The sequence below is a fragment of the Rosistilla oblonga genome, from assembly GCF_007751715.1.
Lineage (GTDB): Bacteria > Planctomycetota > Planctomycetia > Pirellulales > Pirellulaceae > Rosistilla > Rosistilla oblonga.
On record NZ_CP036292.1, the window covers coordinates 57672 to 173014 of the forward strand.

A 115343-nucleotide genomic window follows, 5' to 3' on the forward strand; every position below is an offset into this window, starting at 1 on the left:
CTGCTGCGGAGCTTTCACGACTCGAGATTATCGATCTTATTGACGGGGCAATTCGGTGGCCCGTTGTGCAATTTGCTGTTCATTGGGTTGACCGTCGGCAGCTGTCTGCTGTTCGCCCCAACACTCGAACAGGTGATGATATTTTGTGCGGGATCGCTGTGTCTATTGACGCCGTTTGCGATTTTCTGCGTGCATCGGATCGCCCGGGCGCGGCTGTCTCAGATCGAACAAAGCGATCAACCGTCGCACGTCTTGCCGATGGCGACGCTGCTGCTGGTCTGCCTGCCGCTGATGCTGACCCAGGGACTTTCTTATATCACCGGGCAAGCCGATATCTGGATCGGTGGTGCGATCGTCGACCATGAAGAACTCGCGTTGTATGCCGCCTCGCGACGGTTGATGCTGTTGATCGGAATGCCGATGCAGTTGGTCAATCTGACGGTGATCGCATCGATCGCCGAACTGCGAGCTCAGGGACGTTTGCAGGACCTGCAGCGGATTCTCCGATCGGCGGCGACGCTCGCCGCGGTTGCCGCATTGCTCGTCTGTGTTCCTATCATGATCTTCCCCGGCGAGATCGCGGCGTTCATCTTCGGCCCCTATTACGCCGGCGGAGCGACGGTACTGCGGATCTTGTGTATCGGGCAGGTGGTGTTTGTCAGTGTAGGTGCGGCGGAATTAACGCTGATGATGTCGGGCCAGCACATGAAAGCGTTATCGATCAACATCTTCACCTCGATCGCCTTGTTCGCCAGCGGCGTCTTCATGACTCATCACTGGGGAATCGTCGGTTTGGCGATCGCATGGACAGCGATTGTGTCGCTGCAATGTATCGGTTTTTGTTTGATGGCCCGCTGGTCGGTTGGCGTCTGGACCGTAATGGAGGTTCGGGTTTTGCGGGCGGGGCGGGAAATGCTGGCTACGGTAACGTCGAAGTTGGGCAAAGCAAGAAACAACAACGCAATCTGATTCGCGCGTCGGATTACGATGCATTGAATAAGTCTCATCCGCGCGTCGTAAAGGATGTGCCGTTTGAGTCGCAGATTTTTGGAGAGTTCGCGGATGATACAAGTTCATCTTCGCGGACGCTTCGAACAACACAAACGTTCCGAATTTGTTCTCCTCGTCCACAACCACGACTCTCATGTCAAGCGTGTCGCTGCCAATCGAACCAAGTCGCCCTAACGGAGTTGCGAAATTCGCAGCGATCGTTTGGCAGCCGAGTTTGGTTTTTGTGCCGTTTCTCGTGGTCGGTGCGGTGTTGTGGTTGTGTCCTTCGATGGAAGGCGCCGCGGGATATGGAATTCGCGAAGAGATTTCGCTGGCGAATCTAACGATCCTTGTTGCTTGGTACGGGACGATCTGTGCCGCCGCGGCGATCGGACAGCGATTGGCGATGGCTTTGCCGCGATTCAGTGTGATGTCCAAAGACGCCTTCGATCCAACGGTCTTCTACAAGACGTTGGCATGTTTGGCATTGATCGGAGTCGCCGGGGCTTGGTTCGCCGCGCTTCGCAATGGCGTCTCCTTGATCGAACTGGTGAAGACTCAACAATTTAATCTGGTCAAGGATTCGTTGTACGCCAACTACAACCATCTCTACTCATTGCGTTACACCGCGTCGCTTGTCGGTGGGTACGCGCTCTACCGCTTGGTCTTCCTCCAGAAGGTCAGCCGGTTAGATATCCTCAGCCTCTGCTTGCTGCTCGCCGCGACGGCGATCTCGGCTCGGATTCTCATCGCCCAGGCTGTGATCTTTGCCGGCGGATTGGCGATCCGATTCGACGCCCTGCAGCGAGTCAAGACGCGGACGATCACGGCGGCCGTGTTGGGGTTGGCGATCTGTATCGTCGCCTTCACCTGGGTGCGGAGCGCCGGCAGCTACCGAGATCATTTTGGCGTGGAGAATCCCGTGGCGATGACTTTCCTGGAAGTACAACGCTACGTCGGCGCACCGGTTCAAGCGAGCATGGGCGTGGCTCGCATGGCGGCGGATCAACCATCGCGAGGTGCGATCGGTAACATCATCAAATACACGACCCCAACGTTTTTGCATCCCGCCGAATTGAAGGTGGAAGACAATTCCGGCGGCGTTGCGGCGCAGTGGTATCTACACCAAGTCGACATCGATGAAACGCTGACAACAAACTCTGCGTTTGTCGAGATGTTTGGCGATCTCGGTTTTTGGGCGTTTCCGGTAATGGCATGGGCCAGTTTTCTAATGGCCACGATTGGCAGCTACTTTTGGCGATCGGACAACCTTCTGTGTCTGATCGGCTGTGTCGTCTTGTACGGCTTTTTTGAACTCTGGCGGACCTATTATTTCTCCGCCGGTTCGTTCACTTTCATGATTCTTGCGGTGTTAGTCGCCGCCACCACCGCATCGCTGCTCAAGCCCATACCAAGGACTGCATCATGAACGCTGGTCGCAAGATCATCTACGACTCACGTTGGATCAGCCCGACCGGGATCGGTCGCTTTGCCAGTGAACTGAACGACCGCCTCGGCTGCCTGCAGCACCAAGCGATTGGCGGCAGCCCGACCAGTCCGTTGGATTGCTTGCGGATCGGATGGATGATGTGGAGAACCGATTCCGCTTTCTTTTCGCCTGGCTTCAACGTGCCGTTGGCGTGGCCGATGCTCACCAAGCAACCGTATGTGTTTACGATCCACGATTTGATTTACGTAAACCATCCCGCGGAAGCTTCGTTGGCAAAGCGGCTGTATTGTGAACATGTGATCCGGCCGGCCGCGCGAAGAGCGTACAAGGTTCTCACCGTTTCGGAATTCTCAAAACAGGAGATCGTTGCCTGGGCGGGAATCGATCCGTCGCAAGTCGAAGTTGTCTACAACGGCGTCGGCAGCGCATTCACCGTTGCCGGGCCACTGCACCAAATCGATCATCCCTACGTTCTGTACGTTGGCAATCAACGTCCTCACAAAAATGTCGGCGGTTTGTTGCACGCCTTCGCGAAGATCAGCGACCGGACCGAAGCGAGGTTGGCGATCACCGGAACGGCGACTGCGGAGACCGACGCTACGATCGCCAAGTTGTCGCTGGGCGATCGCGTTTGCTTCCTCGGCAAGTTGTCCGACGACCAGCTAGCCGCCGCCTATCGCGGTGCTCAAGTGACAGTCTTGGCGTCCGAATACGAAGGTTTTGGATTGCCCGTGGTCGAATCGATGGCTTGCGGCACACCTGTCGTCTGCAGCAACGTCACCTCGCTGCCGGAGGTTGCAGGTGGCGCCGCGGTGTTGGTGGATACAGATCCCGACAGCATCGCCGAAGGGTTGCTTCGCGTTTTGCAGGATGAATCGCTGCGAGACACGTTAGCCGCCGCGGGACTGGTTCGCGCGGCTGATTTCAGCTGGGAAGCGACAGCTGCCAAAGTCCAGCAGGTTCTGCAACCGCTTGTCACCGCGGCTCCTGTGACGCACGCCAACGCCGTTCAAACTCTTGAAGCATCTGCGAAATAGACCATGAAAAATGTAGCCCTCATTCACGAATGGCTCACCACCTACGCTGGATCCGAACGCGTGGTTGAGCAGATGTTGTTGCAGTATCCCGAATCGGATCTGTACGCGGTTGCAAACATCTTGTCGGACAAAGATCGTGAGTTTTTGCGTGGCAAAGAACCGACGACCAGCTTCATCCAAAAGCTCCCTTTCCTGAAGAAGTTCCTGCGACACTATCTGCCGCTGATGCCGATGGCGGTCGAGCAGTGGGATTTGAGCGCCTACGACGTGATCTTGTCTTCGAATCATGCCGTCGCCAAAGGCGTGATCTGCGGCCCCGACCAATTACACGTCAGTTACGTTCACACACCGATTCGTTACGCGTGGGAGTTTCAAGCTCAATACCTACGCGAATCGAAACTGACCTGGGGTGTCCGCAGTATGGTGACCCGGATGATCTTGCACTACATGCGAATCTGGGACAACGTCTCGTCGACTCGCGTCGATGCCTTTGTCGCAAACAGCCAGTTCATCGCGAACCGAATTCAAAAGTGTTACGGCCGGACGGCGGAAGTCATCTACCCGCCAGTCGATGTCGATGCCTTCGCCCCGAATTACAATAAAGAAGATTATTACATCGCCGCGTCGCGGTTGGTTCCCTACAAACGCGTCGATTTGATCGTCGAAGCGTTCCGCTTGATGCCCGACCGTAAGTTGTTGGTTGTCGGCGACGGACCGATGTTCAAAACGCTGAAGGCGAACTGTCCTGACAACGTGGAATTACTCGGGTATTTACCTCACGAAAAGATGCTTCGTTTGATGCAGGGGGCCAAAGCGTTTGTGTTTGCCGCCGAAGAAGACTTCGGTATCACATCGGTCGAAGCGCAAGCTTGTGCAACGCCGGTGATCGCTTACGGACGCGGTGGCAGCCTGGAAACGGTGGTCGAGGGAGTGACCGGGTGCTTCTTTGAAGAACAGGTTCCAGAAAGTGTAGCCGCCGCCGTCGATGCGTTTGAGCAGCAGCAGAGTCAGTTCGATTTGCAGGCCACGCGGAAACATGCCGAGGGTTTTCGCCCCGAACGGTTCCGCGCCGAACTGGCCGAGTTCATCGATTCGGAATGGCGTAAGTTCGTCCAGCACCGGCGGCGTCGACCCAAGCGTAGTATCACAAGTTCGGTTCCCGATCCGTTGAATTGCCCGGTCGTCAAGTCTCCCGACTTGGTTAACTTCGCAGGAGTGTCATCCAAATGAATCAAGAAACCCCACGCACTGAGAATTCCTTGGATCTCTTCACAGCCTTGTGGCAAAACAAAGGCAAGATGTTTCTCGTCTTCGCTTTGGTGATGGTCGCCACGGTTGGATATTTGTCCAAGGCGAAATTGAAGTATACGTCCGAAGCGAAACTGTTCATCCGATTGGGAAAAGAGACCATCGGCTTGGACCCGACCGCAACCGTTGGGCAAACCGTTTCGGTTCAGGAGGCCCGCGAAAAGGAGATCCATTCGGTGCAGACGCTTGTTCACAGTCGCAACGTGCTGGAACGAGTTGTCGATAACGTCGGCGTCGATCGCATCTTAGAACAGTCCGAGGACGGCGAGTCGAGCTGGATGCCAATCGATTTGGATTACATCAAATCGTTTAGCCCGGTCTATGTCGACAGCCCTCGCGACAAGGCGATCGCAAAACTCGAGAAGAGTCTCGTCACGTTTAACCCACGCTCGACCGCGATTATCGGTTTGCGTTACGAAACGATCAGCCCCGAACTCGCTGCCGAAGTGCTTCAGGAAGTCATTCATTCATCGGTGGATGCACAGGTTCGCGTGCATCAATCCGAGGGATCAAACGACTTCTTTCTGGTCCAGACGTCTCAACTTTCCGACGAAGTTGCCGCGTTGGAGGATCAAATGTTGAAGTTTAAAAACGAAACAGGAGTTTCGGAACTGAATCAACATCGGCAGGTGAAGATCGCTCAACTGGCTTCGCTGGAAGACGCTTTGATGGATACGATTGCCAAGATCGAAGCGGCGCAAAGCGAGATCGAATCCCGCACGCTGTTGATTCGCGAATTGCCCGAACGCGTCCGCCTGGCGGAGACGACCGGTTTGCCCAGCAGTGCCGCTCAAGGAATGCGTGAACAACTCTATTCATTGCAGTTGATCGAAAATGAGTTGATGTCGCGATACCAGCCCGATCATCCAAAAGTTCGCCAAACGCGAGCCCAGATCGCCGCGGCGCAAGAGACGCTGGAATCCGAACGCGTGCTAACGCAAGTCACGATGGGAGTCAACGAATCGCGTCGCGAGATGGAATCCGCGCTGCTGAACCAACAGGCGATCGCCGAATCATTGGCCGCCCGGAAACAGATCCTGACTCGCCAGATCGCGGAGGTCGAAGAGGAACTTCGCGGCATCAATAAGAGTGAAATTACGTTGGCGCAGATCTCTCGCAAGTTGGACCTGGCACGCGCCAGCTACCAAGACTACGCAAAACGATCCGAACTCGCTCGACTCGACATGGCGATCAGCAAAGGCAGCCTGTCGAATCTAAGCGTGTTGCAAAGGCCTAGCGATTCGAAGATCCCGTCCAGCCCCAAAGTTGCGTTGACGTTGGTGATGGGAACGACGCTGGGGTTGTTTCTCAGCTTGGCCGTCGGCTTGCTCGCTCAACTGATGGGCAACCATGCTCGAGATCCTCAAGAAAGCAAAAACAGAAGCTCGTTGTTTGCATGGAAATCGCTGCCGTTCGCCGATGCTGCAAACCGCTTCTTTTCCTTTCGTTGGCTCTAACAGAGATCGGGGAAGGCAACGGTGACAATCATCCAACAAGGACTGCCAATGCATTCCATTCGCCCCCTCGGGGACTCGACATCGGGTGGCACCGACGAGGTTGCTGCGCGGTCGTCGGGTGATTTGTCGCGAAGCTGCCAACATCTGACACCCGACGAACAACACAAACTGTTGGAGCTTTGGAACCAGACCGAACATCGCTGGGATGATTCGCCGTGTTTGCATGAGTTGTTCACGGCGCAGTGCGAACGCACTCCCCAGGCGACTGCGGTGATCTACGGAGATCGGCAGATTACCTACGCGGAACTCGATGATCGGTCGCGTCGCGTCGCGTGTCGGTTGGTCGATTTGGGCATTGCCGCGGGGCAACCGGTAGCTGTTGTCGCCGATGGATCGCCCGACGCTTACGTTGGGCTGCTGGGAGTTCTGCGAGCGGGTGGTGCTTATCTGCCGATCGATCCCAAATTCCCCACCGATCGCATCGGCTTCTTTTTGGAAGACGCCGCGGTTGACGTGGTCGTCGGCGATTTGGGCCCCGCGTCTGTCGATGCGTTTCCCGATCTAACGATCATCCGTTGCGATGGTTTGCCCGACGGCAACGCCGATGACCTGCCGACCGTCTCGCCGCAAAACCTCGCCTATGTGCTGTTTACGTCGGGATCAACCGGCAGACCCAAAGGCGTGATGCTCAATCATCAAGGCCCTGTCAATACAGTTCGCGACATCAACCTGAGCTTCGAAGTCCAAGCGACCGATCGCGTGTTGGCGCTATCGGCTCTTGGGTTTGATCTCTCGGTCTACGATCTGTTTGGTATGTTTGCGGTGGGTGGAGCGATCGTCTTGCCGACAGCCGACCAAATCCGCGATCCGGAGAGTTGGGCTGCGTTGATCGATCGACATCGCGTCACGATCTGGAATTCCGTCCCCGCGTTGATGGATATGTTGGTGACCTCGTTGGCCGACGCGGATCGCTTGGCCAGTCTGCGGCGTGTGATGCTCAGCGGCGACTGGATCCCGCTCGCATTACCGGCGCGTATTCGGCAATCCGCCCCGCAAGCGGAGCTGTTTTCGCTTGGTGGCAGCACCGAGGCATCGATCTGGTCGGTGATCTATCCGATCGGCAGCGTCGACCCCGCTTGGCGTAGCATTCCATACGGCAAACCGCTTCGCAATCAACGTTGTTACGTTCTCGATGCGGCACAAAAACGTTGCAAGATCGGTGAGGTGGGAGAGCTGTGTCTGGGAGGAGTTGGCGTCGCGCTAGGTTATGTGAACCGGCCCGATCTGACTCAGGAACGTTTTATCGCCGATCCGTTTTCGCGCGGCGAGACGTTGTATCGTACCGGCGACCTGTGTCGTTATGGCGACGATGGAAATCTGGAATTCCTCGGTCGCACCGATCACCAGGTGAAGATCAATGGCTACCGAATTGGGCTCGGAGAGATCGAAGCCGAAACACTTCAATTGTCCGCCGTTCGCGAAGCGGTTGTGGTCGCGAGCGATGAGTCGGCTGGCACGCGTTTGATCGCTTATGTGGTTTTTGAAGCTGGGCAGCAACTGACCCTGGAACAACTGCAGTCGCGATTAAGCGATAGCCTTCCGAATTACATGTTGCCCGCGGCGCTAATTCCGCTGGACCGATTGCCGCTGACAGCCAATGGCAAGATCGATCGCAAGAGCTTGCCGTCGCCATCGGTCCACCGCGAACCGAGCCATTTGCAACAGCCCAGCAATCCGACCGAAGCGATCGTTTGCGAGATCCTTGCCGAACTGCTGCATCGCGATCACATCGATCCACGCGACGGCTTCATTCCGCTCGGCGGAACGTCTCTGGTTGCCGTGGCGTTAGCCAGTCGGCTGAAGAAGGTTTTTGGCGTTCGCGTCGACTACTGGCAGATTCTGGCAACTTCTCCCAACGCGATCGAGCTTGCTCAACAAATAGAAGCTGCGCCGCAGTCGGATCGAGTTGCTTCAAACGATCACGCGACGATTGGCAACGAACCGATCGATCGCGCGCCGTTGTCGTATCAACAACAACAGTTGTGGGTCGAACATTTTCTGAAGTCGAACCGCGCTCGATACAACGTCCCGCTGGTATATGACTTGGGCGGCGACCTGGATCTGCTGGCGCTCCAGCAGGCGTTCACTCAAGTCATCGATCGCCACGCGATCCTCCGCACTCTGTACGAACCAACCGCGGCGGGGCTGATCCAACGCGTGCTTGCACCAAGCGAGTTTTGTTTGCACGTTGTCGATCTGCAGTCGTTGCCCGATGCGACGCGTTGGCAAACGCTGGAACAGCAAACGCGGGAGTTCATCGCCCGGCCGTTCGAACTCGATCGAGAGCTCCCGATCCGGGCGACGCTGTTCCGCTTAACTCCCAGTGAATCGCGACTGGTGCTGTCGGTTCATCACATCGCTTTTGATGGGCATTCGATCGATGTCTTGCAGCGGGATTTGGCTAGTTTCTACAACGAGATCGACCGCTGTGAGAGCGGTTCGCTTGCTGGCTTGCCGTATCAATACGCCAACTATGCAAACTGGCAACAGACACTTGAACAGGAGTCTTTTGACGATGCGGACCGCGATTTTTGGCGAGCCCAGTTTGCCGACGACCCGCCACCGCTGAACCTGCCTTGCGATCCGTCCGACGCGGCCGAATCGGATGGCGATACGATCTCGTTGCAGATCGATAGCTGTCTGCTCGACGCGGCGCGACAGTTCTCGTCGAACCGCCAGACGACGCTGTTTGTCACGCTGTTGGCCGCGATCAAAGCAACGCTGTTTCGCTATACAGGGCAAGAGGATCTGGTCGTTGGATCGGCCGTGGCCGCGCGGCCCGATGCGGAGATGGAGGATCTGATCGGTTACTTCATCAACGTGTTGCCGCTGCGAACCCGATTCGCCGCCGACGGTTCGTTTGATGATTTGCACGCCAAGGTGCGAGACACCACGCTCTCGGCGATGGCACACCAAAACTATCCCTTGGAATTGCTCAAGCGGGAACTGCTCGCAGGGCAGGGGACCGGGGCAACTCCGTTTCAGGTGATGTTTGTTCTGGAGCACGAACCATCTGCGCTGACGCTGTCGGGAGTGCAGGCCCGCCGCGTGCCGATGGAAACCCAAACCGCGAAGTTCGATCTGTTGATCGCCGCCAGCGAGTCGGCTGATGCGCTGCGGATCGACCTTCAATACCGATGCAAAAGCTTCTGCCGGGAACGGATCGATCGCTTCGGCAAGCATTTTCAAACGCTGCTGGCCGCGGCTATCGATGCGCCGACAACCCCAGTCGATCGGATCGATATCCTGCCGGCTGCCGAACGGACGCGGCTGTTGAAGCAGTCCGTCGCAGCGGATGATCAAACGCCAAACGCGTGCGAAGCCGTTACGAGCGATGGCGACGAAGCGAGTCCAACGCCATCGGTGATCCAGCCGTTCCAGGCTCAAGTCGCGAGCAATCCAGACCGCGAAGCGATTGCGTTTGTGGGGGATTCATTGACCTACGCGGAACTCGACAGTCGAGCCGCTGTTCTCGCGGCTCACCTGCGGCAGATGGAAGTTGGCCCCGATGTGCCAGTGGCGATCTGCATTCCGCGATCGTTGGAAATGATGGTCGCCGTTATCGCAGTGCTCAAAGCGGGCGGATGTTACGTCCCGATCGATCCGGCGTTGCCAGAGCATCGGCGAAAGCAGATCCTGGACGATTGCCGCGCCCCTGTACTGCTGACTCAAGCCGATTTGGCGAACGACTTGCTGCTCGACGCGACAGCGACCAAGCCGCTGTTGATCGACGCGTTTGACTTCGGCGGCCAGTCGTTGCCAGCGGGCGAACTGCCCGACGTATCGAGTGAAAATCTGGCGTACATCCTCTATACGTCCGGTTCGACGGGCCAGCCCAAAGGCGTCGCGATGCGTCACGGCGCGGTCGGGAATCTGATCTCCTGGCAATTAGAAAACTCGCAAGCCGACGCGTCGACAAAGACGTTGCAGTTTGCGTCGCTGGGATTTGATGTCTCGTTCCAGGAGATCTTTGCGACGCTCTGCAGCGGTGGTCGGCTGGAATTGGTTGGCGAGGATTTGCAACAGGACCTGCATCGGTTGTGGAAGTTCATCGTCGATGCGCAGATCGGGCGGATCTTTGTTCCGTTTGTTGTGTTGCGAACGCTCTGCGAAATCGCGGGCGATTCGGCATCGCGATCGTCGCTGTGCGAAGTGATCACTGCCGGAGAGCAGTTGCAGATCACGCCGGCGGTGCGGAAGTTCTTTCAACAACAACCGGGCTGTCGGTTGTGGAATCACTATGGCCCGACCGAAACGCATGTTGCGACGGGATATTTAATGGCGGCCGATCCGAGCGAGTGGGCTGCGATCCCGCCGATCGGCAAACCGATTGAAGGTTGCCAGGCCTTGATTCTCGACGACCACATGCAACCGGTGCCGCAGGGGATCGAGGGGGAACTGTACCTCGGCGGCTCCTGTTTGGCTCGCGGTTATTATCGAAACGCGGCGCTGACGCAGCAGCGATTTGTCAGCAATCCGTTTGGCCATTTGGCAACCGACCGCTTGTACCGTACCGGCGACCTCTGCCGTCTCAATTGGGATGGTGAAATCGAATTCATCCGTCGCAACGACGATCAGGTCAAACTGCGTGGCCATCGCGTGGAGCTGAGCGAGATCGAAACTGTATTGAATCAACACGCCGACGTGAAACAAGCTGTCGTCTGTTACGACGCAAACGTCCTCGGCGGTCAGTTGGCCGCATACGTGTTGTGCGATTCGGCCGATACGAGCATCAGCCAGCTGAAGAAGTTCCTCGAGTCGCGTTTGCCGGCATATATGTTGCCGAGTCGGTTCCACATCGTCGATGACGTTCCGAAAACCGCCAGCGGGAAGATCGATCGGAAACGGTTGCCGATGGTTGCGGTGACCGAGGGAGTTACGGAAACCGCGGCGGCGGCAAGTTCCGATCCCGACGATCCACTGATCGCACGCCTGCTGGAAATCTGGCGTTCGGTTTTGTCGACCGATGCGTTGGATGCCCACAGCAACTTCTTCGATTGCGGTGGCGACTCGCTGGCCGCTGCCATATTGTTCTCGCGCATGGAGAGCGAATTTGGCAAAGCGGTTTCGATTACGAAGTTGGTTGAATGTCCGACGGTCGCCGAGTTGGCTGATCTTTACCGACAGGACGACGACCGCGTCGAAGATTGTTGGAAGGGACTGTTGCGGATCGATCCACAACAAAAACATGCGGCGGAGCCTCCGCTGTTCTGCTTGCCGGGAATCGACGGTCATCTGCTGAACTTCCGCGCATTGGCGACGGCGATTGGAAACGATCGACCCGTGTATGGGCTGCAGCCTTACGGGCTCGATGGTACGAGTTCGCCCTGCACATCGATCGAAGAGATCGCCGGTCGGCATGTCCAAGAGATCCGCAGGGTGATGCCCAGCGGGCCGTATCATTTGGCTGGGTTTTCGTTTGGTGGAGTTGTTGCGTTTGAGATCGCGCAACAATTGCGTCGGGCCGGTGAACAGGTCACGCTGGCGATCATCGACGCCTACACGGGGCTGCCCACCCCGGCGCCGCTGTTTCAGCGGTTCGCTTTCCATCTCCGCTTCGCCTGGCACTGCAAGGGACGCCAGTGTTGGCAATACCTTGGCGAACGCGTGACGGGCGTGAGCGCCGCGATCCAACACCGCTATGGCTGGATCACGATGGAGCAGCGGTTGGAACGCATCATCAACGCGACGGGGACCTACGCAAAAGTCGCCGCGACGAACATGACGGCGCTCGACGAATATCGCCCTCAATCGGCGGAAGGCCCCGCGACGCTGTACCGCGCCAAGTTCCGCGCCAACTGGCCCGGCCAAGATGTCTCCGATCCGCACATGGGATGGGGCAAGGTCTTCGAAACATCCGACTTGGAAGTTGTCGAAGTCGAAGGCGCCCACGCCAACATGCTCTCCGAAGCGAAGCTGGCCGGATTGGTCGCTCATCTGCGGCAGACGCTCGCCCAGGACGACAACCAAGCGTAGCAGCGGCCGCATCGATCGTGCGCCGCTCGATACCAAGCCTGCGATCGATCAACAGCCGCGGCTAGAGGCGACCGCTGGTAGCCCGCCGCATCAGCGACAGGACGCATTCGATCGAGCCAAAAAAAAACACCGCCTGAAACGCAAAGGTTTCAGACGGTGTTTTCGTCAAAGCGGAGGACACGGGACTCGAACCCGCAACCCCGTGAGGGGCAACTGATTTCGAATCAGCCTGCTAGCCATTCGCTTATCCTCCTCGACCCGGAATTGATAACGTATCGGCCGACAACCGTCAAGCAGGATCGAGCGGCGGTTTGGATTTGCGTGCCAAAGTCGCAGCATTTTGCGGGACTTTTCCCCAACTCATGTTTTCGGGGGGCCAGCCGTTTCCGCGTTGCTAGCGATTGCCGGTCGGTTTTGATTCGCATGGGTTCGTCGATCGGTTACGATTGAACGCTACCCCGCCGGTCTCTCTTTGGCCGCTCCCCGCACGTACGTCGCAGCATCGAGTGAACATGAAATACGCTTTTTTTCAATTGCTGGCATTTCTCGGAGTTTCAATCGGAGCGGCTTTCGCCCAAGATGCCGCCGCGCCAGCTGATGCTCCCGCCGCGAACGCTTCCCCCGACGCAGCGGTCAGCGAAGCGGCGGTCGATCCGGAATCGGACCCGCAGGCCGAGGCGATCGTTCGCCAATTGCGGCCCTCGCTGGTCACGATTCGTGTGAAGGGACGCGATGGGCAACAGCGTGGGCTGGGCTCGGGCTTCATCGTCGACGCCGAGGGCTTGATCGCGACGAATCTGCATGTAATCAGCGAAGGACGCCGATTTTCAGTCGAAACGGCTGACGGTCAGTCATTAAAAGTCTTGGCGGTCGAAGCGTCCGACAGCACGCACGATCTGGCGTTGGTCCGCGTCGAGCTGCAGGATACGAAACTTGTTCCGCTGCAATTGGCCGCCGCCGATTCGATCGCTCAGGGAGCGACGGTGATGGCGCTCGGGAATCCGTTGGGGCTGGAGTACAGCGTCGTGCAAGGGATCGTTTCAGCGATCCGCGATGTCGACGATCGTCAGATGATTCAGGTGGCGATGCCGATCGAATTCGGCAACAGCGGCGGACCGCTTGTCGATGCGAAGGGGCAGGTCCACGGGATCATTAATATGAAGAGCGCGATCCAAGAACGGGTCGGTTTTGCGATTCCGATCGCCCGACTGCACGAGTTGCGAGCGCGGCCGAATCCCGTCGTGATCGATCGCTGGGCGCGGTTGGGGCGGCTGGACGAAAAACGCTGGACGCCACAAGCGGGAGCCGATTGGCAGCACAGCAGCGGGATGATCCAGGTTCGCGGCAGTGGTGGCGGAATCGGCGGTCGGTCGCTGTGCGTGTCGTCGCTCGCCATTCCAGAGGAACCGTTTGAGATCTCGGTCAGCGTCCGTCTGCACGATGAAACCGGCGCGGCGGGGCTGATCTTTCACCGCGACGCGAAGGACCGACACTACGGGTTTTATCCCAGCAATGGGCGGCTGCGGTTGAGTTGCTTTCTGGGCCCTTCGGTCTTCTCTTGGCAGGTGCTGGCCGAAGTCGACTCGCCCGATTTTCTGCCGGGCCAATGGAATCGTTTGAAGGTTCGCATCGACGATCAGGGAATCAAGTGTTACGTCAACGGCAAGCTGGCGATCGAATCCAACGATACTCAATTGACCGGCGGCAACGCTGGCTTGGCGACTTTTCGGTCGACCTCGGCCGACTTCCGGCAGTTCCGCGTCGGCGATATTTCGGAAGACGATCAACTGGCCGGGCCGGCTCAAGATTGGTTCGCTGCGACGGCGTCCGATCCTCAGAAGCTCGATGCCGTTTCGCAAAGTGAGCTCGAGATGTTGGCGGACAGCCGCGACGCCAGCGTGTTGGAACTGGCGCGTCGTGCGATTCAATTACAGCGTCAAGCGAAACAGATGCAAAAGCTGGCCGAAGATGTTCGCCGGGTCCCGGTGTTGCGAGCGTTGGGCGATCTGCTGACCGGAGAGGACGAAGACGATCTGTTGCGCGGGGCGCTGTTGGTCGCGTCGTTGGACAATCCCGATCTCGATATCCAAGCCTATCTCGATCGGATCGATCAGATGGCTGGCGAGATCCGCGAGGGGCTCGCTGAAGACGCCGATCCGGCGGCGCGGCTGAAACAACTCGATCGCTATCTGTTCGAAGAGAACGGTTTTCACGGCGGCCGCGACGAATATTATCATCCCGCCAACAGCCATCTGAATCGTGTGATCGACGATCGCGAAGGGCTTCCGATCACGATGGCGATCCTGTACATCGAACTCGGTCGTCGGCTGGGGCTGGAGATCGAAGGGGTCGGATTGCCGGGGCACTTTGTCGTCCGGCATATCGATGGAGAAAGCGAAGGGCAGTTGATCGATGTCTTTGAACGGGGCGAGCGAATGTCGCGCGCCGACGCGGCTCGGATCGTGCTGCAGTTTTCCGGCCGAATGCTCGAGGGGAACGATCTTCGCCCGCAGACGACCGAAGATATTTTGATCCGCGTGCTGCGGAACCTGATGGGATCGGCGGGGCGATTGCGCGACGCCGAAGCGGTGTTGCGGTATATCGATGCCTTGGTCGCGCTGCGTCCCGACGATGGCGAATACCGGATGATGCGAGCCGCGGCGCGGCATCAGACCGATCGCGATCATGCGGCGTTGGAAGATCTTCAGTGGTTGATCCAGAACCAACCGCCGGGGATCGACATCCACGAAGTCCAAGAGATGCGTGACTTCTTGCTGAAGTAGGGGCTCGCGAAGTGTGTCCCTTCGCCGCGGATGGTGAAGCAATGACGATTGCGGTGTTTGGGCGACAGGTCCGCGGAAACCTCAACTTATGGGTGGAATCCCAGCCAAACGAGGTTGACCGTTGGTCCGCTTCCACGCAAACTATTGATGCATAGTTTAATTCCTAGTGGGTGTTCACCGATGTCCAGCAGCCAGTTGCAAAAAGAACTCAAGAAGAAACGCCCCTTCGAATCGCCCGAACAGGAAGCGATCTTGAACCTGTTGCGGACCAACGACCAATTTCAGAATCGGTTTGGGCGGCTGTTCCGCGAATATGGTCTGACCTCGTCGCAGTACAACGTGTTGCGAATCTTACGCGGCGAGGGGAACCCGCTGCCTTCGTTGGAGATCGCCGAGCGGATGATCCAAGTTGTGCCGGCGATCACCGGGCTGATCGACCGCTTGGAAAAGCAGGGGTTGGTCACGCGAAAACGCTGCCTGGAAGATCGCCGCGTGATCTACATCGAGATCACCGACAGTGCGCTGGCGCTGCTGAAACAGATCGACGAACCATTGCTCAGTCTTCACAAGCGGTTGATCGGACACCTGAACCGCACCGAACTGAAGGAACTCAGTCGGCTGCTGGAGAAGGCTCGGTTGAGTCTGCCGGGACTGGACGATTGAATTCGGTACCGCCGCCGGTCACAACCAGTGTTTTAATGAGCGGGTAGGCTGAAACATAAACGCTGATCGCCCTGTGTTCCGCTGCGGCTTTTGCTTGCAAGTCTATAGATTTAGGGTAAAATCGGCGGCTGCGTTGCCGGGTTTCGGCGGCGATTCCTGGCGGAGTTCCAACCGATGTCATCGAATGCAACGCGATTTTTCTTTGGTTGTCCAGTATTGCCGTTGCTTTCTCGCGTCCTGTTCTTCGCCAGTTGCCTCCTGCTGACGTCGGTCGCTAGCGCCGCCCCCAACGTCTTGTTCATCGTCGCCGACGATTTGAACTGTGCGATCAGCCCCTACGGCGATCCCGTTGCCAAGACGCCGAATTTGGAACGCCTTGCCAAACGTGGGCTGACGTTCACGCGGACTTATTGCCAACAAGCGGTCTGCAATCCATCGCGGTCTTCGTTTTTGACGGGGCTGCGTCCCGATACGGTCAAAGTCGACGATCTTCGCAAGTATTTCCGCAATACGGCGGCCGGTGGCAGCACGCTGGTCACGCTCCCCCAGCACTTCAAGAACCACGGATATTTCTGTCAGAACATCGGCAAGATGTTTCACAATATGGGCGACACACAAGACCGCCGCTCGTGGTCGATCGATGAAGTCCTGTTTCGCGGCACCCACGCGGCCGACACGATTTACAACAACACGCCCAGCGGTGGCAAGCCGCGGCAATTTAAGGCTCCGGCGACCGAAGCTCACGACGTTCCCGATACCGCCTATCGCGACGGGCAGATCGCCAATCTGGCGGCGGCGATGATTCGCGATCACGCCACCAGCGACCAACCGTTTTTCCTGGCGGTTGGATTCTGGCGGCCCCACCTGCCGTTTGTCGCTCCGCGGCGGTACTGGGATTTATATGACGCCGACACGATCCCGATGCCCGACCCCGCGGCGGCGCCAGAAGATGTGCCAGCGATCGCGATGCATCCCTCCTCCGAAATCCGCGGCTACGGCGGTGTGCCGAAAGATCGTCCGCTCAGCGAGGCGGAGGTTCGGCATCTGCGCCACGGCTATTACGCATCGATCAGTTTCATCGACGCGCAGGTCGGCGAGATCTTGGACGCTTTGGACGCAAGCGGTCGAGCCGACGACACCATCGTTGTCTTCACGTCCGACCACGGCTTCCACATCGGCGAACGCACGCTATGGGGAAAGACCTCCAATTTTGAACTCGACGCCCGCGTGCCGCTGATCGTTGTCGCCCCACGGCATCCGGCCAGCCAAGGCAAATCGACGCCAGCTCTAGCTGAACTCATCGACCTCTATCCAACTCTCGCCCAGCTCGCTGGCATCTCCGACGACCTCCCGCGGCGACTGGAAGGGACCAGTTTGGCGCCGATCTTCGAAGACCCCAAAGCTTCGGTCAAACAAGCTGCTTTCACTCAACATCAACAACCCTTTTACGGCAATCCCAGCAACTGGAAGGCTTGGGGATGTTCGATGCGAACCGATCGCTGGCGGTACACCCGTTGGACGGCGATCGACAGCGGCGACGTGATCGCGCGGGAACTTTACGATCACGACCACGATCCGCTGGAAACCACCAATCTCGCCGCCGATCGCGAACACGAGAAAATGATCGCGGAATTTGATCAAACATTAGCCAATGCGTTTCCAGAGCGACAACAATAGACGGTTTCCGCTTTTGGAAGCTTCCCACCCCTACCTGTTTGCGACGGTGCCACGCCGACGCTCCACCCCACGTGACGATCCAACCCAACCGCCATCGACAATTACTTCCGAGGTGATGAAAGTGACACGAATCCTAACCCGGCTGCCCCTCGTTGCAGCGCTGATGTTTGCCAGTTGCCTGACGGCTCAAGAGAGCGACTGGAAACTGTTGCCACTGGAATACAACAACCCCGGCCTGAAGGTCGATCTGGGCGTTGGGCTGTGGGCCTGGCCGATGCCGATGGATTACGACGGTGACGGTGATATCGACTTGTTGGTGTCGTGTCCCGACAAACCCTCCAACGGCGTCTATTACTTCGAGAATCCGTCGCAAGACCCAGCTGAAAAGATGCCGGTCTTTCTCCCCGGAGTTCACGTTGGCAAGACTTCGCACAACATGCAGGTCAGCTACGTCGATGGCAAGCCGCGGATCCTGCATACCCGTTTTGAATACCCTCGCGACGAAGCGACGGGTGCGTTTGCCTTCGACAAGAGAAAGCAGATCTATCCTAAGGGGAACGTCCACGAAAACAACGTCCGCGGAAACATGTGGCGGTACGTCGATTACGATGGCGACGGTGATCACGACATCGTCGTCGGCGCCGGCGATTGGTCGGAATACGTGTGGGACAACGCTTACGATCGCAATGGCCTTTGGAAGAACGGGCGGCTGCGTGGTTACGTCTACTTGATCGAGAACGCTGGCAGCGATCAGGAGCCGCAGTATTCCGACAAGCCTGTCAAATTGCAGGCTGGTGGCGGCGATATCGACGTCTACGGCTGGCCCTCGCCCAACTTCGCCGACTTCGATGGCGATGGCGATCTCGACTTGTTGTGCGGTGAATTCCTCGACGGCTTCACCTACTTCGAGAACATCGGCACGCGGACAGAGCCAGAATACGCTGCCGGCAGCAAGTTGGCCGACGATACCGGCAAGCCGCTGGTGATGGATCTGCAGATGATTACTCCCACCGCGTTCGATTGGGATGGCGATGGCGATCTCGATTTGATCGTCGGCGATGAAGATGGACGCGTCGCGCTTGTCGAAAACAGTGGCCAGATGCGCGGCAGCAAGCCGGTCTTCTTGGCTCCCGTCTACTTTCAACAGGAAGCCGATACGCTGAAGTTTGGTGCGTTGGCGACCCCCGCAGTCTACGACTGGGATGGCGATGGCGACGAGGACATCCTGTGTGGCAACACGGCGGGATACATCGGTCTGTTCGAAAATCTTGGCGCCGGCGAGAACGGAGCGCCAAAGTGGGCCGCTCCTAAACTGCTGGAAGCGAAGCAGAGTGAAGCCGCTGACAGTTCGCAGGTCTTCCGAGTCCTCGCTGGCAGCGACGGTTCGATCCAGGGGCCGTGCGAAGCGAAGTGGGGTTACACGACGCTTTCGGTTGCCGATTGGGATGGCGATCAAGATCCCGACGTCATCTACAACTCGATCCTCTCTCGCGTCGGCGTGTTGCGGAACGACGGTGGCGTGTTGATCGACACTGCGTTGGAGACCGGACAACGCGAAGCTCCGCCAAGATGGTATTGGTGGCAGACGTTGGCGTCGGACACGTTGACCCAGTGGCGGACGACTCCATTTGCCATCGATTTCGATGCCGACGGTAGCGTCGATTTGGTGATGCTGGATCAAGAAGGATTCCTGACGCTGCGACGCGGTGGCAAAGCTGCCGAACGCATTTTTGTCGACGAGAACAATCAACCGTTGCAGTTGAACACCAGGTCGTGTGGCAGTTCGGGACGCGTCAAACTGACGGTTGTCGACTGGGACGGCGACGGGCGATTGGACGTGCTGGTCAACTCGCAGAACGCTCTTTGGTACCGCAACTGCGAAGATCGCGATGGCAAGATCGTACTGAAGAAGGTCGGCAATCTGGCGCGGCGGAACGTCGCTGGGCACACATCCAGCCCCGCGGTCTGCGACTTCAATCGCGACGGCAAACCCGATCTGTTGATCGGTGCCGAAAACGGACGACTCTATTTCGCCGACCACAACGACTGCATTGCCTATCCCGAGGAGAAGCTGGTGGCTGCAAAACCTAAGGCGATCGAGGAGCCCAAATTCCCTGGTTTTGTCAGTGAGGAATTCGTCTACACCAAAGCCAGTTTCCCGCAGTGCCATGCGTCGACGATCTGCGAGACCAATCGTGGGTTGGTGGCCGCTTGGTTCGGTGGAACGCGAGAGAAGGATAAAGACGTTGGCATCTGGGTCAGCTATCACGATGGAAACGGATGGTCGTCACCGAGGGAATGGGCCAACGGCGTGCAGCACGATGGGCTTCGGTATCCCTGCTGGAACCCCGTCCTCTACCAATCGCCTGGAGATGGGCCGACGTTGCTGTTCTTCAAAGTTGGCCCCGACCCACAAACTTGGTGGGGCGAGGTGATGGTCAGTTACGACCGTGGGCGTTCGTTTGTCGAGCGCAAACGATTGCCCGAAGGGATCGATGGCCCGGTCCGTTGCAAGCCGATCCTGTTGGCCGATGGCAAGACGCTGCTGTCGGGTTCGTCGACCGAATACGACGGTTGGACGATCCACTTCGAATCGACAACGCTGACCGATGGGCAGCCCAGCGGAACCTGGAAACGTGTCGGCCCGATCGAACCGGCGACCGATTTCAACGCGATCCAGCCGACGATCCTGCAGCACGCCGATGGGCGTTTGCAGGTGCTGTGCCGGACCAAGGAGAGCGTGATCGTCAGCAGCTTCTCCGACGACGAGGGTGCTTCGTGGTCGAAGCTGGAACCGATCGACATGCCGAATCCGAACTCGGGAATCGACGTCGTGACACTCAAGGATGGCCGTCAATTGATGATCTACAATCACCTTGGCAGCGGCAAAACCGGCTGGGGGCGACGCGGTCTGCTGAACCTGGCGATCTCCGACGACGGCCTGGCGTGGCATAAGGTCGGCGTTGTCGAACGCGATGAAAAGGGTGAATTCAGCTACCCCGCGATCATCCAATCCGACGACGGTTTGGTCCACATCAGCTACACCTGGAAGCGTCAGCGGATCAAACATGTGGTCGTCGATCCGGCAAAGATCCTTGCCGGAAGCCTGTTGAGCAAAGACAATTGGGATGCAGAGTGATTTCTGCATATCGAATCCCCCAATTTTTCAGAGCTCATGAATAATAACCTCTTCAATCGACGCGACGCCCTGGCCATGCTGGGGCTCGCGACAGCGGGTGCGGCGATGGCTGCCGACAACGCAGCGGCACCAACAAAGGCCAAGAAAAAGATCCTGCTGCGATCGTCTTGGCAAACCGTCAACATCGGCGACATCGCTCACACGCCCGGAGTGCTGCAAATCCTGCGGACTCACATGCCCGACGCGGAGATCACGCTGTGGCCTAGCCGCGTCGACAATGGAGTCGAAGAGTTGCTGCGGGCCGAGTTTCCGAAGCTGAAGATCATCAAAACCGCTGCCCAGCGGAAGCAGGCTTTTGAAGAGTGTGAGTTTCTGTTGCACGGTTCGGGGCCTTCGTTGGTTGCACAAAAAGATGTGATTCGTTGGCGCGACGAGACACAAAAACCGTATGGCGTCTATGGGATCACGCTACCGTCGAAAGGATCGGCTTCCACGAAACCGACGACGGAACCTGCGATGGCGAAGACGATCGAGGTGCTGAGCGGTGCCGAGTTTGTTTTCTTCCGCGATTCGCATTCGCTGGCTCTGGCCAAAGAAAAGGGTTGCCAATCGAAGATCATGGAATTTGGTCCCGACGGCGCGTTTGCTTGCGATCTGCGGGAACCGGAAAAAGCGAACGCCTTCTTAAAAGCCAACGATCTGCAGCCGGGCAAGTTCCTGTGCTGTATTCCGCGGCTGCGTTACACGCCCTATTGGACGATCAAGGATCGCCCGTTCGACGAGGTGAAACACGCGCGGAACGAAGCGATGAAAGAGCACGATCATGCGCAGCTGCGTCGAGCGATCGTCGAAGTGGTGAAGACGACCGATCTGAAAGTCTTGGTCTGTCCCGAAGATCAAACGCAGATGAAAGTCGGCAAAGAATTGTTAGTCGATCCGCTGCCGGCGGAGATCCGCAAACGTGTCGTTTGGCGGCCGAACTATTGGTTGACGGGCGAAGCGGTCAGCACGTATGTGCAAAGTGCGGGGCTGTTTGGCAACGAGATGCATTCGCCGATCATGTGCATCGGCCACGGCATCCCGGCGATCGTCTGCCGCTGGGCCGAACAGACGTCCAAGGGCTACATGTGGGAAGACATCGGGCTGGGAGATTGGCTATTCGATCTGGACAATCCCGCCGACATGCCGAAGATCGTCCCCGCGGTTCTCGAGATGGCTCAAAACCCCGACAAAGCCAAACAAATCGCTGCGGCGGGTCGCAAGGTTGTCGAGCGAAGGCAAGCCGAAACGATGGCCGTCTTAAAGCGTTCGCTCGCTTAGACGATTGCAGCGAAGTCCAACACGGAATGCGTTGCGCTAAGCAATCATCGCTTGGCCACAACCGCTGGCTTCACTTGCCAGCCGCATGGAAGGTGAGACGTTCGAAACGTGGCACGCCACGTTCGCGATGTCGTCGCAAGAAAGATCGGCTGAAGTCTTTGACGTCAGCGGTTGCGCGTCACGACGAGGGTCGTGACAAAGAGTGGTCGGCGATCCATCGCCTTTGAGGCACCAACGTGCAACGCGACTGTTCGCGTTGCAGGGGGCAGCAAAAGGGGAGGCTTCGCCGAGGGGCGTCGCTTATTGAGCGATCGTGACCTTTTCGATGATCACGGGAGTGCGTGGGACGTCGCCGTGAGGGCCAACGTTTCCGGTGGCAACTTTGCCGATCGCGTCGACGATTTCGGTTCCCTTGGTCACTTTGCCAAACACGCAATACCCAAAACCATCGCGAGCGTTGGCCCGGTCCAAGAAACCGTTGTCGGTGCCGGTGTTGATGAAGAACTGGCTGGTCGCGCTGTGAGGATTCGGAGTCCGCGCCATGGCGATCGTGTACTTTTCGTTCTTGAGTCCGTTGGCCGATTCGTTTTGAATCATCGCGCCGGTCTCTTTCTCTTGCATGTTGGGCGTGAATCCACCGCCTTGGATCATGAACCCATCGATCACGCGATGGAAGATCGTGCCGTCGTAGAAGCCTTTGTTAGCGTAGTTAACAAAGTTCTTAACGGTCTCGGGAGCTTTGTCGGGATACATCTCGATCTGGATCGGCCCCATCGAGGTCTTCATATCGACAACAACAGGATTGGCAGCGCTAAGCGTGGCGGTGGCCAACAGTGTTACGGCAAGCATCGCAGCGAAATTTCGCATCGGGTAGATACTCCTTGGTATCGGAAAGGCAGGTGGTTAGGTTTCACATCGCCCAGAGTCGTCGCAGCGGAATGAAACCGAGGGTTCTTGAGGTTCAACGACAGGCTATTGTCCGTACCTGACCTGCAAAGGCAAGTCCAATCGATCGAAGTCTTTTCTATAAACCAAGTTTTGCTAGCAAACCCTAGCTTACTCAGATCGAAGCGTTCTCGCCGTTTTTTGAGTGAAGCAGGAGCAACACATCACTTCACCCTCCCAAAACGCAGTTTGGTAGGGAGGGTCGAACCAGCGCAGCGAGGTTCGGGGAGGGGAGTCCGCGGGGAATTCCAAGCGTCTCGAACCAGCGGAAGGCCCTCCCCGAAAAACGTCGCTAAACGCTCGTTTTCCGACCCTCCCTGGCTTCGCCGGGCGAGTGAAGCAACCCACTACTTCACCCTCCGCAAACGCAGTTTGAGGGGAGGGTCGAACCAGCGAAGCGAGGTTCGGGGAAGGGAGTCCGCGGGGAATTCCAAGCGTCTCGAACCAGCGGAAGGCCCTCCCCGAAAAACGTCGCTAAACGCTTGTTTTCCGACCCTCCCTGGCTTCGCCGGGCGAGTGAAGCAACCCATTACTTCACCCTCCGCAAACGCAGTTTGAGGGGAGGGTCGAACCAGCGAAGCGAGGTTCGGGGAGGGGAGTCTGCGGACGATCCCGTGCCGCTCGAACCATGGTAATGCCCTCCCCGAAAAACGTCGCTAAACGCTCGTTTTCCGACCCTCCCTGGCTTCGCCGGGCGGGTGAATTAATGCATCCTTCACCCTGCTCAACCAAACAGTCCGTGCAGATACCACTGGCTGGTCGTCAGTTTGCGATAGATCCAGAACCAATCGCCTTGATTGGTCTCGATGCGAAAGTAATCGCGGCGGATCATCGATCCGCTCCACCAAGCTGTCTCGATTCGCTCGGGGCCCCAAAAACGATGCGTCTGCAGTTGGCGATCGCGGTATCCGAACAGCATCGGCGGCGTCCCCCGCTCGATCTTGAAGACTGTCAGTTCGATCGGTGCTTTCAACAATTGGATCGGTCGCCGCAGCGGGTCGTGCGGCGAGGGGACAAAGCTTTCGCTGTCGGATTGCTCGTTGAAAAATCCCCGCGGCTTCGTCGAACGGGATGATTTTCGAACGGCCGATCGGCTGCCGCCGCGTCGCATCCGCGCGATCTCACCGACCGGTTGGCCAGTCAACGGTTGAGTTCGGTAGGCTGATTCGGGTTCAGGATTCCGCGTCGCCCGGACTCCCAACACCGATTGGCGCCCCAGTCGTCCCGCCAGGTTATCGATCAGATTGGCAAGCGCCGGAGCGCTGTTGGCATGCGTCGACACGTCGCCGATCAGATCGGGTTGGCGTTGCTGCAGCGGAGCGGTTAACGTGGCGGAGACCGCCACGCGATGGACGTCGGCCGGCAACCGCTGGCGGCCGAAATGATTGGCCAATAAACGGTTGAGGTGTTGGTCGTCGGCGGTCGGCGCGAATAAGCTCAATCGCATCTCGACAGCTTCGTGCTGCAGCAGGTCAAACCGGCAAGCGATCCGCAGCGCGCCGTGACCACGCCGTCGCAGCCCCTTCACCAACCGCTGCATCAATTGTTCGCTGCTGTAGATCAGGATCTCCGTGTCGCGCGTCGGATGCTCCAGATCGATGCTGACATGATCTTCGGGACGGTGGTGGTAGACGGGCAGCGGTTCGTCGGCGCGACCTAACAGTTGGTCGATCCGCAACATCAAATCGGCACCCAGCCGCGTGGCAAGTCCTTCGCGAGGGAGCCGCAGCAATTGACCAAATTGCTCGATCCCCAGCCGAGCCAGCGTCTCGACACAAGCCGGTTCCAACCGCATCACGCGGGTTGGCATCGAGACCAAGTGATGGAACTCGGTCTCCGGTTTGGTGATGCAATAACGTTTTGTTGTTTCGATGGTCTTGCGACGCGAGGCGGGGCTTCGCGCCAAACCCCACGCGGCGGCTAACGTGCTGGCCAGCGCGATCCGAACCTGCAGGTTGCGGCTTTGGAAAAATTCATCGATCTGGCGGCAGAGCGATTCTTCGCCATCGAACAACGGACCGATCCCGGTCACGTCCATCACCAAGCCTTGCGGCATGTGCAGCAGCTGGCCCGCCCAAGGGCGTGGGCCCAGCGGTTCCATGCCGACTAGCGGACTGAAGCGTTCGGTGCAGGCGGCGGCGAGTTCCTGCAGCGCTTCGAGGTCGGCTTGAGCGTCGTGCGGTTGAGTCGTCGATTGCGCATCGGTTGCCGCTTCGATCAACGAAGTCGCTTCGCCGCCCGACATCTCGACTTTGATCCCCGCCATCGCGGCGCGGCGACAGCAGGCGACGACGCGCTGTCCGCGGCGAGGGTCGCGAGCGATCAAGACCAGCGGCGGGCGATCAGGCCCGGCGGGCAGATTGCTGGCGGCGTGCAGTCTTTGGATGGGCCAATTCGGCAGCCAAATGCTGAGCACTCTTGGATTCACGTGGCAGTTCCTTGCGAACGATTCGCGACTGTTGATCGATCTGCAGCATCAATTGCTGTCCGGCGGTAGCCCCGCGGGCACGCAGCAACCGCACGGCCAGCAGGCGGTCGGAATTCGCCGTCAGAATGGAGGTCGGGGCAGCCGATCGGGGGACGACTCCGCGGACCTGCCAACGGACCTCGGCCCAGCTGGTTTGCCGGATCGCTGTCGCTGGCCGCAACAGCATCCCCAACGTCGCTCCCGTTTCGGCAGCCAATTGCAACCGCCGGGCATCGTTGTCCTGCAGATTCCCGATGCGTCCCCAAACCGCCGCTACCGCGGAACAGCGAAGCGATTGGTCGAGCGACCAGATCAGGTCTTCTCGCGACTTGGGCTGCAGCAGCACGATCGCATCGGCTGGCAACCCGGCAGCGATTGCGGCGGGGGGATAAAACGTCCGCTCGGTGTCGACGATCACGACCTTCCCCCCGGTGTGCCGATGAGCCGCGACCGCACCGGTCAGCGACAACCAAGCCGCACCGCCGGCGTGCCCGACGTCGATCCATTCGACCAATGAACCAGGGGGATAACCGGCTTGGGGGAGCAGTGCATCCAGCGGTTCGATGCCCGAAGAGATGGCCTGCGACTCGGGACGCCGAGCCGCTTCGACGCGGCGGAGCTGTTTTCGTAAGCTAGACAAAACGTCCGCTTTGCCGGCGGGCGGCTGGCACTCGTCCTGCTCGCCGTTTTTCGGACACCGTTGCTGTGTGGAAAAAACGTCAGTTTTGGCGTCTGGCGGCGCGGCAGCTAGCTCGGCAGAACCCGCGGCCAGCGGTGGTTCCACCGGCGGCTGAGCCTTCCTTTCTGGAAATGCTAGCGTTTTTGCAGGCTCATCCCACAATTGCAGTTGCACAGACATCGCTCCCTCACCATGAACTTGATGTATCGGTGAAACATCAATGCTATCACCAACAATTCAGTTGTCCACGAAGAGGATATTTGGCGTTTGGACACGTTTGGTCCCCGCCAAAAAAGGGTTCCCAGCAGGGGGGCGTGACGCGGTCGAGTGCGGCGTTAGTTGGGAGTTGCCAGTTGTTCTGCGCCGCCGGCGATGATCACTTCGGGCGTTCCGCGATCTCCGCAGGCGATTTCGTCGAGGAACATCTGCACGCCCAGCGGTGGTGGGATCAGGGTCAGCCCGCGCGCCGTGAGATGCTTTTCCAGGTCGGCGACCATGCCGATCTCCGCCCACGGTCCCCAAGCGACAGCAAAGGTCCGCGTTTGCGGCCAAGCTTGGTTCAGCGTGCAGGCGACTTTGCCCAAGACCTCGTTCGCCGCCGCGTAGTCGCTCTGCCCGCGGTTGCCAAATCGGCTGGCGACCGAAGCAAACAGGGCGAGGAACTTCAATTGGTTGGGGGCGATCGCATCGATCAGTCCTGCTGTGCTGTGGACTTTGGTGTTGAAGACGCGATCGAACGAATCGGGAGTCTTGTCGCGCAACAGCTTGTCTTCGATCACTCCCGCGCCGTGGACCACTCCGGCGATCTGGCCGTATTCGGCTTGGATGTTATGCAGCATGGCGGCAAACGATTCGCGATCCGAGACGTCGACCGATCGGTAGTCGGCATGGCCGCCAGCCTGCCGGATTCGATCCAACGTCTGCCGAATCTCGCGGGCCGCCATGATGCGATTCGCTTGCCGTCCGATCTCGGCCGGTTTGGGCGTTTCGCCTCGCGCTTTGGCCAGCTGGATCAGGGCGGATTTCAGTTCCACGTCGCTGGTCGCCGCAGCGATCTCCGCCGGTTCAACCTGTTCGGGCAATTGAGACCGTCCCAGCAAAACCAGTTGCGATTGATACTTCTTCGCCAGGCCGACCGCCATCTCAGCGGTGATCCCTCGGGCGCCACCGGTCATCACGATCACTTCGCCCGGTTCCAGAACCAGTTTGTTTTCGCTGGCGGGATCGATCGTCGCGGCGATCGGTTCCCAGGTGATCCGGCCAGCGCTGCTGACACCAATCTCCAGCGGTCCGGTCGACTGACCCAGTTCCGCCGCGATGGCATCAAAGGTCGTGGAGGTGTTCATTTCGGGGGAGATATCGACGGCGCGAACCAAGACGTCGGGCCATTCCAAGCCGATGCATTTAACCAGACCCAAGATACCGCCATGGGCGGCGCGAGCGATTGGTTGGTCGGCCGACGTGCCGTAGCCGAGTCGCCCGTCGATCGCGGTTGCTGCCAGCAGGACTGCGCTGCCGTTCTTAGCCGCTTCGGTTAGATCGGATTCCATCGCTCGAGCCAACAGGTAGAGCGATCGGGAATCGCGGCGTGCGCGATCGACAAGGGTGTCGGTGTCGCTAAACTGCGACAGAGGCGATAGATGGATCAGTCCGGCCAGGGCGTCGTGGTGCTGACGCAGAGCTGGGATCAGAGCATCGATCACCGCGGCGTCGCTGAGATCGGCTTCGATCACATCGTCGATCGTCGACAGGTCCAACGGTTTGCCGTCGACGTGACGCAGCAGAACGGTTGGATGGTCGAACATGTCAAAACGTTCGACGACTTTGTTGGCGATCCCGCGGTCGTCGCAGGTGATGACAACGGTTCCGGCGGGCAAGATCCCAGCACCCAGGTTGCTGCCCAGCGGCGCGGGGATCAACCGCACGCCACCTCGCGAGATCGGAATCGTTCCGTCGTCGACGACCTCGGCGGCTGGGGATGCTTCGGGCGCAGGGGGTGTTGATTCCACAGCGGTCGCGGCTTCGGCAACGGCTGTTGGTTCAGCGGGTTCGACCGCCGCAGCGGCTGGATCTACGACGTCACTTTTTTTTTTGCGTCGTCGCTGAAGATCGCTTCATCGAGATAGTCGACGATTCCTCGCAGCGTGCGAAGCGTCGTCAACTTCTCCAGTTCCAACGTATCTTCCAGCGATTCGCCGTCGCCAGCGAGCTGCAGGACTTCGGCGAGGTTCCCCAGGATCTCGACCCGTTTGATCGAATCGATTCCGAGATCGCCTTCGAGGTCGGCTTCCATGTCGAGCATGTCGACGGGGTAACCGGTCCGGTCGGCGACCAGTTCCAGCAACGCTTCTTCGGCTTGTTGAATCGACGCGGGAGCCGCTTGGTCGTTGTCGGTCGGCGCGGCGGCGGCGGCTGGTTCGGCAACTGCGGGCGATGGCGCGGCGGGTGTCGGTTCCGGTGCAGCGGCTGGCGCCGGTGCGGGAGCGGGAGCAGCGGCAGCTGGTGGTGCAGCGGCGACTGGCGCGGCGGCAGGGATCGCCGGTGCGGGCTTCGCTGCGTGGCCGTTTTCGCCGTTGTGGCTGATCGCCGCGTAGGTCGGCTGCGGTCGCTGAGCGATCTGCGGTTGAGCGGCTTGAGGGAGCATGCCGTTGTCGGATTCGGGAGCTTCCCCTTGCAAGTACGTGACCATCACATCGCGTTGCGTTTGCAAGAACTGACGCATCAGTTGTTGGTAGCCAAGCATCACGGCTGTTGCTTCGTCATGATACGTGGCGGCGGGTGTTTGAGCCGATCCGTTGGTTTCTTGTGGAAGACGATTCGTAGCGGAGGATGTTAGTTGCATGGTGTTTTGATCAGATGGAACAACGGGAGTTGGAGCTGTCGGTTTTTGCGGCCGCTGTGGCGCGGCAGATGCTGCTGGCGGCAGCGGCTTCGTTTCACGAGGTTTTTGTGTTGGGACTTGTTGTGGTTTTTGCAGCTCCGCTGCGACGGCAATCGGTTTTGCCGTTGCCGCAGCCGCCGATGGTTTGGCGGCGGGTTCCTGTTTCGCAGGTTGGCCGTTTCCTGTGGCGGCCGGCCGAGGTTTGTCGGCGTCGGGATGACGCTGCCCCAGATAATGTTTTTCCGGTTCGTTGATCGGGCGGTTCCGCATCCCGTTGACCATCCATGCGTTCTTAGGATAGTCGGGATGGCCGATCTGTGAATTCAATTTTCGCAGGTCGATGCGTTGCGGAGCACGTGCGGCAAACAGAGCCGAAGGCCGGATGCCGTCGACACCCGCGGTGATCAAGCGGCCCAGCGTGTGAACCAGTTGAGACAACGAATCGCGACCGCGTCGATCGATCGACACGGCGGTGTGCGGTTGGTCTTTCAACGTTTGCCCGACCAGACCGGTCAACGCGCTGCCGGGGCCGACTTCGATAAACGTTCGCACACCGTCGGCGTGCATCGCGGCAACCTGTTGACGGAAGCGAACCGGCGATGCGAGGTGCGTCTTGAGCGTGGCGAGCATCTCTGCCGGAGCGGCCGGATGTTTGGCGGCGGTTGTGTTGCTGTAGACCGTTCGCTGTGGAGCTTTCCATGCAAGCGAATCGAGCTTCTCGGCAAAGGCGGTTCCAGCGGCGGCGACTTGCGGTGAATGGAAGGCACACGAGACGTCCAACTTGACGACTCGCATTCCGGCGGCCGTCAGTTTTTCGATCGCGCTGTCGACCGCTGCGGTCGGACCGGAGATCACGATCTGCTGCGGCGAGTTGTCGTTGGCGATCGTGATCGCTTCGGCCAATCCGGCGGCGGATAGCTCTTTTTGAATCGTGGCTGCGTCGGCGGAAACCGCCGCCATCGCACCGGCAAAACCGCCGTCGGGCTGCGGTTGAGCGGCCGATCGCATCGCGTCGCCACGCGCCGCGGCAAGGCTCAGCAGATCGTCGTACGTCAACGCTTCGGCGGCTGCCACGGCGACTAGTTCGCCAAAGCTGTGACCGCCGACGACATCGGCGCGAATCCCCAACGCATCGATCACCTGCAGCGCGGCCCACGATGTGGCGGCGAGTGCCGGTTGAGCGACCGCTGTGTCGGCCAAGGCCTTGCGGTTGGCATCGCGATCGGCGTCGGTGAACGGCGATGGCGGATAGATCAGTTGAGCAAATCGACTGGCAAAATGTTCGTCGTAGACCGCTGCGGCATGATCGACCGCAGCGTGTGCTGCGGGGAATGCGAGCAGCAGTTCGGCGAGCATGTCGGGATATTGTGCCCCTTGGCCGGGGAACAGCAGCGCGACTTTGCCCGCGGTCTCGGGTTCGATCTCGGCCAGGTAGATGCCGCGCGGATCGGAGATCGCCAACGGCGTCGCTTCACATTTTTTGATAGCGATCGCAAGATGATCGGTCAGCTGGCCCAGGTCTTTGGCAACGATTGCCGCCACGCATTCGGCGGCGGTTGTCTTTTCAAAGGCATCGGCCAGCGAAGCCGCCAGTTCGGGCAGTTCCGGCATCGCGCCGGCGGCAAGCCAGGCCTGGATCCGCGTTAGTTCGGTTCGCAACGCGGCGGGATTCGCCGCTCGCCAGACCAGCAATTCGGCGGGCCAGTGGTCGCGAGCAACCTCGGGCGGATTGGCGAAGTCTTCGGTATATTCTTCCAAGACCAAGTGGACGTTGGTGCCACCAAATCCGAACGCGCTGACTCCGGCGCGACGCGGGTGGTCTTCGCCATTGATCCAGGGACGCGTCTCGGTGTTCAAGTACAGCCCAGTGTTAGGGAAGTCGATCGCGGGGCTGGGCGTTTCGACGAGCGTTGGGGGCAGGGTCTTGGTGTGCAAGGCCATCGCGGCTTTGATCAGACCCGCGACGCCGGCGGCACACTTGCTGTGACCGATCATCGATTTGACGCTGCCGATCGCGACCGATTGGCGGCGGGCTCCCGATTCGTCCAGGACGGTCGCGACCGAAGTCGCTTCGGTCCGATCGCCGACAACGGTTCCGGTTCCATGGGCTTCGACCAAACCGATCGACGATGGTTCGACGCGGGCTTGTTCGTAGGCGCGTCGCAGGGCGCGGATCTGTCCGGTGGCGTTGGGGGCGGTCAGCCCTTTGTCCTTGCCGTCGCTGCTGCTGCCGATGCCGCGAATCACCGCGTAGATCTTGTCGCCGTCGCGCTCGGCATCCGCCAAACGCTTCAGCATCACGATCCCAAGGCCTTCGCTGAGCACGATCCCGTCGGCTTCGGCGTCGAACGGCCGGCAGCGTCCCTGCGGCGAGAGGGCGTGCGTTTTGCTGAAGGCCATAAAGGCGTAAGGCGTTTGCACGGTGTCGGCACCCATCGCAAACGCGACGTCGGTGGTTCCCAGTTGCAATTCGCGGATGCAGGCGTGGACGGCGGCCAGCGACGAGGCGCAAGCGGCGTCCAGAGCGTAGTTCGATCCGCCCAGATTAAACCGATTGGCGACGCGGCCGACGGCGACGTTCATCAAAATCCCGGGGAACGAATCTTCGGTCCATTCGGGCAGATGGTTTTTCACCGCGTCGCAAATCGCTTGTCCTGAGACCGGCAGTTCGGGAGCGGTTTCGATGATCGGCAGCGAGCTGCGGATGCCATACATCACGCCCATCGGGCTGCCACCGCCGCCGATGCCCAGCACCGCACATGCTGTCTCGCGGTTGAACGGTCGGCGATCGTAACCGCCGTCGGACAGCGTTCGCTTCATCGATTCCAGCAGCAACAATTGCAGCGGTTCGATCGACGCGATGCTTCGCGGCGTGATCCCGTATTCGAATGGATTAAAGACTTGGTCGGTCAGGAAGCCGCCCCACTTGCTGACGATCTTGTCGGGAGCTCGCGGGTCGGGATCGTAGAACAACGTCCAGTCCCAGTGCGAATCGCGAGGGACTTCGGTGACGGCGTAGTGTTTGTTAAGGATGTTCTCCCAGTACTGCGCCAGTTCGTTGCCGCCGGGATACATCGCACTCATCCCAACGATCGCGATATCGCAGGGGGGCGGCGCGTCGACCGAATCGGTGAAGCTTGGTTTGGGAGCGACGTTCAAATTCGCCGAGGCTTGTTGCAGTCGTTGCGTTCCGGTTTGGCTGACATCGGCGTGCAGCTGGCCGATCGTCGTCACGCTGTCGCGGAGCGCGGCGACTTGGCCGACCATGTACATTCCGCGTTCGTATTGTTTGTCGCTGGAGACGTTTTCCAGTTTGCTTTTGCCACCATCGCTGGGCGTCGATCGCTCGATTCCCTTGCTGGCGACGCGCAGCCGCCCGATGTTCATCCATTCCAGTTCGCGTGTGATCTCGTCGGCGGTTTTGCCTTCGCCAGCCAGTCGTCGCCGCTCGCGATCGAACAGGTCGCGGTAAGGGGTTCGGATGCAGCGGATCGCGTGGCCGGGACCGGTTTCCAACAGGACGGTGTCGTGGCTGCGGATCGCTTCCTCTTGAAAGCGTGGCACGATCGCGCCCGCTTCGACAGCTTCTTTGGTGAACAGATAGGCCGAACCCATCAGCACGCCAACTTTGGCGCCCAGTTGCGACAGGCGTCCGGCGACCGATGTTGCCATCGCGGCGGAGAGGCCATCGTGGATGCCGCCGGCGAACAGCAGATGCAGCTTGGAGATTTCTCTGGGGTTCTTTTTGGCAAATGCTTCGAGCACGACCAGCAAGCTTTCCCACAACACGAAGCTGCTGCGCGGTCCGACGTGTCCGCCGCACTCGCGGCCTTCGAAGACGAACCGCCGTGCACCGTCGCGGAGGAACATTTCCAGCAGCCCCGGCGAAGGAGCGTGCAGGTAGGTCGGGATGTCGATCGCTTCGAGCTCTTTGGCTTGGTCGGGGCGTCCACCAGCGATCAAGGCAACTGGTGGCCGGTGCTCTCGGATCGCAGCGATCTGTTCGGTGCGGATCTCGGGCGGCAGAAAGCCCAGCAGGCCGGCACCCCAACCGCGATCTCCCAGCTTGGCTCGCGTGGCTGCCAGGATTTTGGAGGCTTCGGGGCCGCGCATCAGAGCCAGCGCGATCAACGGCAGGCCTCCTTCGCTGGCGACCGCTTCGGCAAACTCCGCCGTATCGCTGACTCGCGTCATCGGTCCCTGAACGATTGGCAACCCGATGCCGTGGCTGGCGGCGAGCGGTCCGTCGGCGTCCAACGGATTCACTTCGGCTGCCGCTTGGATGTTCTCGCGCGATTGATCGATGATGGCGGTGACGGTGCCGCGAACGTCGACGCAGCGCTGGGCCAGCCCCGCGGCAAAGGCGAGGTCTTGGCCGGCGATCAAGACGCGCGGGTCATCGTTTGCGGCGACTGCTTGTTCGACGCCGTCGATCCAGGCTTGTGCAAACGATTGGTCGGGGGCGGATTCCTGTTTGGCTAACAGGTTCAGTTCGAGTTCGCGCAGTTGTTGCAGGAGCGCTGCGCTTGGCGGCGCGGCAAATCGGAAGCATCGCCCCAGCGATTCGCCCAGCAAATGAGTCTGGCTGCCATCGTAGGAACGGACCCAGGTGGCGGCTGCGGGGGAGAGTGGCGATGCTTGGGCCAAGAGGACCTGAGAATCGATGACCACGCCGCGGGCGCCGGCCGCTTCGCAAGCGGCTGCGGTGTGTGGGCCGATTCCACCTTGGGCGTAGGCGGGCAGACGCTGGCGACGCGCGTCGTCCAATCGGGCCCAACGCTGCAGCAGCAAGAAGGTGGTTTCGCTGGCGACCCAGCCTCCCGCTTCGTTCCCCTTGAGGATCACGCCATCAAGCGGCAGGCCGATCGCTTCTTGCAGCGCCTCGCTGCGCGTAATCTCGGCTAGCAGGCGGACTTGGTTCCCCAGCCGGTTGCGCAGCGAAGTGACTCGCTGAGCTGTGATTTCACCAGCCAGGATCACTGCATCGAGCTGCGACGCGTGTTGCGCTAGCTGTTCGAGGTGAACCGGTTCGGTGTTTGGACCGATCCGCGCGGCAAAAGGGTTGTTTGTGAAGCGAACCAATCGCTCGATAGAAGCCGCTGTCGAATCGCCGTTGCTGGCGAGGTCGAGAGTGCCGATCGCGCCGGCACGGCAGGCAGCAATGGCGAGGTCGATCGAAGCGAGACGAGGCAGGGTGACGACGAAAATATCGGTCGGGAGCATATCCGTTGGCTCTGTTGGAATCCCAGGTCAATTTAATAGTACCGCGGTCGCATAGGGCTGCGTTCAGGTTAACCTGAAACGCCCCCTCATGTTGGACTACAGCCGAGATAAATAAACCTAGGTTCGAAACGAGCTGGAGAGGCAAATATTCAACAAATTGCCTAGTGTGTCGGGAAGTCTTGCACCCGTGCGGGGGGGGCGGTTTTGGGCGCGGGAAGGATCGATTTTACGTCGCCCAAGCGGGCCGATTTCGCAATTAAATGAGTGCCGAGAGGCGACACTTGGAGCAAGGGCGGATCGGAGGGGGCACCGTAGCGTTAGCAATGCCGTCACAACGCCGCGCGTGGAACGACCTTGTAGAATCAGTCGTCCTTTTTTGCCCGGCGCGGTCGGCAGGCAGCCCTTGGAATTCGCAGTGGGATGGGACCGACGCGGTCCGCTGCCTGAACCCGATGATGAAGATCGTGTGAGAGGTTCAGGGATCGATTGGGCACAGAGGGCGTTGCCGTGTGCCGGAAGGGCATGCGACGCCAGACTGGCGTCGCTGCAGTGCTTGGCGGCGACAGGTATTAGCCGACTTGGTAGTAGTCGCGATACCAATCGACAAAGCGGCTGATGCCGGTTTCGATCGACGTCTTCGGTTGGAATCCGACAGCATCGACGAGGGCTTGCACGTCGGCATAGGTCGCCGGGACGTCGCCCGGTTGCATGTCCATAAAGTTCTTTTCCGCGGTTCGGCCCAGCGCCGTTTCGATCGCGCCGATGAACTGGTTCAATTCCACCGGGTTATTGTTTCCGATGTTGTAGATCCGGTAGGGAGCTTTGCTGGTTCCGGGATCGGGGTTGTCGCTGGACCATTCGGGATTGGGAGCCGCGATCTGGTCGGCTGTTCGAGCGACGCCTTCGACGATGTCATCGATGTAGGTGAAGTCTCGCTGCATCCGACCGTGGTTGAAGACGTCGATCGGGCGGCCTTCGAGGATCGCTTTGGTGAACAGGAACAGTGCCATGTCGGGGCGTCCCCAGGGACCGTAGACGGTGAAGAACCGCAGCCCCGTGGTCGGTAGACCGTAGAGATGGCTGTAGGTGTGAGCCATCAGTTCATTCGACTTTTTGGTAGCCGCATACAGGCTGACCGGATGGTCGACATTGTGATGAACCGAAAACGGCATCTTGGTATTGGCGCCGTAGACGCTGCTGCTGCTGGCATACGTCAGGTGTGGAACTTGTGTGTGCCGGCAACCTTCGAGGATGTTTAGAAAACCGTTGATGTTGCTTTGGATATAAGCCGCTGGATTTTCGATCGAATAGCGAACACCGGCTTGCGCGGCGAGGTTCACGACGCGATCAAACTGATGCGACTGGAACAGTTCCGTCATCGGACCCGTATCTTCCAGGCTGATCTGTTGGAACTCAAAATTGGGATGGCTTTTGAGTTGCGACAGCCGGCTGTTTTTGAGATCGACCGAGTAGTAGTCGTTCAGATTATCGATGCCGACAACGCTGTGATCGCGGGCCAGCAGGTATTGGGAGAGATGGAAACCGATAAAGCCTGCGGCTCCGGTAATCAAATACTTCATGGTCGAATTCATCCGTGGGCTGGCGTGGCCAGCAAATGAGCGGTTCCCGCGGGAGCATTCCGTCTCGCGGGAAGTTTTTTAGATCAGTTGTCCTCTGTTAAACCCCGTCCGCTGCACGCATTACCACGTGCGCTGCGATCGGTTTAGCGAGGTTCTTCGCCGGCCATCTGTGGTTCTTGATTCGGCACAATCCGCGTGACCGATACTTTATTGCGTTGCAATTCGTCGATTTGAGCCGACATGCGTTGGATCAGGTTGGCGATTTCCGAACCAGCGGAATCGCCGATATTAACCATCAGAGCTTTGCGCGAGTTGTAGCTTAAACCATTTGTCTTCATAGGTTTATCTCCTGTTGTGAAGCGGAGCGTTCCGGTCGATCTGCCAGCCGGAAACGCCAATATTAATGAAATGTACTACCTAAAGCTTGCGGAATTCACTCAACCGTAACACTCTTCGCTAAATTGCGTGGTTTATCCACATCGCAACCCCGTGCCAACGCGACGTGATACGACAACAGTTGCAATGGCACGACGCTAACGATCGGTTGTAGGAATTCGGGGACCTCGGGGATCCGGATCACATCTTCGGCGATCTCGGTGATCCGGTTGTCGTCGTGAGATGTGATCGCGATGATCGGTCCGCCGCGGGCGTGAACCTCTTCCATGTTCGACATGACTTTGTCGTAAACCGTACCTCGCGGAATGATGAAGACGCTGGGTGTATGTTCGTCGACCAAAGCGATCGGGCCGTGCTTCATCTCCGCCGCCGGATAACCCTCGGCGTGGATATAGCTGATTTCCTTTAACTTCAACGCGCCTTCGAGCGCGGTTGGGAAGTTGTATTGGCGACCGAGGTACAGGAAGTTGGTTGCCGATTGGTATTTCGCGGCGACTTGGCGGATCTGTTGATCGCAGCTGAGGGCTTCTTGAACCGCGGCGGGGACGCGTTTGATCTCTTCGATCATCTGCTTGCCGGCTTCGAAGCTGAGGTGTCGCAGGCGGCCGAAGTAGAGGGTCAGCAGGGCCAACACGATGCACTGGGATGTATAGGCTTTGGTGCTGGCCACGCCGATCTCGGGGCCAGCGTGCAGGTAGACGCCGCCGTCGGCGTTCTGCGCGATGCTGCTGCCGACGACATTGCACAGGGCCAGCGTGCGGTGACCTTTGCGTTTCATTTCACGCAGCGCCGCCAGCGTATCGGCAGTCTCGCCGCTCTGCGTGATCCCAAACACGATCGTGTCCGATTCCAGCGGAGGATTGCGGTATCGCAGCTCGCTGGCATATTCGACTTCGACAGGAATCCGTGCGAACTCCTCCAGTAGATATTCGCCGACGAGAGCCGAGTGCCAGCTGGTGCCGCAGCCGGTCAGGATGATGCGGTTGACCGAGCGCAGTTGTTGCGGGGTGAGATTCAAACCGCCGAAGATCGCCGTCGCGTTCTCTTCGTCCAAGCGGCCGCGGATCGCATTTTTCAGCGCCTCGGGTTGCTCGTAGATCTCTTTGAGCATGTAGTGGTCGAAGCCTTCGAGGCTGACTTGGTCCTCGCCAACTTCCAATGGTTGCACGTCCAAGCGAACGCGGCCCTGTTCGCGATGCGTGACGGTCATCGAATCGGGAGTCAGCATGGCGATTTGGTGATCGGCCAAGTAGACGATGCGGTCGGTGTGACCGGCCAACGGGGAAGCGTCGCTGGCGACAAAGTGTTCGCCGCGGCCGACGCCGATCACCAGTGGGCTGCCGAAGCGGGCAGCGATCAGCAGTTCGGGTTCGTCTTTGAATAGGATCGCCAATCCGTAGGTACCGCGCAGTTTGGCGACAGCTTGTTGGACGGCGGCCAGATAATGGGCGTAGCGGTCGGTTTCGCTGGGGCTGGAATTCTTCAAACCCTCGGCGATCAAGTGGGCGATGACTTCGCTGTCGGTGTCGGATTGGAAGTGGTAGCCCTTGGCGATCAGTTCCTCTTTCAAGATCTGAAAGTTTTCGATCACGCCGTTGTGAACCAGGGTGACAAGGTTGTCGCCGCCGACGTGTGGGTGGGCGTTCGGTTCGGTCGCCGGTCCGTGGGTGGCCCACCGCGTGTGGCCGATGCCAAGCGTGCCAGCGATTCCGGGTTGTTTTTCCAATGCCGTGGCGAGGTCGGCGATCCGGCCGACGCTGCGGCATTTATAGACCTGCGTCGCGTCGTGCAGAGCGACTCCGGCACTGTCGTAGCCTCGATATTCCAGCCGCCGCAAACCGCTCATCAAAAAATCGAGCGAGTCTCGTTTACCGACATATCCAACGATTCCGCACATCCAACCATCTCCTTCGCGCCGCCCAGGGCCATTGCAACACCGATCCTGTTCGTAGGCGGGCAGCCTAACAATCGCGGCGGTTTGCTTGCCAGACCAATGTTTAGCACAGCCGGAATAAGTTGCCTAGCCTGTCTATATCTATGTTGCAGATGCCCCGGTAGAGCGGGAATTTCGCAAATTCAGCGGGAAAAAACAGAGGCTGCGGCGGAGGAACTGTAGCGATTCGCTCCTCTTGCCCACCGGCCCTTTGGCTCGCAGAGCCGAGGGTGAGCGGAGAGTTGCAGTTGTTTTTTGCAGATTCTCGCTCCCTCGCAGGGTGTTTCGAGGAGAGATGTGTTTTTTGCGAATCTTCTTCGCGCCTAGCGACCCTTTTGAGCAAAGGGGGATGGGGAGAGGGGATCCGCAGGATCGAGCGCTGCCAGGAATCGGGCCGAAACGCTACATCTCTTCCCAGACGCTGTGGTAGCCGCCGATCGCTTCGACGTATTCAAGAAACTCCGTATAAAACGGGTTTACGCCCAACGTGGCGCTGTCGCCGACGACGATCAATTTGCGGCGGGCTCGGGTCAGGGCGACGTTCATCCGCCGCTTATCAGCCAGAAAACCGATCTCGCCGATCGCGTTGGATCGGACCAATGAGATCAGGATCGCTTCTTTTTCGCGGCCCTGAAAACCATCGACCGTGTCGATTTCGATCCGCGGATGCTGGCACCGCTGTCGCAGCAGGCGGACCTGAGCCGCGTAGGGTGCGATGATCCCGATATCCTCCGCCGCGACGCCCGCTTCTCGCAGTTCGTGCGCCTTTCGCAGAACCAGAATCGCCTCTTGCGGATTCCGTTTGCTCAGCCCATCGGGTTCGAGCTCCTCGTCCCAACCGGCGCCGGCAGAATCGTAGTAGGTGACCGGTTGATCGGTCTCGGGCAGCAGGTCGATCGATTCGAGATCGCTCAATCGGTGCGAAGCGACGCTCGGGTCGGCGACTAATGATCCGTCATAAAACTGCTGCGAAGCAAAGTTCATGACGTGGTTGTGCATTCGGTACTGAACGTTTAACTGCCGCGTGATCGCGTCGCCGTAATGTTCGACCAGCCGCTGCATCATGCTGATCGCAAACCCTTCATCGGCCGCTTCGACCGACAGCACCGTCGGCGGCAACTGGCAGTGGTCCCCGGCCAGAACGATCCGATCGGCGCGGGTGACAACGGGCCAGTTGCCCGGTTCGGTGCTCTGACACGCTTCGTCGACCACGGCGAGATCAAACGTCCGGTCTCCCAAGATCTGGCCATCAAACGTCGTCGTCGCACAGACGATGTCGGCGCGATCGATCACGTTCTGGATCACTTGCCGTTCCATCAACCGAGCGTCGTCGCGCAACCGGCAGGCCTCGCGTCGCAGCGATTGTTTGTGTCCCTTGTCCGGCTTGGCTCGCGTGTAGCGGCCCAGTTGTCGGAACAGGTCTTCCGATTCACGCATCATCTCGCTGACGACTCGCATCGCCGGATCGTTGGCCGCTTGGCCGTCGAGCGTATGCAGTTGCAGGTCTTGATTGACGCGAGCCGGGTGTCCCAGCCGGACCACTTTGGAACCGGCTTGGACCAGTCGCGTCACCAGGTTGTCGACCGCTGTATTGCTGGGGGCACAAGCCAACACGGTGTCGCCGCGACCGACGGCGTAACGAATCATCTCGACCACGGTTGTCGTCTTGCCGGTTCCCGGCGGGCCGTGGATGATCGCCACGTCGCGAGCGCTCAAGGCGAACCGGATCGCTTCTTGTTGCGACTGGTTCAGTCGGCTGGAGATCAAGATCTCGGGCAGCTTGCCAAACGCCGGCTCCCGTTCGCCCAGCAGCACGTCGCGCAGCTGAGCCAAGCGGCCGCGGCTGGTCCGGACCGTCGCCAACGCTTGGTGCTGGCGGACCCGCGTGACTTCGTCGGGAGACATGTCGATGCGATAGACGTCGCCGTCGGGCCATTGGTCCAGGGCGACTTGGATCGATTCGTTGTTGCGGCGGCTGACAACGCCCGGCATGCTGTCGATCGAGTGATCGTCTTGGGCGGCGACGATCACCGGCGAACCGACTTTGAAGCGATTCCAGGGGAGTGGAAGATTGCGATTTCGCTTGACGAAGCTCAGCAGATAACGTCCGCCGAGCCCGGTGTCATGATCGCTGACGACCAGATCCAACAGCGTTTCGCCGTACGATTCGGCTTGCTTGCCACTGGCCCGTTGGCGGCGTTCGTCCATCCGCAGCCGCTCGGCGACCGATTCCATCTTGAGCCATTCGGCGAGCTGATCGAAGTGCTTTTCGCTGTCGTTGTTAATCGTGTTGTTCCAAAATTTACGGACGCGCTGGCATCGGGGGCGATGCCAGAAATGATAGAGCGTCGCAGAGTCCGTGGCGAGCCGTCACGGATCACCCGGTGCCACAAGAGATGGCGTGTTGCGTTGCAGGTGCGGGCAGGCGACGAGAGTTCGTCCAGGAGAACATGCCGACACGCTTGGGCAATCTGCTCCGACGCGTCGGCGCTTTTGCCACTTGTTGGGTGCTCGAATCAAAACCACAGCGGCGAAGTGCCGCCGCTGTGCAGTGGGCTTCGGGCGAGCAGTTTCGGGAACTTAAGGGCCCGCGATCTCGGTAGCCGAAAACGCTTCGAACTGCTTCGCGATCTCAGCTTCTTCGGTCGTTCCGTCGTGCAAGATCACGCGATATCGCAGTTGGATCGTTTCGCCCGGTGCCAAGCGGAAGCCGTCGGTCTTCTCTTTGTCGCCGACAAAATGATAGTGACCGAAGGGATTGGCAGCAAACAGGCCATAGTTTCGCACGTGCCAGCGGCAGGGGAAATTGAAGCTCGACGGATGGTTCAGGATCGCGATGCCACGCGTCTTGCCTTCAACTGGTCCGAAGTAGTCGCACCATTTGGCTTTGGTTCCCCAGGCTTCGACGTTCTTTTCGCCGTTGCTGTTCAGGATTGTTCCGCCCGTCTTGGCGTCGACTTTCATCGTCCCCGCGGTGCGGATTCCGAACGAACCCTCTTTGGTGTCGCCGAAGTGAACTTCGCCAGCCGAAGCGATCAAGGTGAAATCGCAATCGACCCAACGCATCGTATCATCGCCACCAAAGATGAACCGGCGGCGGTCCGACAGGATCTTCTTCCCCTCGGGGCTCATCCAGTCGTTAGCCGTCGCGATCACGGCCTGCTTGCCACCCTTGGCTTCCAGAATTTCTTTCTGCTCGATGACGCCGTGCCCCTCGGTCTCGGCCCAGAAGTCGATGTCGTTGACTTCGCCGTGGGTGAACCACAGCGAGCGATGGTGGATGTGATCGCTGCGTTCGTCGGAAGAAGCGTCGCGCATCGGGTAACCGCGAGTCATCTCGACGTCGCCCGGTCCGTACAGCGGCCAGATGATCGGCTTGGCTCCGCTGCGGAACAGGTAGGTGGCTACGGGCGAATCGCCCTGTTTGATCTCGATCGACTTATCGGTTTTGCGAACCGAAAAATCTTCGCCGCTGACTGGTGAGACGGCGGCGGTGCTGAGGCAGGTCAGGGCAATCAAAAGGGACAGGTATCGCATGCAGAACTCTCGGGGAATGTCAGGCGGTGAAGTGACAGCGATCGTTTGCGATTGTCGGTAGCTCGACGATCGACCGCTAGGTTGGTAGCTGCCGATTATAGCAGAACGGTCGCTGTTGCACGCAAAAACTTCCGCGTCCCAATCCCCTCGGCTGGATCAGTCCTCTTGCAGGCCCAGCGTCTTCAGATCGACAGGTTTGCCGTCGGCCCACAGCGATTCGAGATCGTAATAGCCGCGAGTCTCTTGATCGAACAGATGGACGACGATCGTGCCGTAATCGAGCACGATCCAGCGGCTCTCTTGGTAGCCTTCGATCCCCATCCGCTTGTCGTTGAGCGATTTTTCCAGCACATCGTCGATCTCTTCGCTGATCGCGTGCAGCTGCCGCCGGCTGGTTCCGGTCGCCAGGACAAAATAGTCGAAGAGGACCGTTTGGTCGGAAACATCGATCACCATCACGTCGCTACCACGATTTTCGATCGCTACGCGAGCTGCCGCGGTCGCCAGTTCCAGGCTCCGCTGCTTGCCCGAAACGGGTGGATGCGTCTGTGAATCTTCGTTTTGTGCTTGTTCGCTCACCAAATCGTCTTGTGTGGTTAAGGTTCTCTTGGAAGGTGGACGATGTCGCCACCTAATCAGATTCTAACCGATTGCCCTGCCATGTCACCGGTGGCATTCCCTACAGAGCCCAGATTCCCCGAGGTGGTTCGCGCAGGCAATCGAGGGAGAAAAGGGCCGCAAACCGGGCTGAAGAGGTTATCGAGTCGCAATTGTCTCCGGCGCAAACGACACGAAACTGCTGTGGGAGCGACCCGCAAGGCGCTGTCGAAGCCCAGGATTCTACGTTACGACCAGATATCGCGGTCCAGTAGCCGGTAATTGACAGCTTCTTGCAGGTGAACTTGTTGGATCGTTTCGGCGCCGTCGAGGTCGGCGATCGTTCGGGCGACTCTCAAGATCTTGTCGTGGGCTCGAGCCGACAAGCCCATCTCTTCGACGCTGTCGCGCAACAGATTGCGACTGGCTTTGTCGAGTTCGCAGAATTCGCGGACCTCGCGACTGGTCATGTCCGCGTTGCAACGCGTCGTGCGATCGCGAAACCGTTCGGCTTGGGCGGTTCTGCCGGCCAACACCTCCTCGCGCATCGCGGCGCTGCTGGTCCCAGCGGCGCGACCGGAGAGTTCATCAAATGGGACCGCGGGAACTTCGATGTGGATGTCGATCCGATCCAACAGCGGCCCGGAGATGCGCCCCATGTAGCGTTCGATCTGGGGCGGAGTGCAATTGCATTGGCGACGCGTGTCGCCGCGATAGCCACAAGGACACGGGTTTGCAGCCGCGATTAACATGAAGTTGCACGGGAACGTGCTGGTTCGCAGCGCTCGCGAGATCGTCACGATCCCATCTTCCAAAGGTTGCCGCATCACCTCCAACGTCTTGCGGTTGAACTCTGGCAATTCATCGAGAAACAGCACCCCGTTGTGGCTCTTCGAAATCTCCCCCGGCGCCGGAGGACTTCCACCGCCTACCAACCCCGGTTCGCTGATCGTATGGTGAGGGCTGCGGAACGGCCGCGTGGCCATCAGCGGTTGGCCAGCTCGAAGTTGCCCCAAGACGCTATAAATGCGAGTCGTTTCGATCGACTCGGCGGCTGTCAAACGAGGCAGTATCGTCGGCAACCGCTTGGCCAACATCGTCTTTCCGCTGCCGGGCGGACCGATCATAAGTAAGTTATGTTTGCCAGTGGCAGCTAGCGTTAACGCCCGCTTGGCGACCTCTTGGCCGCGGACGTCGCAGAAGTCGATTTCGTAGGTGCTGAACTCATCGAACAGTTGTTCCAGCCGACTGGGAGCCGGTTCGATATCCAACGATCCCGACAGAAACCCGACGGCGGCAATCAGGCTGTCGACCGGGATGACTTCGATGTCTTCGACCACCGCCGCTTCGGCCGCACTTTCGGCGGGGACGATGATCCCTTTCATCCCTTCCGCCGCGGCAGCGATCGCCATCGAGAGCGCTCCTTTGACGGGACGCGTGTAACCTTCGAGAGCCAGTTCGCCGACGATCGCGTAATCGTCCAGCCGATCGGATTGGAACTGGCCGCTGCCGATCAGCACGCCGATCGAGATCGGCAAGTCGAACGAAGGGGCTTGTTTGGGGAGGTCGCCGGGAGCGAGGTTGATAACAACACGATCTTGCGGGCGAGTGAAGCCGCTGTTGACGATCGCCCGTTCCACCCGATGAGTGCTCTCTTTGACAGCGGTCTCGGGCAGGCCAACCAGAATCGTTTTGGGGAGTGCCGCGGCAGACAGGTCGACTTCGACGTCGACCGGCAAAGCATCGATCCCCAGCAGCGTAAACGTTTTTAGTTTGGCAAGCATGCCGTTTAACATAACGCTGATTGGTGCCGCGGGGAAGCATTTTTGAGCTTCGAAACCCCGCGGTTCGCTTTTGTGCTGCGAAAGGGCAAACAATTCGCAGTATCGGAGCAGGGAACGGCGGTCGGCCGATCAGTGTTCGTGGATCGTCGTAAATCCGAGCTTCTTCAGCCACGCTTCCCACTGGTGGGCGGTGTCGTGATCTTTGACTGTCAATTGCTTCCACTTGGGGCAGCGGTATTTGACGTCTTTGTGATTGCCGTGGTCGCTGACTTCCATCTCGACCTTCAGCGTTTTAAAGGCTTTGATCAGTTTTTCGGCATCGTCGTTGTTTCTGGTGTGTTTGTTCTTCCATTCCAACAACTGATACTTCACTACTTCTTTGGTTTCGGCACCTGCAGGTTCTGCCGGGGCCGTTGCCGCGAAGCTCAAACAAATCGTGGCGGCCAACAGGAGTCGCATCATCATAGGTCACTCTCCAGGGTGGTTTGGATTTCTTGACGGTTGCATCGGCGCCCCCCAGTCGAGGGTGCGGGAGATCCGATCGGTCGCCATCGAACAAGCGTCGCACGCTTGCGTTCAGTTTTCGGTAGCGGGCGAGGATTCTAGCCAACAATCGACCGCCACGACAACCGAGCTTCAAAACGCCTGCCTTGGCTATCCACTGCATTACAGGCTTTCGGGTCGATGCTTCCTGCTGGACCAATCCGGGGTGGGGTAAGTGGTGTTCAAGCGAATCGACAGCCGGTTTCCCCCAATCCCAGTGTGAGCCAAAGAGTGCGAACTACGGGCGTTTACAGGGATTCTGTGGAAAGTCCTTGATGATCATTGTCGAACATGCATTGACGCACGCGGCTGCCCCTCCCCGAACCTCGCTTCGCTGGTTCGACCCTCCCCCGCAAACTTCGTTTGGGGCGGGTGGAGTTATGTGTGACTTCACCCGCTAGGCGAAGCCAGGGAGGGTCGGAAAACAAGCGTTTAGCGAGTTTTCCGGGGATGGCGTTCCACTGGTGTGAGAGGTAGTGAATGCTTCGCAGACTCCTCCCCCCGAACCTTGCTTCGCTGGTTCGACCCTCCCGTGCAAACTTCGTTTGGGGCGGGTGTAGTTATGTGTGACTTCACCCGCCCGGCGAAGCCAGGGAGGGTCGGAAAACAAGCGTTTAGCGACGTTTCCCGGGGAGGGCCTTCCACTGGGGCGAGCATCACGAAACTGTTCTGCCTGGAACCTCGCGGCACTGGTTCGCCCGTTTGCACGGTCCTGGACCGTGCTCGGCGATTTAAGAAACGAGTGCCTGTTCGGTCTGCTGCATGATCGTCTCCAGCGATTTTGCTAGCACTTCCACCGCCGGGGGCTGCAGCATGTGAGCGTGGTCGCCCGGGACCTGGACGTTCCGCACTTCGGTGACATGCGACTGCCACCCCAGAGCGGTGTCGTCGAACAGGTTTCCGGTCCGCGCTTGTTCGGCGGGGCGGATCAGGGTCAACGGACCATCAAACTTTGGTGCCCGATACGTGTGGACCGCTTTGACATTTGCTTGGAAGACTTGGTAGACGTTTTGGCCGTAATCGGAGGCTTCGTCCGGCACGATCCCCGCCTGAGCGGCTTGGCTGGTGAAGTAGGCCAGCTGTTCGGCTGGCGACTTTTTCCGCAACTCTTCCAACGAGAAATGAGCTTCGGCGCCGGGGAACAGAGCCATGATCAGCGGCAGGAAGTCCTCTTCGCTGAGCGTCGAGTTGTCGTCCATCAGCCCCGAATCGATCAGCCCCAGCATCCCGACCTCGCGTCCCATCGCCTTCAATTGACAAGCGACTTCATACGCGATGTTCCCTCCCAGCGACCATCCGGTGACGTGCAACATTCCCTCGGGGCATTGCTGCTGGATCGCTTTCGCGTAATGCGCGGCCATCTCCTCCACCGTCTCTTGCGGCGGGTGGCTGCCGTCGACGCCGACCGCCTGCAGTCCATAGACCGGGCGGTCCTGCGACAGGCTGCGGGCCAGTTCCAGGTAGCAGAAGACGGTTCCGCCAGCCGGATGGATGCAGAACAAAGGGACGCCGGAGTCGCTGGTTCGCAGCGGGACCAGCGACGATGCGGTCATGGCTGATTCGGGCCGGCCGAGGATCGATGCCAGATGCGCGACCGTGGGGTCTTGGAAAAGAGCGGCCAGCGGGATCGCATGCCCGGCCAGGCGTTCGATCTCGGACATCATCCGGACCGCCAACATGCTGTGTCCGCCCAGTTCGAAGAAGTTGTCGACGCGGCCGATCGGACGAACATCCAACAGATCTTCCCAGATCCCCGCGATCAATCGCTCCTCGTCAGTCGCCGGTGGTTCAAACCCCGCGGCTCCTTCCGGGCGTCCCGCCGGGGCGGGCAAGCGGTCTTTGTCCAGCTTGCCGTTGATCGTCCGCGGGATCTCGTTTAACGTAACCACTGACGACGGGATCATGTATTGCGGCAGCCGATCCTTCAACGCATCGCGTACCTGTTTGGCAAACTGTTGTTGCGTCCGACTGGCCAACGGGTTGCTGGCGAATTGCCCAAGCCCCTCCAGCCCGACCAGCGTACCTGGCATCACAGGAGCCACCGCCGTTACCGATTCCGCCACATCAACGACCGCGTCGATCGTGACGTCGAAGGCAGCGGGATCGTCCACGTTCCAGGAGAGATTGACCGACCTGTCGAGATCGGTCGCAAGTTTCCAGAATGTTTGCGGATGTTGGGTCGGGATCTCGCCGACCGATTGCTTCAGTTCGCCAACGCTTCGGTCCTCGACGAACCTGGCCAGTTTGTTCTGGATCGCGACGTCGCGGGCGACCCGCGAGTTCGGAACACCTTGTAACACAAAAGCCTGATCTGGCGATTGAGCCAACTGTTGAGCAAACGATTCGAAATCGAAGTCGTCCGTGAATTCGATCCGCTGTCGATCCTCGGCCGGCGTCGGTCGATCGAACTCCAGCACTACGTCGTACCGGAACCAACTGAGTTCATTTTCGGCGGTGGCATCTTTCAACTGAACCGTGACGCCGGTCAAGTTTTCGATTCGCGACTTGAGCGCGGCGAACAACCGTGGGTCGACCAACAGTTCCTCTTCGTGTTGGATCCGCGCTGCAACGCGGTCTCGCAGCGACTTGATCGACAGCGCGTCGGGAGCCTGTTGCAGTTCGATCGCCGTCGCCATCGTCGACTGCAAACGGTAGTTCCGCAGATCGCCCAGGAACATCCGTCCGCCGGGAGCCAGCAGACGCGAGGCCTGTTGGATGACGCGAGCCAGGTAGTCGACGCTGGGGAAATATTGGACGACCGAGTTGAGCACGATCAGATCGAAGCGGCGATCGGCCAGGTTTTCCAAATCGTCGGCCGGCTGATGGAACAATTCGACTTTGCCCGCCAATTCGGGGCGGTTCTTCAGCGCTTGCCGCACGTTTTCCAACGACGGAGCCAACAGATCGGTTCCGACGTACGAATCGCATTGGCCAGCGATCCGCAACAGAATCAGCCCCGTTCCGCAGCCGATCTCCAGCACGTTTTGCGGATGCAAATCTTCGATCCGCCGCGCCGCCGCATCGGCCCACTCGACCATCTCATCGCCCGGGATCGGTTGCCCCGTAAACGTGCTGATCCAACCGGTGATGTTGAACTCGGGGTTCAGCACCGGTGGCGCGACGCGGTGCGCGTTGGTGAACAGATCGCTCCAGCTGTCGACATGCGCGTGCTCGAGCGACTGCGCCGCGGAATCCTGTCTGGCGGCCGACTCGGGCACAACGTAAGCGACCAGCTGTCCCGAATCAGCTTCGCCTCGCAGCACCACCGCCGCTTGGCGAACTTGTGGCAAACGCTCCAGCGCCGCCGCGATCTCTCCCGGTTCGATCCGGAAACCACGCAGACTGATCTGATCGTCGACGCGGCCAAGGAACTGCACCACGCCGTCGGGCAACCAACGCCCCAGGTCGCCGGTCCGATACATCCGCGCCGTCGGATCATCGACAAACGGATCGGGAACGTAGACCTTGGCTGTCAGTTCGGGTTGGTTCAAGTAGCCGCGACCGACGCCTCGGCCGCCGATGTAGATCTCTCCCGGCATCCCGATCGGCACCGGCTGGGCTTGCGGATCGAGAACATACATCCGCATGTTCCGCATCGGGCCACCGATCGGCGGCCGATCGTCGCTGCACGGATCGGGGATCAGCATCATCGACACGCCAACTGTCGCTTCGGTCGGTCCGTAGCCGTTGAACATCCATCGGCCCGGCACCCAACGCCGCGCCAATTCGCCGGTCAATTTGTCCCCCGCGGAGGCAACGATCTTCAAATTCGGAAGCTGATCGCTGTGCAGCATCGACAGCAGGGCAGGGGGAAACTTTGCCACGGTGACCTGTTCGTCTTGCAGCATCGCGGTCAACAGACGCGGATCGCGAATCGTATCGGCGTCGGCGATCACCAACGTCGCGCCGCTGATCAGCGTTAGCAGGATCTCCGAAATCGCACCGTCGAAGCTTGGCGAAAAGCCATGCATCACGCGATCGCTGTCGGTCACTCCCATCCGCTCGATCTGAGCGAGGATGAAGTTGACGATCGTGCGATGTTCGATCTGCACCCCTTTGGAAACGCCCGTCGATCCGGAGGTGAAGATGATGTAGGCGCGGCTGGTCGCGGTGGCGCGTCCGGCCAGGTTCGCTTCTGTAGCGGCGGAGGCTGCGGATTCCAGCAGGCCAGCCGGCGTGGAGCATCGGATCCCGGCAAACGTTAGCTCCGAACAGAGGTCTTCGTCGGCAATCGTCAGCGTCGCCGCGACGTCGCCAACGACCGACGCGACCCGCGCGAAGGGGACTGCGGGATCGATCGGAACGTAGGTCCCACCGGCTTTGAAAATGGCAAACATCGATGCGACCGCGTCGATCGATCGGGGCAACGCCACGACAACGGGCGCTTCGTCGCCGACGCCTCGGGCGACCAATGTCGACGCCAACGCGTTGGCTCGCTGGTTCAATTCGCCAAACGTGATCGAATCTCCCTGGGCCCGAATCGCAACCGCGTCGGGATCGGTCGCCGCGCGGAGATCGAAGTGTTTGTGCACCGTATGCGGCGGAGCGAACTCCACGACGGGAGGATTAAAATCATCGATCACGCACCGCCGCTGCTGGGGCGAGACCGCCGGCAACAGATCGATGCCACAATCGGGATCGGCGACCGCAGCGGTCAACAGGACGGTAAAGCTGTCGATCAGTCGAGCGATCGTCTCGGGGCGGAACAACCGCGTGCGGTATTCGACGTGACCGATCAACCGCTGCGTCTCCTCCCACAGAAAGAAGGTCAGGTCGTATTTGGCCGTTCCGTTGTCGATCGGGATCGGCTGGATCGTCGTCTGGCCGTGGTTGAAGTCGCGGGGCAGATTCTGCATCACCAAAGCGGATTGGAAGATCGGCGAATAGCTGCGATCGCGTCGCGGAGCAAATTCTTCGACCATCCGCTCGAACGGCAGATCGGCGTGATCGTAGCCGCCCAAGGTGACCTGCCGGACATGATCCAGCAGCTCCCGGAACGTCGGGTTGCCAGCGGTCTTTATCCGCAGCGGCAGCGTGCCGACGAAGAACCCGATCAACGCTTCGAGCTCCGGTTCGGTGCGGTTGGCCACCGCGGTTCCCAGCACGACGTCGCTCTGCCGCGCGAACCGCGACAGCAGTGTTGCTTGAGCTGCTAACAAAACCATGTACGGGGTGCACTGCATCGACTGGGCCAACGCGTTGATCTGCAGCGTCAACGCCTGCGGCAGTTCCAACGGCAGCGTGGCCCCATCAAAATCTTGCGTCGCCGGCCGCGGAAAATCGGTCGGGAAGTCGAGGGCCATCGGAGCGCCGGCCAGCTGAGTTCGCCAGTATTCCAACTGTTGCTCCATCCGCGATTCCGACATCGCCGATTGCTGCCAATAGGCAAAGTCGGAGTACTGGATCGGCAGCGGTGGCAGGATCGATGCGTCGTCGATCGGCCGCGAGGGATCGGATTGGAAGGCGGCGTAGAAGGCCGCGATCTCCTTCAACATCACGATCATCGACCAGCCGTCGGAGACGATGTGATGCATCACCAACAGCACGACATGTTCTTCCTCAGCGATCCGGTAGACGATCGCGCGGAACAGCGGCCCGGTCTCGATATCGAACGACTCTCGGCTCTCCAGCGTCAGTTGCCGCGGAAGGTCTTCGAAATCGTCGACGAACCGCGGCGCGATTGCTAGCGTTTCGGCGACCCGCCGCTCCGGCTGGCCATCGACCAAGTGGTAGGTCGACCGTAGCGTTTCGTGGCGATCGACAATCGCCTGGATCGAACGCGTGAAGGCCTGCCGATCCAGCGGTCCCGTGATCCGCGCGGCCAGCGGCATGTTGTAAAACGGATCGTCCGGCTCCAGTCGATCGACGAACCACAACCGCTGTTCGGCTTGAGAGAGCAGCTGCGGCGCATCGGCGGGGCGCCGCGGGATCTTGGTCGTCGGAGCAGTTTGCGCCGGGCGACGCCGCGATTTTTCGAGCAGCATCTGTTCCAGGAGCGCACGTTTCTCGGGGCTCAGCTGCCGCAAGCGGTCTTGAAAATCGGGCATGACTAATTCAGGTCCGCGATGAAAATGTGAGTTCTGGTCGGTATTGCTAGCACGCTACTGGTCGACGTTCAGCCGCTCGGACGCGGCCGCCCGCATCCCGAACCGGCCGGCAATTGCAAGCATTGTCCAGGAAACCGCCCGGGCCGCCATCCCGGGCGAAGCGGCGGCGATCGACGCATCGGCTTCCAAAATAATCGGCACATCGCCGCTGAAGATCCGGTCCAATGTGGCGGCGGCTGACATGAGATCTGCCGCGAATCGCCCGGTCGCAGCGGCTGGTTGAAGTGCTTTCCCTGCTCATTGGGGCCGATCGTTCCCTGCCCGGCGTTTGGAGATCAATTGGTTGGCGTAGGCCAATACGTCGACGGCGATGTCGGCGATGATCGTTCGTCCTTTGGCGAGCCAGGCGGCGGCAAACGCCCAGATCGCGATCCACTCCATCCAGAACAGGAAGTTGTAATCGTTGAGCGTTTGTTTCCATTGGCTATTCAAAATGAACAGGAATCCTCCCATCGTGACCAAGCTGATCAGGATCACGATCCCGCTGGCCCGGTAGATCCATCGGCGTTCCTGCAGGTGCGGTTCGGCTTCCCGCTGCGAATCGCGGGGAAAGTGGTACAGCGAATAGAAGGCGAGCGTCAGGAAGAAGACGCCGCCGCTGAACGTATGCAGGTACCCGGTCAGCGATTTCTGCACCAGCGGGTCGCTGTTGAAGTCCAGCGGAAAAAGAGCCACGCCGAGGGCCGAAGCACAGCCGAGGTTGGCGGTCCAGTTTTCGATCCAGTCGTAACCGCGGTAGCAGTACAAAAAAATACCGATCGCGCACAGCGTGCCGACGAAGATGTCACGCATCCCGGTGTGATAGTAGCTGCTGATGTTGTGCTGAAACGGAATTCCAAACAGCCAGCCTCCGGGGCCCAGGACAAGCGGCAGCAGCAGCCCGCTGACACCGATCGCGCGGCGGATCGTTAGATAGGAGACGACCAGGACGTTGGTCTGGTCGGGATAATCGGGGATCACGTCAACGTACCGTAAGCCTCGCGGACGACCGCTTGGCCGTAAGCGCGTTCCAAGCGGCGAATCGTGAAGTGGGCGCGGGCCAGGTCTTGGTAGTGGTCGATGAAGTAGCTGTTGATCAATGCGCCGCCAACCGCTCCGATCACGGGGATCGCTTGAGCTGCGATCTTTTCGCTGACGACAACGCCAAACCGCTTGCCGATCTGAGCCACTAGTTTGACCAACGGTGGGGCCGCGGAATCGGCGAAGCCGTTCTTCAGCACGTACTGCGAAGCGTCGCGAATCTGTTTCGCCATCGCCGCGCGGACTGCGAAGTATCCGATCTCGGTATCGTCATCGACCTCCGACTTCGCTCCCGGATCCAGCGCGAAGACTTGCAGACAGGCCAGGCGGGATTCGACGCTCGACAAATCCTCTCCTTCGCTGCGAGCGATGTCGGCGACGCTGCGGAGGATCAACACCGTCGAGACGGGCAATTCGGCGGCGACCGTCGCGCCACCCATCGCGCCACCGGCGGCTCCGGAGAGTCCGGCCAACAGTTTGTGCGTCAACAAGCGAGGTTTGCCCGTCTTGCCCGCGTCGTCACCGAGCGTGCGGAGAGCGACATCCAACGCGACGTTTAACGATTTGTCGATCGCAGCGTAGACAGCGTTTTCGGCGACGTCGGGCAACAGCCTCAGCGAAGCGGTGATCGGAGCTCCGATCATCTCGGTCAAACGGTCTGCGATCCCGTGGTGCTCCAGAATCCGCTTGGCTTCGCGGAGCTCGTCAGCTGCCGAATCGGGCAACCGGTTGTCGATTAGTTCATTTGTCATCGGAATCGCTTTCGATCCTAAGGCTACTGTTTTATTCATTTGGTATTCACCGTTTATATCGGAAGTCGGCGGGGGCCTAATCGATGAACTTGCTGCGACGAACGGAAATCACCAGCAATAGGATCGCACCAACGATCGACCCGATCCAACCGCTCGATTGGACCGCGGAACCGCCCTGCAGCAAATACCCGATCGCTCCGCCAACAAACGATCCGGCAACGCCCAACATGATCGTCTGCATGCAGCCCATCGCCTGCGTGTTGGGAACCAGCATGCGAGCGATCAAGCCAACCAGCAGGCCAAAGAATATCCAACCAATGATCGAGAACATGAGAGTTTCCTGTGAGTAAAGTTGTCGCCCTGTCGATCGTGGCGGTCGATCGAAGCTATTTACTCAGTGATGCAATTCTCGTGCCATGTTCCCTCGCCGCCGCAAAGTCGGGGCGATTCAGTTTTTCAAACTGAGGTATCAGCCGACGGCGCCCGGTTTCATTGCACAACGGGCGAAGGGGCAACGCCCCGGGGTAGGTGTGACAATCGACCGGGCCTACAGCCCAACCATGTCAATCATCGCCGCTAGAACCCAGGCCGATGGCCTGGGCTTTGCAAATGGTCGAGCCTGCGGCCCTGACTTGCATGAATGCGATGTGGAACGGTCTGCGACGAACGAAAGACTTCTCGCTGGCCTCGCAAGCGTTCGGTCGCGACCACTCACCATGACTTACGTATAATTGCCCGGAGCACTATGCCTCCACTTTTTAGAAGCGATAGTTCGCGGCGACTGCGCCTCCGTCGGGCATCGAATCGTGGCATCCACGGAGGACGCTTCCGCCATGACGCAGCGTCTGGATAACAACCAGGTTCACCAGGTCGTCGACGGCTTCGCTCTCACTGACCATCACCGATTCGATGCGTCCGTGTTTGGCGGCGAACACGACTTCGGAAATGTCGCTCGATGCAAGCGATTGAGCGGCGGCGGTTCCAAAGCGTTCGGCAAAATTCGCCTGTTCCTGAGCTGACGGATCGGAGATCGCCTGGCCGACCTGTTCGTTCAACTTGTCGTCGCTCCACCTCGCCGGGCTGCCATCGACTTTGGCGTCGATCGTCAGATCGGTCGTGGCGGCGAAGTGCCCGCCGACTTCTTTAGTCGCAACGACGACCAGCGGTAGGTTGGAGTTGTAGACCGCGGAACTGACGAGGTCATCGACGCGCGTCAGATACTGCTGGCGATCGGCTTCGATTTTGTCTTCTCCCTCGCCGTGGCCGTGGAACATCGCCGTCGACGTGCCTGGCGTGTCGGCGACGCTGCGGTGGCTGGTGTTCTGCAGGTTCTCTTCGGGATCGCGAGGCAGCACCAAATCGTGAAACTTCGCCGGCAGCAAATCGGTTTCCACCAGCTCCATCGACTCGCCATCGCATCGGTACAACTTCGCCTCATCCCAGGTGAGCGTCAGGGCAAAGCAGTGCCCATCGCGGCTGTGCTGCGGCGCCAGCGGGGACAAGAAAAACGAATCACCCACGCAGCTCCGTTCCTTCACGGAATGTGGCAATTGAAAAGCCCACAACTGGTCGGCGGTCAGATAGATCGCCAGCCCATCGGCCTGATGCTGCCAGAAGTCGGTCGTGGTTGATAATGACACAACGGGGTCGAGGATCGAACAGTCGTGGCCGGCCGATTTGAGTTGATCGGACGCTTGAGCGAGCAGATTTTTGAGCCGAATCGCAGCCTGTTGGACTTCGCGGCCGGTGCGGTGCGTCGGTAGCAGGATCGAAACGCAAGGGTCGGCGCAGACGTTCGCCAGTTCTTTCAGGTCGCTTGCTTTCAGGGTGCGAAGGGTCGTCGCTTGAGTCGTCGTCGACATGAGTATCCTCGGGGCTGTGGTTTGCAAATTGGAATCAACTGGACCTGGGTAGCTGCAAACCGAATGCCGACCGACCGAACCGTCGCGATCCCAACGAATTCAATTACATGCAACGGCTTGTCGAAAGACTAGAAATCGATCGCTCGTCCGGGGATATTGAATATTGGCACGGCAATCGCACGGGAGAGTCTTGCTAGCCGCTGCTGCCACGCGATTGAATTGCCTGTCTTTGACGGGCGTCGCTTTGCCGGAACGTCTTTCGAACTCGAGTCGCTGGGAAAACAAATGACCACATTGATTACTGGAGCCTCATCCGGCATCGGCTGGGAACTTGCCAAACAGTTTGCCGCCGGGGGAGACGACGTCGTGCTGGTCGCTCGCAGCGAAGAGAAGCTGCAAAAGTTGGCGGTTGAGATTCGCGAGACGCATCGCGTTTCCGCGACCGTCATCCGCAGCGACTTCGCAGAAACCGATGGAGTCGATCGGCTGTGCGAGCGGCTGCGATCCGATGAGATTCAGATCGACACGCTCGTAAACAACGCTGGTTTTGGTGCGTTGGGGCGGTTTGCCGAACTGCCCGTCGACCGACAGACCGATATGTTGATGGTCAACGTCGTCGCGTTGACTCGTCTGACGCGGCTGTTGCTTCCCGCGATGTTGGCCACCGGCAAGGGAGGCATCTTGAACGTCGGTTCGATCGCCGCGTATCAAGCCGGTCCGAACATGTCGGTCTATTACGCCAGCAAAGCGTATGTGCTGTCGTTCACCGAAGGGCTTCGCGAAGAGCTGGCTGGTACGGGGCTGCACGTCACGTGTCTCGAACCGGGGCCCACCGAGACCGGCTTCGGTGACGATTCCGGCATGGGCAAGCTGGACATGTTTAGTTCGGCGGCGATGTCGGCCGAGGATGTTGCCGCGGCGGGCTATCGCGGCTATCGAAAGAACGACGACGTCGTGATCCCCGGTTGGAAGGATCGGCTGATGGTGACATCGGCTGGCTTTTTGCCTCGCATCGCGACACGCAAACTTGTAGCGAAGATGCAGAGCGTCTCTCACGCTTCTTAATCCCAACAACCCCAAGGTGAATACCATGTCGATCGCAAGTATCAATCCCGCGACGAACCAGACGATCCGCGAATTTGAACCGCTGAATAAAGATGCCGTGCTCGATGCGATCGAGGCTGCCGACAAGGCCTACCAATCGTGGCGAGAGACGACGTTTGCGGAGCGGCAGAGGTGTTTGCTGAAGTTCGCCGATCTGCTGCGAGCCGATGCCGACGAATATGCCCGGATGATCACCTTGGACATGGGGAAGCGGATCTCCGAGAGCCAGTACGAAATCGAATACTGTGCGAAGATCGCGGAGTTCTACGCTAACGGGGCCGAGCGATTTTTAGCCGACCAGCCGATGGAGGTCGCCGACGCGGATGCCTACATCCACTACGAACCGCTTGGCGTTTTGATGGGCGTGATGCCGTGGAACTTCCCGTTCTACCAAGTCGTCCGTTTCGCCACGCCGAACATCATGGCGGGCAATACCGTGTTGGTGAAACACGCCAGCAACGTGCCGCAGTGCGCCGCGGCGATCGAAGAACTCTACTCTCGCTGCGGATTGCCCGAGGGCGTCTACACGAATCTGTTTATCCCGTCGGAGTTTGTGGAGATGATCGTCGCGGACCGGCGGGTCCAAGGCGTCTCGTTGACCGGCAGTGAACCGGCCGGCGCCGCGGTCGCCGCGCTGGCGGGAAAGAACCTGAAGCGGAGCGTCTTGGAACTCGGTGGCAATGATCCGTTCATCGTCTTGGAGGACGCCGACCTCGAGAAAACGGTCGAACTGGCCGTCAAAGGACGGATGGTTAACGCGGGGCAGTCGTGCGTCGCGTCGAAGCGATTTATCGTCGTCGAAGCGGTTGCCGAGCGATTCTTGGAGGGCTTCAAAAAACAGCTCTCCGCGCTGCAGATGGGCGATCCGATGGACGAACAGACGACGCTCTCGCCGCTGTCGACCGAATCGGCTGCGGTTCAGTTGCAACAACAGGTTCAATCGTCGATCGACGCCGGAGCGACGGTTGTGATCGGAGGCGATCGGCCGGACCGCGAAGGGGCCTACTTCAACCCCACGATCCTGACCGATGTCACGCCCGACATGCCAACTTTCGATCAGGAACTGTTTGGCCCAGTCGCGACGGTCTACGTCGTCAAAGACGAAGCGGAAGCGATCGAGCTGGCGAATCGTTCGTCGTACGGTCTCGGTGGCAGCGTCTTCACCGCCGACGTGCAACGCGGCCGACGCGTCGCCGAAAAGATCGAGACCGGGATGGTATTCATCAACCAACCGACCAAGTCGCAGGCGGAACTTCCCTTTGGCGGAATCAAGAACTCCGGCTACGGTCGCGAACTGTCACACTTGGGGATCCTCGAGTTTGTGAACAAAAAATTGATCCACCTGGGCAAAAAGTAACCGCCTCGCCGACGTCTGCCAGTTCTACGCCTCTTCTAAACTTTTGCATTACGGATACCACGATGACAACCAACGCCACTCAGGCGACTCGCTCGCGACAGATCGAACTCGCTTCGCGTCCCGACGGGATGCCGACGACCAGCAACTTTCAACTGAAGACAGCTGAACTGTCACCGATCGGCGAGGGGGAGTTCCTGGTCAAGAACCATTGGATGTCGGTCGATCCCTACATGCGAGGCCGGATGAAAGAGGGCAAAAGCTACGTGCCACCGTTCCAGATCGGCGAACCGTTGGAAGGCGGATGTGTTGGCGAGGTGGTGGAATCGCGGCATCCGAAGTTCAAGACCGGGGCGATGGTCTTGGGGAACCTCGGCTGGCGGGAGTACTGGAAGTCCGACGGCGCGGGCGTCGTGGTGATCGATGCTGAGCGAGCTCCGGCGCAGGCTTATCTTGGCGCATTGGGAATGACGGGGATGACTGCCTGGGTCGGGCTGAACAAGATCGCCAAGCTGCAACCTGGCAGCACCGTTTTTGTCTCCGCCGCTTCGGGAGCTGTCGGGTCGATCGTCTGCCAGTTGGCCAAAGCGAAAGATTGCCGGGTGATCGGCAGCGCGGGATCGCCCGACAAGATCGACTGGCTGCGCGAGCAGACCGGCGTCGATGCTGTCATCAATTACAAGCAGACCGATGACCTGGCCGGAGCGTTGGCACAACACGCTCCCGACGGCGTCGACGTCTACTTCGACAACGTTGGTGGCGACCATCTAGAGGCAGCGATCGAGGTGATGAACGACTTTGGTTGCTGTGTCGAATGCGGAATGATCTCCACCTACAACGCGACCGAGCCGCCCGCCGCACCGCGGAACCTGTTTAAAGTGATCGCCAAGCGGTTGCGAATGCAAGGCTTTATCGTTCGCGACCACATGGACGCGCAAGACGAATTCGTGCAAGAGATGGCATCGTTGATCGAAGCCAAAAAAGTCGTTTGGGAAGAGACGGTCAGCGAGGGGATCGAGCAAGCTCCGCAGGCGTTTATCGGTCTGTTCGAAGGAGAGAACCTGGGCAAACAGTTGGTCCACATCGCGTGAGCGAAGCGTTTTCCGGGGACTGATCGACCGCGGCTCGGCGCGTTTTCACAGTTCGCAGGGGGCGTATGTTTGCGGCGGTTTGACCTTTAGGTCGACCCGTCGCGTTGCAACTGTGATTCGACGGTTGTGGCGAGCATCAACATTTGGAACAGTTGTCCCAGCGTGTGCGTGTCGATCTCTCGCATTCGCAGCTGAGTCGTCGGACATCCGGCGGCATGTAGTGCGGCGTCGGTATCGGCGATCGCTTCGGTCATCAAGTCAGGCAGTTTGCGATCGGATAACGCGTTCAGCCCGTCGTGGTCGCCATCGTTGTGGCCGACCTGCCACGGATCGGCGCGATGCTGTTGGACGATCAAATGATTGACGACTTTGCCCTGCAGGTTCGCTGGATCCAGGTGGTGCCCGTCGCGAGGGCTGACAGTTGTCAGCGGCAGCATCTGGTTGCCCGAACCGGCGAGCAATTGGTCGTGCCAGAGGCCAAACGTTTCGAGTGCCGAGCCCCAGACATTCATCACGCGTCGATCGAGCCCACGTTGCGTTTGCAGCAGATGATGGATGGCGACGTACTGCAGCACGAGGTTGGTTTCGGGAGGGGCGGTCTTGAAGTGTTCGTCCATCGCGGCGGCTCCTTCGAGCAGCTGGACGCAGTCCAACCCAAGCATCGCGGCGGGCAAGACACCGGCGGCGGAGAGGACGTTGAACCGTTCATCGATTGCCGCGGGGATCGGGAAGATCTCCTTGCAACCGATCGCCTGGGCGAGATCGCGCAGCTTGCTTGGCTGGTCGGTCACGGGAAGGAGCAATTCGGGCAACCACTGTGCCACGTCGTCGGCGAGCGATTCCTCCATCGCCGGCAGGAACTGACGCAGTGCTAACGCTCGCTCTCGCGTTTCGCCTGCCGGATCGATCACGACCATCGCCCAACGCCGAACGACTGGATCGATCGCTGTCAGATCGCGACCCAGCCGATGCAGCAGAGCACTCGACGCATCGTTGTCGAGATCGTTGCCGGTGAAATACATTCGCGGCTTGCTGCCACGGCCACCGCGAGACAATTCGTTGTGGTAGGGATCGCAGCAGGCGTCGCGGAGCGATTGGACACCGCGATAGGCGCCGCCGCCAGCGAGGACGACGACCGCATCGACTTCATCGTGCAAGCGGTTGGCGACGCGGAAGATCTGCCCCAGTGGGCTGTCGTCGCGAAGCTCGGTGTAGCCATCCAGCAGTTCGCGCGGCAGCGAGGCGAACGGCGGCGCGACGTCGACGAACTCCTGTTGCAAGTCGAGCAACTTGGGGGCCAGGTCCGCAATTTGAGCTTCGGTCACGCCATAATCGGCGTCGACCGCACCCGAAAAATCAAATTGAATCAGACCCACAAAATGCCTTTGCAAGAGATGTCATGAACCGCGGCGGGATCGACCGCGGCAGGCCCCCGATCAATCGACGGCGATCAACGATTCCCCGGTCATCTCTTCCGGCTTTTCCAAGCCCAGTAGGGCCAGAGCGGTCGGTGCGATATCGGCCAACCGGCCGCCGCTGCGCAGTTGCTTGCCGTCCAGGCCTGGTTCGACGACGATCAACGGCACATCGTAGGTCGTGTGCGCGGTGTGCGGTCCGCCGGTTTCCGGATTGATCATCTGTTCGCAATTGCCGTGGTCGGCGGTCACGATCAGCGAACCGCCCGCGGCCAATGTCGCTTCGACGATCTTGCCGACACATTCATCGACGACTTCGACCGCCTTGATCGCTGCGTTCAGGTTACCGGTGTGGCCGACCATGTCGCCGTTGGCGTAGTTCATGATGATCAGATCGGTCTGGCCTGCTGCGATCTCTTGCAGCACGCGGTCGGTAATCCCCGCGGCCGACATCTCCGGCTTCTGATCGTAGGTCGACACATCGCGGGGCGACTGCAACATCCCACGCTCTTCGTTTTCGAAAGGATCGTCGCGGTAGTCGTTGAAGAAGAAGGTGACGTGAGGATACTTTTCGGTCTCCGCACAACGGAACTGCTTCAGGCCCAAGGTGCTGATGTACTGGCCCAGGATGTTTGGCATCTTCGCTGGTTTTTCGAAGATCACGTGGACGGGCAGGCCGGTTTCGTAGCCGGTCATCGTAGCGAAGTAGAGGTTGTCGATCTTTTCGCCGCGATCGAATCCGCCGCCATCGATGTTCGCCCACTCGGTGTCGTCGTAGGTGAAGGCTTTGGTTAGTTCGCGCGTTCGGTCGCCGCGGTAGTTCAAGAAGATCACCGCGTCGCCCGCTTTGACAAGCTGCTTCGGATCGACGGTGTCGGCGTCCGATACGGTGATCGGAGTGATGAATTCGTCGCCGGTGCGATTCGATTCGGTTGGGTTGTCGTAATAGCTCTGGATCGCTTCGCTAGCTGTTGCTGCGGTTTGCTCGGCGCCGCGAGTCATCATGTCGTAGGCGAGTTTGACGCGATCCCAACGCAGGTCGCGGTCCATCGCGTAATAACGACCGATCACGCTGCCGACTTTGCCAACGCCTTCGGATGCGAGGTTCTCTTGCAGTTTTGCCACGTAGCCCAGGCCGCCGGTCGGCGCGGTGTCGCGGCCGTCGGTGATCGCGTGGACGATGTAACGGTCGCCCGCCAAGCCGCTTCGCTTGACCAATTCGGTGACGGCAAACGCGTGTTCCAGGTCGCTGTGCACGCGTCCGTCGGACATCAATCCGACCAGGTGCAGCGAACCGCCGGAAGCTTTGACGTGCGCGATCGCTTCTTGCAGCACGGGGTTCTCGAAGAACTCACCCTTGCGAATCGAACGGGTGATCCGCATCACTTCTTGGTCGACGATTCGGCCGGCACCGATGTTCTGGTGTCCGACTTCGCTGTTCCCCATCACGCCGGCTGGCAGACCAACATCTTCGCCCGATGTCTTGATCAGCGTGTTGGGATAGCTTTGCATCAAAGCGTCGGAGACTGGAGTCTTGCCCATGAGGACCGCATTGGATTGATCCCATTTCGAAAAGGGATTTTGTCCCCAACCATCACGAACGATCACAACAACAGGTTTTCGGCGAACTTCAGTCACAGGTGACTCTCCAAATAATAAGTCAGGCAAACTCTGACAAACGACGGGCGTGGTCGCGAGATCGGACCAGCGGCCGGCAGCCAGCGAGAGGATCCATCGTACCGAAAACGTCTTTTTTTCGATACCGGCCCGGCGCCAGCGGTTGCTCGCAAATCGAGCCGCCGGCGACGTTTACGCCGCAAAAATCAGGCTTTTGGTTGCCGTCGACAGAGCGTCTGCAAGATCGCTGGCGGGATGAAGATTGCGTTAGCGATGATCATCGTCACGCCAAAGGTGATCATGCCTAGGAACAGAGCGATTCCGCCGTGGACCATCACCGCCGTCAACAGCACCCAGGGGCGAGTCAGCCGCGGCCAAACCAATGCACAGTAGAAGGTTTCCCACAGGACGGTGGCGTGCGAAAGAGCGGCGAACAGGATCGGATAGTGGACGATCCAGGTCATGTCCATCGATTGGTATTCGTAATTGGAAACCGCGAACCAGGTCGCCGTTCCATCCCACCACATCTCGCCGCGCATCTTGCTGACACCGCCAAACAGATAGATCACACACAGATGCAGTTGCATCAGCCGGGTGCCGATGTTGGCGGCGATCGAAGGGGAGGCCGATGGCAACCACCATCGCGACGGCTGTCCCGCGGCTTGGCGACGACGACGCAGCCAAGCGTCGACCGACCAGACCGATCCGCACGGCGTCAGCATCAGATACATCGTGATCATCGTTGTCATCTGGTCCAAGCCAAACAACGCGCCGGTCAGACGATGCATGTACATCAACTGAAGAAACCACGCCGCGGGAGCGGTCAGCCGCGTGAAGATCCCGCAGGCGAAGCAGATCGTTACGGCGATCGTGACCAAGTGATGCGTCCACAGGATCGCGGGGCTATCGACGTACCAAAGATAGGACCAGGCGTAATCGTTTTGGTGCAGCTGGCGAACCGTGTCGGTCGTGACCCAGGCATCGGTGCCAACAAACGCGAGCAGTTGAGACGCCAGCACCAGGTGCGTGTAGAGCAGCATCAACCCGATCGCGATCCGGATCGCGGCCAGGGTATGCGGCGCGGTGGGAGTGAACCAGAACCGATCCCACAGCGTGGTGAGTTCGGCGAAATAGCTGGCGATCCAGCGACGCGGTTTATTCATGGTGCGATCCCATCGAAAGCCGGCAGGCCATCGGGCAGCGTCAGATACAGCCGCTCGTTTTGCAAATCGATCCGTTCCTCGATGAACTCAGGGATGCCGGGCATGCGGTGTTCGACGCGATCGATCTGCACCGCGCTACCGCCATGGACGTGTTGCAGATGATTGGCAAAACCGTCGCGGATCATTTCATACCGATCGCGGCCGGATCGCCATTCGCGAAAGATCACGCTGTCGCGCGGCACGTCGGGCGGCAGCGACTGAGGCTCGTGCATGTTGTGCAAAAACTCGGTCAACATGAAGTGACGGTGATACAGCAAACGAGGCCACTGGTTGTTGCGATCGGGAAACGTCTCGGTTTGCGGCTGACCCTCGGCATCGATCCAGCTGGCTGCGACGAGATGGCTGGGGCCGGGATCGGGAGCGAAAAACGCATAGCCGTGACTGAGATAAAGGAAGTCGACGTAGCGGCCGACCGGGGCGCGAAAGGCCGACGCGGCGGGTGAGGGGCCGCCGGGACCACGCGTTGAAAAGCGGATCGGTTCGGCAACGACCGCCCACAGATGGACGACGACGGCGATGCTGATCGCTATCTTCAACCAACGCGGCGGCGCGAAAGGGGGCGAGAGTGTGTCGTCGTTCATGCGTCAGAAGATAACCGCCCGCAGCGCACGAAAAAACCCGCGTTGGAAATTTCCAACGCGGGCTTCTGGGTCGTGTCAGTGCGAATCGATCGCCTAACGCATTGCAACGGTTTCGTCAGCGAAATCGAAGGTCAGTTCTGGCGTGCTGCCAGCCGACAACGAAATCGTCTTCTCTTCGGTCAACGTCCGTCCGTCGCGTTGGATCGCAACGGTGACGGTGTAGTCGCTCCAAACTTGACCAGCTTGCAATTGCTTGGTGCGGAAGGTACGCGTGGTACCATCGGCATCGGTCGCGTTGCCAGCCAAAGTCACCTTGGCGTCAGCAGGCACGTTGACGGTCAAAACGGTTTCGACAACATCCGATTCGGCTTCTGGAGCGGCAACGTAAGCTGGCGCTTCAACCGCAGGTGCCGAATAGACCAACGAACGTGTTTCGCCACCGTGCAGGCGGACGACCTTCGATTCGGTGACCAATTCGCCGTTGACGGTGTGCTCGATACGGACGTCGTACGAATAGGCATAACCAGGAGTCAGGCCACGCGAGACGAATTGGCGGTGAGCGCCAGTGCTGCGGGTCTTGGTGCCGTTGACGTAAACGTCTGCGTCGGCGGGAACTTCCATCGTCAACAATGCTTCGCTTGTCGAGCTTGCCGATTGAGTTTGGTACGAAGCGCCTTCGACTGGTGTTTCGATGATCGATTCACCTTCAGCCGCTTCGGCTGCGGGTTCGCTGTAGATCGGTGCCGATTCGTACATTGGAGTCGAATACGATTCGACGGGTGCCGAATAGTAGCTGGCGCTGTACGATCCGCTGCTGCCGCCGCTGGATTGATGTCCGCTCGATCCGCCGCTGCTGCCATAGCTGCTGTAGGCGCGATACGAACCGTAGCTGCCGCCGCTGCTGGCATAGCTGCTGACGCTGTATCCGCTCGATCCGCTGCTAGCATATCCGCTCGATCCGCCGCTGCTGGCGCGAGCTGCACGCCAAGCTTGGTGGCGAGCGTGGTGCCGAGCCTTGATTCGCTTCAGGATACCGAAGTGTCCCGAGCTGCCGCCGCTGGAACCGGAGCTGCCATAGCTGGCGCCAGAGCTTCCGTAGCTGCTGTACGAGACCGAGTAGCTGCCATAGCTACCGCTGCTCGCTCCCGAGCTGCCGTACGAGCGATAGCCGCCCGAGGAGCCGTAGCTGCCCGAAGAGCCATGGCTTCCGTAGGAGCCGTAACTGCCGAAGGAACCCCAGCCCGCGTGGGCCGCTTCCCCGGTAAATGTCATTGCCACGGCTGCAATCGCAACCGGAATCACGTGAATTCGTCGCATGAGTCAGAACCTCCCGATCCTTTCCAACTTATCCCAAAATCTACATTAAGCGTGTTCGCATTTACGCGCCCAGAATACCCAGATAGGATAATCTTCCAGGCCGTTGATTCAAGCTCGCTAGCTCTATTTATTTAGCTCAAAACTACGATTTTGGCTCAAGTAATCCTAATAAAACGCATGCGCTATCTCGCGTGATTACGCATGGACACCATGGCTTCCAAGGCAAGGTGAGCCGCGAAAGCTGGCTGGTTTGCGGGCTCTGGGATGCCTGTTGCGACCGAGCGGAGCGATCGCGGGAGCGGCAAAAGACGTCTTATTTGCGGCCAGAGTGGCGGTGTAGGTCGCGCTAGAGGGTTGGGTGCATCGCTGTCCGCAGCGGGCGAGACTGGCGGTTGCGAGCTGCCCACGTCACCGCAAGCGGGCGGGGCGGAGGAGCTAAAAAAAGTGGGCCGCGCCGGCCGATTTTATTTAGCCGGATCGGGGCCGAGCCAGGCTTAGCCCCGAAAACGCACCCAAGCTGCGGCGGTTAACGTTCGGGAGTCAGCGTGACGCTATCGAAGTCGGCGATGCCGGTGGCTCCGAAGAGTCCGATTCGGACGATCGCTTCACGAGTCGTCGGTGGGACGCGGAAGGAGCGTTGGTGCTGCGTCCAGTCTTGCTCTTTGGGGAACGGACCGATCCAGAACGTCCCCAATTCTCGCCGCTTGTCGTCGTAGAAACTGACAGCCAGAAGGGGCTGGCGATCGGGACGGCCTCCGCTGTCGACGTCTTGAGTTCGCACGTTGCCCGACAATCGAACGCGAGCGATCGCCCGTCCATCCAACGCCAAGCCTTGCAGCAGATGGGAATCGCGGCCCAGTGTTTCGTTCTCAAAGCGGACAAAATTGCCGCCGCTTGTCGGATCGGGCATCAGGTTGAACTGGCGTCCGTAATACCAACCCGGGACCTGTTCGGGATCGTCCGAGGGGAGATCAAAGCTGCTGTTGACCAGTTCGGGGTTCTCGGGATCGGGCTGCTTCAACCGTCCGTCCTCCGCGGTGCCGGTCATCGGGACAAACAGCGTCGGGCGGAGCGATTGGCGGACGATTTTGCCGTCCTTCTTTTCCATCAGATACAGCGTTTGTTGGTATCGCTCGCCGACGGGGATCACCATCCGGCCGCCTTCTTTTAATTGATCGACCAGCGGTTGCGGGACCGATTCGGGAGAGCAGGTGACGATGATCTTGTCGAACGGTGCGGCTTCGGGCCAGCCTAAAAAGCCATCGCCGACTTGGGCCGAGACGTTTTCGTAGCCGAGTCGCTTGAGCGTCGCGGCCGCTTTGATCCCCAGCGGTTCGACGATTTCAATCGTGTAGACGTGTTTGACCAGCGGGCTCAGCACCGCGGCTTGGTATCCGCTGCCGGTGCCGATCTCCAGCACGACGTCGTCCGGTTCGCACTGCAGCACCTCGGTCATATGAGCGACGATAAACGGGCTGCTGATCGTCTGCGCGTCGCCGATCGGCAGGGCCATGTCGTAATAGGCCTGATCCCACAGCTTGCGTGGGATGAATTGGTGCCGGGGCGTCGTTTCGATCGATCGCAGGACTGCGGGATCGGTCACGCCGGCGGGAGCCACGCGATCTCGCACCAACTTTTTACGCGCTGCCTCGTAGGGATCCTCCGCGTTGACAGCGGGAGCCACGGTGGCGACAAGCGAGAGCAAAAGAGCAGGGCGGAGAGACATGCCGGACGACTCCGAAGTGATAAAAAGGCGGTCAGTCGACCCGCGCGTTTCGATCGGGTCGACGAGCCAGCCGCGCAGCGACCGGCCCACTTACAGCCTACCACAATCCCTTTGCGCGACCGGAATTTTGTGAACCGTTCGGCCGATCGCCAGCTGTTTCAGACTCCCCAATCGTTGCAGCCGTCGCGGCTGCCAAGCGGCGGCGGGGCGTTATTGTTCGGCCCGAATCATCACGCGCAACCCAAACACCTCTTCGAAAAGGGTGCTGTTTTGCCGGATCGCTAGTTGTTCCAGGGTGACGTCTTCGACCCGCGGGACCTCGATCACCAATCGATCGCGCTGCTTGATGCATTTGAAATCCTGCACGCGGCCGGATCGCGAATCGTGCATCGCGATCGCCAACCGCAGCAGCGCGGCCATCTTTGCAACCGCCACTCGCTCGCTACGGCTGAGACTTCCGTAACCGTCGTGTCCCGGTTGCGGATGCGCGCGGCGGTGGTATCGGGCGACCAACGCGACTAACAAAACGTCCTGGCGACTGAGCCCAAAGATCTCGCTGTTGCGGATCAAATACATCGCGTGTTTATGGTTGCTGCGGACGTCGACAAACATCCCGATCTCGTGCAACAGCGCCGCGACGTGCAGCATGACTTCGTATTTGGCATCCAGTTGATGTTCGGCCTTCAATTGTTCGAACAACAGGCTGGCCGACGCCGCCACATGTTTGGCATAGGGTTGATCAAAATCGCACTTCCGCCCCAGAGTCATCGCCGACCGCAGGATTTGATTGCGAAACTCCGCCGTCCAACGCCCCTCGCTGGCCATTTCCAACAGCAGGCCATCGCGGAGGTTGGTGTCCGAAACCAGCACGGTATCCAGCTGGAAGATCCTTGCCAGCATCAGGTTGCTCAACAGCGCCGGCCCCAGCGTGGTCGCGTCGGAGAAGTTGACGTTCAGCTTTTGGACGATCTCGTCCTCGTTGTATTTCAGCACCTCGTTGACCAACGCGTCCAAGGCGTCGACCGAGACCCGCGCTAGGGTCCCTCCATCCCAATCGCCCAAGATGTGACTGGCGGCGAAACGCATGTCGCCACCCAACGCGATCAATTCGATTTTGCCATCCTCGGCAAACACCTGTTCGCGGATCCGCGCGACGGTTTGCCGGATTTGCGTCTCCATGATGCTGCGTCGCCGCATCCCCGGAGCGCCAAGACTTTCCAAGCGTTCGGCCAGTCGCAGCGAACCGAGCCGATGGGTTTCCGAAAACAGAACGTTGCCGCTGCGGACGACCAGCACCTCGGTCGACCCACCGCCAACTTCCACCACGACCGACTTGGCGACTGCCAGCTTGGGATCGCTGTCCAGATGCGGTTGGATGCCCATGTAGGTGATCCGATTCACCTCGGCTTCTTCGATCGATTCGACCTCCAGCCCGGTGGCGATGAAGACGCGATCCAGGAAAGCGAGTCGGTTGACAGCTTCGCGAACCGCGCTGGTGGCGACGACACGAATATCGTCGGTCGATGTGATCCCGTATTCCAACAGCACCTTCTGGTAGGATCGCAGGATCCGCACGCATTCTTCGATCGATGACCTGGTGATCTGCCGCGATTTGAAGACGTCTTCGCCCAGCGTGATCTTGCGAGTCAGCGAATCGATCGTGCGGACCAGCCCCAGGTCGCTGATCTCAGCTATTGCCATCCGGATGCTGGTGGCGCCGATATCGATAACGGCAACGGTTCGCGGCGGCATCAAGCCAGCCGAGATGGAGCGTTCGGTTGTTTCAGACACAGAAATGACTCAGCCCAAAGTCGTATGGAAGCGATTTCTTGCAACAGGAATCCGCTGCGACGACCAATTGTAGCGGAAGTTAAACAAAACATCGGTACCCCATCGCGCGAAGGTCTTCGATCAGCGTCGGGGTGTCGATGTAATGAATCGCTCGCCAACCGCACGCTGTCGCACCTTGCACGTTTTCGAGCCGATCGTCGATGAACAGGATCTGTTCGGCGGCGCAGCCGGCGAGTTCGGCAGCGGCATGATAAATCTTGGGATCGGGTTTCATACACCCGATCTCGTAACTGAGCGCCGCCGGCGTTCCGATCAGCCGCAGCAGGCCGTAGTTCTGCCGCATGATCCAATCCCAGTGCGGGCGACAGGTGTTCGACAGGATCCCCATCGGCACGCCTTCGCTGACCAAACGCGAGACGACCGGCAGGATCGGTGTGTTCAAGCGGAACATCGCGCTCATCGCCTCCAACACCGCGTCGCCGGCGGCGCTGCGGCCGACCGAGCTGAACAAGCGGTCGAGAAACTCCGGCTCTTCGATCTGTCCCGATTCCAGCAGTTCTTCGATCCCGCTGTCGTACATCGCGGCGCGAATCGTCGCCGGATCGCACTCCAACAGATCGCCCACCTGCCGGCACGCAAGCTCGGGATCGAACTTCACAAGCACGTTGCCCAAATCAAAATAGACGAAAGTCGATGTCAGCACGTTAGCAACTTTGGCGACAGGAGGAACGGAAAAAAATTGGCTGCGGCGAATCGCAAAACGTTCGGCGGCCATCGTCGTTTCAACATATCGCCGCAGCCGGAACTGGCCAAGCTGGCTGCGACGCGGGGCCCCCTCCGTTCGACAAAGCAACGATGCGTCGGTACAAAGGGAGCTTCATCGCCCACGTCGCGTTCCCTCCCTCCCTTCGCAATCTCTCTCGACGCACTTCTTTATGGTCATCGGCCGCCGCATCGATCAGGTTCTCGAGGCACTGAAGTGGCCGATCGGAGTGTTTGCCGTGCTGATGCTCGGCCCGTTGTGTTATGCCACGCTGCTGTTCGCCGCGCGAATCTGGCAGCACCCCTGGAGCTTGATCTGGTTCGTCGCGGGGATTCTTGCTTACGCCTTCGCCTGGCGGCCGTTCATGCGGCGGTGGTTGAAGACCGATTGGATGCTGACCGTCGAACACGAACTGACCCACGCGCTTTTTGCTCTCTTGACCGGCCATCGGGTGAAGAGCTTTCAGGTGACCCGCAAGGGGGGGCGAGTCGAAGTGGTTGGCGGTTCGAATTGGTTGATCGCGCTGGCTCCCTATTTTTTTCCGACAGCCCCGTTGATCCTGTTGCTGTTTGCGATCCTGATGCCGCTGGGAACGCTGCTGCCCTGGACGGGATTGTTCCTCGGTTTTTCGATGGCCTATCACGTCCGATCGACGTGGACCGAAACCCATGGGGCGCAGACGGATTTCGACCAGGCGGGGCGATGGTTTTCGCTGATCTTTCTCCCTTCAGCCAACCTGTGCGCTATCGGTTTAGTCGCCAGTTTCGCCGTCGGCGGCTGGGACGGTATGCAGCGGTTCAGCAGCGATGCCAGCGCTGCGATCCAGTGGCTGGTGATGCTGATCCCGTCGGCGCTTACCTGGCCCGCCGAGAATCCGCCGCTGTTGGATCCCGTGCCGGGAATCGATCCCGCCGCAACACCGCCGGTTGCGATCGGCCCCGATTCCGCCGCCTCTTGACGTCTGGTGGTGCTTGAACGGATCGACGGGTGGGCCGCATCCGCACACAGCTGCCGCATTCATTTAATGAACGGTTCGTCGATATCGGGGGAAGGACGAGCCAAGTTGCGGTGGGGGTGTGGTGAGCACTCCCCCCTCGGTTCGGGGCCCCCGAATTGGTGTCGGCCATCACAATCGACAGAACCGACGCATTGCGGCTGTCATTTCTAGGGGAAACCGGCGTTGTCGATCGATTGCCACACCGCCCGCAGAACTTGCAGCCTAGCTTTGCCAGGTGTTTGAGTTGGCGGGACGTATCGAGTCGAGAGAGAACATGTTTGGGTTGGGGAATCGAAAGCAGATTGAAGTGCGTTGCGCGATGACTCGGCTCATCAACCAGACGCTCGATTATGCCTCGTTGGCATCCAGCGAAGAGCCGCCGGAGCTGAAGGATCGGTCCGAATCGCGGCTGGTCCGCACGCTGCCGGTGTTTCTGATTCCCTGCACGGGGGACGACGAAAATGGCGGCCCCGATATCCAGATCGGCTTCACCGCCGATGTCTCCTGTTTTGGTGTGTCGGTGTTGTTATCCGATACGCTGAATCTGCAGGAGTTGGTGTTGATGATCGGCGATCCCAAACATCGCAAGGTGATGCGGGGAACGTGCCGCTATCGAAAGCCGTTGGGAATGGGGACCTGTCAGTATGGAATCCGACTGGATGAGGTCCTGAATGATTCCGATTACGCCCCGCTGTTAAAATATGCAGCAGCATTGGAATCGAAGGCGCAGCAGGTCATTGCGGGGAATCCGAACGCGGCCTCGCAAAACGTTGTCGCAAAGAAGTAACATTTGCGAAGCATCGACACGCGGGGCTAAGCCTTTTTGGTTTCGACCGGCTTGCGGCGTTTGGGGTAGAGCGTCGTGCAGAGTTCACAGCGAGTGCCGTCGCATCCGCGGGCGGTGCAATATTCGCGACCGTAGTAGATGATCTGCAGATGCAGCGCATTCCAGCTCGATTCGGGGAACAACGCTTTCAGATCGCGTTCGGTCTGTTGGACGTTTTTGCCGTCGGTCAGTCCCCAGCGTTGGGCCAGGCGATGAATGTGGGTGTCGACGGGAAACGCGGGGTGCCCAAACGCTTGGCTCATCACGACGCTGGCAGTCTTGTGTCCCACGCCCGGCAGCGATTCGAGTCCCTTGAAATCGGCTGGCACCTGACCGTCGAACTCGTCGACCAATTGTTGACTGAGCCCCGCGATCGCGGCCGCCTTTTTCGGTGCCAAGCCCAGCGGGCGAATGATCTCGAGGATCGCATCGACCGATTGCTGACGCATCGCTTCGGGTGTGTCAGCCAAATCGAACAGCGCCGGCGTGACGCGATTGACCATTTTGTCGGTGCACTGGGCGCTCAAGAGGACAGCGATCAGCAGCGTGAACGGATCGCGATGGTCCAACGGAATCGGCGGGTCGGGATAAAGTTCATTCAGTCGTTTGAGCACGATCTCGGCGCGTTCTTGCTTGCGCATTAGGGCAAACCATCCTGATATGGGGGCTCCTTGCCAGAGATCTCCGCCAACGCGTTGGCGGCGGCTCGCTGTTCGGCGTCCTTCTTGCTTCGGCCCCATGCGGGCGTTCGCAACTGGCCATCGACCAGCACCGCGATCTGGAACTTTTTGCTGTGATCGGGGCCGACCGAATCGAGCAAACGATAGCAGGGTGTGGTGCTGAAATCGCGTTGCACCACTTGCTGCAGGTTCGATTTATGGTTCTCGTCGCCGCGGCTGTTGATCCCTTCGGCCACCTCCTGCGCCAACCATTGGTGCAACAGTTCGCGGACTTTGTCGAACCCGCCGTCCAGATAGATCGCCGCGACGATCGATTCGAAAACATCGGAGGTCAAAGATTTGGGGAAGCTGCGGTTCTTGCGAACTCCCTTGCCGACCAACAGACATCGATCCAGTCCCAGCCGCTTGGCAACTTTGGAGCAGGTCTGGCGGCTGACGACGTTCGATTTGATCTTGGTGAGTTCGCCTTCGTTGAGATCGGTCCGTTCGTGGTACAGCCAATCGCAAACGACAGCGCCGAGGATCGCGTCGCCCAGAAACTCCATCCGCTCGTTCGACTTCAATCGGTGCGAGGCGCCCGACGCGTGGGTCAACGCTTCCAACAGCAGCTCGCGATCCGAGAAGCTGTGGCCGATGATCGATTCGCAAAGATCCAACCGCTGTTCGGTCGTTAGTTCTTCGTTGTCCGGATCGATCGCCGCGGCGGCTTTGGCCGCTTTCGCTTTGGTTGGCTTGGCAGCGGTTGTCGTTGGGGCGGCTAGCAAAGTCGCGTCGTCGCAATCGCTGGTTGCCGGCGGCGGTGGGGGAGCGATCGAGGGGCGATCGTCCTGGGGACGATGGGGTTCAGCATTCATAGCGCAAGGTTAGTCCTCTGGTGCCAACTGATGGAGCCGGTGAGAAACTAACCCGAGGCGTCAGCAAGGTGTTTTGCGTTGATAGCAATTCGCCTCAATGACGTTTCGGGTTGGAATCATCGCTGTTGATCTCGATGCGTTGAATTTGGTACGCATTGCGGCCAACCGCGATCCTCCGATTCTAATCCCTTGCGCGTCCGTTGCATAAGGGATTGGGGGCGACTGACAAAAATCATGGGTACCCAAGCGATGACAGACCAACCTCGCCAAGATCCGTCGAATCTAGAGCATTCCGATCCAGCAATCCGCCGTCAAACGCTGCAGTCGATCATCGACGAGAGTCCGCGGTTGGCTGATTGGACGATTCCGTTGTTGCGAGCCGCTTGCGACCCTCACGCATCGGTCAGCGAACTGGCGATCGCGACGCTCGAAGACATGGGCGCTCCCGACGCGTCGCAAGTTGCTGACATCGTCGCTTTTGCTCAACGACCTGCCGATAGCGAAACGGTTTACTGGGCTACCACATTGATCGGCCGGATCGGTCCAGCGGCAGCCGACGCGGTTCCAACGTTGGCTGGCGTGTTGGCGAATTCGTCGTTCCTGCACGTTCGCGAGAAAGCCGCCTGGGCGTTGGGACAGATCGGTCCCGCAGCGGTCGGAGCCAGCGCGGTATTGCAATCCGCTGCCGAACAGGGGCCGCCGCGATTGCAGCGGCTGGCGACCAAAGCGTTGGCTGCGATGGCAGGCAGCGCCGCCGCATAACCTCCGTTCCGATCTAATCATCCAAACGTTGCACACCAGGCAAGGAGGCCTGACGTGGCCACCCGACGCAAGAAAATCTCATCGCTTCCCATCGGCAGGTTCATCGGACCACCGCTAACGATCGTCTTGTTCCTGGTTGTCGGTTATCTGGCGATGACCGGTCGGCTCCCCTTCTTAAATGGAGCTAGCGATCAAGCCGCGACAACCGAAGCTGGCCTGCTGCCCGGAACCGAGGGCGGTTTGCAGCTGACCTCCAGCGGCGATCCGGCCGCCAAACCGATCGAAACACTGACTGTCGCCACTTTCAACATCCAAGTCTTCGGCGTTAAGAAAGCGGAAGACCTCGAGGTGATGCGCTACCTGGCGTTGATCCTGCGGCAGTTCGACGTGATCGCGGTTCAAGAAATCCGCAGCCTGGAACGGGCTCCCGTCGATCAGTTGCTGGAGTTGATCAATTCGACAGGCGAACAATACAAGGTGATCTTGAGCGAGCGGCTGGGGCGGACCGACAGCAAAGAACAATACGCCTACTTCTGGGACAGCCGACGGATTCAGTTCGTCGAAGGATCGTCGTATCTGGTCAACGATAGCGCCGACTTCATGCACCGCGAACCTTTTGTCGCCAGCTTCCACGCTCTGCAAGCGGGCGTGCCCGGGGCAAAACCGTTCAGCTTTACGATGATCAACGTGCACACCGATCCCGACGAGACCGACCAAGAATTAAACGTTCTCGACGATGTGTTCCAGAGCGTTCGCGCGTACGAGTTTTCCGAAGACGACTTCATCTTGGCGGGCGATCTGAACGTCGAAATCGACAAGTTGGGAGAGCTTGGGCAGATCCAAAGCGTCGAATCGGTCAACCGCGAACAGACCAATACCGCTGGCAGTCGCAGCATCGATCATCTGTTGATCGACCGCACGGCGACGACGGAGTTCCGTGGTGCGGGCGTGATCAATTACGAACGCGATCTGAAGCTGCCGCGCGAACTTGCCGATCGGATTTCCGACCATCGCCCCGTGTGGGCAGTCTTCGACAGCAGCGAACACGCCCCGCAAGGTGTGATCGCCGCGCTGCCGGAAACCGTGTCGCGCTGATCCACCGCTCGCGAGAGACTATTTGTTAGCCGGGGCATTCAGCGAGCTAGCACTCGCCACTCGCTTGGTCTCCGCATCGTCGGCGGGGGTGAAACGGAAGCCTTCGGCAAATTGGTGGTCGCCGCCGCCAAACGCTTCGACCTGCTGATCGGCGAGCGTAAAGATCGCTGCCGAACGATGGCCTTGATCGTCGGAGAAGTGCAGATAGATCCATTGGACCGGGACCTCTTCGACAGCTCCCTGCGCGACGACTCGCAACAACCGCAGCCCTCCGCTGGTTACTTTCTCTTCGGCTTCCAAGAGCTCGCTGAAACGCTTGTCCAAGGTTCGGCGGATGTCGTCCTGGAACGCTTCGAGCGTCAGTTGGTGTCCGTCTTTCAATTTGGGCATCGGGCGGATGTCGCACTGCGCGATCACGCGATCGGTGTCGATCATTCGCAGTTGGGCGAAGCGTTCGTTTTCGCTGATCAGATGCCAGTTGCGATCGCAGAAGACCGAAAATCCGCCCTGCTTGCTGCGGATGTCGACCAGCAGTTTGTCCTGCGTCGGCTTGATCGCGAGGTCGATCGGTTCGCCCGAGTCGATGCCGTTTGATTTGGTGATCGCTTGGCGAATCACGCGAATCTGCGCCGCGACTTCAAATCCCGGTTTCGCTTTGCTAAGTCCCCGTTCCTCGCGGATCGCAAGCGCCAGCCATGTCACGGTGCGTTGCTTGCGATCGAAGGTCAGTTTGCCGCGCAGCTGCAGCGACGTCGGGACGCCGTCGACCGAAGCGCTGATCGTTCCCAACAGCTGAACCTTCGCCGTCGCGTCGTCGAACGATGCCAGCGTGGCGCTGACCGCGGATTTCTGGACCGCATCCATGTCGAACAGCGTCGCCAATAGATCGGATTCGAGCTCCCAGGCTTCGTTCACTTTCATCGACTTGTTGGGAAGCAAGCGGTCGATCGCCAGCGAGTTGACGGGAACCTTCAACAGTTCCAGTTCGTCGGTTGTCAGTTGAGTCTGGGCGGCGTAGACGATCGATCGAGTCTGCGCGACGTGCAGCACGGCGTGCCGGGATTCGCGGCGGAGTTCCGATTCGACCTCGTTGGTCTGGACTTTGCCTTTGGTCGTCGCTTCGTAATAGTACCGCTGGGCGGCTTGAGCGATTCCGTCGCCGTCGCGATGCAGACGCTCTTCGTAATCGATCACCGAATCGGCTTTCACCGGCAACTTCCGCGTCGCATCGGTCGACAGTTCGCTCTTGGGAACCTTGGCGTTCCCCTCGATGCCGACGGTGATCCGCACGCGATACAGCGAATGTTCATTGTTGGGGATCAGCGGGACGGTGTCGGTGGAGGCGGCCGATAACGGGCCGGCAGCACAAACTGTCAAAGAAAGTCCAGCAAGCAACTCGCGTCGCGTTAGTTTGCAATCCATCGCAGAATCCACTCCATGAGGCTGCCGCAGCGCGGAATGCTAGCGACACCGAAGGGTGATGATCGTCCAAGGGCGAAGAAACGAAGTCAGCCCAACCCTTACCGTTGGATCGACCGAACGCCGCGGCACAATTCAGCAGATTCGGAAAATCGGAGCGGTCTTCCAGCGGCAACGCCTCGCGTTTGGCGGCGTCGATCCAAGCTTGGGCTTGGATTTGCGGACAGGCTGCAGATGCCAGCATCGCCGTCGCCAGCGGGACTGGCGACGCGAAACCGAACTTGGATTTGATGTTCCGGCGTCGGCGACACGCTTACATCGACATCGCGTCGCGCTTCGCCGCCTCGATCGCTTCATCCATGTCGTCGAAGATCGCGCCAGCTTGGTCGTGGAAGATCCGCCCGATCAACAGATCGGTCAGATTGCCGGTGTGCTGCGGATGAGCCTTCATGAAGCGACCGAAGCTGAATTCATTGGTGTAGTAAGCGTGGACCAGTTTGCGGATCCAGCTGGAACCATCTTTGAAGTCGTCGGCCCAGCGAGCCAGTTGAGCTCCGGAGAGATCATCTTTGGCAAAGCCTTCGGTGATCGCGTCGGCGGCTCGCACCCCCGTCTCCAACGCAAAATAGACGCCCGAAGAATAGATCGGATCGATGAAACCAAAAGCGTCGCCGATCAGCACCCAGCCCTCGCCAGCATGCCGTTTGGTGGTGTACGAAAACTCTTTGGCGACGCGGATTTCGCCCTGGAACTCGGCATCCTTCAGCCGCTCTTGCAGCCCCGGGCAGATGCTCAATTCGTGTTCGTATTTCGCGTCGGGCTTGAGCCCCTGTTTGAGCATGTAGTCGTTGTTGCCAACGCAGCCGATGCTGGTGATGCCGTTGGACAGCGGGATGAACCAGAACCAAGAATCTTTCTTCTCGGTCTGCATGATGATCGTCGCCCCTTCGTTTTCCCCCTCGTCCCGCCGGGCGTTTTTCCAGTAGCCCCAGATCGCGGCTTTCTTGAGGTCGGGATTGATCTCTTTCAGTCCCAGTTTGTTGGCGATAAACGATTGCAGCCCCGTCGCATCGACGACCACGCGGCTGGAGATCGTGTGCTCCTGCCCCTGAGCGTCGCGGACGCGGATCCCGGTGGCGCGATCTTGGTCGTCGATCTCGACGTCCAACAACCGCGTTTGGTCGTAACAATCGGCTCCCAATTCGGCGGCGCGTTCGAACAGCATCTGATCGAACCGCGCCCGTTCGACTTGCCACGTGCTGCTGCACTCACGCGGATCGTGCTGCTTGAAATAGAACGGCGACGACTCCTTGCCGCTGTTGGTGACAAACTGAACGCTCAGCTTCTTTTGAAAGCCGAGTTCTTCCATCCGATCGACCACACCCAAGCGTTGCAGCGGCCAATAGACCTCGGGCATCAGCGACTCGCCGATGTGAAAGCGGGGCATCGCTTCGCGCTCGATCAACAGCGTGCTATGCCCGGCGGCGGCGGTTAGAGCGGCGGCCGAACTGCCTGCGGGACCACCACCGATTACGACAACGTCATAGTTCGCTTTCACAATTAATTACCTAAGCTTTTTCGGAAGGAGTCGACAGTATGGAGGGCAGCTTGCAGCGGGCGGGATCGGGGGGATGCAAGGTCACCAAATCGGCCACTGAGACAGCGTTTCGGCACTCTCCCATCACTCCTTTATAGACAACAAACGTCGTTCGGCCAGGAATCGATAGACAAAATGAAACCAAAGTCCCCGTCGCAGACGCCTCGATTTGACAGGGCGGACCGCGTGACGTAGAGAATTATACCGGGTGTTATTTGGAATGAACCAATCTGGTCGCGGCACGAGCCCAGAAATGCGTCTTTACGCCGCACTGGGGCAACATGGCGTGGCTCAATACACCATTTTGGGCGAAGAGAAAACGGTTGTGAGGCATGGGAACTGAATTAGTCGCGTTGATAGCGCTCAGCTGCGGCTGTTCGGGTTTGTTGTGTGGGTGGTTTCTCCGCAATCCCAGCGGTCTGCCGCAGTCGGCGGCCCCTTCTTCCGACGCCGAAAAGAACCGCAACGAACGCGATCGGCTAGAAAAGATCGCCGCTTCGCTCCGCAGCGTGACCACTAGCGTGGCCGCGGAGGTCGACGCGCACCAAACAAAAATCCAGGCCGTGTCGGACAGTTTGTCCGATTCGGACGAGGACCATGTGCTCGATGCGGTCGCCAGCCTGATCGCCGCTAACGCGATGATGCAGCAGCAGTTGGGAGACGCCCAAAATCAGATCCGCAGCCAAGCCGCTGCGATCGAGTCGGCCGAAGAGATGGCGTTGACCGACGCGCTCACGGGCCTGAACAATCGTCGCGCCCTCGACCGCCAGATGACTCAGCGGCATGAGTTGGGCGATACCGTCGCCCATCCGACCACTTTTATGTTGATCGACGTCGATCACTTCAAGAACTTCAACGATCTGCACGGTCACTTAACCGGCGACGAAGTGCTCAAGCACGTCGGTCGGTTGTTGACCACCAGTCTCTCCGACGTTGGTTTTGTCGCCCGCTACGGCGGCGAAGAGTTTGCTGTCCTGTTTAACGACATGAAAGTCGCCGAGATCAAAGACCGCGCCGATGCGGTTCGTGAGACCTTTGGCGAGCAGGAGTTTTTCGTCGACGACCAATGTCTGCAGGTCACCGCCAGCGCGGGACTGGCTCAATTGGAACCGGGCGAGACGATCGAATCGTGGATCGAACGGGCCGACAACGCACTCTATAACGCCAAAGACGAGGGCCGAAACCAAGCCTACTGGATGGATGGCGATGTCGCGTTCCCGGTGAAGTCCGAGGACGAAGAAGAGGCTGCTGATACGCTCGCGGCCGCTGCCAGCGATCAACCCGAAGAATCGATCGTCGAACCGCCGGAAGAACCGATCGTAGAGCCGGCAGCAGAATCAATCGTAGGACCGGCGGAAGAATCGATCGTGGGACCGTCGGAAGATCCGTCGGAAGAGTCGATCGTAGAACCAGCGGCAGAACCGACCGCAGGTCCCGCGGAAGAAACCGCTGGTGGGGTCGATGTAGCCGACCTGACGAAGCTGAGCGAAAAAGTCGCTTCGGGGTTCATTAAGCTGCAGGCCGAACGGATTCCATTCTGCATGCTGTCGATCCGCGTCGAATCCGACAAATCGGACGATGCCTGGAAACAGATCACGTTGGACTGTCTGCACACTTCGGTCCGCGGGATCGATGCCGATCGGATCGGTTTCGACGGCGATCGGACGTTTATCGTCTGTCTGCCGAGCACCGATGAATCGGTCGCCGGAGAGCGTGCCAAAACGATCCGCCAGAGTATCGATGGGGCCAGTGGTTCGGCATGGAGTGTAGAAGTGACAACGACTCGTGCAACCGGCACCGAAACGTTCGAGGAAGCGATCCAACGCGCGATCGGATCCAGCCAGACCGCCGACCGCGATGAACCCGCGATCGTCTAAGCGTCTTGAACTCGCTGGCGGCTGAAGCGGCGATCATTCCGACAAGTGTTGCTCGATCACGTCGGCCACTCGTTCCGCCAGAAAGTCCGATCCGGCGGATGTGTAGTGCAGATCTTGAGGTCGGTGCAGTTCGTCGAAGCGGGGCATGATGTAGCCGTGTAGATCGTTGATCGGCACGTCGAGTTCGGTCATCACGCGGGCGGCGATCTCGTTGTAATGCGTCTCGTCGCCAAAGGTCCGGTCGGGATTCAGTTTGCCCTTGGGAATCGGTGTCGTCGACGCCCAGACCAACTTCGCCCCGGTCGCTTTCAACTTGGCCACCAACGCTCGCAAGTTCTTTTCGTAAGCGGCCGGTTCGACTTGCCGCGTGCCATCGGCTTGGTGCTTCAGATCATGGATGCCCCAATTGAAATGGATCAGATCCCAATCGCCATCGCCTAGCCATTTGTCGATGTTTGCCAAACCGCGAGTCGTCGGCCCGCCGTTAGCCGGGATTCGATGAACGTTCGCTTTGTCGGCCAACAGCTTACGCGTCGGCACGGTGTAACCCATCGAGATCGAATCGCCGATCAACAGCACCCGCGGAAGATCCGCGCGGTCTTCGATCGGCTTCAAAACGCCCTGCTGGCCAAAGACGGATGGACTGCAGACGAGCGACAGGAGGGCAATACAACAGATTCGATGCATGATGAGTCTCGCGGAGGGTGTAATGCTGGAAGGTCCGGTTGAGATCGACCAGTATACACGCTCGGCCAGAGGTTCTGACCGACTCGGACAGCATCCTTAAGGAGCCGGCAGCGGCGTCGGTTTCGACGTTTCCTGTGCGGCCGGCAACCGTGTCGTCATGCGTTTGGACGGCTTGGTTTGCTCGGGCATCCGCGCCAGTCGCTGTTGGAACGAACTGGGCAACGGGATCGTCGTCGTCTGCATCGCGCTGTTGGCGTTCAACCCTTGGTGCGTCTCGGTGGTGCCGAGGTAGTGGCCGACTTGGCGAACCGCAGGGACCGCGGGACGTTTGGTTGCGGTCATGTCGACCTTGCGACCGGGCAGCACAACCATCGCCGCTTCGCTTTGCACCACCTTGCCGCCAGTCGTTTTGAAGGTCGACATCAGCGACAGTTTCTTCTGGTCGCCGCCAGCAGCATCCCACGGGATCCAGATGCTGTACGACGCACCGAGATCCGATTCGCTGAAGTGCGATGTAAATTGCTCTTTGGTAAAGCGGAATCGCTTGATGCCATCGGAGTGCTGCGCCGAAGCCAACGCTTCATCGAAGCCGTGGATCGTCAGTTCCCCTTCGACCGGAACCGCTTGGCTGTGGTCGTTGTAGAAGTAGACTCGCCCGCCAAATCCGCGTGTCGGTGTCCGTCCTGGTTGGACGAGAATGTCGGGCGTCCAGGTGACCGCCATCTTCACCGGGTTGGGGTACGGTTTGGGTGGCTTGTCTTTGTTCCAGGGCAACTTGGCCGACCAAGATTCACTCTTGGGTGCCGTTGCACAACCCGTCGCGATCGGACATGCCGCGAAGATCAGAATGAAGAGGAATTTTTTCATCGGAGAATTATCCAAGAAGGTTTTCACTGCGAGATCGGGTTGGCGAGTCGCCCGTGTCGGGCGACTCTGGGAGCTTTCCATTCAGCCGTCTCGGCGATGCGAGACGGCTTGGTTCGGATCGCCCTTGGTGGGCGATCGGCCGCTAGCGTTGAGGCGTTCCGGCGGCGGGTGCGGCCATCGGAGCGTTGTATTGAACCGGCGTCGCATAACCTGGCGGCATCGCATAGTTGTTGGGCGTCGCCTCGTTTTGCATCGAGAAGACTTCCATTGGAACGCGTTGCTGTGGTTGCATGTTTAACGCCGAATCAGCCGCTTGGATGGGAGTCGCTTGTTCGATCAATCCCGGTGCCTGTGGGATCGCTGGAACCTCGCCGCTCGATTCGTAGGGGACCGTCTGCACAGGTTGCTGGCTAGGATCGATCGGCCGCTGTTGCAGGCTGCCCGGAACGATCTGTTCTCCTGGACCCAGCAATGGATCTTGTGGTGCGGTCGGGAAGTGATCGACGGTTGGGTGCATGTCGGGATAGATCATGGCACCAACTGCTGGGCCCCACAGACCGTATCCGCCACGCAAGCCCGCGTCGCCGTGCAGCTCGACTACGTCGGCTAGACAGTAGCTCATGCGGCTCGATTCGGCATCGTTGATCAATTGGATGTCCTCTTCGCCGTTGACGACCCGCGGTGTCAGCACGATCAACATCTCGGTTCGCTCTTCGATCTCTTGGTCGAATCGGAACAACTGGCCCAGGATCGGGATGTCCGAGACGTAGGGAACACGTCGGCTGAACTGACGACGACTCTTCGTGATCAATCCACCAAACACCACGGTCTGTCCCGACATCGCGGTCACAGTTGATTGAGCTTGTGTGATCAAGATCTGCGGCGAGATGATCGGATTGTCGTTGCTGTCGGTCGCAATCGGTTGGCCATTGTTTGGATTCGGATCGACGTTCGACCGTTGGGCGTCGACGTTCATTACGATCAACCCATCCTGGCCGACGCGTGGCGTGACCCGCAGGATCAACCCCAAGTTGATGTCTTGGGTGGCGATCACGGTGCCCGAGTTGGCGTTGCCGGCTTGCACCGATTCGATCCGCGGGAACAGCGAACCGACCTGAACGTAACCCTCGGTACCGTCGAGCGTCATGATCTGCGGACGGCTGAGGATCTGAGCCCGGCCCGAGTCTTGCAACATCCGTAGCAACAGGTTCACCGATTCGCTGGCCGCCGAAAGGACAAAGCCACCGTAGCCAAACTCGCTGCTTTGACGTCCCAGAGCAAAGGCGGAAGCCACTTGCCCGGCAAGGTTTTCCTGGTCGTAGGTGTTGGCGTTTGGCAGGCCTGGCGACGAATTCGGAAGGAAGTTGAAGCCGGGTGTGCTGGAGGTTGCACTTGCCACGCCGCGATCGAACAGAACCGAATCTTGCAAACCGAGTTCGGTGCCAAATTCAAATCCGTCGGTCAGAGTGACTTCGGCCAACACGACTTGGATCATGATCATCGGCGGGCGACGATCCAATTGATCGATCACGCGGCGAACGTCTTCATACAGTCGCGGCGAGACGCTGATCACCAGGCTGTTGGTACGGGCTTCGGGAACGACGATCAAGTCGCGTTCGGGAAGGTCGTACGGGCCAAGGTTTTGGCTGAAAAATTGGTTCCGCGATTGCAGCTGCGACTGTTGGTTAACAAAGTCTTGCAGCGCGGTCGCGACGTCCGCGGCGGCGGCGTTTCGCAACCAGATCGTCTCGGTGATCCGAGCCGAAAAACCTTCGGTGTCCAGTCGGATCAACAAGCTCTCGACGACTTCCAGATCGGTCGCACTGCCGCTGGCAATGATGCTGTTGGTCCGGATGTCGACGGCGAATCGCAGCGCGATCAACGAAGTCTCGCTGTTGCTGGTCTGCGTCATCGCGGCCAGGTTCCCGACACCGCTGCTGTTGGTCTGCCCCTCGGCGGAAAACAACTCTTGCAGCGAAGTCGTCAATTGAGTGGCGTCGCCGTTGACGATGGTAAAGACCTTGACCACGCTCTCGGCACCCGGCAGTTGATCCAACTGAGTGATCAATTCGCCGATCAATGGCATGCTGGCCGCCGGAGCGCGAACGATGATCGCGTTGACGTTGGCATCGGCGGTGACGACGACTCCCGACAGGATGCCCGAATCGAGCGTCTTGTTTCCTTGCGCGTCGACCGACAGGATCGACAGCGTGCTCGAAGGGATCGTGGTGTTGTCGGGAACGTCTTCGGGTTGCCCCGAGATCGCTGCTTGCAGAACCGGTTGCAGATCTTCGGCGAAGGCGTTCTTCAGTTTGAAGACCTTCAGTTCGCTCTCGGCCCCGGTCGCGGGAGCATCCAACTGTTCGATCATCCGTTCGACTTCCAACATGTCCCGAGGCGATGCCTGGGCGATGATCGAATTGGATCGATAGTCGGCGATGATCCGCGCCCTAGCGCCCAAGCCGGGGCGAAGATCTTCGTTGCCGCTGGGTCGATCGACAAAGAAACCTTGCACGGTGGCTTGGACATCCAGGGCGGATGCGTGTTTCAGATTAAAGACGCGAAATTGCGAAGCGACATCCACCGGTTGATCGACTTTTTTGATCAGATCGATCACCCCGGCAACCGCTTCGTCGCGACCGATCAACAGGATCGCATTGGGTTTATCCAACGCGGTGATGCTGACTTGGCCTTGGCGAGGTGCCAGAACCTGTTCGTACAATTGGTTCACGATCTCCGCGACGGCATTGCTGTTGGCATGCTCCAACGCGACGACTTCGACCTTCGGCTGCGTGACCGCACTCTGCTCTTCGATCTGTTTGATAACTTCCATCACGCGTTGGACGTCGCGTTTAGCACCGCGAACGATGATCACGCCCAGCTCGGGAACAAATTCGATCTGCACGTCGCCAAACAGACCGTTGAAGGCATCGTCGCCGCCGGCATCGCCCGCTTGGCCATCGTCGCCTCCGGCTTGTCCGTTGCCCGCAGCGGCTTGGCGTTGCATGACTGCACGCAACAGCGGATTGTCGCGACCGCCACCGGCGACGCCGATCGTGTCGTCCTCTTGAGCGACGACGGGACGGATGTCCGATAGCAATCGCACGGCGCGGCGGATCGGTGCTTGTTCGGCATTTTCGATTCGCATCAATTGAGTCGCCACGCCGGGGTGGTGCTCTTGGCGATCGATCGTTTCGATGACGCGCTGCCATCCGTTGATCGAAGTCTTCGGCGCGACGACGGTGACTTTGTTGTCGCGACGATCGATCTGTACTTTGGTAGTGCCAGCGTGTGCGCTGGTGATGTCGAAGCTGGCAAGTTCGCCGTTCCGCTGTGTGGTGACAGGCAATTTGCGTCCTGCCAAGCGAGCCAGTCCATCTTCAAAGTCGCGCCACGATGCGTTGTGAAGCGCGAACTGAGCACGCACAGGTTGACCGACGTTGGCACTCACCTGTTGGATCTCTGGCGATCCTTTGACCGCTTGGTGCACGTTCCGTTGGATCTCGTCGTGAAGCCCAGCCGGTGCCATCACCAACAACTGGCCCGTCTTCTCGTCGCCCGTGATCCGGACGTCGACGTTCTTGCGATACTGCAAACCGACGTTGCGTTCGATCTCGTGCAACCGATCCGCCGGGACGGGCAGAGCGCGGAGCACAGGTTTGTCGCTGGCTGTTGTGACTTGGACGACATCCAAAGCCGCGATCGATTCAGCCGCCACGCGTTGTGCGTCGGGACCACCGCGAACGATCAGGCGGTTGTTCGTTCGATCGATCACCACCTCGCCCACTTGATTCGCTTGCGCCAGCATCTGGCGGACGCGTGGAGCCAGCTGGCCCGCGGGACCGTTCTGCACGGGATAGACGTTCCCGGTGACAGGCGGCTGAGAAAACGCTGGTATCGCAAGCGTTAACACAAGGATCAGCAACATTGCAGTTCGGTTCAGCATGACAGTTCACTCGTCGAGCGGAATTTGGATAGACAATCGATCCAATCGTCAGAACCGGACGAACCCGAGCAACCAAACCACCCCAAAAGCACTGCGATCACAAACGCGTGGCGTTACAGTTTGCCTAAACTCTCGCCGCGGGGGCGGCAGGCAAAGGCATACGAGGGCTGCAGCACCTCGTTTTAGAACCAACGATCGCCCCAGAGGATCGTGTTGGCAATCGGCCAGTGCCAGCTGGCCAGATGGTTAGGCAGACGACACAGCTCGTCGAGCGCATCGCGGCGGAACAGTTGTTGCGCGAACGGACTCGTTCGATACAGCTCCTGCAACCATGGCTGCCATTGTCCGCCCAACCAGTGAGGGACCGGTGTCGGGAAGCTTGCTTTAGGTCGCTGCGCCAGTTCGGCCGGCATCCGATTTCCGGCCACTGCGCGCAACAGTCGCTTGCCGCGCAGCGACCCGTCCGCGGCCAAGGCGCTCGCGGTGCGATGCTGCAGCGTTTCGCCCGGTGCAACATCGATGCAGTAGCCAAACGGTTGACGAAACATCTGTTCGACGAAGTGATGGTCGGTGTACGGGACCCGCGATTCCAACCCAGCCGTCATCGTCGCGCTATCGAGTCGCGACAGCAAACATTCCAGGTTGACGCGTAACAACAGATGCGCCGTTTTTTCCACTCCCGACAGATCGCCCAGCTGGCGGAACTGGCGATCGTAAAAACGCTCGACGCTGCCGTCGGCAAACGCCGCGGGCCAGGTGGCGTCATGAAACAGCGAAGCCTGCGTGGCTGCCGAGATCAATCCGTTGGCAGCCAAGTAATGGTCTCCCGCCGAAGCAAACGTGGCCGTGCCGTATTGCTGCATCAAGCTGTCGCGAGCCGTCTGCGCCGCCGCGGGTGCTAGCGAATCGAGCGCTCGCGAGAGATCAAAATCGTTCCCCGACCAATGTGGAATCAAGTATCCGCAACAAGCTTCGTCGGCCCCTTCGCCGCCGAGCGCCACGCCGACCTGTTGCTTCAACTGTTGGGCGACGCGATAGATGATCGCGTCGGTTGGCGTCGAGATCGGCGTCTCGTAAGCCGCGATCAATTCCATCCAGGTCCGATGGTAATCGGTCGCCGAAACCGTGACCTGATCGAAATCGAAGCCGACGTGCTGGGCACAGCGCCGCGCATACTCAAAATCATTCCCCGCCGAGTCCAGTTCCGGATCGATCCCACCGCCGCACCGCGCGGTCATCGAAACACCTTCGTTGCGATGCAGCAGCGCCGCCAGCAGATTCGAATCGACCCCACCCGAGAGCATCATCCCGACGGGGACGTCGCTGCGCAGCCGGATCGAAACTGCTTCGCTGATCGTTTCCTCGAACCGATCGACAGCGTCGTCGAACGCCAGCCCCGTCGTCTCGCGCGGCGGAGGAGTCCAATAGATCGAGGATGTCAGTTTGTCGTCTGCCAGCGTCAACGTCTCCGCCGGACGGACGGCCTGGATACCCGCGAAGACGGTTTCGGTATCCAACGTGATCCGAAACGTGCTCAAGTAATGACGGATCGTCGATAGATTCGGTTGGGGGCGGAAGTTGGGATGGGCGGTGATCGCGGCGATCGAACTGGCGAAGACAAACTGTTGCCCAAGTTCAGCGTAGAAGAGCGGTTTGACGCCGAAGCGATCCCGCGCGATGAACAGCTGACGTTTTTGAAAGTCGTAGACGCCAAAGGCGAACATGCCACGCAGATGTTCAACACACTTTTCACCCCAGTGCAGCCAAGCGGCCATCAGAACTTCGGTATCGCACTGCGTGCGGAATCGAAACCCGTGGGATCGCAATGTGTGTCGCAGTACGTCGTCGTTGTAGATCTCGCCGTTGTAGACCAACGCACACGATCCGTCTTCGGAAACCCATGGTTGCCGACCGGCATCGGGATCGCGAATCGCCAACCGGCGGTGGGCGAGGATCAGATTATCGCGACGCAGCAGCGTGGCATCATCGGGGCCGCGTGCGGCCATCCGATCGCGGATCGCGATCACTTGCGGATCGGTCAGCGTCGGGGCGGCGCCGCTGCGATCGAGGATGCCCAAAATTCCACACATTGGATCCCTCTTAATCGATCGCTCGCGGCACTACAAAGTTGCCGACCGTTTCGGTCGGCGCATAAAAAAAGCTCCCGGATAGTACGAGTCCCAGGGGGGCGGAGGACAGCGCGCTATGGATCCGGGAGCCGGTGGTTCTTTGCGTTAGCAATCGGCAGGCATCCTTGCCTTTCAATCACCAACGTTGTCTTCGCGACGAGCCGATTATTAATCAATCTTCATCCTTGAAGAAAGAGCAATTATCGTGTCCGCAGGACAAATGTCCCAGTGTGCTGGACCGCTCAATCGCTTGGCCGTGTTGGCTAACCATCACTGCCATGGCGGGAGAATAGAGGCAACCGCCGACATGGGTCAAGGTTGGTTTTCGACTTTCCTGAGAAATTCGCTCATGCTCGGTTTTCGCTAGGGTTTAACGAGCGCAAGCACTTCAAAACCGCTTCGATATCGTCGGGGACGGGAGCTTCGAAGACCATCCGTTTGCCGCTCTGCGGATGATCCAATTCCAGCCGCTGCGCGTGCAGTGCTTGCCGCGTTAACAACGGCTCGATCGTCTCCCGTTGTGCCGAGGGTTGCGGATGATAATTGCCCGCCAGATCGTCGGCGGTGATCCGCGATCGACCACCATAAAGTTTGTCGCAAAGGATCGGATGCCGCAGGTGATCCAAGTGAACTCGCAATTGATGCGTCCGCCCGGTCTTGGGAAACAGCCGCACATAAGTGAAGCCACGAAACCGTTCAATCACTTCATAAAAGGTGGTCGCTTCTTTGCTGGTCGCATGATTGGCGCGGATCGCCATCTTCTCGCGTTGGTACGGATGGCGTCCGATCGGGCGATCGATCTGATCGCGGTCGCGGCTGAGCACTCCGCACGCGACGGCGACGTATTGCTTCTTGACCGTCCGATCGGCGAACTGAGCGGCCAAGTTCATGTGGACCGCATTCGTCTTGGCGACCACGATCACTCCGCTGGTGTCGCGGTCCAGTCGATGGACGATCCCCGGCCGCGTCGGGCCACCGATGTCCGAGAGCGATTGGAAATGGTAAGCCAGCCCGCTCGTCAACGTCCCCGACCAATGGCCCCTGGCGGGATGGACGACCATCCCCGGCGGCTTGTTCACGACGACCATCCCGTCGTCTTCAAAGACGATATCAAGCGACATCGGTTCCGGAATCGTGCCATCTTCGGGAGGCTCGGGCATGCGAAAGCGGATCTGTTGGTTGGGCCGCAGCCGAAAGCTGGGGCGGACCGTCCGGCCATCGACCTGAGCTCCCCCCTCGTGCACTAGCATTCGCATCTGATTGCGGCTGACCCCATCCAAGACCTGAGTCAGATACATGTCGATCCGCTCCCCCTGAGCGCTCTCGGGGACATGGATCGATCGATAAGTCGTCTCGGCAGCGGATTCCTGATCGTCCGAAGTCGCTTCGTCCAGGAGTTCTTCGTCGACAGGTTCTTCGTCGGTGGAGTGATCGTTCAAAGCAGGCTTTTGATGGAGGTTGCTGTCGAATTGGGGGAAGGAGCCAGCGGTCTGGCGGCCCTCGGAGCGTCATTGTAACGCATCTCGATTTTCCGGGACCTCGCCGCCCCGGCAATGGGGCTGCCGCAGATCGGCGGCGAAAAGCCACGATTGCGAACCGACCAACACCGCCCGGCGAAGCCAGCAGGGCCGGAATTTCGTAGTGGCGAAGCCACGGTATGCAACAGCCAGGGACGCAAGTCCCAGGGAGGCCGAATTGCGCCCCCCCAATGACCGACAGTCGCGAAGCGACGACATGCGATAGCCCAATCAACCGCGTCGCCATGCCGTCGCTTTCGCGACTGAGATGCTCCGCTGCGCACCAATTTCCTGGGACTTGCGTCCCAGGCTATCGCATGCCGTCGCTTTCGCGACTGTGGCAGCCCGGCTGGATCGAGCACGATCGCTTGGCGCCGTCGGACGCCCCTCCCCGAACCTCGCTTCGCTGGTTCGACCCTCCCCTAAACTGCGTTTTGGGGAGGGTGAAGTGACGGCTACATGCACCCGCCCAGCGAAGCAGGGAGGGTCGGAAAACAAGCGTTTAGCGAGTTTTCCGGGGAGGGTTTTGCGGCTGGATCGAGCACGATCGCTTGGCGCCGGCGGACGCCCCTCCCCGAACCTCGCTTCGCTGGTTCGACCCTCCCCTAAACTGCGTTTTGGGGAGGGTGAAGTGGCGTGTGCGGCGCCGCGGGGGCGGAAAACAAACGACCATCGCACGAAAAAAGCCCCGGGGACCAACTTGCTTCCCGGGGCTCGATTTGATTTCGATTGCGAATCGCAGACTATTCGGTCTTCGCTGGCTCTTCGGCAGCTGCGTCTTTCGCTTCGGCAGCCTCTTCCTTTGGAGCTGCTGCCGCCTCTTCTTTAGCTTCCGCTTCGGGAGCGTCGCTGACTTCGACATCCTTCAAATCGGGAGTCTCTGCCGGTGGCAAACCTTCGGCGGGGCCGTCGGGCAGGTCTTCCAGGCCAGGCAATCCGGGAGCGATCGAGGCCATGGAGACGGGTTGGTTTTCGCGGAACCATGTGTAGAAATCGCGAACGTCGTCGGTTCCCAGCAGGCGGATTCGTTCTTTGGCTTGTTCGGCCAAAGCTTCGGAGCTGGTGTTGTCCGCGACGATCTCGTAAGTCGCGATCGCTTGATCCAGGTCGCCTTGAGCTTCGTAGGCTTTGGCCAGCCCCAGGTTGGCTCGCGTCTTCAACAACGGGTCTTTGGCCGTCGCGAGTACGCTCTTGTAGTTTTCGGTGGCAGCTTCCAAAAATCCGGTCGCTTCATCGCGGTCGACAAACATCGACTCGATCCCCGCGCCCAGATTGTGATCGGCTTGAGCGATTTGAGCCCACTGGCCAGGCATCGTGTCGGCGAAGTCTTGGCTGACTCGCTTGAACGATTCGGGGTCTTCGTTGCTGGTTGCTAGCAAGAAGTCGAGGCTCGCCGTTGCGTCGTGAGCTTGCTTGCGCATGCTTACAAAGTTGTACGCGAACACGATCACGATCAACCCGATCACGCCGATCACGATCGCACGAAGATAGGGCGTGATGCTTTGGATACCGCTTCCTAAAGCATCCGCAAGTTCGTTTTGCTGCAATTGGTGCCGCTCTTCGCTCTTCATCAGTTCTTCCGATCCGGTGGATTTGATTTGTTGTCGGCGACACACCTGGACTGCGTTCGTCGCTCGGGGGGATTCGCCCCGAAGTATAGGAAGGGGAGGGATTTAGCGTCAATACGCGATCGCCACCCCGCAGCTTCAACCGTCGGCTGCGTGCGCCTGCAGAACTTCCAAGTCGATAAATTCTAGCGTCGAGATATGGGTGGCGTCCAGAACGACCGGCGGAGCCATCCCGGCCTGCCACGCTTCTTTCCATCGCAACGCGCACAAACACCAACGATTTCCCGGCTTCAGACCGGGGAAACCGTATTCGGCAACCGGCGTGCTGAGATCGTTGCCGACCGATTTGCTGAACTCCAGAAACTCGGCAGTGACCTGCGTGCAGACGATGTGCAGCCCCACATCCTCGCGCCCCGTATCGCAGCAACCGGTGCGATAAAATCCGGTCATCGGGTCGACGCTGCAAGTTTGCAGCGGTGTGCCCAAGACGTTCTTTGCCTTGCTCAAAGCTCGTTCCCTGTGTGTTCAATGCGATCCCAACGGCAACCAATGCGTCCCCAGTGCCCGGAGATCGGGTGCCGTTTCTCGATGGCCGAAGCGTCTATTGTGCCACCAACCCTCGATGTCCGAAAGCTCACGCGATTGGGCTTTCCTCACTAGCCCACGGTTTTGCTGGCAGCAACGCGTCGCGATCGGCCGCAACCGTCGCAAACATCGGCTCGGGGTCGTCGCGATCCCATTTTTGCTTTAACCTGAAATCACCACCGGGCCAACCGCACCAAGCCCGCTCGCGATGCCAAATCGATAGCAGATAAGAAGGCGTTTGATGGACTTAATTCTCGACAACTTGACCGACCCGCAGCGAGCCGCGGTCACGCACATGGATGGTCCGATGTTGATGCTCGCTGGCCCCGGCAGCGGCAAGACCCGCGTGGTCACTCATCGGATCGCGCATCTGTTGCGGGAAGGAGTCCCCGCGTCGCAGATCCTGGCGTTGACGTTCACCAACAAAGCGGCGGAGGAGATGTTGGCCCGCGTCCAACAACTCGCTCCCGGCGAACCGGTTTGGATGAGTACGTTTCACCGCTTTTGCGCTCGCATGCTGCGACAATATTCGTCGCTGGTCGGGCTGCAAGAGAACTATTCGATCTACGACATGGCCGACGCCAAGGCGACGATGAAGCGGGCGATCGAGGTCTCGGGGATCTCGCTGAGTCACACGTCGCCCGATCAGATCGCCAACGCGATCAGCCACTTCAAAAATCAATTGCTGACGCCCGAGTCGATGGAAGGGGCGAATTTGCCGGCGGGTAAAATGCTCGCCGCCAAGGTTTATCCTTATTACCAACAGTTGCTGTTGGTCGCCAACGCCGTCGATTTCGATTGCATGCTGCTGCACGTCGCCCGGATGTTGCGCGAGAACCCCGAATTGCGCGAAGCCTTGGATTCGCGGTTCCGCTACATCATGGTCGACGAATATCAGGACACCAACCTAGCGCAATATGCGATCGTCCGTTCGCTGTCGGTCGTCCACCAGAATCTGGCGGTGACGGGCGATCCCGACCAGTCGATCTACGGTTGGCGTGGAGCGAATCTGAACAACATCCTCGACTTTGAAAACGATTACCCGCAAGTCAAGACCGTTCGGCTGGAACAGAACTACCGCAGCACGCCCAACATTCTGCGGGTGGCCGATCAATTGATCACCAACAACACCCGCCGCAAGCACAAGGGGTTGTACACGCACAATCCCGAAGGAGCGGCGGTGCGGTTGCGGATCTACGCCAACGGTTATCAGGAAGCGGACGACATCGCCGATCAGATCGTCGAACAGATCCAGAATCACGGCCGCAGTCCGAAGGACTTTGCGATCCTGTGCCGGATGAATTATCTGACCCGTTCGTTGGAACATTCGCTCCGCTCCCGCGTCGTCCCCTACACGATCGTTCGGGGCGTCGAGTTCTATCAGCGGAAAGAGATCAAGGATCTGCTCTCCTATCTGCAACTGATCAACAACCCAGCCAACGACGCTGCGCTGTCGCGGATCGTCAACACGCCGGCTCGCGGGATCGGCAAGACGACGATGGACCGAGTGATGTTGTTCGCCGCTCGGCACCGGATTCCGCTGTTCGAAGCGATCTGCCGCTGCGATGAAATCGAATCGATCAAACCGCGAACCCGTGGGCTGTTGAAACGTTTTGTCGGAATCATCGACGCGCTCAGCCGGAAGGCTTCGTCCAGCCTCGAGGATCTGTTGCGGTTCGTGTTGGAGCAAACGCAGTACAGCGATTACCTGCGGTTTTCGACAGTCGAAGGAGAGGATAACGACGCGCTTGCGAACGTCGACGAATTGGTTTCCGCCGCCGTCGAATTCGATCGCCAGCATCCCGACGATGGATCGCTGGAAACCTTCCTGGAGCAGGTGGCGTTGATCTCCGATACCGATGCGTGGGAAGAATCGAGCGATCGCGTGACGCTGATGACGCTGCACGCCGCCAAGGGGCTCGAATTCCCTTGCGTCTATATCATCGGCGTCGAGGATCAAGTGCTGCCGCACCATCGCAGCCACGATGATCCGATGCAGTTTGAAGAGGAGCGGCGGTTGCTGTTCGTGGGGATCACGCGAGCTGAACAGACGCTGCAGTTGAGCATGGCCAAGCTGCGATCGGCCCGCGGTAGCATGCGTCCCGCCGCGGCCAGCCCATTCCTGCTGGAACTGCCTCGTGAAGAGATGCAGGTGATCGACGCCCATCAACCGACGCAATACGGCGACGACAACGATTTCGATGTCGACGTCGAATATCCCGAGGCATGGGATATGCACGCTGATCACGACGACGATCTGAATCAATTGCCGCCCGAAGAACGGACGCCCGAAACCACCTCCACCCCGCGAACCGCTCCGATCGCGTCGGTCACGACCGCCGCCCAAATGCTCGAACAGCAGATGGCCAACACGATCGATCCCGAGATCTATACGGTAGGGATGATCGTCAGCCATCCCGAATACGGCAGCGGCCGGATCCAGAGTCTGTCGGGTTCGGGAGGCAAGCGGACGGCAACTGTCAACTTCTTTGTCGACAGCATCGAACGCCGCTTCCGACTCTCCCACGCCCAACTGACGCCCGAAAGCGAAGATTAGGGGGTTGTCAAACTTTCATTTTAGGACTGACGGTAGTGGACGAGGTCACGAGTCCCCATTCACGAGTCCCCATGATCTCTGGCGCGAAAGGACTCGTGAACTCGTCCACTAACCCTGAATTCAAAAGGACCTCGTGACCTCCTGTCGATTACCCACAAGTCATTGGTCTGGTCCGAAGGCTTGCCAGCAGAGGGCGAAGTCGAGCATTCGCCGCGTGCCTCGCCAGATTACTTCGGCTCCCGGCGGACCGTCGCCTTGGCGGTGATTGTAGCCGCCAAGGGTCGCAAGGACCGGGATGAATTGTGACAGCTCAGGAGCTTGCTTTGGGGGAGCCGTCTTTTCCACCACTTTCCAGACCGACTTCCATTCCGCTTCGCTGAAGACGACATCACAGGGAAGCTCTGGACACTCGCGGCCTAAGAAGGTCACAAACATGATCCGCCATGCGATCACTTTGTAAAACATCAACGCGCGGATCAGTCGGTCTCTCGCTTCGAGTTGAATCTCTTCGACCCGGCAGCCAGTTTTGAAAACTCGAAAGAATACTTCGATTGGCCAACGAGCCACATACAAATCCACAATCCGCAGCGTCTGGGCAATCGTGTCGACCGGCAGAGAACTCAGTAACAGCCAGTCGACTTCGGTTCCGTCGCCTGGGCCATCGATCTCGCGCACCCAAACGACACTGATCTCGACCGGCGGCATCGAAGACTGCTTGTTGTGTGGCGCACGAAGAGTCATCCGCTTCGCTCGAATTTCTAACTTCGCAGTGCGTGCTTCACGGCCGGGGTGTTGTTTGTTTCCTGATCCTTTGGTTCGCTTGGGCGTTTGGGGAAGCTGGACTTCGCGGTAAGCGACCGGCTGGGCGGATGCGATTTCGGCACGCATTTTCTTATAAGCCGCAGGCCCGCCATCGGGGTCTTTCTCCGGCAACGAGCGTTTTCGCTGCGAGCGAATGACGAACTGAGCCGGTGTTTCATGCTGATCGGCTTCGACGAAAATGTCGTAGATGTCTCCTTCGCGATCGGCCAGCGAAACGATCTGAGTTTCAGGACATTTTCCGGCGATCTCGCAGGCCTTGCGATAACCATCGAGCCATCGTTGCCCTTCGCCGGTGTGTAGGGGTTGGCCTTCTCGCTTCTTGCTGGTGCCGAGCGATTCTTTGTCGCGATCGTAGAACTTAACACCGACCACCCCGAGACAAAGTTTCTCCGGCGTGAAGGCGATGTGGGAATGATCGTAAAGTCCACGGCGGCCTAAGCGATCGAGATTGCGGACGCCTTCGGGCGGATGCGCGGTGTAGTCCAGTTCGGTGGTATCTTGTGCGATGCAAACGGTGTCTTGGGCTTTGATTCGTTGGAGTGTCTTTTCAGCGTGAGCCCCGAGAATGGCTTCTGGATCGACGTTGGGGTTATCGAATAGACGGTAGGCGGCTTTGGTTTCGTCCCAGCCACTGCAAGCTTCGTTGATACTGGCCGAAGGGTTGGCCGCCAGCGAGGCGAGCAACGCTTCGGCTCGATCGTTGAGACGTTTGTCTCCAAGTTGAATATCTTGAAATTCGTATGCGATACTGGTCGGTTGCATGCTTTCACCTTAAGATTTCATTGTGCAAAATGAAATACTACAAGCGCAAATACCGTGCCAAAACGAGCTGTTTTTGCGGCGACTTGTGGGTAATCAACAGCTCGTGACCTCGTCCACTACCCTGAATTCAAATGTGGATGAAGCACTAGCAGTGGTTCGACTGGCCGAGCGTCGTTTGCCAGCGAAGCTCTTTAGGGAAGACGACTGAAGACAATCGGCCGCAATTCGCTACTTCCCCCAGTCTCTGGACGCTAGCAGTCGCTGCGGCGGTTGGTTTCGGCGTTTTCATCAAACAACCCAGCCGAAGGGTAAGGTTGACCGCATCGATTACCGATAGAACCGATGTCGATCGTTGCTCGCGCTCCTGCCTTCCTCGCCTGAGAGAATGTCTTGATGAAAGTTCTCGTTTGCCCTCAACTTTTGCTGATGTCGATGCTGATGGCTGCCCCAGTGTTTGCACAAGTGGTGCCGGGCACCGGAACGAAGATCGATTACGTTGGCGACGATTTCGAGGAACCGGGTTGGGAATTTGTCCACAACATGCCCAAGGGTTCGCACGAAAACAACGAGCGCCGCAACGGGCCGTCGGGTTATTCGAAGAACCGCCGCTTTATTGAAGGGCCCGAGCGCGGCCAGCCCGATCACATGCAGATCATCCCGACTCCGGCCGGCGGTCTGCCGCACAGCAAGAACGCGCTGTGGGTTTCGACGTTGCACAGCGGCATCCCCGGGCAAAACACCCGGACCGTCGAACAGGATGATTTGATCGTCAGTTGTCCCTCGCGATTGGGAACCAGTTTCCGACCTTCGGAATCGCCCAACTGCATGGTGCGGATCTATTTCCCCGAAGCCGATCGTTGGGAAAAGCGAAACGGGCCGCACTTCGGATTCCGTTTGGGATGTTCGACCACCGCCGAACAGGAGCGTGAAGGCTTTCTGGCCTTTGGAACCGAGATGGGCCCCGAACCGTATTGGCCTGGAATCTGGGTTCACTATCGCCACACCGCCGACCAACGCGGCCCCGCCGGTTCGGCTTATCTGGCAGTTCGCGGCGACAACCGCGGCCGCGACTTCCGCGTTGCCGAGATGGAGCAGTTCGGTTGGTGGACGTTTGGAATCAGCGTCACTCCCGACGGCCGCATCCACTACTACGCCAGCCCCGGCGTCGATCCACTGACGCCACAAGATCTGCTGACCAGCCAAACGCCTTACGGCTTTAACGCCGAACGCGTTTCATCGTTCTTCTTCAACTTCTGCAACGTGAACGATGGCCGCACCTGGTCGACCCCGGTCGTGATCGACGATCCCGAGATGTACCTGGTCAACGCGTCGCGTGTGATGCAGTTCGTGCAACGCAAAGAAGCTGCCGAGGCGAAACGACAAGCCTACGCCAAACGCCGCGCCGAGATGATGGCCGAGCGCAACGCCCGCTCGCAAAACAACAGCCGATCGAGCCGTTAATAGCTTCGATACGCTTCGCCCGCAGTCGATACGCCTCTTCTCCAGTCGCGAAGCGACGGCATGCAATAGCCTGGGACGCAAGTCCCAGGACCCCAGGACCAAGCGACCAAACCATGCCGCCCGAGTCGCGAAGCGACGTCATGCAAAAGCCTGGGACGCAAGTCCCAGGGCCCAGGACCAAGCGTCCAAACCACACCGCCAGTCGCGAAGCGACGGCATGCGGGTGCAAGCTCATGTCGTCGCTTCGCGACTGGCGCCCTCGTTGCCTGCGATTCCTGGGACTTGCGTCCCAGGCTTGCGCATTCCATGGCTTCGCCACTCAATGCAAATTGGCCGTCCCTATCCATGCCGCCCCAGTCGCGAAGCGACGGCATGTAATAGCCTGGGACGCAAGTCCCAGGGCCCCAGGACCAAGCAACCAAACCACACCGCCAGTCGCGAAGCGACGGCATGCGGGTGCAAGCTCATGTCGTCGCTTCGCGACTGGCGCCTTCGTTGCCTGCGATTCCTGGGACTTGCGTCCCAGGCTTGCGCATTCCATGGCTTCGCCACTCAATGCAAAACCACTGTGTCAAATTAACGTGACGTCACGATCAACTTGCCCTGCAGCGCGTCGGCTTGTTTGTCGCGGCCGGCGGCTCGCAGCGCTGGGATCAACTGTTCGCCGTTTTGCGGATCGATGCGGTTCAGGTTTAACATCCGGTCGATGTGCTGCTGAGCTTTCTCAAAATCGTCGGCTTCGATCGCCGCGGCGGCTCGCATTCGATGGATTCGGTGCAGCGATGCTAGATCGGAGAGCGGGATCTCTTTGGTCCAACCGCCAGCGAATTGCAGCATCGTCGTCTGCTGTAGATCCGCGACCGTGGCGGGATCGGTTTCCAGATCGGCTCGCCGTTGGCAGGACTTGTACCACGTGAAGCTGCCGATCGGCGAAACCGCCTGCAACAATCGAGCCTCTTTGGCTGCCAACGGTTGAGCTCCCAGTTCGCGCAAGCGATGCGTGAGCGCGTTGCGGATGCGAAAGTTGACAGCCATCATCGATGCGGTTTGCATCTGTTTGGCTCCCGCCTCGCGATCGCCGCTGCGAGCGAGCGCGTCGGCAGCAAGATAGCGGAATTCGAGCTGCAGGACGTCGTTCTCCCAAGCCTGTTGAAACGCTTCGGCCGCTTCAGCCCACTTGCCCAGCCGCCGGTAGATGATCCCGGCCTGCGCCGCGGGCAACTCGGTTTCGCGTTGCTGCTGCATCAAATCGAACGCCTGCTGCGTCTGATCGAACCGCAGCATCGCCCCAACAAAAGCGGACAACTGCTCCGCCGTCAGCGGCGTCTTCTCCAATTCCTTCAGCTCCGCTGCTAGGTATTCTTCCGGCGACGTCGTTTGACCATCGATCTCAACAGTTCCTTCGCCAGCGAGCATTGCATCGACGTTCTTCACTCGCTGCATCAATTGGTCGTCGGAATCGCCGGGCGACTTCCCTGCGAAGTGACTCCACCAACCATCGAATTCGGTGACGAGATCGCCGATCGCTGGCTGGAGAATCCGCGGTGTGTTCAGGTAGCCCATCCGCTCCAGCACACGTCGAGAGGGCGTGATGCGTTGTCCCATGTGCCCGATGATATTCATTCCGGTGGGGCGGCCGATTAGCTTCAGTTCGTCGAGCAATGGTGCAACCGCTAGCGGCATTCGCCCGCTGTCCCGCAGGATACGAAACAGTTCCTTCTGGTGCAGGAGATTGCTGCGGCGCGGATCTTTCTGCTGCGAGTGAATCTGTTCCGACAACGCCGCGTAAAGAGTATGGGCTTGCTCGGCCGCTTCCCGCTGATCCAAGATCCAACCGACCTTTGCAACGATCTGAACCGCGTCCAATGGGATCGTTTGCTGCATGTCGACATTCAACCGCTCGGCAACCCATGCGGCCGGATCGTCCGACTTCCAAGCGACAGCTTGTAGTGCGGCGTCGTAATCGCCTCGAGCCCGCAGCAGTTCGAAGTGCGTTTGCGGCGCATGCGTCTTGGCGATCTCCAACGCGCGATCGATCCGATCGTTGACCAACAGACAATTCATTAGCGCGATCTGTGCTGCGGGAGTTGCGATCTTGTCCGCCAACCGCTCCGCGCGGTCTAGCGTCTCGTCGGTGTCGGCATCACGTTTCGCTTGACGTTGGTAGCTGGCCAAACCGCACAGCACGCTCAACCTCAGCATGTCGTCGTCGTTTTCCGTCTCGATCAGCTCGTCGAGGATCTGTTTTTGCTGGTCGGCGGCGCGGTCCCAACGCCCTGCGCCGGCGTCGATCCAAGTCGCCAGCGGGAGGTTGTTTTGCTCCCGGGCCCACTGGGCCGCTTCTTCGGGTTGCCCGTTGGCTCGCAACAGAAACGGCAGCAGAGGCGAATCCTTGTGCTCGGCAATCTGCTCAGACAAGACGCCTCGCTGCAACCAGAACGCAGCCAAGTTGCTCTTTCCAATCTCGCTGTCTGTGTTTTCCTGCAACAACCGCTCCGCCTCGTCGAATTCGCCATGAGCGATCTTGTGAGCGACCGCGCCGGCATCGGAGTAGATTAGTTCGTGTCGATACGATGCAGGATTGGGCAGTTGATCGATCAGCTGAAGCAGCGGTTCGTATTGACCACGCTGCAGCAAGTGCCATCGCGCCTTGGGGTCGGGAACGAGCCGCTGCAAAAACATGTGGCGATCGGCTTGCGGTGCCGATTCCCAAATCTCGAACACAAGCTCCACGACGCGTTTCGATCGCAGCAGCTCTTCAGGGCGGAGGCTGGCGAGCCGAAGGCACGATCGTTTCAGTTGGTCTGAAAGCGAGCCGAAAAGTTTTTCGACGGTTGCTGGCGGCGTGTTGTCGATCCAGACGCTCAGCCGCCCCGGTCCGAACACCAGCCTGCTGAGCAGCATGTGGCGTTGCGATGACGACAGTTTTTCGAGGATCGGCAACAGCATCTGCAATCCGCCATGGCGAGCTATGCACTCGACAGCCTCGTCGATGTGCGCCATGTCGTTGAGCAGCCGGTACTGCAGATAAGGCGTCTCGACCTCGGCAAGCGTTTCAAGCAATTCGGCCCCTCGTTTTTGGCGTTCCAACGTCGCGACGCAGACTGGTTGCACGAGAAAGCCGAACATCGCTGCGGGGACGCCGCCGCGCGATCTCATCGACGGCGACTGGCCGGTCGCCTTGACCCAATCGGTAAGTGTGTCGAAGTAATTCTCTTCGATCGCCAGAGCCAGCAGATGTTGCTGCTTCAGCACGTTTCGCAGCGCGGCGTCTCGCTGCGAATCCCCCTTCATTGAAAAGAACTCCTTCAACCAGGGGCGAATCTGTGTTGCCCGGTCCAGTCGCTCGGTCATCGCGGGGGACTGCAACAACACCGTCCGCAACGCGTCTTGCTGCGGCGACCGATCGCATGCTTCGACAAGTCGCTTTAACAACTTGGCTTGCTGTAACGCCTCAACCGTCTCGGGCTTCTTCGTCAGTGCTGCCACGGTTCGTTGTGGCAACGCTTTGTCCGCAATGATGTCAGCCAACAGATCGGTCCGGCCCGCCTGGATGATCGCAGATGGATCGATGGCAACGATCAACCGGTTGCTCCATAGCGTCGCGACACTGGCGTCGGTTTGTTGATCGATCCAGCGAGCGATCTGTTTGGCATGCGCGGTGTGCTCCTCGGGATAACCGCTCAGCCGCGCCGTGGCCAGCAGACCGATCGCTTCGCGGCGGATCGGGGTGTCGGCCAGCTGATCGATCTGGCCGTGCAGAGTCTGCAGTTTGCCGTCCCACGGTGGCGTCGAATCGGCCACCGATCGGTCGTACGCCGTCACCAGCAGGTAACTTTCTAAAAGAGGTTGCATCTCCGCGCTGGCTTCGGTTTGGATCAAATCCCACAGCGGTTCAAATTGGTCTTTTTGAATCAGTCGCGAGATCGAATACCGCTGCACCATCATCCTCTTGAGGATCGCCGATTTATCGGTCGGGTTGGTTTGCGATTTGACGACGCCGTACAGGAGGTCGATCTGGTTGGTTTCGAGCAGATTGTTCAGCAGGGCGGTCGATGAGAAGAGACTCTGCGCCCGCCGGTCGATCGGCAGATTCCGACGTTCCTTGGTGATCGCAGCGATCAGGTCGGGCAACCGCATCGCCTCGGCGAACGCCTTTACCGAATTGGTGTTGGCGACCAGAGTCCGGCTGGCCGGTTCGCTAAGTCCTTCGCCTCGCAAGGCGACCTCAAACGTGTCGATCAGCCGACCCTGTTTGATGGCCGCACGCATTAAACGGTAATCGGACAGTATTTGGTTGGCGAAAGCTGTGGCGATCGCTGGCGGGAGATCCGAATGCACAAGTTCCGGGATCCTCTCCAACTTGTTTTGTTTCTCGTGCATGCTGATTACGAGCGAGCTGAACAGTCGCTGTGCAAACCGATCCAGTGCTTCCGTCGGCCAGTCTTCCTGCGGGATCGCCAGCAAACGTCCCAGCTGGTCGTGTTGAATCAAGTGGGTGAGCACATGCGAATTGTTCATCAATCGCGACACCGCACTGATCTGTTGCTGCGTCGGTGGAGCATTCAGCAGTTCCAGCAACGGATCTAGTTGATCCGAATCCAACACCTGCTGCATCGCCGCTTGGTTGGCCGCGATCGCTTCGAACACTTGCAGCTTGTGGTTCGGTTCCTGTTGCTTGCCGATCGCGATCAATTGCGCAACACCTTCCGGCTTGGCGATCTCCGATTGGGCTTCGCGCGATTGCAACATTCGCGACATCAACGCGGCGCTCTGTTTGGGATCGAGGCGACAGAACTGAGCTGTCAGCGTTGCCAGATGTCCCGCATCCAAGATCGCCTGACGAAAGGGTTGATCGGTCAAAATCAACGTAGCAAACGTTGCCAGCGTTTTTTCGTCGACCATCGGCAACCGATCGACGAGGGCTTGCAAATCATGTGGTTCGCGAACCACAGACGACAACGCCCGCGATTGGAGAACCGCTTCGATCGATGCATCGCGCTGATCGTCGGGCGTTTCATGCAGCAGTCGCGAAACGAGTTGCCGCGCCATCGCCGGTTCCAGTCGCAAGCGGCCGAGTGCCTCCAGATAGCTGGGCCGAGCCTCCGCTGGCAATCGATCGACGGTCTTCCACAGCAGCGTCATTCGCTTTGCCGGATCGCGCTGCCACGTCGCCATCTTGCTCACCAATTGCCCCAACACGCGAGTGCGGTGTGGTTCGGGGACGTCGCAGTGGATCGCGACCAATTTATCGATCAGGTCAGCGTTGCTAAGGAATCGCATCAGATCGACGTTGTGGACCAAGACAGGCAGCACGTTGGGCAACAGGTTCTTGTCCATCGTGCCGATCATTTCCAGCAGGCTTTCCGCCGCGGCGCGATCTTTGATCAGCTCCATCAAATTGGGGATTCGCACCATCCGTAGGATCGCATCGTGCTGCAGCGCCCGATCCTCCGACGCTTCGATTCGACGCCACAGATCTTTCACCATCGGCATCGCATCGGCAGCCGCCAACGTGTTCAAGATGTTCGCTTTGACGATCGCCTTCAGGTAAGCCAACCGCCGCGCGTCGTCGGGTTGATCGGTCGCCAGGTCGACGATTTTCCCCAGCTTGTCTTCCGACTTCAGTTGCGCGATCACCGTTCGGTTCGCGACGATCATCGCCAACGCACTCACGCGATCGTCGGGATCTTCGATCTGCTGCGACAGCTTCAATAAACCATCGAAGCCCGATCGCGTTAAGATCGCCGAGATCGTCGCCGATTGCCGCAGCACCACCTGTAGCAAGGTTTGCATCGTCGCGTTGTCGACATGGTTTGGCAGTTCGCCGAGAGAGTCGATCAATCCGCCGCGCTGAGCCAGCCCCTGGGTGACTTGTTGTTGTGAGAACAGCCGCAGCGCCAACGTGTTGCGACTGGAGGGATCGGTTTCGTGTTGCAGCATCTTCAACAGAAAGCCATGCCGGCTGGCTTGAACCAGAATCTGGAGACTCGTCGGATTGGTGTAGAACGCCGCCAGATAACGCGAGCGGTCTTCCGGCTTTAGTGCGGCGACAAATTGGTCCAGCTGATCGAGCTGGTCGTCTTTGGCTAGCGTGGAAACCAGCAGCGGAGAAAAGACGAGCGCTGCCGTTGTGTCGCGTTGCCAACCGGCATCTTGATCGCCGCCGACACGCTGGACCAAGTCGACCATTTGCTGTGGGCCCGCATAGTCGTCGATGATCGCCGGGTCGGACACCAATTGGATCAGGTAGGCGGTTCGCAGTGGAGCGTTCGGTTCTAGCGAGATCAGGTTTTCGATCACCGCCAACGCCCGTTCGCCACGCAATCCCTCCATCGCCTCAAATCGCTGCTTGCCTCGCCCGTCGCGAAACTTGCCGATCAATTGACGCAGCCGCGGCGGAGTCGTTGGCAGCACGCCGTATTGAAAATCTCGCAGCACGCGGCGGGCGCGCATCTGGGCTTCGGAGCCCCCCTCGGCGACAAGCTGTTCCAGTTTCTCGCGGGATGGCAAGCCGATCTGCCACAGTTCGCGCATCGACCGCTCGCGAACATCGAAGCGGGGAGAACCGAGTCCTTCGGCTGCGGTAGCGATCGCTGCGGCCTGTTCCGGTGTCGGCGACTCTTCCTGCGAAAAAACTGTCGCCGCCGTGAATCCGATCGTGTAGAGCAAGAAAAGAGAAGCACTGCGGGCTGCTATCATCTCGGCACCTCATTCGCTAGCCGATGAACGTCGCCGTCGGCAACGTGAGGCCGATCGCACGTTGCATGATAGCACAGACGCAACAAAACGCATCCGTTTTGGCACGTTGCAAGTAAGGGGAGAACCGATTTTCAGCGATGGTATCAGCCGCCACTCGCTAGCGTTCGGGCCTGCTGGCAATCACCCGCGGTTTGCGTGTCGCTTACTTCAACCGCTGGATGCGGATGTTGCGATAGGAGGCGAGTGCGGGTTTACCACCATGGATCTGCAACGCGATGATCCCCGTTCGCTCGATCTGCGGATCGGTTTCGGTGTAGTCGACCGTCTGCAAATCGTTGAGCCAGATCTGGATGCGAGCCCCCTGGCAGCGGACGCGGATCCGATTCCAGTCGTCCGTTTTCAGTACCGCCTCAACCGCTGCCGGATCGGGGACGGCCAACATCTTATTGCGTCGCGATTCGTCGTACAGCGAGCCCCAGATCGGCTTCCCCCCCGCCGTCCCCATGTCGGCTTGATAGCCCGAAACCTCGTGGTGGTTGGGGATTCGCCGGGTGCGGAACTGGACCCCCGCGTTTTGCCCCGCCCCAACCAGCTTGGCTTCCAACCGCAGCTCAAAATCTTCGTACTGCTCGGTCGTGGCCAGGAAGAAGTTGTTCGGGATCGTTTCGCTGGCCGAACCGGCTACGATCGCACCGTCGTCGACGCGGAACCAGTTCGCGTCTCCCTCCCATCCCTGCAGCGATTTGCCATCGAACAGCGGCGTGAAGCCCGATTCGGGGGCTGGCGATTGAGCGACAGCAACGATCGGGAAAAGCAGCAAAAAACAGGCGAACAGGCGGCGCATCGGGAGGTTCTCCAGAGAGTTGGGGGCGCAATTGGGGGGACGGAATCGGGATCGCAGCCGATTCGAGCGGTCGCTCGCCACCAGCCCCAGCATTGCTCTGCCAATCCCACCCATTCATAATTCGATACTCACAGATCATAATCGAGCCCCTTGCGTTTGTCGTGGTTTGGCGACCGATCTCCAAAATCGCCACCATGCCCTCTGCCCCTTACGGAACTACCCCCACAGAAGAAGAACCGCCGCGATCATGAATGCTCCCCTTAATAAGTACAGCAGTCGAGTCACTCAACCCAAGAGCCAAGGCGCTTCGCAAGCGATGCTCTACGGCACCGGAATGACTTCCGAAGACATGAACAAGGCGCAGGTGGGGATCGGCAGCGTCTGGTACGAAGGCAACACTTGCAACATGCATCTGTTGGACCTCGCCAACGAAGTCAAGGAAGGCGTCCGCGCCGCCGACATGGTTGGAATGCGGTTCAACACCGTCGGCGTCAGCGACGGGATCTCGATGGGAACCGAGGGGATGAGCTTTTCGCTGCAGAGTCGCGACCTGATCGCCGACAGCATCGAAACGATCATGGGTGGCCAGTGGTATGACGGCTTGGTCGCGCTGCCCGGTTGCGACAAGAACATGCCCGGATGTCTGATCGCGATGGGACGTTTGAACCGCCCCAGCATCATGGTCTACGGCGGTACGATCCGAGCTGGCAAGTGGAACGGACAGAAGCTGGATATCGTCAACGCGTTCCAGTGCTACGGCCAATACCTGTCGGGCGATATCGATGAATCCGAACGCCAGAACATCGTCAAGTGCAGCATCCCGGGCGCTGGTGCTTGCGGCGGTATGTACACAGCCAACACGATGGCGACCGCGATCGAAGCCCTCGGCATGACGTTGCCCTATTCGGCTAGCATCCCCGCCGAAGATCCCGCCAAGAAAGATGAATGCCGCCGTGCCGGTGCCGCGATCCGCGTCCTGTTGGAACGGGACATCAAGCCACGCGACATCATGACTCGCCAAGCATTCGAAAACGCGATGGCTGTGATCATGGCGGTCGGCGGCAGCACCAACGCCGTGTTGCACCTGATCGCGATGGCTCGCGCTGTCGACATCAATTTGACGATCGACGATTTCCAAGCGGTCAGCGATCGCGTTCCTTATATCGCTGACCTCAAGCCGAGCGGCAAGTTCGTTCAAGAGGATCTGCACAGCGTTGGCGGAACGCCCGCGTTGATGAAGTATCTGTTGGCCGAAGGCGTGATCACCGGCGACTGCATGACCGTCACCGGCAAAACCCTCGGCGAAAACCTAGCCGACGTTCCCGATCTCGATCCCGGTCAAGAGATCATTCGCCCGCTGGATAAACCGATCAAAGCCAGCGGCCACATCCGCATCCTGCGCGGCAACCTGGCGCCCGAAGGAGCTGTTGCCAAGATCACCGGCAAAGAGGGGTTGCTGTTCACCGGCACCGCCCGCTGCTTCGACAGCGAAGAAGAGATGCTGACGGCATTGGAAGAAAAGAAGATCGTCAAGGGTGACGTGGTGATCATTCGTTATGAAGGTCCTAAGGGTGGCCCCGGCATGCCGGAGATGCTGACCCCAACCAGCGCGATCATGGGTGCCGGTTTGGGCGCCGACGTGGCGTTGATGACCGATGGACGCTTCTCGGGCGGGTCGCACGGATTTATCGTCGGCCACGTTACTCCCGAAGCTCAAGAGGGCGGGCCGATCGCTCTGGCTCGCGATGGCGACAAGATCACGATCGACGCGGAAAAGCTGGAGATCAACATCGACGTCAGCGACGAAGAACTGGCCAAGCGACGCGAGGAATTTGTCGCGCCGCCACTGAAGGCAACACGCGGCACGCTTTACAAGTACATTAAGAATGTAAAGAGTGCCTCCGAAGGTTGCGTCACCGACGAGTAGTCGTCGGCTGGCAACCGAGGTCGTTCTATTGGTCGCCTTTCGCTCCGCGAAAGTGCGGTTGTCTGGGCGCGTTTTCTCGCAGCGAGAGACGCGTCCAATCAGCCGATCGCGACCATCGTTCGAACTCGCAGCGATGCTGGTAGGAGGGGCTGTCCTTCTATAAATCCAGATCGGAGTTCGAACATGAGTCTATCGCGACGTAATCTTTTGGCCGCCGGCGGGGCGGCTCTGGCGGCAGTTGCCACGCGGCAAACGGTTTCCCGTGCCGAGGATGTTGCCGAGGAAACGGCCGCTCGCGATTCGAGCCCCGCGATCACGAAGGGACGGATTCACCAATCGGTGATGGGGTGGTGCTTCAAGCCGATACCGTCGATCGAACTGGCCAAGCACTGCAAAGCGATCGGCATCGAAGCGATCGAAGGGATTCCCGCAAGCGACTATCCCGCCGTCACCGAGCTCGGCCTGAAGATCTCGCTGGTCGGCAGCCACGGTTTCCAGAATGGACCGCTGGATCCCGAAAACCATGCGATGAATGAGGCGAAGCTGCGCGAAGCAATCGATACCGCCGTGAAGTTCGGTGCTCCCAGCGTGATCACATTTACTGGGATGCGAAAAACGGGAATCGACGACCGCCAGGCGACAAAAAACTGCCTGGACCTCTGGAAACGTGTTCTTCCGTACGCCGAAGCGAACGATATCACGCTGGTTCTTGAACATTTGAACAGTCGCGACGACACGCACCCGATGAAGGGGCATCCGGGATACTGGGGAGACGACGTGGAACTGTGCGTCGACCTAGTCAAACAGCTCGATTCACCGCGCTTCAAGCTGTTATTTGACATCTATCACGTGCAAATCATGAACGGGGATATCATTCGCCGTATTAGGGAGTATCATCCACTTATCGGTCACTATCACACCGCTGGCTCTCCGGGCCGGGGTGAGTTAAACGACGATCAAGAGATCAATTACCCAGCTGTCATGCGGGCGATTCTGGAAACTGGATATTCTCAATACGTCGCGCAAGAGTTCATCCCGACTAGCAATGACCCAATCGCCTCCCTTCGCGAGGCTGCAAGGGTGTGCGATGTGTAGCTAACGCGAAAGCAAAAACAAGCTTTTGCTCCAGGACGGAACCTGCCGATAGATTGCGCTGTCTATAATCGAGGGGAAGGCTGTACACTTCCCCGCCGCTCGCGTCGCAACCTACCTTCGAAAGATTCGTTTGACGGGCGATTTGCTGCCTGTTTCAATTACTATCGCCATGGCTACCCGTACCATAGAACGAATCGACGAAACCCATTCCGTCGGACCTCGTGTTCGCGTGGATGATTTTGTTCGATTAGGGATCGGTGTTCGCGAGGCTCGCGTCGGAGTGATTCGTCGCGCCGCTGGCGATGCAACGGCGGCGGTTGCGTTGGATGAACCGACCGATACGCGGCATGGCTTCGACGATCGGATCGCCAGCATCGCGGCGTCTACCTATCGCTTGTTAGACCCTCGCGGTCGCAACGAGTTGATGCAGCGGGTCCAGTTATTGCAGCTGGAATCTCCGCCAGCCCAAGTCAAACCGTGGTGGAAACCGCGGCACGCCACCGTCGTCACTCAAGACGAACTCCGCGACCGCTTCGATCCCTCGGCCGCCGACGACACCTATCTGCCGGTTGGTCTGCAAGCCGAAGCGGGCTGGAAAACTGTCGCCCGGCGAATGGGACTGTTTCCATTTTCGCGCCGCGCCGTCTGGGTTGCGTCGGCAATGGCCAGCGTCTCGATCTTGATCGTGCTGCCGATCGTGATCGCGATGTCCTCCGCCGACGATCCGCCCAGCGGAGAGCTAACAGCCGCGGCGACGACGGTCTCGGCCGCTCCCGAACCGATTGCTCGACAGCTCGGCAGCGCGGCCGCTTCGCCTCAGCTGACGACCGATTTCCCGGTTGCCGAAGTCGACGAACCAGCTCCGGCCGCCGAGCCAGTCAGTCCCTTTGCCGAGGCGTTTGTCGTGCCGTCGGAATCGGACGGTTTGGAAGCATCGCCGTCGGAAAGCGAGCCGATGCCCGTTCATCGGTCGTTGCCAGGAACCGCTCCATCGTCGGCGGACCCGTTGGTGTTTGTCCCTAACGTCGAACCGTCGGCAACGCTCGAAGACGCCCCAAGTGTCGCTCCCGAATCGCCGTCGACTCCCGCACCGATCACCGACCCGGAATCGACTGAACCGAAGTCATTGGAATCCGAATCGATTGAACCGATGCCAGCGGACGCTGCCAGTTCGGACAGCCCGATGCCGACGGCCGACGTGCCGACCGATCCGATGCCGCCAGTTCCCGCAACGCCAGCGCCGATCGCAACTCCTGTCGCTCCTCCGGCGGCAGCTGCCGATCCGGCTGTCGATCCCTTTGCACAAGTTGATCTCCAGCCCGCAGTCGAAGCCGACGGCGGTCTGCAGGATTCGCGGTTTCCCAAACCTTCAGCCGATGAGATCGCGGTGGCGACCGAGCGGCTGGCTCGTTTGCGAGCCGATCTGCCGGCGGCTAATACCGATGCCGATCTCGTTTCCAATATTCGCAAGTTGTTGCAGACGGCGACCGAGAGCGAACCGGGGTCGGCCGATCGCTGGGTGCTGTTGTTGGAATCGTCGCAGCATTTGTTGATGATGGGCCGCGGTGCCGATGCGCAACAGGCGCTTCTGCAGCTGACGAGAGAATACCAGGCGAGCGAGGTCCAGCTGCGACAGTTGCTGTTGGAACCGTTGATTAATGGTGCGCAGACGATCACGCAAAAGGAACGTGTGATCGGTTGGGCGCTGTCGACCAGCGAACTGTTATTGCGAGCCGAGGAGTTTGATTCGGCCGCCACCACGCTCCGCGGAGCGACGACGCTGGCGGTCAAGTTGGGCGACAACGATCTGCGGGTGCGGATCAACTTGCAATCCGATGCGATCAAGCAGGCTAAGAGGATCGCGCCGCTGGCGACCAAAGCGTTGGCCGAATCGACTCCGACCACCGCCTCCGCTTCGGCTGCCAATTCGGTCGGGCGGTATCTCTGCTTGTACCTCTACGATTGGCCACAGGGATTGCCTTGGCTGAAGCATGCGTCGACGCCCAAGTTGGCTAAGGTCGCGCAGATGGAAATCGATACCGCCGCAGCTCCCGATAGTACCTTGGATCTTGTCAACAGTTGGATCGAGTGTGCTGCGGATGTCCGCGGCCGCGGTGGCGAATCGATCCTGCTGCACGCTCGCGATCTCGTCGCCGAAGCGATGCTGGAGAGTTCGGGCTTAAAAGCCAAGGACCTCGAGCGGAAGTTGGCCGAGCTCGATGCGATGCTTCCAGCCGACTTGCGGACCGTCGCGCCGACGCCTTCGATAGCCGCCGCGCCCGCCGCCGCGATGCCCGCGGGGAACCTGACTGGCATGCTTGGGCGATTGAAGGCCGACGGATTGGATGTCAGCGCCCTGATCCGCTACGACGCCGGACTGAACCTTACGCACGACGCCTTCTCGCAGATCCTCGACCAATTGGGGATCCAAGCCGGGACGATCTCGCTCGAGTTTGTCGGCCTGATTGATCTCCCCGAGAACTCGACGATCCGATTTGTCACCAGCACCGGAACCGATAAAGCGGATGCGGTTGTCGTTGCGGTCAACAACCAAACGGTTCCGTTGTCGGTCGAAGGGCAGCGCAATCGCAAAGCCGGAACCGTCGACTTGCCCGCTGGCAGCCATCTGGTCCGCTGGCAGTTTGGCGGCAAACAACTCGCCACATGTCACCTGGTGGTCGAGGACGATCGAGCGAAGAAGCCGCTGACGCTCCGCCATACGCCTGCTCTCTTGGAACAAGTCCTCAGCGTCGCGCCGGCTCGCTTGCGAGTCAACGTAGTCCGCGCCAACTAAGCTCTCGCCCCTTGCGATAGACCACGACTGACGGACACTCCAAGGGGCGTCAAAGGGCTAAGGATTGCTCGTGGTCGACTTCGAACTGGTTGGGAGTTCGGTAGCCAAGGGTTTGATGAATTCGCGTGGAGTTGTAAAACGCTTCGATGTATTCAAATACGCTGCTTCGGGCATCGTTGATATCGGCAAACGATTCAAATTTGGTCCACTCATGTTTCAGGGACCAAAAGAATCGTTCCATCACGGCGTTGTCATAACAACATCCAGTGCGGCTCATCGAGCAGGTGATGCCGAGAGTCTTCAGCGTACGTTGATACTCGCTGCTGGTGTACTGGCATCCACGATCGCTGTGGTGCAGCAGGTTCGCTGTGTCGGGCCGTCGATTTGCGATCGCTTGCCTCAACGCATCTTCAACCAGAGGCGTTGCGAGGCTTTCGGAAATCGACCATCCAACCACTTTGCGGCTAAACAGATCGAGCACAACAGCAAGATAGATCCAGCCGTTGGCCGATGGCAAATAGGTGATATCGGTTACCCATTTGCGGTTTGGTCCTTCCGCCTCGAAGACCTGGTCGAGTAGATTCGGTGCGGGGACTTTGGTTGGATCGGCGACCGTGGTCGTTGGAGTGAAACGCTTGTGGACCTTGCTTTTTAGGCCCATTTCACGCATCGCCTTGGCAACCGTATTGCGACTTGCCGACTCGAGCTGCGCGTCGGCCTGCATCAGTTCAGCGACCTTGTAGCTTCCGTAGATCTGCTTCGAACTGGCGTGCACCCGCTGAACATCCGCGCGAATCTTATTCGTTCTTTGCTTGCGTGCACTTGGCTCGCGCACGCACCAGGCGTAATAGCCGCTCCTGCTGACACGCATCACTCGGCACATGGTCTGAATTGGAAACGAGTCGCGATGTTGTTTGATCCAGGCGTACTTCATTTCGACTCCTTCGCAAAATACGCCGTGGCTTTTTTTAATATGTCTCGTTCCATTTCGGCCTGCAGCAGCGCCTTCTTCAGGCGACGGTTCTCGGCAATCAGCGCATCGTTGCTTGAGCCGACTGAAGCGGGGATCGCACTGGCGTCAAATTTCTTGATCCAATCGCGGATGCTCCTCGGAGCCACTGCAACTGCATCGGCGGCCTGTTTGATCGTGTAGCCCTTCTTCGTAACGAGCTCCACGGCACTGCGTTTAAACTCGTCCGAATGCACACGTCGCGGCTGTCTAGGGTTCTCTGGCATTATTTTCTCCTGGGAAGATTCTGAGTAATCCTTGGAGTGTCCGCCAGTCGTGGTCTATCGCACTCGCGACCGAACGCTTGCCAGGTCAGCGAAAAGTCTTTCGTTCGTCGCAGGCCGTTCCACATCGCATTTATCGGAGTCAGGGCCGCAGGCTCGACCATTTACATAGCCCAGGCCATCGGCCTGGGTTCTAGCGGCGATGATTGACATGGTTGGGCTGTAGGCCCGGTCGATTGTCACCAGCTACCCCGGGGCGTTGCCCCTTCGCCCGTTGTAATAAAATGAAACCGGGCGCCGTTGGCTGATACCCAGCCCTGCAGGCTGGGCTATGCAAATTGCTGGACCTTCGGCCCGCGTCAGGCGTGTGAGGAATGTGCCTGTCCCTTTCGCCCCTTGCTTTCGCCGTTGCCTACGACTTATGTATAACCGACAGGACTTGCGTCCCAGGCTCTCACATGCCATCGCTTTGCGACTGCCCCTTCTCGCTTTCCTTCCTAGTCGGCCCGGTATAATGTTCCTGTACCCACCTGCGTCATCCGTCTCCGCCTCAATCGAATCCCCAGGTCACCGATCTGCATGAGTACCCCAAGCGAAGTCCCCTCCATTTCGAATCTCAGTGAACTGCGCCAATCGGGCTGGAAATCGAAGACCGTCAAACACGAGCTGCGCGATAACTTCCTGGTGGCGTTGCAGGCTGGCGACGTACTGTTCCCCGGCATCGTCGGTTATGACGACACCGTCATCCCCGAGATCAATCTGGCGATCCTGGCGGGGCACGACATGCTGTTCCTGGGCGAAAAGGGACAAGCGAAAAGTCGCATCATGCGGATGTTGGTCCGCTTTCTCGACGAGTGGACTCCCTACATCGATCACCCCGAATTGCCGGTCCACGAAGATCCAATGGACCCGATCACCGCCTTGGGGAAGCGTTTGGTGAAGGAGTTGCCTGAGGATCAGATCAAGATCGCTTGGTGGCATCGCAACGATCGGTACAGCGAACGGTTGAGTCCCGGGACAAAGTTCGCCGACATCATCGGTGAGATCGACCCGGGCAAACTGACAAGCGGTGTCAGCATGAACGCCGAAGCGGCACTCGCGTTTGGCTTGATCCCGCGGATGCACCGCGGCATCTTTGCGATGAACGAATTGCCCGAACTGGACGATCTCGTGCAGGTTGGTCTGTTCAACATCCTCGAGGAACGGGACGTTCAGATCCGCGGCTATCCGATCAAATTCGACCTCGATGTGATGATCCTCTTCTCCGCCAACCCCAGCACCTACAACCGCTCGGGCAAGGTGATTCCACAGTTGAAGGATCGGATCGGGTCGATCATCCAGACGCATTACCCCAGCGACCGCGACCAGGGGATTGCGATCCTGCAGCAGGAAGCCAACGACGATCTCGGCGGACCGTTCCCCGTTCAGGTTCCGTATTTCATGTACGAAGTGGTCGAAGAGATCACCAAACAGGCGCGGCGCAGCAAGTTCATCGATCATCAATCGGGCGTGTCGGCGAGGTTCTCGTTAGCGAACTTCCGCACGATGGTCGCCTCGGCGCGGCAGCGTTCGGTCGTCCTCGGCGAATCCCCCGCGGTGCCGCGGATCAGCGACCTCGGTCACATCTACAGCAGTGCTCTGGGGAAGTTGGAGCTGGATCTGATGGGCAGCCACCAAATGAGCGAACGCCAAGTCCTGGACGCCGTCGTCGCCGAAGCGATTCAGGTCGTCTTCCAGAAGTATGTCGAACAGCATGGCACCGCAGAGATCGGCGAGATCTTCAAGAAGGGAGTACGCGTCGAGGTCGGTGACATGTTGCCCTCTACGGTCTATGCCGAGCGACTGAAACGAGTCCCTCCGGTTTGGGAGAAGGCGTTTGAAGTCAACGCCAGCGCCAGCGAACCGGTCCGCGCCAGTTGCGTCGAATTTGTCCTAGCCGGACTGTATAGCATGGACCACATCAGCCGCTCCCAGCGACACGGATCGATCGAATACGAAATCTAAGCAGCCTGCAAGGAGACTTTTCGTTTAACCGCGTGGGCATCCCCCCGCGTTTTTGAAGAGGCTTGTCGTTTAACCGCGTGGGCATCCCCCGCGTGTTTTACGGGCAGGGCGGCCCGATGGCGGTGGAACGAAAAAATGCAATGCGACCTGCTTAAGTCAGCAACTGCGCCGTAACGGGGCCTGTAGCAACAAGAAGATCATTATGAAAAAACGTCCTGGCGGGATCATCCATTCGTATCAGAAATTTGATCCGGCGCAATTCCCTAGCCCGACGCAGCCGCCTCCCGATCTGGTCTCGTCGGCGTTTGAACACGCGATGATGTTCGGCAACTATCGCGAGTTGTCCGAAGAGGAATTGGCCCGCGCGGTGAAGTTGGATCCCAGCCAGATCGCCGGCCTTGGCCCGAGCATCGATATGCTGCGCCAGATGCTCGAAGAGCGGAAACGCAAGATCCTGGAGACCTACGAAACCGCGGCCGCTCAAAAGCGTGCCCGCTGCGCGTACCAACAGAGTGCCAGCGCCGTCCGTCCGCCCAAGGATCTGGAGAAGGCGTACCGCCGCGGGATCGCGGAGGAGCAGCCCTACGATCTGGAGCGGTTGTGGTATCAAGCCGACAGCGATCATTCTCCTTTTGCTCGCGGTCTGCTGGGCGTAATGCAACGGATGAATGACAAGCTGCTGATCGCCGAACTGGTCAGCAAATATGAGTTCACCGGCCGCGAACCGATGTCGGTCCCCAAGGCGTTGGAGATCAAGGAAGAGCTGGAGAAGATCGATGAACTGCTGCGGCAGCTGGAAGAGGCTGCCAAGACTGCGCAGATCGGGATCATCGATATGGATCTGTTGCAAGAGTTCGCCGAGCCGGGCGATTTGAATGAACTCGAAGAACTCCGCCAGCAGGTCGAGAACTACATGCGCGAACAGGCCGAGCGTCAGGGGCTCGACCGCGATAACAAAACCGGCAACTATCGGCTGACACCGCAGGCTTACAAGCTGTTTCAGGGGAAGCTGCTGTCGCGGATCTTCAGCGACCTACAAGCCTCTCGCAGCGGCAGGCATCCCGACGCGGTCGAAGGGGACGGAGCTGTCGAATTACAGCAAACCAAGCCCTACGAATTTGGCGACAGCGTTGCCAACATTGACCTCCCGCAGACCGTCATCAACGCGTTGTTGCGGCATGGCGACACGCGGCCGCTGCAGTTGCGCAGCGAGGATATCGAAGTCCATCGAACGCGAAACCATCCCAAGTGCGCAACGTGCGTGATCATGGATATGAGTGGTTCGATGCGGTACGACGGGCAATACATCAACGTCAAACGGATGGCGTTGGCACTGCAGGGACTGATCACCAGCGAATACCCTGGCGACTTCTTGCGGTTCATCGAGATGTACACCTTCGCCAAGATGCGGCACGCCAGCGAGCTGATCGAACTGATGCCCAAGCCGGTCACGATCCACGATCCTTGGGTGCGGTTGAGGGCGGACATGAGTCGCGAGGATATCAGCGAATCGCAGATCCATCCTCACTTCACCAACATCCAACGCTCGCTGCAATTGGCTCGGCAGAATCTGGTGACGACCGACACGCCCAACCGTCAGGTCGTTCTTATCACCGACGGCCTGCCGACAGCTCACTTCGAAGACAACCACCTGTTCATGCTCTACCCGCCCGATCCGCAGACCGAACAGGCGACGATGCGTGAAGCGATGCTCTGCCATCGCGAGGGGATTACGATCAACATTTTCTTGATCCCCAGTTGGTCGCAGAGCGAAGAGGACATCCGGTTTGCGTATCGATTAGCCGAAAGCACCAAAGGCCGGGTGATCTTTACCAGCGGCAAAGACCTCGACCGCTTCGTCATCTGGGATTATGTCAGCAACCGCCGCGAGATCATCGGTTAGCCAAAGGCCGCCACCAAAAATACGGGCGCGAAATACCAGCACGAAGCGCGAGCGAGTGAACTCTCGAGAGAAAAATCACTCGCTTGCGCTTCGTGCTAGTATGAGCGATGGTCGCCTTTCGCTCCGCGAAAGTGCGTCCGCGGCACATCCTCTCTCCCAAATCGCCGCCAAAAACACGAGCACGAAATACCAGCACGAAGCGCAAGCGAGTGAATTCTCGAGAGAAAAATCACTCGCTTGCACGTCGTGCTGGTATGGGCACGCACTTTCGCGGAGCGAAAGGCGACCAACCAACCGATCATTCGTCATCAAGACAACATCGCTCGAGGAAGCGACTAAGGCCGGAGGCCGACACATCTCCTGCCGGGGTCGTAAGGCCCCGGTGCCATGCGAAATACCAGCACGAAGCGCGAGCGAGTGAACTCTCGAGAGAAAAATCACTCGCTTGCGCTTCGTGCTGTTATGGGCACGCACTTTCGCGGAGCGAAAGGCGACCAACTTCTACGACGCGATGCTGCTGGCGGAGTCGACGCGTGCCGGTTCGCTCTTGGTCGGCTTCATCAACCAACCGGGAAGCTTGCCCAGGTCGTCGAAGAAGGTATACAGCACGGGGATCGCCAGCAGCGTCAGGATCAACGACAGAGTCTGGCCGCCGGCGGCCAGCACCGCAATCGAACGCCGCTCTTCGGCTCCCGGCCCCGTTGCGATCAACAGCGGCAGCAGACCGGCGACAAACGAAACCGTCGTCATCAGAATCGGACGCAAGCGGTCGCGGTTGGCTTGCATGATCGCATCGTGCCGGCCGATCCCTTGCGATCGCAGCGCGTTGGTGTGATCGACTTGCAAAATCGCCGCCTTCTTGACCACGCCAAACAGCACCAAGATGCCAAGCGCCGAATACAGGTTCAACGTCTCGCCGCCCCAATACAGACTGATCAAACCAAACGGAATCGCCAGTGGCAACGACAGGAGAATGATCAGCGGGTAGACCATGTTTTCGTACTGAGCCGCCAGCACGATGTACATGAAGATGAACGACAACACAAACGTCCAACCGAAGTCGGTGATCGTTCGTTCCAGCTCGCGGCCGCCGCCGAGGATCTCGTAGTTAAAGCCTTCGGGCAGACCGATTTCGTTTGCCACTTGCTCCATCGCTTCGATCCGGTCGGCCAACGCGTAACCGTTGGCGATGTTCGCTCGCACCGACACCATCCGCTGGCGACTCAAGCGGTCGATTCGCGACGCCGCCTGGCTGTATTCGAAATCGACAACGTTATCGATCCGCGTCATCGAACCACTCAGCCCCGTCTCGATCGCCGCGACGACCAAATCATTCGCCGATGTGGTCGGCAGCATCGGATTGGTCCGCACGTACAGCTGAGAGATCGATTGGATGTCGTTGCGGTCCAGACCGACAAGCCGCAGTTCGACATCGTAGGCGTCGCCCGCCGATTGATCCAAGTATCGCGAGACGCGGTCGTCGCCGCCGACGGCCACTCGCAGTGTATCGGCGATCTCACGCACCTCGACCCCAAGCGCCGCCGCCCGCTGGCGATCGATCGACACCAGCAACTCGGGGTTGTTGATCTGCAGCGTCGAATAGACGTCGACGATTCCAGGGATCTCTTTGACCCTAGCCTTCATCTTGTCGCTGAATTCCAGCAACTTCTCGGCGTCGGGGCCCA

At 59.3% G+C, this 115343-nt stretch carries 70 protein-coding genes and 1 tRNA gene (2 of these 71 cut by a window edge); 26 read left to right on the forward strand and 45 right to left on the reverse strand.

What is annotated here, in order from left to right:
* The 6 genes from CA51_RS00240 to CA51_RS00265 form a co-directional block, all read left to right on the forward strand.
* A protein-coding gene (locus tag CA51_RS00240; RefSeq protein ID WP_145117158.1) for a lipopolysaccharide biosynthesis protein crosses the window boundary here: on the forward strand, positions 1–969 show its 3' portion. It extends 558 nt beyond the left edge of the window; 969 of the gene's 1527 nt are visible here — the last part of the coding sequence; its start codon lies beyond the left edge, outside the window; it ends in the stop codon at positions 967–969.
* A gap of 175 nt (positions 970–1144) precedes the next feature.
* Positions 1145–2419 carry a hypothetical protein gene (locus CA51_RS00245; protein ID WP_231745903.1) on the forward strand — a complete coding sequence of 425 codons (1275 nt, stop codon included), beginning with the start codon at positions 1145–1147 and terminating at the stop codon, positions 2417–2419.
* Entirely contained in the window at positions 2416–3477 is a 1062-nt protein-coding gene (locus tag CA51_RS00250) for a glycosyltransferase family 4 protein (RefSeq protein WP_231745904.1), read from the forward strand. Before CA51_RS00245 ends, CA51_RS00250 begins: the two co-directional genes overlap by 4 nt.
* 3 nt (positions 3478–3480) lie before the next feature.
* Positions 3481–4707 carry a glycosyltransferase gene (locus tag CA51_RS00255; RefSeq protein ID WP_145117159.1) on the forward strand — a complete coding sequence of 409 codons (1227 nt, stop codon included), beginning with the start codon at positions 3481–3483 and terminating at the stop codon, positions 4705–4707.
* On the forward strand, positions 4704–6242 hold the full coding sequence (locus CA51_RS00260) for a GumC family protein (RefSeq protein ID WP_145117160.1): 1539 nt from the start codon (positions 4704–4706) through the stop codon (positions 6240–6242). The genes CA51_RS00255 and CA51_RS00260 overlap by 4 nt, the downstream gene beginning before the upstream one ends.
* A gap of 48 nt (positions 6243–6290) precedes the next feature.
* The gene (locus CA51_RS00265) at positions 6291–12278 is read left to right on the forward strand and encodes an amino acid adenylation domain-containing protein (RefSeq protein ID WP_145117161.1); all 5988 of its coding nucleotides are present in this window, start codon (positions 6291–6293) and stop codon (positions 12276–12278) included.
* Positions 12279–12449: 171 nt separating this feature from the next.
* Here CA51_RS00265 and CA51_RS00270 read toward each other — a convergent pair.
* Positions 12450–12531, reverse strand: a tRNA-Ser gene (locus CA51_RS00270).
* 259 nt (positions 12532–12790) lie between these two features.
* Between CA51_RS00270 and CA51_RS00275 the strand changes: the two genes are divergently transcribed.
* From CA51_RS00275 to CA51_RS00295, 5 genes are all read left to right on the forward strand, one after another.
* A complete protein-coding gene (locus CA51_RS00275; RefSeq protein WP_145117162.1) occupies positions 12791–15061 on the forward strand; it encodes a transglutaminase family protein in 2271 nt (756 codons plus the stop codon).
* Between the two features lie 180 nt (positions 15062–15241).
* Entirely contained in the window at positions 15242–15724 is a 483-nt protein-coding gene (locus CA51_RS00280; protein ID WP_145117163.1) for a MarR family winged helix-turn-helix transcriptional regulator, read from the forward strand.
* Positions 15725–15898: 174 nt separating this feature from the next.
* On the forward strand, positions 15899–17401 hold the full coding sequence (locus CA51_RS00285) for a sulfatase (RefSeq protein ID WP_145117164.1): 1503 nt from the start codon (positions 15899–15901) through the stop codon (positions 17399–17401).
* 115 nt (positions 17402–17516) lie between these two features.
* On the forward strand, positions 17517–20540 hold the full coding sequence (locus tag CA51_RS00290; RefSeq protein WP_145117165.1) for an exo-alpha-sialidase: 3024 nt from the start codon (positions 17517–17519) through the stop codon (positions 20538–20540).
* A 36-nt stretch (positions 20541–20576) separates the two neighbouring features.
* Complete coding sequence (locus tag CA51_RS00295; protein WP_145117166.1) at positions 20577–21860, forward strand: polysaccharide pyruvyl transferase family protein; 1284 nt, start codon at positions 20577–20579, stop codon at positions 21858–21860.
* A gap of 300 nt (positions 21861–22160) precedes the next feature.
* Here CA51_RS00295 and CA51_RS00300 read toward each other — a convergent pair whose 3' ends face one another.
* The 19 genes from CA51_RS00300 to CA51_RS00390 all read right to left on the reverse strand — a co-directional run bounded on the left by CA51_RS00300 (position 22161) and on the right by CA51_RS00390 (position 54166).
* On the reverse strand, positions 22161–22727 hold the full coding sequence (locus tag CA51_RS00300) for a peptidylprolyl isomerase (RefSeq protein WP_145117167.1): 567 nt from the start codon (positions 22725–22727) through the stop codon (positions 22161–22163).
* A gap of 802 nt (positions 22728–23529) precedes the next feature.
* Positions 23530–25233: a Y-family DNA polymerase gene (locus tag CA51_RS00305; RefSeq protein ID WP_197451488.1), complete on the reverse strand. Its 1704-nt coding sequence runs from the start codon at positions 25231–25233 to the stop codon at positions 23530–23532.
* Entirely contained in the window at positions 25148–25912 is a 765-nt protein-coding gene (locus CA51_RS00310; RefSeq protein WP_197451489.1) for an ImuA family protein, read from the reverse strand. Before CA51_RS00310 ends, CA51_RS00305 begins: the two co-directional genes overlap by 86 nt.
* Before the next feature lie 374 nt (positions 25913–26286).
* The gene (locus tag CA51_RS00315; protein WP_145117170.1) at positions 26287–27960 is read right to left on the reverse strand and encodes an SDR family NAD(P)-dependent oxidoreductase; all 1674 of its coding nucleotides are present in this window, start codon (positions 27958–27960) and stop codon (positions 26287–26289) included.
* Positions 27961–28022: 62 nt separating this feature from the next.
* Entirely contained in the window at positions 28023–34055 is a 6033-nt protein-coding gene (locus CA51_RS00320) for a type I polyketide synthase (protein ID WP_145117171.1), read from the reverse strand.
* Between the two features lie 569 nt (positions 34056–34624).
* Positions 34625–35635, reverse strand: coding sequence for an NAD-dependent epimerase (locus tag CA51_RS00325; RefSeq protein WP_145117172.1), 1011 nt, complete (start codon positions 35633–35635; stop codon positions 34625–34627).
* A gap of 143 nt (positions 35636–35778) precedes the next feature.
* Positions 35779–35973 (reverse strand): hypothetical protein, encoded by a 195-nt coding sequence (locus tag CA51_RS00330; protein WP_145088923.1) that lies wholly within the window; start codon positions 35971–35973, stop codon positions 35779–35781.
* A 95-nt stretch (positions 35974–36068) separates the two neighbouring features.
* Positions 36069–37928 (reverse strand): glutamine--fructose-6-phosphate transaminase (isomerizing), encoded by a 1860-nt coding sequence (gene glmS, locus CA51_RS00335; RefSeq protein WP_145117173.1) that lies wholly within the window; start codon positions 37926–37928, stop codon positions 36069–36071.
* Between the two features lie 438 nt (positions 37929–38366).
* Positions 38367–40199, reverse strand: coding sequence for an AAA domain-containing protein (locus CA51_RS00340; RefSeq protein WP_145117174.1), 1833 nt, complete (start codon positions 40197–40199; stop codon positions 38367–38369).
* A 345-nt stretch (positions 40200–40544) separates the two neighbouring features.
* Entirely contained in the window at positions 40545–41501 is a 957-nt protein-coding gene (locus tag CA51_RS00345) for a DUF6807 domain-containing protein (RefSeq protein ID WP_145117175.1), read from the reverse strand.
* Positions 41502–41657: 156 nt separating this feature from the next.
* Positions 41658–42080: a ribosome silencing factor gene (gene rsfS / locus CA51_RS00350; RefSeq protein ID WP_231745905.1), complete on the reverse strand. Its 423-nt coding sequence runs from the start codon at positions 42078–42080 to the stop codon at positions 41658–41660.
* Positions 42081–42346: 266 nt separating this feature from the next.
* Entirely contained in the window at positions 42347–43882 is a 1536-nt protein-coding gene (locus CA51_RS00355; protein ID WP_145088936.1) for a YifB family Mg chelatase-like AAA ATPase, read from the reverse strand.
* A gap of 129 nt (positions 43883–44011) precedes the next feature.
* A complete protein-coding gene (locus CA51_RS00360) occupies positions 44012–44347 on the reverse strand; it encodes a hypothetical protein (RefSeq protein ID WP_231745906.1) in 336 nt (111 codons plus the stop codon).
* Positions 44348–45156: 809 nt separating this feature from the next.
* Complete coding sequence (locus CA51_RS00365) at positions 45157–50472, reverse strand: non-ribosomal peptide synthetase (protein ID WP_231745907.1); 5316 nt, start codon at positions 50470–50472, stop codon at positions 45157–45159.
* 54 nt (positions 50473–50526) lie between these two features.
* The gene (locus tag CA51_RS00370; protein WP_145117176.1) at positions 50527–50715 is read right to left on the reverse strand and encodes a hypothetical protein; all 189 of its coding nucleotides are present in this window, start codon (positions 50713–50715) and stop codon (positions 50527–50529) included.
* Between the two features lie 54 nt (positions 50716–50769).
* The gene (locus CA51_RS00375) at positions 50770–51492 is read right to left on the reverse strand and encodes a hypothetical protein (RefSeq protein ID WP_145117177.1); all 723 of its coding nucleotides are present in this window, start codon (positions 51490–51492) and stop codon (positions 50770–50772) included.
* Positions 51489–52304, reverse strand: coding sequence for an EcsC family protein (locus tag CA51_RS00380; protein ID WP_145117178.1), 816 nt, complete (start codon positions 52302–52304; stop codon positions 51489–51491). The genes CA51_RS00375 and CA51_RS00380 overlap by 4 nt, the downstream gene beginning before the upstream one ends.
* Positions 52305–52380: 76 nt before the next feature.
* Complete coding sequence (locus tag CA51_RS00385; RefSeq protein WP_145117179.1) at positions 52381–52635, reverse strand: GlsB/YeaQ/YmgE family stress response membrane protein; 255 nt, start codon at positions 52633–52635, stop codon at positions 52381–52383.
* A gap of 427 nt (positions 52636–53062) precedes the next feature.
* A complete protein-coding gene (locus tag CA51_RS00390; protein ID WP_145117180.1) occupies positions 53063–54166 on the reverse strand; it encodes a baeRF3 domain-containing protein in 1104 nt (367 codons plus the stop codon).
* A 285-nt stretch (positions 54167–54451) separates the two neighbouring features.
* On the opposite strand from CA51_RS00390, the gene CA51_RS00395 reads away from it, so the two are divergent.
* From CA51_RS00395 to CA51_RS00405, 3 genes are all read left to right on the forward strand, one after another.
* Positions 54452–55231 carry an SDR family NAD(P)-dependent oxidoreductase gene (locus CA51_RS00395; protein ID WP_145117181.1) on the forward strand — a complete coding sequence of 260 codons (780 nt, stop codon included), beginning with the start codon at positions 54452–54454 and terminating at the stop codon, positions 55229–55231.
* Positions 55232–55256: 25 nt separating this feature from the next.
* Positions 55257–56627, forward strand: a complete 1371-nt coding sequence (locus tag CA51_RS00400; RefSeq protein ID WP_145117182.1) for an NAD-dependent succinate-semialdehyde dehydrogenase — start codon at positions 55257–55259, stop codon at positions 56625–56627.
* Positions 56628–56689: 62 nt separating this feature from the next.
* Positions 56690–57715: an NADP-dependent oxidoreductase gene (locus tag CA51_RS00405; RefSeq protein ID WP_145117183.1), complete on the forward strand. Its 1026-nt coding sequence runs from the start codon at positions 56690–56692 to the stop codon at positions 57713–57715.
* An 86-nt stretch (positions 57716–57801) separates the two neighbouring features.
* On the opposite strand, the gene CA51_RS00410 is transcribed toward CA51_RS00405, so the two are convergent.
* The 8 genes from CA51_RS00410 to CA51_RS00445 form a co-directional block, all read right to left on the reverse strand.
* Positions 57802–59091, reverse strand: a complete 1290-nt coding sequence (locus tag CA51_RS00410; RefSeq protein WP_145117184.1) for a glucose-6-phosphate isomerase — start codon at positions 59089–59091, stop codon at positions 57802–57804.
* 60 nt (positions 59092–59151) lie between these two features.
* Positions 59152–60768: a 2,3-bisphosphoglycerate-independent phosphoglycerate mutase gene (gene gpmI, locus CA51_RS00415; protein ID WP_145117185.1), complete on the reverse strand. Its 1617-nt coding sequence runs from the start codon at positions 60766–60768 to the stop codon at positions 59152–59154.
* Positions 60769–60953: 185 nt separating this feature from the next.
* The gene (locus CA51_RS00420; protein ID WP_145117186.1) at positions 60954–61910 is read right to left on the reverse strand and encodes an HTTM domain-containing protein; all 957 of its coding nucleotides are present in this window, start codon (positions 61908–61910) and stop codon (positions 60954–60956) included.
* Entirely contained in the window at positions 61907–62551 is a 645-nt protein-coding gene (locus CA51_RS00425) for a hypothetical protein (RefSeq protein ID WP_145117187.1), read from the reverse strand. The genes CA51_RS00420 and CA51_RS00425 overlap by 4 nt, the downstream gene beginning before the upstream one ends.
* Before the next feature lie 93 nt (positions 62552–62644).
* A complete protein-coding gene (locus tag CA51_RS00430; protein ID WP_231745908.1) occupies positions 62645–63868 on the reverse strand; it encodes a TIGR03000 domain-containing protein in 1224 nt (407 codons plus the stop codon).
* 526 nt (positions 63869–64394) lie between these two features.
* The gene (locus CA51_RS00435; protein WP_145117188.1) at positions 64395–65594 is read right to left on the reverse strand and encodes a protein-L-isoaspartate(D-aspartate) O-methyltransferase; all 1200 of its coding nucleotides are present in this window, start codon (positions 65592–65594) and stop codon (positions 64395–64397) included.
* Between the two features lie 210 nt (positions 65595–65804).
* Positions 65805–67385 (reverse strand): Ppx/GppA phosphatase family protein, encoded by a 1581-nt coding sequence (locus tag CA51_RS00440; RefSeq protein ID WP_231745909.1) that lies wholly within the window; start codon positions 67383–67385, stop codon positions 65805–65807.
* A gap of 79 nt (positions 67386–67464) precedes the next feature.
* The gene (locus tag CA51_RS00445; RefSeq protein ID WP_145117189.1) at positions 67465–68160 is read right to left on the reverse strand and encodes an HAD family hydrolase; all 696 of its coding nucleotides are present in this window, start codon (positions 68158–68160) and stop codon (positions 67465–67467) included.
* A gap of 160 nt (positions 68161–68320) precedes the next feature.
* Between CA51_RS00445 and CA51_RS00450 the strand changes: the two genes are divergently transcribed.
* Together CA51_RS00450 and CA51_RS00455 are read left to right on the forward strand one after the other, a co-directional pair.
* Complete coding sequence (locus tag CA51_RS00450; RefSeq protein ID WP_145117190.1) at positions 68321–69106, forward strand: M50 family metallopeptidase; 786 nt, start codon at positions 68321–68323, stop codon at positions 69104–69106.
* A 358-nt stretch (positions 69107–69464) separates the two neighbouring features.
* Positions 69465–69932: a hypothetical protein gene (locus tag CA51_RS00455; protein ID WP_145117191.1), complete on the forward strand. Its 468-nt coding sequence runs from the start codon at positions 69465–69467 to the stop codon at positions 69930–69932.
* A 26-nt stretch (positions 69933–69958) separates the two neighbouring features.
* Here CA51_RS00455 and nth read toward each other — a convergent pair whose 3' ends face one another.
* Together nth and rnc are read right to left on the reverse strand one after the other, a co-directional pair.
* Positions 69959–70612, reverse strand: coding sequence for an endonuclease III (gene nth, locus CA51_RS00460; RefSeq protein ID WP_145117192.1), 654 nt, complete (start codon positions 70610–70612; stop codon positions 69959–69961).
* Positions 70612–71505, reverse strand: coding sequence for a ribonuclease III (rnc, locus tag CA51_RS00465; RefSeq protein ID WP_145117193.1), 894 nt, complete (start codon positions 71503–71505; stop codon positions 70612–70614). The genes nth and rnc overlap by 1 nt, the downstream gene beginning before the upstream one ends.
* A 249-nt stretch (positions 71506–71754) precedes the next feature.
* On the opposite strand from rnc, the gene CA51_RS00470 reads away from it, so the two are divergent.
* Together CA51_RS00470 and CA51_RS00475 are read left to right on the forward strand one after the other, a co-directional pair.
* Positions 71755–72267 (forward strand): HEAT repeat domain-containing protein, encoded by a 513-nt coding sequence (locus tag CA51_RS00470; RefSeq protein ID WP_197451490.1) that lies wholly within the window; start codon positions 71755–71757, stop codon positions 72265–72267.
* A 54-nt stretch (positions 72268–72321) separates the two neighbouring features.
* Positions 72322–73362, forward strand: a complete 1041-nt coding sequence (locus CA51_RS00475; RefSeq protein ID WP_145117195.1) for an endonuclease/exonuclease/phosphatase family protein — start codon at positions 72322–72324, stop codon at positions 73360–73362.
* Positions 73363–73380: 18 nt separating this feature from the next.
* On the opposite strand, the gene CA51_RS00480 is transcribed toward CA51_RS00475, so the two are convergent.
* Both CA51_RS00480 and CA51_RS00485 read right to left on the reverse strand, forming a co-directional pair.
* Positions 73381–74784: a hypothetical protein gene (locus tag CA51_RS00480; RefSeq protein ID WP_145117196.1), complete on the reverse strand. Its 1404-nt coding sequence runs from the start codon at positions 74782–74784 to the stop codon at positions 73381–73383.
* 310 nt (positions 74785–75094) lie between these two features.
* Positions 75095–76339: an NAD(P)/FAD-dependent oxidoreductase gene (locus CA51_RS00485; RefSeq protein ID WP_145117197.1), complete on the reverse strand. Its 1245-nt coding sequence runs from the start codon at positions 76337–76339 to the stop codon at positions 75095–75097.
* Between the two features lie 371 nt (positions 76340–76710).
* Between CA51_RS00485 and CA51_RS00490 the strand changes: the two genes are divergently transcribed.
* Positions 76711–78255, forward strand: a complete 1545-nt coding sequence (locus tag CA51_RS00490) for a GGDEF domain-containing protein (protein WP_145117198.1) — start codon at positions 76711–76713, stop codon at positions 78253–78255.
* 33 nt (positions 78256–78288) lie between these two features.
* Here CA51_RS00490 and CA51_RS00495 read toward each other — a convergent pair whose 3' ends face one another.
* The 7 genes from CA51_RS00495 to CA51_RS00525 all read right to left on the reverse strand — a co-directional run bounded on the left by CA51_RS00495 (position 78289) and on the right by CA51_RS00525 (position 89476).
* Entirely contained in the window at positions 78289–78942 is a 654-nt protein-coding gene (locus CA51_RS00495) for an SGNH/GDSL hydrolase family protein (RefSeq protein WP_145117199.1), read from the reverse strand.
* Between the two features lie 96 nt (positions 78943–79038).
* The gene (locus CA51_RS00500) at positions 79039–79809 is read right to left on the reverse strand and encodes a hypothetical protein (RefSeq protein ID WP_145117200.1); all 771 of its coding nucleotides are present in this window, start codon (positions 79807–79809) and stop codon (positions 79039–79041) included.
* A 142-nt stretch (positions 79810–79951) separates the two neighbouring features.
* Positions 79952–83755 (reverse strand): secretin N-terminal domain-containing protein, encoded by a 3804-nt coding sequence (locus tag CA51_RS00505; RefSeq protein ID WP_231745910.1) that lies wholly within the window; start codon positions 83753–83755, stop codon positions 79952–79954.
* 182 nt (positions 83756–83937) lie between these two features.
* Complete coding sequence (asnB, locus tag CA51_RS00510) at positions 83938–85845, reverse strand: asparagine synthase (glutamine-hydrolyzing) (RefSeq protein WP_145117201.1); 1908 nt, start codon at positions 85843–85845, stop codon at positions 83938–83940.
* A gap of 386 nt (positions 85846–86231) precedes the next feature.
* The gene (locus CA51_RS00515; protein WP_145117202.1) at positions 86232–87323 is read right to left on the reverse strand and encodes an RluA family pseudouridine synthase; all 1092 of its coding nucleotides are present in this window, start codon (positions 87321–87323) and stop codon (positions 86232–86234) included.
* An 821-nt stretch (positions 87324–88144) separates the two neighbouring features.
* Entirely contained in the window at positions 88145–88972 is an 828-nt protein-coding gene (locus tag CA51_RS00520; protein ID WP_145117203.1) for a tetratricopeptide repeat protein, read from the reverse strand.
* Positions 88973–89107: 135 nt separating this feature from the next.
* Positions 89108–89476, reverse strand: a complete 369-nt coding sequence (locus CA51_RS00525) for a DUF2237 family protein (RefSeq protein ID WP_145117204.1) — start codon at positions 89474–89476, stop codon at positions 89108–89110.
* Between the two features lie 319 nt (positions 89477–89795).
* On the opposite strand from CA51_RS00525, the gene CA51_RS00530 reads away from it, so the two are divergent.
* Positions 89796–92111, forward strand: coding sequence for an ATP-dependent helicase (locus CA51_RS00530; protein WP_145117205.1), 2316 nt, complete (start codon positions 89796–89798; stop codon positions 92109–92111).
* Between the two features lie 159 nt (positions 92112–92270).
* On the opposite strand, the gene CA51_RS00535 is transcribed toward CA51_RS00530, so the two are convergent.
* A complete protein-coding gene (locus CA51_RS00535) occupies positions 92271–93695 on the reverse strand; it encodes an IS4 family transposase (protein ID WP_145117206.1) in 1425 nt (474 codons plus the stop codon).
* Positions 93696–94088: 393 nt separating this feature from the next.
* On the opposite strand from CA51_RS00535, the gene CA51_RS00540 reads away from it, so the two are divergent.
* Positions 94089–95156, forward strand: coding sequence for a hypothetical protein (locus CA51_RS00540; protein WP_145117207.1), 1068 nt, complete (start codon positions 94089–94091; stop codon positions 95154–95156).
* 576 nt (positions 95157–95732) lie between these two features.
* On the opposite strand, the gene CA51_RS00545 is transcribed toward CA51_RS00540, so the two are convergent.
* Both CA51_RS00545 and CA51_RS00550 read right to left on the reverse strand, forming a co-directional pair.
* The gene (locus CA51_RS00545; protein WP_145117208.1) at positions 95733–101858 is read right to left on the reverse strand and encodes a hypothetical protein; all 6126 of its coding nucleotides are present in this window, start codon (positions 101856–101858) and stop codon (positions 95733–95735) included.
* A gap of 202 nt (positions 101859–102060) precedes the next feature.
* Entirely contained in the window at positions 102061–102702 is a 642-nt protein-coding gene (locus tag CA51_RS00550) for a 3-keto-disaccharide hydrolase (protein ID WP_145117209.1), read from the reverse strand.
* A 247-nt stretch (positions 102703–102949) separates the two neighbouring features.
* Here CA51_RS00550 and ilvD point away from each other — a divergent pair, with 247 nt between their 5' ends.
* The 3 genes from ilvD (at position 102950) to CA51_RS00565 (ending at position 108518) form a co-directional block, all read left to right on the forward strand.
* Positions 102950–104629 (forward strand): dihydroxy-acid dehydratase, encoded by a 1680-nt coding sequence (gene ilvD, locus CA51_RS00555; RefSeq protein ID WP_145117210.1) that lies wholly within the window; start codon positions 102950–102952, stop codon positions 104627–104629.
* A 183-nt stretch (positions 104630–104812) separates the two neighbouring features.
* Positions 104813–105724, forward strand: a complete 912-nt coding sequence (locus CA51_RS00560) for a TIM barrel protein (RefSeq protein WP_231745911.1) — start codon at positions 104813–104815, stop codon at positions 105722–105724.
* 229 nt (positions 105725–105953) lie between these two features.
* Positions 105954–108518, forward strand: a complete 2565-nt coding sequence (locus tag CA51_RS00565; RefSeq protein ID WP_197451491.1) for a hypothetical protein — start codon at positions 105954–105956, stop codon at positions 108516–108518.
* A 49-nt stretch (positions 108519–108567) separates the two neighbouring features.
* On the opposite strand, the gene CA51_RS00570 is transcribed toward CA51_RS00565, so the two are convergent.
* Together CA51_RS00570 and CA51_RS00575 are read right to left on the reverse strand one after the other, a co-directional pair.
* Positions 108568–109452 carry an IS3 family transposase gene (locus tag CA51_RS00570; RefSeq protein ID WP_145117212.1) on the reverse strand — a complete coding sequence of 295 codons (885 nt, stop codon included), beginning with the start codon at positions 109450–109452 and terminating at the stop codon, positions 108568–108570.
* Complete coding sequence (locus CA51_RS00575; RefSeq protein ID WP_145117213.1) at positions 109449–109754, reverse strand: transposase; 306 nt, start codon at positions 109752–109754, stop codon at positions 109449–109451. The genes CA51_RS00570 and CA51_RS00575 overlap by 4 nt, the downstream gene beginning before the upstream one ends.
* A gap of 576 nt (positions 109755–110330) precedes the next feature.
* Between CA51_RS00575 and CA51_RS00580 the strand changes: the two genes are divergently transcribed.
* Both CA51_RS00580 and CA51_RS00585 read left to right on the forward strand, forming a co-directional pair.
* A complete protein-coding gene (locus CA51_RS00580) occupies positions 110331–111755 on the forward strand; it encodes a magnesium chelatase ATPase subunit I (RefSeq protein ID WP_145117214.1) in 1425 nt (474 codons plus the stop codon).
* A 202-nt stretch (positions 111756–111957) separates the two neighbouring features.
* Positions 111958–113658, forward strand: a complete 1701-nt coding sequence (locus CA51_RS00585) for a vWA domain-containing protein (protein ID WP_145117215.1) — start codon at positions 111958–111960, stop codon at positions 113656–113658.
* Between the two features lie 501 nt (positions 113659–114159).
* Here the strand turns inward: CA51_RS00585 and CA51_RS00590 are convergent.
* Positions 114160–115343: the end of an efflux RND transporter permease subunit gene (locus CA51_RS00590; RefSeq protein WP_145117216.1), read on the reverse strand. 2092 nt of this gene lie beyond the right edge of the window; 1184 of the gene's 3276 nt are visible here — the last part of the coding sequence; its start codon lies beyond the right edge, outside the window — the gene reads right to left on this strand; the stop codon is at positions 114160–114162.

Coding starts and splice junctions, on each gene's coding strand:
- CA51_RS00570 (WP_145117212.1), bottom strand. CDS start 109,452: ATGAAGTACGCCTGGATCAAACAACATCGCGACTCGTTTCCAATTCAG.
- CA51_RS00505 (WP_231745910.1), bottom strand. CDS start 83,755: ATGCTGAACCGAACTGCAATGTTGCTGATCCTTGTGTTAACGCTTGCG.
- CA51_RS00390 (WP_145117180.1), bottom strand. CDS start 54,166: ATGTCGACGACGACTCAAGCGACGACCCTTCGCACCCTGAAAGCAAGC.
- CA51_RS00265 (WP_145117161.1), top strand. CDS start 6,291: ATGCATTCCATTCGCCCCCTCGGGGACTCGACATCGGGTGGCACCGAC.
- CA51_RS00545 (WP_145117208.1), bottom strand. CDS start 101,858: ATGATAGCAGCCCGCAGTGCTTCTCTTTTCTTGCTCTACACGATCGGA.
- CA51_RS00285 (WP_145117164.1), top strand. CDS start 15,899: ATGTCATCGAATGCAACGCGATTTTTCTTTGGTTGTCCAGTATTGCCG.
- CA51_RS00540 (WP_145117207.1), top strand. CDS start 94,089: ATGAAAGTTCTCGTTTGCCCTCAACTTTTGCTGATGTCGATGCTGATG.
- CA51_RS00280 (WP_145117163.1), top strand. CDS start 15,242: ATGTCCAGCAGCCAGTTGCAAAAAGAACTCAAGAAGAAACGCCCCTTC.
- CA51_RS00420 (WP_145117186.1), bottom strand. CDS start 61,910: ATGAATAAACCGCGTCGCTGGATCGCCAGCTATTTCGCCGAACTCACC.
- CA51_RS00325 (WP_145117172.1), bottom strand. CDS start 35,635: ATGAAGTATTTGATTACCGGAGCCGCAGGCTTTATCGGTTTCCATCTC.
- CA51_RS00365 (WP_231745907.1), bottom strand. CDS start 50,472: ATGCCCGATTTTCAAGACCGCTTGCGGCAGCTGAGCCCCGAGAAACGT.
- asnB (WP_145117201.1), bottom strand. CDS start 85,845: ATGTGTGGAATTTTGGGCATCCTCGATCGCAGCGGCGCCGCCCCGACG.
- CA51_RS00585 (WP_145117215.1), top strand. CDS start 111,958: ATGAAAAAACGTCCTGGCGGGATCATCCATTCGTATCAGAAATTTGAT.
- nth (WP_145117192.1), bottom strand. CDS start 70,612: ATGCGCAAGCAAGAACGCGCCGAGATCGTGCTCAAACGACTGAATGAA.
- ilvD (WP_145117210.1), top strand. CDS start 102,950: ATGAATGCTCCCCTTAATAAGTACAGCAGTCGAGTCACTCAACCCAAG.
- rnc (WP_145117193.1), bottom strand. CDS start 71,505: ATGAATGCTGAACCCCATCGTCCCCAGGACGATCGCCCCTCGATCGCT.
- CA51_RS00480 (WP_145117196.1), bottom strand. CDS start 74,784: ATGGATTGCAAACTAACGCGACGCGAGTTGCTTGCTGGACTTTCTTTG.
- CA51_RS00490 (WP_145117198.1), top strand. CDS start 76,711: ATGGGAACTGAATTAGTCGCGTTGATAGCGCTCAGCTGCGGCTGTTCG.
- CA51_RS00370 (WP_145117176.1), bottom strand. CDS start 50,715: ATGTCAGCCGCCGCCACATTGGACCGGATCTTCAGCGGCGATGTGCCG.
- CA51_RS00395 (WP_145117181.1), top strand. CDS start 54,452: ATGACCACATTGATTACTGGAGCCTCATCCGGCATCGGCTGGGAACTT.
- CA51_RS00340 (WP_145117174.1), bottom strand. CDS start 40,199: ATGGAATCGGTCGCCGAGCGGCTGCGGATGGACGAACGCCGCCAACGG.
- CA51_RS00425 (WP_145117187.1), bottom strand. CDS start 62,551: ATGAACGACGACACACTCTCGCCCCCTTTCGCGCCGCCGCGTTGGTTG.
- CA51_RS00445 (WP_145117189.1), bottom strand. CDS start 68,160: ATGGCCGCCGAACGTTTTGCGATTCGCCGCAGCCAATTTTTTTCCGTT.
- CA51_RS00500 (WP_145117200.1), bottom strand. CDS start 79,809: ATGAAAAAATTCCTCTTCATTCTGATCTTCGCGGCATGTCCGATCGCG.
- CA51_RS00520 (WP_145117203.1), bottom strand. CDS start 88,972: ATGAAGAGCGAAGAGCGGCACCAATTGCAGCAAAACGAACTTGCGGAT.
- CA51_RS00290 (WP_145117165.1), top strand. CDS start 17,517: ATGAAAGTGACACGAATCCTAACCCGGCTGCCCCTCGTTGCAGCGCTG.
- CA51_RS00385 (WP_145117179.1), bottom strand. CDS start 52,635: ATGTTCTCGATCATTGGTTGGATATTCTTTGGCCTGCTGGTTGGCTTG.
- CA51_RS00250 (WP_231745904.1), top strand. CDS start 2,416: ATGAACGCTGGTCGCAAGATCATCTACGACTCACGTTGGATCAGCCCG.
- CA51_RS00260 (WP_145117160.1), top strand. CDS start 4,704: ATGAATCAAGAAACCCCACGCACTGAGAATTCCTTGGATCTCTTCACA.
- CA51_RS00400 (WP_145117182.1), top strand. CDS start 55,257: ATGTCGATCGCAAGTATCAATCCCGCGACGAACCAGACGATCCGCGAA.
- CA51_RS00380 (WP_145117178.1), bottom strand. CDS start 52,304: ATGACAAATGAACTAATCGACAACCGGTTGCCCGATTCGGCAGCTGAC.
- CA51_RS00435 (WP_145117188.1), bottom strand. CDS start 65,594: ATGTCTCTCCGCCCTGCTCTTTTGCTCTCGCTTGTCGCCACCGTGGCT.
- CA51_RS00575 (WP_145117213.1), bottom strand. CDS start 109,754: ATGCCAGAGAACCCTAGACAGCCGCGACGTGTGCATTCGGACGAGTTT.
- CA51_RS00360 (WP_231745906.1), bottom strand. CDS start 44,347: ATGATGATGCGACTCCTGTTGGCCGCCACGATTTGTTTGAGCTTCGCG.
- CA51_RS00295 (WP_145117166.1), top strand. CDS start 20,577: ATGAATAATAACCTCTTCAATCGACGCGACGCCCTGGCCATGCTGGGG.
- CA51_RS00450 (WP_145117190.1), top strand. CDS start 68,321: ATGGTCATCGGCCGCCGCATCGATCAGGTTCTCGAGGCACTGAAGTGG.
- CA51_RS00255 (WP_145117159.1), top strand. CDS start 3,481: ATGAAAAATGTAGCCCTCATTCACGAATGGCTCACCACCTACGCTGGA.
- CA51_RS00560 (WP_231745911.1), top strand. CDS start 104,813: ATGAGTCTATCGCGACGTAATCTTTTGGCCGCCGGCGGGGCGGCTCTG.
- CA51_RS00355 (WP_145088936.1), bottom strand. CDS start 43,882: ATGCTTGCCAAACTAAAAACGTTTACGCTGCTGGGGATCGATGCTTTG.
- CA51_RS00550 (WP_145117209.1), bottom strand. CDS start 102,702: ATGCGCCGCCTGTTCGCCTGTTTTTTGCTGCTTTTCCCGATCGTTGCT.
- CA51_RS00320 (WP_145117171.1), bottom strand. CDS start 34,055: ATGCTCCCGACCGATATTTTCGTCGTCACCCTGCCTCGTCTCGCTTCG.
- CA51_RS00405 (WP_145117183.1), top strand. CDS start 56,690: ATGACAACCAACGCCACTCAGGCGACTCGCTCGCGACAGATCGAACTC.
- CA51_RS00580 (WP_145117214.1), top strand. CDS start 110,331: ATGAGTACCCCAAGCGAAGTCCCCTCCATTTCGAATCTCAGTGAACTG.
- CA51_RS00330 (WP_145088923.1), bottom strand. CDS start 35,973: ATGAAGACAAATGGTTTAAGCTACAACTCGCGCAAAGCTCTGATGGTT.
- CA51_RS00535 (WP_145117206.1), bottom strand. CDS start 93,695: ATGCAACCGACCAGTATCGCATACGAATTTCAAGATATTCAACTTGGA.
- glmS (WP_145117173.1), bottom strand. CDS start 37,928: ATGTGCGGAATCGTTGGATATGTCGGTAAACGAGACTCGCTCGATTTT.
- CA51_RS00530 (WP_145117205.1), top strand. CDS start 89,796: ATGGACTTAATTCTCGACAACTTGACCGACCCGCAGCGAGCCGCGGTC.
- CA51_RS00495 (WP_145117199.1), bottom strand. CDS start 78,942: ATGCATCGAATCTGTTGTATTGCCCTCCTGTCGCTCGTCTGCAGTCCA.
- CA51_RS00245 (WP_231745903.1), top strand. CDS start 1,145: ATGTCAAGCGTGTCGCTGCCAATCGAACCAAGTCGCCCTAACGGAGTT.
- CA51_RS00430 (WP_231745908.1), bottom strand. CDS start 63,868: ATGCGACGAATTCACGTGATTCCGGTTGCGATTGCAGCCGTGGCAATG.
- CA51_RS00455 (WP_145117191.1), top strand. CDS start 69,465: ATGACTCGGCTCATCAACCAGACGCTCGATTATGCCTCGTTGGCATCC.
- CA51_RS00470 (WP_197451490.1), top strand. CDS start 71,755: ATGACAGACCAACCTCGCCAAGATCCGTCGAATCTAGAGCATTCCGAT.
- CA51_RS00345 (WP_145117175.1), bottom strand. CDS start 41,501: ATGCGATACCTGTCCCTTTTGATTGCCCTGACCTGCCTCAGCACCGCC.
- CA51_RS00275 (WP_145117162.1), top strand. CDS start 12,791: ATGAAATACGCTTTTTTTCAATTGCTGGCATTTCTCGGAGTTTCAATC.
- CA51_RS00300 (WP_145117167.1), bottom strand. CDS start 22,727: ATGCGAAATTTCGCTGCGATGCTTGCCGTAACACTGTTGGCCACCGCC.